Source organism: Gemmatimonadota bacterium (assembly GCA_040388535.1).
Classification (GTDB): Bacteria; Gemmatimonadota; Gemmatimonadetes; order Gemmatimonadales; family GWC2-71-9; genus Palsa-1233.
Genome location: JAZKBR010000002.1, coordinates 310,301 through 425,643, shown reverse-complemented (window position 1 = coordinate 425,643; position 115,343 = coordinate 310,301). Strand labels below are relative to the sequence as shown.

The 115,343-nt window shown below is 65.4% G+C and carries 97 protein-coding genes and 1 pseudogene (1 of these 98 cut by a window edge); 48 read left to right on the top strand and 50 right to left on the bottom strand.

What is annotated here, in order from left to right; genetic code table 11:
• From V4558_05425 to V4558_05330, 20 genes are all read left to right on the top strand, one after another.
• On the top strand, positions 1–371 hold the 3' portion of the coding sequence (locus V4558_05425) for a hypothetical protein (GenBank protein MES2304923.1). 277 nt of this gene lie to the left of the window's left edge; the window shows 371 of its 648 coding nt (coding positions 278–648); its start codon lies beyond the left edge, outside the window; the stop codon is at positions 369–371.
• A gap of 3 nt (positions 372–374) precedes the next feature.
• The gene (polX, locus tag V4558_05420) at positions 375–2,093 is read left to right on the top strand and encodes a DNA polymerase/3'-5' exonuclease PolX (GenBank protein MES2304922.1); all 1,719 of its coding nucleotides are present in this window, start codon (positions 375–377) and stop codon (positions 2,091–2,093) included.
• Between the two features lie 43 nt (positions 2,094–2,136).
• The gene (gene nth, locus V4558_05415) at positions 2,137–2,772 is read left to right on the top strand and encodes an endonuclease III (protein ID MES2304921.1); all 636 of its coding nucleotides are present in this window, start codon (positions 2,137–2,139) and stop codon (positions 2,770–2,772) included.
• A 128-nt stretch (positions 2,773–2,900) separates the two neighbouring features.
• Positions 2,901–3,350, top strand: coding sequence for a peptidylprolyl isomerase (locus V4558_05410; GenBank protein MES2304920.1), 450 nt, complete (start codon positions 2,901–2,903; stop codon positions 3,348–3,350).
• A gap of 65 nt (positions 3,351–3,415) precedes the next feature.
• Positions 3,416–3,763 carry a hypothetical protein gene (locus V4558_05405; GenBank protein ID MES2304919.1) on the top strand — a complete coding sequence of 116 codons (348 nt, stop codon included), beginning with the start codon at positions 3,416–3,418 and terminating at the stop codon, positions 3,761–3,763.
• 80 nt (positions 3,764–3,843) lie between these two features.
• Complete coding sequence (locus V4558_05400) at positions 3,844–4,353, top strand: HD domain-containing protein (protein MES2304918.1); 510 nt, start codon at positions 3,844–3,846, stop codon at positions 4,351–4,353.
• The gene (locus tag V4558_05395) at positions 4,350–5,762 is read left to right on the top strand and encodes a phospholipase D-like domain-containing protein (protein ID MES2304917.1); all 1,413 of its coding nucleotides are present in this window, start codon (positions 4,350–4,352) and stop codon (positions 5,760–5,762) included. Before V4558_05400 ends, V4558_05395 begins: the two co-directional genes overlap by 4 nt.
• A 28-nt stretch (positions 5,763–5,790) precedes the next feature.
• On the top strand, positions 5,791–6,345 hold the full coding sequence (locus tag V4558_05390; protein MES2304916.1) for a sigma-70 family RNA polymerase sigma factor: 555 nt from the start codon (positions 5,791–5,793) through the stop codon (positions 6,343–6,345).
• Positions 6,338–6,661 (top strand): hypothetical protein, encoded by a 324-nt coding sequence (locus tag V4558_05385; protein MES2304915.1) that lies wholly within the window; start codon positions 6,338–6,340, stop codon positions 6,659–6,661. The genes V4558_05390 and V4558_05385 overlap by 8 nt, the downstream gene beginning before the upstream one ends.
• Positions 6,658–7,134 (top strand): hypothetical protein, encoded by a 477-nt coding sequence (locus V4558_05380; GenBank protein MES2304914.1) that lies wholly within the window; start codon positions 6,658–6,660, stop codon positions 7,132–7,134. Before V4558_05385 ends, V4558_05380 begins: the two co-directional genes overlap by 4 nt.
• Positions 7,121–8,488: a TolC family protein gene (locus V4558_05375; protein ID MES2304913.1), complete on the top strand. Its 1,368-nt coding sequence runs from the start codon at positions 7,121–7,123 to the stop codon at positions 8,486–8,488. The genes V4558_05380 and V4558_05375 overlap by 14 nt, the downstream gene beginning before the upstream one ends.
• A gap of 32 nt (positions 8,489–8,520) precedes the next feature.
• Entirely contained in the window at positions 8,521–9,246 is a 726-nt protein-coding gene (locus V4558_05370) for an ABC transporter ATP-binding protein (protein ID MES2304912.1), read from the top strand.
• Complete coding sequence (locus V4558_05365; protein MES2304911.1) at positions 9,243–10,751, top strand: efflux RND transporter periplasmic adaptor subunit; 1,509 nt, start codon at positions 9,243–9,245, stop codon at positions 10,749–10,751. Before V4558_05370 ends, V4558_05365 begins: the two co-directional genes overlap by 4 nt.
• 3 nt (positions 10,752–10,754) lie before the next feature.
• The gene (locus V4558_05360; GenBank protein MES2304910.1) at positions 10,755–11,966 is read left to right on the top strand and encodes an ABC transporter permease; all 1,212 of its coding nucleotides are present in this window, start codon (positions 10,755–10,757) and stop codon (positions 11,964–11,966) included.
• Positions 11,967–12,197: 231 nt separating this feature from the next.
• On the top strand, positions 12,198–13,364 hold the full coding sequence (locus V4558_05355) for a hypothetical protein (protein MES2304909.1): 1,167 nt from the start codon (positions 12,198–12,200) through the stop codon (positions 13,362–13,364).
• A gap of 36 nt (positions 13,365–13,400) precedes the next feature.
• Positions 13,401–14,099 (top strand): response regulator transcription factor, encoded by a 699-nt coding sequence (locus V4558_05350; GenBank protein MES2304908.1) that lies wholly within the window; start codon positions 13,401–13,403, stop codon positions 14,097–14,099.
• The gene (locus V4558_05345) at positions 14,096–15,532 is read left to right on the top strand and encodes an ATP-binding protein (GenBank protein MES2304907.1); all 1,437 of its coding nucleotides are present in this window, start codon (positions 14,096–14,098) and stop codon (positions 15,530–15,532) included. The genes V4558_05350 and V4558_05345 overlap by 4 nt, the downstream gene beginning before the upstream one ends.
• A gap of 54 nt (positions 15,533–15,586) precedes the next feature.
• Entirely contained in the window at positions 15,587–17,875 is a 2,289-nt protein-coding gene (locus V4558_05340; GenBank protein MES2304906.1) for a DUF5916 domain-containing protein, read from the top strand.
• A gap of 12 nt (positions 17,876–17,887) precedes the next feature.
• Positions 17,888–18,322, top strand: coding sequence for a hypothetical protein (locus V4558_05335; GenBank protein MES2304905.1), 435 nt, complete (start codon positions 17,888–17,890; stop codon positions 18,320–18,322).
• 47 nt (positions 18,323–18,369) lie between these two features.
• The gene (locus V4558_05330) at positions 18,370–19,263 is read left to right on the top strand and encodes a DUF2911 domain-containing protein (protein ID MES2304904.1); all 894 of its coding nucleotides are present in this window, start codon (positions 18,370–18,372) and stop codon (positions 19,261–19,263) included.
• 24 nt (positions 19,264–19,287) lie between these two features.
• On the opposite strand, the gene V4558_05325 is transcribed toward V4558_05330, so the two are convergent.
• Positions 19,288–20,409: a hypothetical protein gene (locus V4558_05325; GenBank protein MES2304903.1), complete on the bottom strand. Its 1,122-nt coding sequence runs from the start codon at positions 20,407–20,409 to the stop codon at positions 19,288–19,290.
• 253 nt (positions 20,410–20,662) lie between these two features.
• Here V4558_05325 and V4558_05320 point away from each other — a divergent pair, with 253 nt between their 5' ends.
• The 4 genes from V4558_05320 to V4558_05305 all read left to right on the top strand — a co-directional run bounded on the left by V4558_05320 (position 20,663) and on the right by V4558_05305 (position 22,898).
• On the top strand, positions 20,663–21,658 hold the full coding sequence (locus V4558_05320; protein MES2304902.1) for a beta-ketoacyl-ACP synthase III: 996 nt from the start codon (positions 20,663–20,665) through the stop codon (positions 21,656–21,658).
• A 92-nt stretch (positions 21,659–21,750) separates the two neighbouring features.
• Positions 21,751–22,032 (top strand): hypothetical protein, encoded by a 282-nt coding sequence (locus tag V4558_05315; protein MES2304901.1) that lies wholly within the window; start codon positions 21,751–21,753, stop codon positions 22,030–22,032.
• Between the two features lie 59 nt (positions 22,033–22,091).
• Positions 22,092–22,343 (top strand): oxidative damage protection protein, encoded by a 252-nt coding sequence (locus V4558_05310; GenBank protein MES2304900.1) that lies wholly within the window; start codon positions 22,092–22,094, stop codon positions 22,341–22,343.
• Between the two features lie 27 nt (positions 22,344–22,370).
• Positions 22,371–22,898, top strand: coding sequence for a hypothetical protein (locus V4558_05305; protein MES2304899.1), 528 nt, complete (start codon positions 22,371–22,373; stop codon positions 22,896–22,898).
• A gap of 73 nt (positions 22,899–22,971) precedes the next feature.
• Here V4558_05305 and V4558_05300 read toward each other — a convergent pair whose 3' ends face one another.
• The gene (locus tag V4558_05300) at positions 22,972–23,919 is read right to left on the bottom strand and encodes a DUF3187 family protein (protein MES2304898.1); all 948 of its coding nucleotides are present in this window, start codon (positions 23,917–23,919) and stop codon (positions 22,972–22,974) included.
• A gap of 35 nt (positions 23,920–23,954) precedes the next feature.
• Between V4558_05300 and V4558_05295 the strand changes: the two genes are divergently transcribed.
• Complete coding sequence (locus V4558_05295) at positions 23,955–24,536, top strand: phosphatase PAP2 family protein (GenBank protein MES2304897.1); 582 nt, start codon at positions 23,955–23,957, stop codon at positions 24,534–24,536.
• Between the two features lie 12 nt (positions 24,537–24,548).
• On the opposite strand, the gene V4558_05290 is transcribed toward V4558_05295, so the two are convergent.
• From V4558_05290 to V4558_05265, 6 genes are all read right to left on the bottom strand, one after another.
• Positions 24,549–25,115, bottom strand: coding sequence for a hypothetical protein (locus V4558_05290; protein MES2304896.1), 567 nt, complete (start codon positions 25,113–25,115; stop codon positions 24,549–24,551).
• A gap of 330 nt (positions 25,116–25,445) precedes the next feature.
• Complete coding sequence (locus V4558_05285) at positions 25,446–25,838, bottom strand: DUF983 domain-containing protein (protein ID MES2304895.1); 393 nt, start codon at positions 25,836–25,838, stop codon at positions 25,446–25,448.
• An 8-nt stretch (positions 25,839–25,846) separates the two neighbouring features.
• Positions 25,847–26,590: a TetR/AcrR family transcriptional regulator gene (locus V4558_05280; protein ID MES2304894.1), complete on the bottom strand. Its 744-nt coding sequence runs from the start codon at positions 26,588–26,590 to the stop codon at positions 25,847–25,849.
• A 161-nt stretch (positions 26,591–26,751) separates the two neighbouring features.
• A complete protein-coding gene (locus V4558_05275) occupies positions 26,752–28,032 on the bottom strand; it encodes a PDZ domain-containing protein (GenBank protein MES2304893.1) in 1,281 nt (426 codons plus the stop codon).
• 30 nt (positions 28,033–28,062) lie between these two features.
• On the bottom strand, positions 28,063–28,674 hold the full coding sequence (locus V4558_05270; protein MES2304892.1) for a hypothetical protein: 612 nt from the start codon (positions 28,672–28,674) through the stop codon (positions 28,063–28,065).
• On the bottom strand, positions 28,671–29,225 hold the full coding sequence (locus V4558_05265; protein ID MES2304891.1) for a sigma-70 family RNA polymerase sigma factor: 555 nt from the start codon (positions 29,223–29,225) through the stop codon (positions 28,671–28,673). Before V4558_05265 ends, V4558_05270 begins: the two co-directional genes overlap by 4 nt.
• Positions 29,226–29,335: 110 nt before the next feature.
• Here V4558_05265 and V4558_05260 point away from each other — a divergent pair, with 110 nt between their 5' ends.
• Positions 29,336–29,848, top strand: coding sequence for a ferritin (locus V4558_05260; protein MES2304890.1), 513 nt, complete (start codon positions 29,336–29,338; stop codon positions 29,846–29,848).
• A 3-nt stretch (positions 29,849–29,851) separates the two neighbouring features.
• Positions 29,852–30,448 carry an SRPBCC family protein gene (locus V4558_05255; protein MES2304889.1) on the top strand — a complete coding sequence of 199 codons (597 nt, stop codon included), beginning with the start codon at positions 29,852–29,854 and terminating at the stop codon, positions 30,446–30,448.
• An 18-nt stretch (positions 30,449–30,466) separates the two neighbouring features.
• Here the strand turns inward: V4558_05255 and V4558_05250 are convergent, their stop codons facing one another.
• Positions 30,467–33,166, bottom strand: a complete 2,700-nt coding sequence (locus tag V4558_05250; protein ID MES2304888.1) for an ABC transporter permease — start codon at positions 33,164–33,166, stop codon at positions 30,467–30,469.
• A 6-nt stretch (positions 33,167–33,172) separates the two neighbouring features.
• Positions 33,173–33,529, bottom strand: a complete 357-nt coding sequence (locus V4558_05245) for a PadR family transcriptional regulator (protein MES2304887.1) — start codon at positions 33,527–33,529, stop codon at positions 33,173–33,175.
• Positions 33,530–33,651: 122 nt separating this feature from the next.
• Here V4558_05245 and V4558_05240 point away from each other — a divergent pair, with 122 nt between their 5' ends.
• Complete coding sequence (locus tag V4558_05240) at positions 33,652–34,011, top strand: PadR family transcriptional regulator (protein ID MES2304886.1); 360 nt, start codon at positions 33,652–33,654, stop codon at positions 34,009–34,011.
• A 7-nt stretch (positions 34,012–34,018) separates the two neighbouring features.
• Entirely contained in the window at positions 34,019–36,640 is a 2,622-nt protein-coding gene (locus V4558_05235) for an ABC transporter permease (protein ID MES2304885.1), read from the top strand.
• On the opposite strand, the pseudogene V4558_05230 reads toward V4558_05235, so the two are convergent.
• Positions 36,637–36,792 (bottom strand): annotated as a pseudogene (locus V4558_05230) (tRNA-binding protein). The gene V4558_05235 and the pseudogene V4558_05230 overlap by 4 nt on opposite strands.
• A gap of 719 nt (positions 36,793–37,511) precedes the next feature.
• Between V4558_05230 and V4558_05225 the strand changes: the two are divergent.
• A complete protein-coding gene (locus V4558_05225) occupies positions 37,512–37,736 on the top strand; it encodes a hypothetical protein (GenBank protein ID MES2304884.1) in 225 nt (74 codons plus the stop codon).
• 321 nt (positions 37,737–38,057) lie between these two features.
• Entirely contained in the window at positions 38,058–39,065 is a 1,008-nt protein-coding gene (locus V4558_05220; GenBank protein MES2304883.1) for a hypothetical protein, read from the top strand.
• Positions 39,066–39,672: 607 nt separating this feature from the next.
• Here V4558_05220 and V4558_05215 read toward each other — a convergent pair.
• The 7 genes from V4558_05215 to V4558_05185 all read right to left on the bottom strand — a co-directional run bounded on the left by V4558_05215 (position 39,673) and on the right by V4558_05185 (position 46,817).
• The gene (locus V4558_05215; GenBank protein MES2304882.1) at positions 39,673–40,014 is read right to left on the bottom strand and encodes a tRNA-binding protein; all 342 of its coding nucleotides are present in this window, start codon (positions 40,012–40,014) and stop codon (positions 39,673–39,675) included.
• Complete coding sequence (gene leuS / locus V4558_05210; GenBank protein ID MES2304881.1) at positions 40,011–42,473, bottom strand: leucine--tRNA ligase; 2,463 nt, start codon at positions 42,471–42,473, stop codon at positions 40,011–40,013. The genes V4558_05215 and leuS overlap by 4 nt, the downstream gene beginning before the upstream one ends.
• A gap of 85 nt (positions 42,474–42,558) precedes the next feature.
• Positions 42,559–43,389: a hypothetical protein gene (locus V4558_05205; protein MES2304880.1), complete on the bottom strand. Its 831-nt coding sequence runs from the start codon at positions 43,387–43,389 to the stop codon at positions 42,559–42,561.
• A gap of 80 nt (positions 43,390–43,469) precedes the next feature.
• Complete coding sequence (locus V4558_05200; protein MES2304879.1) at positions 43,470–44,057, bottom strand: DUF502 domain-containing protein; 588 nt, start codon at positions 44,055–44,057, stop codon at positions 43,470–43,472.
• A gap of 2 nt (positions 44,058–44,059) precedes the next feature.
• Positions 44,060–45,130, bottom strand: coding sequence for an aminotransferase class V-fold PLP-dependent enzyme (locus V4558_05195; GenBank protein MES2304878.1), 1,071 nt, complete (start codon positions 45,128–45,130; stop codon positions 44,060–44,062).
• A complete protein-coding gene (locus V4558_05190; GenBank protein ID MES2304877.1) occupies positions 45,127–45,756 on the bottom strand; it encodes an isochorismatase family protein in 630 nt (209 codons plus the stop codon). The genes V4558_05195 and V4558_05190 overlap by 4 nt, the downstream gene beginning before the upstream one ends.
• Positions 45,753–46,817, bottom strand: coding sequence for a quinolinate phosphoribosyl transferase (locus V4558_05185; protein ID MES2304876.1), 1,065 nt, complete (start codon positions 46,815–46,817; stop codon positions 45,753–45,755). The genes V4558_05190 and V4558_05185 overlap by 4 nt, the downstream gene beginning before the upstream one ends.
• Before the next feature lie 83 nt (positions 46,818–46,900).
• On the opposite strand from V4558_05185, the gene V4558_05180 reads away from it, so the two are divergent.
• A complete protein-coding gene (locus tag V4558_05180; GenBank protein ID MES2304875.1) occupies positions 46,901–47,941 on the top strand; it encodes a N(4)-(beta-N-acetylglucosaminyl)-L-asparaginase in 1,041 nt (346 codons plus the stop codon).
• The gene (locus V4558_05175) at positions 47,938–49,134 is read left to right on the top strand and encodes a hypothetical protein (GenBank protein MES2304874.1); all 1,197 of its coding nucleotides are present in this window, start codon (positions 47,938–47,940) and stop codon (positions 49,132–49,134) included. Before V4558_05180 ends, V4558_05175 begins: the two co-directional genes overlap by 4 nt.
• 128 nt (positions 49,135–49,262) lie before the next feature.
• On the opposite strand, the gene V4558_05170 is transcribed toward V4558_05175, so the two are convergent.
• Entirely contained in the window at positions 49,263–50,405 is a 1,143-nt protein-coding gene (locus V4558_05170; GenBank protein MES2304873.1) for a saccharopine dehydrogenase C-terminal domain-containing protein, read from the bottom strand.
• Positions 50,406–50,490: 85 nt separating this feature from the next.
• Here V4558_05170 and V4558_05165 point away from each other — a divergent pair, with 85 nt between their 5' ends.
• Positions 50,491–51,117: a TetR/AcrR family transcriptional regulator gene (locus V4558_05165; GenBank protein ID MES2304872.1), complete on the top strand. Its 627-nt coding sequence runs from the start codon at positions 50,491–50,493 to the stop codon at positions 51,115–51,117.
• Positions 51,118–51,120: 3 nt separating this feature from the next.
• Entirely contained in the window at positions 51,121–53,208 is a 2,088-nt protein-coding gene (locus V4558_05160; GenBank protein ID MES2304871.1) for a cation:proton antiporter, read from the top strand.
• On the opposite strand, the gene V4558_05155 is transcribed toward V4558_05160, so the two are convergent.
• From V4558_05155 to V4558_05130, 6 genes are all read right to left on the bottom strand, one after another.
• Complete coding sequence (locus tag V4558_05155; GenBank protein MES2304870.1) at positions 53,205–53,945, bottom strand: hypothetical protein; 741 nt, start codon at positions 53,943–53,945, stop codon at positions 53,205–53,207. The genes V4558_05160 and V4558_05155 overlap by 4 nt on opposite strands.
• Before the next feature lie 77 nt (positions 53,946–54,022).
• Positions 54,023–54,949 (bottom strand): hypothetical protein, encoded by a 927-nt coding sequence (locus V4558_05150; GenBank protein ID MES2304869.1) that lies wholly within the window; start codon positions 54,947–54,949, stop codon positions 54,023–54,025.
• Between the two features lie 22 nt (positions 54,950–54,971).
• Positions 54,972–56,366, bottom strand: a complete 1,395-nt coding sequence (locus V4558_05145; GenBank protein MES2304868.1) for a serine hydrolase domain-containing protein — start codon at positions 56,364–56,366, stop codon at positions 54,972–54,974.
• Between the two features lie 423 nt (positions 56,367–56,789).
• Positions 56,790–58,319 (bottom strand): histidine ammonia-lyase, encoded by a 1,530-nt coding sequence (hutH, locus tag V4558_05140; GenBank protein ID MES2304867.1) that lies wholly within the window; start codon positions 58,317–58,319, stop codon positions 56,790–56,792.
• Positions 58,316–59,542 (bottom strand): imidazolonepropionase, encoded by a 1,227-nt coding sequence (gene hutI / locus V4558_05135; GenBank protein ID MES2304866.1) that lies wholly within the window; start codon positions 59,540–59,542, stop codon positions 58,316–58,318. The genes hutH and hutI overlap by 4 nt, the downstream gene beginning before the upstream one ends.
• Before the next feature lie 49 nt (positions 59,543–59,591).
• Entirely contained in the window at positions 59,592–60,578 is a 987-nt protein-coding gene (locus tag V4558_05130) for a S41 family peptidase (GenBank protein MES2304865.1), read from the bottom strand.
• 144 nt (positions 60,579–60,722) lie between these two features.
• Between V4558_05130 and V4558_05125 the strand changes: the two genes are divergently transcribed.
• Positions 60,723–61,463, top strand: coding sequence for a GntR family transcriptional regulator (locus tag V4558_05125; GenBank protein MES2304864.1), 741 nt, complete (start codon positions 60,723–60,725; stop codon positions 61,461–61,463).
• 61 nt (positions 61,464–61,524) lie between these two features.
• Here the strand turns inward: V4558_05125 and hutU are convergent, their stop codons facing one another.
• Positions 61,525–63,168, bottom strand: a complete 1,644-nt coding sequence (gene hutU / locus V4558_05120; GenBank protein ID MES2304863.1) for a urocanate hydratase — start codon at positions 63,166–63,168, stop codon at positions 61,525–61,527.
• Positions 63,169–63,170: 2 nt separating this feature from the next.
• Positions 63,171–64,820, bottom strand: a complete 1,650-nt coding sequence (gene ftcD, locus V4558_05115) for a glutamate formimidoyltransferase (protein ID MES2304862.1) — start codon at positions 64,818–64,820, stop codon at positions 63,171–63,173.
• A gap of 143 nt (positions 64,821–64,963) precedes the next feature.
• On the opposite strand from ftcD, the gene V4558_05110 reads away from it, so the two are divergent.
• On the top strand, positions 64,964–65,401 hold the full coding sequence (locus V4558_05110; protein MES2304861.1) for a CBS domain-containing protein: 438 nt from the start codon (positions 64,964–64,966) through the stop codon (positions 65,399–65,401).
• Positions 65,402–65,413: 12 nt separating this feature from the next.
• Here the strand turns inward: V4558_05110 and V4558_05105 are convergent, their stop codons facing one another.
• The 17 genes from V4558_05105 to V4558_05025 form a co-directional block, all read right to left on the bottom strand.
• The gene (locus V4558_05105) at positions 65,414–66,190 is read right to left on the bottom strand and encodes a hypothetical protein (GenBank protein ID MES2304860.1); all 777 of its coding nucleotides are present in this window, start codon (positions 66,188–66,190) and stop codon (positions 65,414–65,416) included.
• On the bottom strand, positions 66,187–67,005 hold the full coding sequence (locus V4558_05100) for a dienelactone hydrolase family protein (protein MES2304859.1): 819 nt from the start codon (positions 67,003–67,005) through the stop codon (positions 66,187–66,189). The genes V4558_05105 and V4558_05100 overlap by 4 nt, the downstream gene beginning before the upstream one ends.
• Before the next feature lie 62 nt (positions 67,006–67,067).
• Positions 67,068–68,501 (bottom strand): diguanylate cyclase, encoded by a 1,434-nt coding sequence (locus tag V4558_05095; GenBank protein MES2304858.1) that lies wholly within the window; start codon positions 68,499–68,501, stop codon positions 67,068–67,070.
• The gene (locus V4558_05090) at positions 68,501–69,448 is read right to left on the bottom strand and encodes a threonine/serine dehydratase (GenBank protein ID MES2304857.1); all 948 of its coding nucleotides are present in this window, start codon (positions 69,446–69,448) and stop codon (positions 68,501–68,503) included. The genes V4558_05095 and V4558_05090 overlap by 1 nt, the downstream gene beginning before the upstream one ends.
• Positions 69,445–71,952: a DNA gyrase subunit A gene (gyrA, locus tag V4558_05085; GenBank protein MES2304856.1), complete on the bottom strand. Its 2,508-nt coding sequence runs from the start codon at positions 71,950–71,952 to the stop codon at positions 69,445–69,447. The genes V4558_05090 and gyrA overlap by 4 nt, the downstream gene beginning before the upstream one ends.
• Before the next feature lie 137 nt (positions 71,953–72,089).
• Positions 72,090–73,283, bottom strand: a complete 1,194-nt coding sequence (locus tag V4558_05080; GenBank protein ID MES2304855.1) for a hypothetical protein — start codon at positions 73,281–73,283, stop codon at positions 72,090–72,092.
• Positions 73,284–73,365: 82 nt separating this feature from the next.
• Positions 73,366–76,464, bottom strand: a complete 3,099-nt coding sequence (locus V4558_05075) for an efflux RND transporter permease subunit (GenBank protein ID MES2304854.1) — start codon at positions 76,462–76,464, stop codon at positions 73,366–73,368.
• The gene (locus V4558_05070) at positions 76,461–77,570 is read right to left on the bottom strand and encodes an efflux RND transporter periplasmic adaptor subunit (protein ID MES2304853.1); all 1,110 of its coding nucleotides are present in this window, start codon (positions 77,568–77,570) and stop codon (positions 76,461–76,463) included. The genes V4558_05075 and V4558_05070 overlap by 4 nt, the downstream gene beginning before the upstream one ends.
• Before the next feature lie 105 nt (positions 77,571–77,675).
• The gene (locus V4558_05065; protein ID MES2304852.1) at positions 77,676–80,762 is read right to left on the bottom strand and encodes an efflux RND transporter permease subunit; all 3,087 of its coding nucleotides are present in this window, start codon (positions 80,760–80,762) and stop codon (positions 77,676–77,678) included.
• Positions 80,759–83,899: an efflux RND transporter permease subunit gene (locus tag V4558_05060; protein MES2304851.1), complete on the bottom strand. Its 3,141-nt coding sequence runs from the start codon at positions 83,897–83,899 to the stop codon at positions 80,759–80,761. The genes V4558_05065 and V4558_05060 overlap by 4 nt, the downstream gene beginning before the upstream one ends.
• 13 nt (positions 83,900–83,912) lie before the next feature.
• A complete protein-coding gene (locus V4558_05055; protein ID MES2304850.1) occupies positions 83,913–85,031 on the bottom strand; it encodes an efflux RND transporter periplasmic adaptor subunit in 1,119 nt (372 codons plus the stop codon).
• Positions 85,032–85,301: 270 nt separating this feature from the next.
• The gene (locus V4558_05050; GenBank protein MES2304849.1) at positions 85,302–86,492 is read right to left on the bottom strand and encodes a hypothetical protein; all 1,191 of its coding nucleotides are present in this window, start codon (positions 86,490–86,492) and stop codon (positions 85,302–85,304) included.
• A gap of 2 nt (positions 86,493–86,494) precedes the next feature.
• A complete protein-coding gene (locus tag V4558_05045) occupies positions 86,495–87,700 on the bottom strand; it encodes a hypothetical protein (protein MES2304848.1) in 1,206 nt (401 codons plus the stop codon).
• Between the two features lie 84 nt (positions 87,701–87,784).
• The gene (locus V4558_05040) at positions 87,785–88,852 is read right to left on the bottom strand and encodes a hypothetical protein (protein ID MES2304847.1); all 1,068 of its coding nucleotides are present in this window, start codon (positions 88,850–88,852) and stop codon (positions 87,785–87,787) included.
• Between the two features lie 223 nt (positions 88,853–89,075).
• Positions 89,076–90,347: a hypothetical protein gene (locus tag V4558_05035; GenBank protein ID MES2304846.1), complete on the bottom strand. Its 1,272-nt coding sequence runs from the start codon at positions 90,345–90,347 to the stop codon at positions 89,076–89,078.
• Between the two features lie 117 nt (positions 90,348–90,464).
• Entirely contained in the window at positions 90,465–91,583 is a 1,119-nt protein-coding gene (locus V4558_05030; protein ID MES2304845.1) for a 6-bladed beta-propeller, read from the bottom strand.
• Entirely contained in the window at positions 91,583–92,746 is a 1,164-nt protein-coding gene (locus tag V4558_05025) for a hypothetical protein (GenBank protein ID MES2304844.1), read from the bottom strand. The genes V4558_05030 and V4558_05025 overlap by 1 nt, the downstream gene beginning before the upstream one ends.
• A 91-nt stretch (positions 92,747–92,837) precedes the next feature.
• On the opposite strand from V4558_05025, the gene gcvT reads away from it, so the two are divergent.
• The 7 genes from gcvT (at position 92,838) to V4558_04990 (ending at position 102,992) form a co-directional block, all read left to right on the top strand.
• On the top strand, positions 92,838–93,932 hold the full coding sequence (gcvT, locus tag V4558_05020; protein ID MES2304843.1) for a glycine cleavage system aminomethyltransferase GcvT: 1,095 nt from the start codon (positions 92,838–92,840) through the stop codon (positions 93,930–93,932).
• 8 nt (positions 93,933–93,940) lie between these two features.
• A complete protein-coding gene (gcvH, locus tag V4558_05015; protein MES2304842.1) occupies positions 93,941–94,321 on the top strand; it encodes a glycine cleavage system protein GcvH in 381 nt (126 codons plus the stop codon).
• A gap of 57 nt (positions 94,322–94,378) precedes the next feature.
• Positions 94,379–97,213: an aminomethyl-transferring glycine dehydrogenase gene (gene gcvP / locus V4558_05010; protein ID MES2304841.1), complete on the top strand. Its 2,835-nt coding sequence runs from the start codon at positions 94,379–94,381 to the stop codon at positions 97,211–97,213.
• Between the two features lie 224 nt (positions 97,214–97,437).
• Positions 97,438–98,100 (top strand): hypothetical protein, encoded by a 663-nt coding sequence (locus tag V4558_05005; GenBank protein MES2304840.1) that lies wholly within the window; start codon positions 97,438–97,440, stop codon positions 98,098–98,100.
• Positions 98,097–100,277 carry a right-handed parallel beta-helix repeat-containing protein gene (locus V4558_05000; GenBank protein MES2304839.1) on the top strand — a complete coding sequence of 727 codons (2,181 nt, stop codon included), beginning with the start codon at positions 98,097–98,099 and terminating at the stop codon, positions 100,275–100,277. The genes V4558_05005 and V4558_05000 overlap by 4 nt, the downstream gene beginning before the upstream one ends.
• 31 nt (positions 100,278–100,308) lie before the next feature.
• Entirely contained in the window at positions 100,309–100,965 is a 657-nt protein-coding gene (gene udk / locus V4558_04995) for a uridine kinase (protein MES2304838.1), read from the top strand.
• Positions 100,965–102,992 (top strand): S9 family peptidase, encoded by a 2,028-nt coding sequence (locus tag V4558_04990; GenBank protein MES2304837.1) that lies wholly within the window; start codon positions 100,965–100,967, stop codon positions 102,990–102,992. Before udk ends, V4558_04990 begins: the two co-directional genes overlap by 1 nt.
• A gap of 15 nt (positions 102,993–103,007) precedes the next feature.
• On the opposite strand, the gene V4558_04985 is transcribed toward V4558_04990, so the two are convergent.
• Together V4558_04985 and V4558_04980 are read right to left on the bottom strand one after the other, a co-directional pair.
• Complete coding sequence (locus tag V4558_04985; protein ID MES2304836.1) at positions 103,008–104,162, bottom strand: hypothetical protein; 1,155 nt, start codon at positions 104,160–104,162, stop codon at positions 103,008–103,010.
• The gene (locus V4558_04980) at positions 104,159–105,325 is read right to left on the bottom strand and encodes a hypothetical protein (protein ID MES2304835.1); all 1,167 of its coding nucleotides are present in this window, start codon (positions 105,323–105,325) and stop codon (positions 104,159–104,161) included. The genes V4558_04985 and V4558_04980 overlap by 4 nt, the downstream gene beginning before the upstream one ends.
• On the opposite strand from V4558_04980, the gene V4558_04975 reads away from it, so the two are divergent.
• Positions 105,315–106,280, top strand: a complete 966-nt coding sequence (locus V4558_04975) for a glutamate--tRNA ligase family protein (GenBank protein ID MES2304834.1) — start codon at positions 105,315–105,317, stop codon at positions 106,278–106,280. The two genes, V4558_04980 and V4558_04975, sit on opposite strands and share 11 nt — an antisense overlap.
• A gap of 81 nt (positions 106,281–106,361) precedes the next feature.
• Here the strand turns inward: V4558_04975 and V4558_04970 are convergent, their stop codons facing one another.
• The gene (locus V4558_04970) at positions 106,362–108,638 is read right to left on the bottom strand and encodes a transglycosylase SLT domain-containing protein (protein MES2304833.1); all 2,277 of its coding nucleotides are present in this window, start codon (positions 108,636–108,638) and stop codon (positions 106,362–106,364) included.
• Positions 108,639–108,728: 90 nt separating this feature from the next.
• Between V4558_04970 and V4558_04965 the strand changes: the two genes are divergently transcribed.
• The gene (locus V4558_04965) at positions 108,729–109,271 is read left to right on the top strand and encodes a hypothetical protein (protein MES2304832.1); all 543 of its coding nucleotides are present in this window, start codon (positions 108,729–108,731) and stop codon (positions 109,269–109,271) included.
• A gap of 30 nt (positions 109,272–109,301) precedes the next feature.
• On the opposite strand, the gene V4558_04960 is transcribed toward V4558_04965, so the two are convergent.
• Genes V4558_04960 through tkt form a run of 3 tightly spaced genes read right to left on the bottom strand, consistent with a single transcriptional unit; the run spans position 109,302 to position 113,690 of the window.
• Positions 109,302–110,552 carry a cation:dicarboxylase symporter family transporter gene (locus V4558_04960; GenBank protein MES2304831.1) on the bottom strand — a complete coding sequence of 417 codons (1,251 nt, stop codon included), beginning with the start codon at positions 110,550–110,552 and terminating at the stop codon, positions 109,302–109,304.
• A gap of 21 nt (positions 110,553–110,573) precedes the next feature.
• Positions 110,574–111,683: a transaldolase gene (tal, locus tag V4558_04955; GenBank protein MES2304830.1), complete on the bottom strand. Its 1,110-nt coding sequence runs from the start codon at positions 111,681–111,683 to the stop codon at positions 110,574–110,576.
• A 15-nt stretch (positions 111,684–111,698) separates the two neighbouring features.
• On the bottom strand, positions 111,699–113,690 hold the full coding sequence (gene tkt, locus V4558_04950; protein MES2304829.1) for a transketolase: 1,992 nt from the start codon (positions 113,688–113,690) through the stop codon (positions 111,699–111,701).
• A 231-nt stretch (positions 113,691–113,921) separates the two neighbouring features.
• Here tkt and V4558_04945 point away from each other — a divergent pair, with 231 nt between their 5' ends.
• Together V4558_04945 and V4558_04940 are read left to right on the top strand one after the other, a co-directional pair.
• On the top strand, positions 113,922–114,761 hold the full coding sequence (locus V4558_04945; protein ID MES2304828.1) for a hypothetical protein: 840 nt from the start codon (positions 113,922–113,924) through the stop codon (positions 114,759–114,761).
• Between the two features lie 75 nt (positions 114,762–114,836).
• On the top strand, positions 114,837–115,265 hold the full coding sequence (locus tag V4558_04940; protein ID MES2304827.1) for an HNH endonuclease signature motif containing protein: 429 nt from the start codon (positions 114,837–114,839) through the stop codon (positions 115,263–115,265).
• Positions 115,266–115,343: the final 78 nt, after the last annotated feature.

Genomic DNA, 115,343 nt, shown 5'->3' with positions numbered 1-115,343 from the left:
GTGCGACCAGCAGCGCGGTGGACGCGGCCGCGTTGCCGTTGGCGACCGTGGCGTACATTCAGGTGGCGCCGCGACTGATCTGGGGCCAGCTCGACGACGGCGACGTCTTCGAACCGCTCGATGGCTGGTTCGTGATACCGGTGAACGGCGGCCTGCGCATCGTGGCCTGCTTTGGCGTGCATCCTGGTCGCCCTGGGCTTTCGCTCCTGGTGGTCGAAGGAGGCGCACCGGGGCCGGTACAGCGCGAGGATGGCAGCGCGCTCTTTGCGCCGATGATGCCGGGTGGCGATACCGCGGGACTCTTTGCGGTGGTTGCTCCGGAAGAACTTCTATTGCTCGCCTGGCGTGCCGCCGGTCGAGCGGAGGAATAGGTCATGGCGGTGATGGATCGGACCGGTGTCGCGCGCGCACTCGAACAGATTGCCGCGTACCTCGAGCTCAAGGGGGAGAACACCTTTCGCGTCCGGGCCTTCACCGGTGCGGCCAAGACGGTGGAAGGGTTTCCGGGCGAACTCGACCCCGCGATCGCCGACGGCTCGCTGGCCGAGGCGAAAGGGATCGGACCCGCCATCCTGCAGGTGATCACCGAACTGGTGCAGACTGGCCGCGCGGAACTGCTCGAGGAATTGCGCGAAGATGTTCCGCCGGGGCTGGTCGAGATGCTCGCGATTTCCGGCCTTGGTGTCTCGAAGATCCGCACAGTGCACACCACGCTCGGCATCGAGACGCTTGCCGAGCTTGAGGTTGCCGCGCGCGATGGTCGCCTCGCGGCACTCCCGCGCTTCGGCCAGCGCACCGCCGAAAACATTTTGCGTGGGATCACCTTCCTGCGTGCGGCGAGCCAGTGGCGGCTCTCTCATCACGCGGCGCAGGAAGCGCACGCGGTGGCGGAGGCGCTGGGCAAGCTGCCGCACATTCTCTCCGTACACGTTGCCGGTGATGTCCGGCGACGTGCCGAGGTCGTGCGCGACCTGGAAATCGTGCTGGTGGCCGATGCGCCCGCGGAAGAAGTCTTCCGGCAGCTCGCGTCATTTCCCGGTGCGAGCGAAATCGCCGGACAGGATGAGCGACGCGCGACGCTCCGGCTCGCTGGCGGCAGCAGTGTGCAGGTGATCGTGACACCGCCGCAGAATCTCGGCGCCGTGCTGGTCCAGGCCACAGGCGCAGATGGCCATCTCGCGGCGCTCGCGCAGCGTGGCAAGGAGCTGGGTTACAACCTCGCGGGCACTGCGCTCTGGAAGGGGAGCCAGTTCATTCCGACGCCCACCGAAGAGGCGCTCTACGCCGCACTCGGATTGCCATGGATTCCGCCGGAGCTGCGCGAGAGCGGTGCCGAGCTTGGGCTGCCGGTGCCGGCGCTGCTCACGCGGGGTGACCTGCGCGGCTTCCTCCACTGTCACACGACGTATTCCGATGGCAGCAACAGCGCGGCCGAGCTCGCGGCCGCGTGCCGGGCCGAGGGGTACGAGTATGTCGGCATCACCGACCACTCGCGTGCGGCCGCGTATGCTGGTGGAATGACGCCCGATGATCTTCGCCGGCAATGGGATGAGATCGACGCGCTCAACGCGACCAATCCCGGCATCCGGGTGCTCAAGGGGATTGAAAGTGACATCCTCGTCGATGGGCTGCTTGACTATCCCGACGACATTCTCGCGGGATTCGATTTCATCATCGCATCAATCCATTCGCGCTTCAACCTCAGCGAACAGGAGATGACCGACCGGGTTTGTCGCGCGATGGAGTCGCCCTACATGACCATCCTCGGGCATCCTACCGGGCGCCTGTTGCTGGCGCGCGAACCGTACCCCATCAATCTCGACCGGGTGTTCGAGGTCGCGGCTCGCAACAAGGTCGCCATCGAGATCAATGCCGATCCGCACCGTCTCGATCTCGACTGGCGCGTGCTGGGTCGAGCGCGTGCGGCAGGAGTGGCGATCTCGATCGGCTCCGACGCGCACAACCTCGCTGGGCTCGCGAACGTGGAGTACGGCGTCGGCATCGCGCGCAAAGGCGGCCTCGGCCCGCCCGATCTCCTCAACTGTCGCGACACGGCCGGCTTCCTCGCCTTCGCCGCGGCGCGGCGGCCCTGATCGAGGGCGCGTGCTGAAGCGGGGCGGGCGCGAATCGGCAGCGCTGCGAAAGGAGCGCGCCCTCGAGATCCTGGCGCGGCTCAAGGCGGAATATCCCGCCGCGCATTGCGAGCTGACCTTCACCACGCCGTTCGAGTTGCTGGCCGCGACGATTCTCTCGGCGCAGTGCACCGACGTCCGAGTGAATTTGGTGACGCCTGAACTCTTCCGCCGCTGGCCCGACGCGTTCGCGCTCGCCGCGGCGCAGCAGGCCGAGGTCGAGGAAGTGATCCGATCGACCGGCTTCTTCCGCAACAAGGCGAAGAGCCTGCTCGGGATGGCGCGCGCGCTGGTCGCCGACCACGACGGCGTGGTACCCCGCTCGATGGCGGAACTGCGTCCCTTGCCTGGAGTGGGCCGCAAGACCGCCAATGTGGTGCTCGGCAACGCCTACGACAGCCAGGAAGGGGTCACTGTCGATACCCACGTCCTGCGGCTGACACGCCTGCTGAAGCTCACGCGCGAGAGCGACGCCGAAAAGGTCGAGCGCGACCTGATGGTACTGATTCCAAAGGATGACTGGACGCTGATCTCGCATCTGCTGATCTGGCATGGGCGGAGGGTCTGCATTGCGAACCGGCCGAGGTGCGATGCGTGTGTGCTCGCGGATATCTGCCCGAGCAGGCAGGATGACAGATGACTGATGACAGATGACGGATGACCGCTTGCGGCGAATCCGTGCCCCTCAAGAGATTGGCCATTATCCGTCATCTGTCATCTATCATCCGTCATCGTATATTTGAGTTCAACCCCAATAGGATCCATCGAATGGCTAAGACTGCGATCATTGAAACCGAGAAGGGTACCATCACCGCCGACCTGTTCGACGCGGACGCCCCGGGCACGGTTGCGAACTTCGAGAAGCTGGGTAACAGCGAGTTCTACGACGGCACCCGATTCCACCGCGTGATCAGCAACTTCGTGATCCAGGGGGGCGATCCGCTCTCGAAGGATCCCAAGAATCCGCGCGTGGGGACCGGTGGGCCGGGCTACACCATCAAATGCGAGACCGACACCAGCAAGCACAAGCACAGCGCCGGATCGCTCTCGATGGCCCACGCCGGGAAGAACACCGGTGGGTCGCAGTTCTTTATCGCGCACTCGCCGCAGGCACACCTCGACGGAGTCCACACCGTCTTCGGGCAGGTGACCAGCGGGATGGATGTCGTGAACGCGATCCGTCAGGGCGACGTGATCACCTCGATTCGCGTGAGCTGAGTACGCTCGTCGATCTTGCGGTTCTCGCCGATTACGCCCTGGTCGACCAGCAGGGGAAGCTCTCCGTGCTGGGGATCTGGCGACAGGTCGTGGTCGGCCAGGTTCCCGCGATGCATCCACGGGCGCACCTGGTGCTGCACTTGCGCGGCAGGCGCACCGAACTCGGGAGTCATGAGCTCGCGGTGCGTCTGGTCGACCCCTCGGGCGAAGTGTTGCTCGAGCAGGCCGGCGTCATGGATGTCAACGAGCCGCCTGCCGGCGTCGTCGACGTCGAGACGTCGGCCGTCTTCGTGTTTGATCTGCCATTGCCGCTCGCCGGCGACTACGTCTTTCTGGTCTCGCTTGATCACGTCGAAGCGGCGCGGGTGCCATTTCACGTGGGAGTCGCCGTGATGCCGACGGGGATGCATTGAGCGCGCACGCGGATTGGCCGCGGGAGCGGGCTTGGGAGCTGGTGAGCAGCTGGACGCCGTCGGCGGCGCTGCGCGGACATATGCGCGCGGTGGAAGTGGTGATGCGGCATATGGCGCCAAGGTACGGCGCTGACCCCGAATGGTGGGGCGTGGTCGGGTTGCTGCACGACTTCGACTACGAACGCTATCCCAACAACGATCGCGCCGCCGACCAGGAACATCCCACCGAGGGCGTACGCTACCTTCGGTCGCACGGATTTCCCGAGGATGGCTGCGAGGCGATTCTCGGGCACGCAGAGTTCACCAATACGGCGCGGGTGAGTGACCTCGCGCGCGTCCTCTTCGCGATCGATGAACTGACGGGTTTCGTGGTGGCGTGCGGGCTGGTGCGACCCTCGAAGTCGCTGCTGGATCTCGAGCCGCCGTCGGTACTCAAGAAGCTGAAGGACAAGGGCTTCGCGCGCGGCGTCAATCGCGATGACGTGCGCAACGGCGCCGAACAGCTTGGCGTGCCGCTCGATGCGCTGGTGACCGACGTGCTCACTGCCTTGCGTCCGCACGAACGGGAGTTCGGCCTGGGCAGCCCGTGACCGCGATCCTTGCCGAGGGTGAGAGCTCCGGCGAGGCGTTGAATCGCGCCGTGGGTCGCGCGTCCGGCACCCACTCCATCGCCGGCAACCGCGTCGAGATGCTGATTGATGGCGCCGCGAACTACGCCGTGATGCACGCGCAGATTGCCAGCGCGACGACGCGGATTCATCTCGAGAATTACATCATTCACGCCGATGCCACGGGGCAGGCCTTCGCCGATGCCCTGATGGCGCGCGCGCGCGAGGGCATCAAGGTAAGGGTGCTCTACGACTGGCTCGGCTGTGCCGGTACGCCGCGCCGCTTCTGGCGGGAACTGCGCGAGGCGGGCGCGGAAGTGTGTGCCTTCGGTCCGCCGTCATGGCGGGATCCGCTGCTGCTTGCGTCGCGCGACCATCGCAAAGTCTTTGTCGTCGATGGCTGTCGCGGTGTCACCGGTGGCCTCTGCATAGGTGATGAGTGGATCGGCAATCCGGAGAAAGGGATCCAGCCGTGGCGGGACACCGGCGTCTCGATCGAGGGTCCCGCCGCGCGGCTGCTCGACGCCGCCTTCGAAAGCGCCTGGAAGTTTGCCGGCGGCAGCGCGATTCCCTCCGACGAGATCAACGGCAATGTGCCCCCGATGGGCGACATCGCGGTGCGCGTCGTCGCCACGGAACCGGGTCGTGAGCGTGCCTATCGCACCATTGACCTGCTCCTCGGCGTCAGCGCGTCGAAGGTGTGGGTCACCGAGGCGTATCTGGCGGCGCCGCAGCGGCTCTACCAGGCCTTCATCGATGCTGCGAGGGATGGGGCCGATGTCCGGATTCTCCTCCCCGGCGCGAGCGATATCCGGATGGTGCGGAACCTGACCCGGGTGGGCTATCGCGGACTGCTCAAGGCCGGGGTCCGGCTCTATGAATGGCAGGGGCCGATGCTCCACGCCAAGACAATCGTCGCGGATGGTCGCTGGGTTCGGGTCGGGTCGAGCAACATGAACGCCTCCTCGCTGCTCGCGAACTGGGAGCTCGACGTCTTCATCGAGGATCCCGCCCTGGCCAAGGAGATGGAGAAGCAATTCCACGAGGACCTGACCCTCGCCAGTGAGGTCGTCCGCCGACCGCGCCGGATCGCCACGCTCTTCGGTCGGGAGATCCCGCCGGCCCTGGCCCACGAGAAGCGGCCGGTTCACGGGCACCCGACCCACCAACGGACCTTCCGCGAACGGCGTCGGCAGGCGATTGTCACGGCTGGCGGGTTGATCCGAGGCGCCCGGGCGACCCTGTTCGGCCCCCTCGCGCTGGTGTTGCTGGCGGCCGCTGCCCTCTTTGTCCTCTTTCCGGTGCCTGCGGCCTACGTGGCGGCAGGGCTGGCAACCCTTACTGCCGCGGCCTTGATTGTCAGGGCACTGGGCCACCGGGGGCGGACTTGAAGCTCAACGGACCCAGGGTTTCCCGCGTATGACCGGCGTGGATGAAGCCGAGCTCGCCGCTCGGGCTGCGAGGGGCGATGCAGAGGCTTTCGGAGGGCTGGTGGCCCTCCACGCGCCGATGGCCCGCCGTGTTGCCTATGCGGTACTGGAAGACAGTGAAGATGCCGATGATGCCGCCCAGGAAGGGTTTCTCTCGGCCTGGCAGGCGATCGGCCGGTACGACCCCAAGCGGGCGTTCCGTCCCTGGCTGATGCAGATCGTGGTCAACGCGGCCAAGGATCTCCGACGAAGGCGAAGGGTCCGCGCCGCCGACCCGCTCGACCATGTGGCGGCGGCCTCGCGCGACGACCCGGCCCGGGAAGTCGGCGCGATGGACCTGGGAGAGCGGCTCAAGAGCGCGCTCGCGACCCTGCCGGAGCGGCAACGATTGGCCGTGGTGCTGTTTGATGCTGAAGGGTATTCGCAGGCGGAGATTGCCACCCTGCTGGGGATCCCCGAAGGAACCGTGAAGTCTGATGTTTTCCACGGAAGAAGGGCGCTCAGGAAAGTGCTTGGATCCGTGAAGGAGGAGTGGGATGAGTGATCTGTCGCCGTTCAATGACGCACCTGACCTGAAGCTTGGGGCAGCGATTCGCGATGCCCTGACGTTGCCGCACGACGGCGCGTTCGTGGCTCGGGTGCGCGCCCGGCTCGGCAAGCCGGCGTGGGAAGACGAGCTGGCGGGCTGGTTCTGGCAGGGGCTGGTCGCAGCATCGCTGGCGACGGTGCTGGCGGGGTGGGGATGGTCCAGGGTTGCGACCACCGCGACGACTGAGGCATCGGTGGCCAGTGAGCTCCTTGAAGGCTCACGCCCCGGTGCGGACATCCTCCTCGTCGCGATGACGTCGGAGTCGCGGTGAGCAGCGCGACTCGCACACGGGCGATGGTGCTGCTGATCGTTGCCTTTGTGGCTGGAACGGTGGTCGGTGTGGTGGGGCTCACGGCGGCCTTCCGTGCCGGCAAAGCCGATTTCATCTGGCGTGGTCAGGGAGGAAGCCGGGGTCCCGGAGGGGTGCCCGGTGGTTATGCGGCGTGGGTTGCCAAGGAGCTCGACGCCAGCGCGGTACAACGGGACAGCATTGCTGCCATTTTCAAGCGGGGTACCGCCGCCATGGATACCATCCGGCGGAGCATCGGTCCCCAGGTCGATTCGCTCTTCGAGTCGATCCGGCCGAGCGTCGAAACCGTCCGGCAGCAGTCCCGTACCGAGGTCCGCGCACTCCTGACTCCCCCGCAACAGGTAAGGTACGACTCTATGAACACGGCTATGGATGAGAACCGCAAGAAGCAGCGCGAACAGTCGCCCCGCGGAGGTCCGCGTGGTCCGCGCTAACCGTCCGCTGCGTTTCGCACTCGTTGCAGCGCTCCTCGCACTTCCCGGCATGGCGCAGGCTCAGGGCAATCAGCCCTCGCAGGCATTGCAGAGCCTTCCGCCGATGGCCCCGGCACCGCAGTCGGTGACGCTGGCGCAGGCGCTCCAGCGCTCCGAGCAGGTGTCACCGACGGTGGTGCAATCGGCGAACAGCATTCGCAGCGCCGAGCTGCAGGTGCGCACGGCCAAGTGGCGCTTCGTCCCGCAGCTGAGCTTCACGCCGCAGGCCTCGCTGCTGATGAGCTCGGGTGACTCGCGCCTCGATCCGGTCACGGGCGAAGTGATCAGCGGCAACAGCTCGAATCCGAACTACGGCTTCAACGTGACCGCGACGCTGCCGATTTTCGACGGCTTCATCCGGAACTACGATCTGAAGGCCGCGCGGGCACGCGAGGATGCGGCGACGTCGACGCTGGTGTCGACCAAGTTCACCAACACGCTCAACGTCACCAACACCTTCCTCACGGTGCTGGCCGACAAGCGCCTGCTCGCCGTCGATTCGACGGCCGTGCTCAGCGCCGAGCAGCAGTACAACGTTGCAGTGGCCAAGCTGCGGGCCGGCTCGGGAAGCATCTCCGACTCGCTCTCCGCGCTGGTCTCGCTCAACAACGCCAAGTTCACGATGCTCGGCCACCAGAACACGCTGGCCACCGACGAGGCCCAGCTCGGCCGCGCGATCGGCGCTGATGGCCGCGTGGGCGCGGTCGATGATCCCGCGTACTATCAGCTGCCGGCGGCCATCGACACGCTCTCGCTCCGTCGCGATGCGCGCGCGTCGTCGCCCCAGCTCCGCGCGGCGCAGGCGACCCTCGAGGCGCTGCGACAGGCGACCAAGTCGAACAAGGCGCAGTACTTTCCGAACCTCAGCATCAGCGTCGGCGACAACTTCACGGCGAACAAGCAGAGCGACTACTCCCTCAAGGGGCGCAAGTCGCTCAACCTCGGCCTCACGATCACGCCGTGGACCAACTTCGCGCGTGAGACCCAGATCGAGAACGCCCAGATCCAGGTCGAGAACCAGCAGGCGTCGCTCCTCGATCAGCAGCACCAGATCGACGCGAACCTGACGGCGCAGTTCGCCGCGATCTCGAACGCACAGGCGCAGATCCAGCTGTCGGAAACGTCGGCCACGGCGGCCGAGACGAACCTGCGGGTCGTGACGGCGCGGTATGGCCAGGGTGTGGCCACCATCACTGAACTGTTGCAGGCCCAGACCAACCTGACGCAGGCGCAAGTCAATGCGGTGCAGGCGCGTTACGCCTACCTCCGCGCCAAGGTCCAGATCGAGAGTATTCTCGGGCGGAGTCTGCCGTAATGAAAAAGGATCTGCGCGACACTGCCGAACGGATGGCAGCACTCCCGGCCGACGTGCCGCGCGATGCCGTGATCGTGACCCGGAACCTGCAGCGCGAATACCTGATGGGGACCGAACGGGTCCGCGCGCTGCAGGGTGTCGACATCACGATCCGGCGCAACGAGTTCGTGGCGATCATGGGGCCGTCCGGCTCCGGCAAGTCGACGATGATGAATCTCATCGGCTGCCTCGACACGCCCTCGGAAGGCGAATACTGGCTCAACGGCTATCGCGTGAGCGAGCTGGATGACGATGCGCTGGCCCGGATCCGGAACAAGGAGATCGGCTTCGTCTTCCAGACGTTCAACCTGCTCCCGCGCGCCTCGGCGCTCGCGAACGTCGAGCTGCCCATGGTGTATGCCGGCGCCTCCGGCAAGGAACGCCGCGAGCGCGCGAAGGAAGCGCTCTCGCAGGTTGGTCTCGGCAACCGCATGGATCACAAGCCGAACGAACTGTCGGGTGGTCAGCGCCAGCGTGTGGCGATTGCCCGGGCGCTGGTGAACCGGCCGTCGATCCTGCTCGCCGACGAACCGACCGGTAACCTCGACTCGGCGACCTCCGAGGAAATCATGGCCCTGTTCGAGACACTGCATCGTCAGGGTCAGACCATCATTCTCGTTACTCATGAACCTGATATTGCCGCACACGCCAAGCGCCAGATCGTCCTCCGGGACGGCAAGGTGTCCAGCGACGGCAGTAGTGTGGAGGCTGTCGCGTGAAGCTCGCTCGTGTGTTGCCCCTCGTCGCTCTTGTTGGTGCCTGCAGCAAGCCCGCTCCGCTCCCGGTCTATCAGGCCGTGGCCGTCGAGCGGCGTGATATCATCGTCACCGCGCAGGCCGCCGGTGCCGTGAACCCCGACACGGTCGTCCAGGTGAAGTCGAAGGCCTCGGGCGAAATTCTCGATGTGAAGGTCCAGACCGGCGATTTCGTAAAGCGCGGCACCCTGATGGTGCAGGTCGACCAGCGGATCCCGCAGAACGACATGCAGACCGCCCAGGCCAATCAGGAAGTGGCCAAGGCGCAGCTGGCGAACGCGCAGGGTCAGCTCAACCGCGCGAAGGAACTCTTCACCGCCAAGGCGATCACCCAGCAGGAGCTGGAGACCGCGACGCTCGCGGTGGCGAATTCCAAGGCCGATGTGGTGCGCCAGACCATCGCCCTCGAGAATGCCAAGATCACCCTCGGCGACACCCGAGTGCTCGCGCCGATCTCCGGTACCGTGATCGAGCAGCAGGTGCAGCGCGGCAACGTGATCTCCTCGCCGAACACGGCGAGCGGCGGCACGGTGCTGCTGACAATGGCCGACCTCTCGCTGGTGCAGATCAAGACCTACGTCGACGAAACCGACATCGGCAAGCTGCGTGCGGGCCTGCCGGCCAACGTCACCGTGAATGCGTTCCCGAATCGTCCGTTTCGCGGCGAAGTGCTCAAGATCGAGCCGCAGGCCGACACGATCCAGAACGTCACGATGTTCCCGGTGCTGATCCGCATCGACAACAAGGACGGGCTGCTCAAGCCGGGAATGAACGCCGAAGTGAAGATGCAGGTCGGCGAGCGGAAGAATGTGCTGGCCGTGCCAAACGCCGCGCTCCGCACCGAGCGTGACGTGAAGAGCGCGGGTACCGTGCTCGGCATCGCCGATGCCGACCTGACGCGGATGCTCGCCGAGGCGAAGGCCGCCGTCGAGCCGGCTCCCACGGCCGGCGATAGCGCCAAGAAGGAAGTGCTTCCGGCCGGCGACCCGTCGGCTGCAGCGCCGAAGGGTGATGCGGCGGCCAGGCAGGGCGGCGCGAAGCAGGGCGCGGGCGCGCCCGCGGCCGGGGGTAATGGAGGTGGGAACGGTGGTGGCAACCCGGCTGGCGCGGGGACGGGTGGCGGCAATCGCGGCGGCGGGATGCGTCGGGGCGGCGGTGGTGGCAACGCCGAGTTCGGCGGCACCTACATCGTCTTCGTGCAGCGCGCTGGAAAGCCGGTGCCCGTCTACGTGAAGACTGGCCTTACCGACCTCGACTACTCCGAAGTGAAGTCGGGTCTCACCGAGAAGGATTCGGTGCTGATGCTGCCGAGCGCCTCGTTCGTGCAGTCGCAGCAGGATCTGCAGACGCGGATGAAGGGCGCCGCCGGCGGGCTTCCGGGCCAGTCGACCACGCCTCCTGCCGCAGGTGCCCGGCCGGCTGGCGGTGCAGCACCGGCCGGCGGTGGCAAAGCTCCGGGCGGGAGGTAGTAGATGCTCATCGGCGAAACTGTTCGTGTGGCATTCCAGAGCATTCGCTCGAACAAGTTGCGCGCGATGCTCACCATGCTCGGCGTGATCATCGGCGTAGCCGCCGTGATCACCGTGGTGGCGATGGGCAGTGGCGCCCAGAAGGCGGTGCAGGACCGGATCAACTCGCTCGGCGCCAACCTGGTGACCATCAACCCGGGTCAGGGATTCTCGATGGGCGCCGCGCGCGGCGACGGCGCCCCGATGTACGTCAAGGACGCGGAAATGCTGAAGCGTGACGCGACGACGCTCACGGCGGTTGTGCCCGAGATGGGGCGCAATCAGCAGGTGGTGTTCGGCAACAAGAACATCAACACCAGCATCGTGGGCACCTCGGCGAACTATGCCGGTGCGCGCAACTACACCATCACCGCGGGCCGGATGTTCAGCGACGGTGATGACGCGGCGCAGCAGCGCTACGCCGTGATTGGCGCCGATGTACCCAAGCTGCTCGACGCCAACGGTCCCGCGATCATCGGCCAGACGCTCGCGATCCGCGGGATTCCGTTCGAGATCATCGGCATTCTCAGCGCCAAGGGCTCGCAGGGCTTTCAGAATCCGGATGAACAGATCCTGATTCCGCTCAGCACCGCGCGTTACCGTGTCTTCGGCACCGACCGTCTCCGCTCCATTTCGGTGATCGTGAACGAGAAGCTGCCGATGGAACAGGGAATGGTCGACGTCGAGCGGATCATGCGGCGCGAGCACAAGATCCGCCCGGGCGGCCCCAACAATTTCCAGATCCGTTCGCCCAAGGAGTTCCTGGCGACGTCGGCACAGAACGCCGAGACCTTCTCGACGCTGTTGCTCTCGATTGCCGCGGTATCGCTGCTCGTCGGCGGCATCGGCATCATGAACATCATGCTGGTCTCGGTTACCGAGCGCACCAAGGAGATCGGCATCCGGAAGGCGCTCGGCGCTACCAAGCTGACGATCCTGAGCCAGTTCCTGATCGAGGCCCTGGTGCTCTGCGTCTCCGGTGGCGTCCTCGGCATTGCCCTCGGCATCGGGATGTCGGTGTTCGTGAGCAAGCAGTACGGATCGACCACGCTGATCTCGCCGACGGCCATCATCGTGGCCTTCATGTTCTCGGCACTGGTCGGGTTGTTCTTCGGACTCTGGCCGGCACGGCGCGCGGCGTCGCTGGACCCTATTCAGGCCTTAAGGTACGAGTAGAATTCCGTCGTATGGGGCGCAGCATGCTGCGCCCCTGCGGCGGCGCTTTGGTGTGCGATTGGTAGGATCGCGGACGGCTGCGCCCCCCACGCGGCGCCCCGATGCGCGACTGGAATGATCCCAACGAACCGCCCCTACCCCAGGGGCGGTTTTCGTTTCGCCCCCCTTCACACGGTCTTAACACGGCGCTCGTAGAATGCCCGCATACACCCTCTCGTGGAGAGCAGGCTCATGCGTAGCGCATCATCCATCCGGTTCGCCCTGTTTGCGGTTCTCGTGGCGACCGGCCCCCTCGCGGCGCAGGTGCGCGAGATTCCCCTCGGCGCTCCGAACGCGTCGCATCCATTCGAGTTCTCTCTCATCCGCGGCGTGCGCGAACAGGCCAATGGCAGCATTCTCGCTGCCGCCTCACTCGACGGCGTGTTGATGCGAATCGACCAGGCCTTCAAGCGCACTGATACCCTCGGCCACAAGGGCCGCGGACCAGGCGAGTATCTCCAGCCCGATGGCATCTGGCCACTCGCTGCTGATTCCTCGCTGCTGGTAGATCTCGGCAACAACCGGCTCACGCTGGTGGCGCCCAATGGCAAGCTCGGGAACACGACACCGATCATGGGGGGCGAAGGCGGTGGCGCCGGCGGGCCTGGTGGTGGCGTTACGGTGATGATTCCGGGCGGCGTCGATCGCACCGGCGGGATCTACTTCCGCGGCGGACCGGGGAGCGACTCGGTTGCCCTCAACCGCTTTGACCGCGCAACCCAGAAGACCACGCGCATTGCGAGTCTCAAGGCCGCCGAGATGAAGCGGACCGAGTCGGGAAGCGCCAACTCGCGACAGCAGCGGATGTCGCCGGTGCCGCTTGCGGCCGCCGATGGCTGGGCGGTGAGCCAGGCGGGTACGGTGTTCCTGGTCCGGAGCGGAACCTATCGCGTCGAGGTGATTCCTCGTGGCGGTGCCCGGCGCGTCGGGGCCCCGGTGGCCTACACGCCGGTGAAGATCGGCGAGGCAGAGCGGAAGGAGTATTCGGAGGATCTGGGTCGGAGCGGGCAGATCAACATTGGCGTCGAGAATCGCAACGGCGAACAGACCTTCTCGCTGTCGCGCGGTCGGCCTCGTGGTGATGATGGGCCGGCGGCCTCGTCGTTCCCGGCCACCAAGCCCCCGTTCGATCCGAGCCAGCTCTTTGTCGATGGCAAGGAACGCCTCTGGGCCCGGCGCTATCAACCGGCTGGCAAGACGGCGCTCTATGATGTCTTCAACGATCAGGGGGCTCTCGTGACGAGCGTCCGCCTTCCCGCCGACCGGATCGTGGTAGGGATGGGTGCGGCCTCGGTCTACGTGGCGCATATCAACAGCGATGACCTGCAGCTGCTTGAGCGCTACCCGCTCCCACTATGATCCAGTAGCGAACGAGGGGAGATCGCCGTGGGAGCAATGGTGCCGCAGGCCGGTCGGATCCTGGTCGTCGAAGATGATGCCCGGACGGCTGAAGTGATTGCGCTGTACCTGCGACACGCCGGACACCAGGTGTGGGTCGAGGGGGATGGCACGCGCGCGCTCGAGCGTGCACGGGCCAGCACCTTCGACCTACTGATCCTCGACCGGATGCTTCCCGGCGTCGATGGACTGACCCTGTGCCGGCAGCTCACCGCCGAGAGCGGCGTGCCGGTCATGATGGTCACGGCGCGCACCCTCGAAGAGGAGCGACTCGAGGGGTTCGAGGGGGGCGCCGACGACTACATCACCAAGCCCTTCTCGCCGCGTGAACTGGTGGCGCGCGCCAACGCGATCCTGCGGCGGACGCCACCGGGGCAGCGCGACCTGGTTCGCGCCGGCATCCTGCAACTCGATCTCGAGCGTCGCGAGGTGAGGGTGGGCGATGCGCTCCTCGAGGTGACTCCGAGCGAATTCGAAATCCTGCACGCACTCGCCGAACATCCTGGGCGTGTCTGTTCACGGGCGGCATTGCTGAACCGGCTGCCGGGCCGCTCGCGCGAAGCGCTCGACCGGACGGTCGATGTGCACGTCCGCAACCTCCGTCGGAAACTCGAGCCACTGGTGACGGCACCCGACGCCTTCATCGAGACCTCCTTTGGCCAGGGCTATCGACTCGGCGCGGAGGCCGTCACGTGAAATCGCTGCAACTACGATTCTTCGTCGTGGTCTGGCTCTTCGTGGTTGCGGCGATGGTCGCCCTCGCGTTACTGGTCGGTCGGTGGTCGATCACCGAACTCGAACGGGTCTCGGTCGAGACGCGGATCGATCGCCGGCTCGACTCGCTCACCCGGTCCCTCATCGGCGCAGTGGAGGCCGTCACACCGGGCGATTCGGTTGGCGTCTCGGCGGCGCTTGGTCGTATTACCGCCGCAGACAGCATGTTGCTTGGCGGCGCCGTGCTCGATCGCGATGGGCGCGTGCTCGGCACCTCGATCCCCGATCTCGCCGCGGATGCCCTGCAGCTTCGCGGTGGCGGGATGGTGAGCTACGCCCAGTCGGTCACCAAGGGCTCGGCGACGCAGCGGATCATGGTCGCCATTTCGGGGCACCCGTTCGGCACCGCCTCGGCGCCGAAGACGCTGGTGCTGATTCCGGCGCTCAAGCGTTCGGTGAGTTCGAGCCGGCTGTCAGGACGCAGCCCCTCGGAGGAGCTGAGTCGCCGGATCGCGATTGCGGTGCTCGTGGGTTCGTTACTCTCGGCCCTCGTGACGGCGCTGATCGCGCGTCCGCTCCTCGGTCGAGTCGGGGCACTCTCGCGTGCCACGGCTGCGCTTCGCGAAGGGAAGCTGGACTCGCGAGTGGAAGTGCGTGGGGATGATGAAGTGGCCGAGCTCGGTCGGTCGTTCAACGCGCTGGCCGAAGAGCTCGGCGCATCGGAGGCACAACGGCGACAGATGGTGACCGATGTTGCGCACGAACTGCGGACGCCGCTCACCAACATCATCGGGCTGGTCGAGGCGGTGCGCGATGGACTGCGCGCCCCGGATGACTCCCTGATGCTCGCCCTGCAGGAAGAGGCCGGGCTCCTCAACCAGCTGGTCGATGACCTGCGCGACCTCTCGCTCGCCGATGCGGGCGAGTTGCCGCTCAGCCTCGAGGCGCTCTCTGCCGCGGAAGAATTGCGGCGGACCGCTGCGGCTTTTCCCCCAGTGCCGGGCGAGGCCACGATCGAGGTCTCCGTGGGCGAAGACGGCCTGACCGTGCGCGCCGATCGTCGACGGTTGGGGCAGATCCTCCGGAACCTGGTCCAGAACGCCCGGCGCTATTCTCCTGATGGGGGCACGGTGACGCTGTCGGCATCACGGGTCGGTGAGATGGTGCGGCTTGCCGTGGCCGATACGGGTATCGGCATCGCGCCCGAGCACCTGCCGCACGTCTGGGAACGGTTCTACCGGGTCGATGGCTCGCGCGCCAAGAGCACGGGGGGAATGGGGCTTGGCCTGGCGCTGGTGAGCCGGCTCGCGGCGGCGCAGGGCGGGCGTGTCGGCGTGGTTTCGGAAGCGGGGCGGGGGTCGACCTTCTGGGTAGAGCTCCCTTTGCCGGGATCCACCCGCGCCCTGATGGTGTAAGGGGACGTTCGCAGTATGGGCCCAGCATGCTGCGCCCCTTATCTTATCGCCCCTATGAAACCCACTTTGTCGTTGTTGCTCCTGGTCGCCCTTCCGGCGGCTCTCGTCGCCCAGACCGTTGCCCCGGCTCCAGCGGTGAAGCCGCCCAGGGTCGAGGCCGAGATCGTGCTCGATGGCGTGCTCGACGAGCCGGTGTGGCGGCAGGCAGCGCGGCTGGATCATTTCTACCAGACCCGGCCCGTCGATGGCCGTCCGGCCGAAGACTCCACCGTGGTGCTGGTCTGGTATTCGCCCACGGCGATCCACTTTGGGATCCTCGCCTACGATCGCGACCCGTCGTCGGTGCGCGCCACGCTCGCCAAGCGCGATAACATCGCCAGCGACGACCAGGTGAGTGTCTATCTCGACACCTTCAACGACCGGCGCCGCGCCTACTTCTTCGGCAGCAATGCCTACGGCGTGCAGGACGATGGCGTGCGCAGCGAGGGCGGTTTTGCGGCAAGCGCCGGGATGATCTCCGGCACCATCGACCGGAACCCCGATTTCCTCTGGCAGAGCAAGGGACAGCGCACCTCGTTCGGTTACGCCATCGAGATGCGGATCCCGTTCAAGTCGCTGCGTTATGCTGGTGGCGCGCAGCAGACCTGGGGCATCAACGTCGCGCGGACGACACAACGCACCGGTTACGAAGACACCTGGACCGACGTGCGCCGTGCGAGCGCCTCCTTCCTGGCACAGGCCGGCACCATCGAAGGGATCCACGACATCAAGCGCGGCGTCGTCACCGAGATCCAGCCGACGATCACCGCGAACCTGCCGGGCGTGCGCGATGCCAGCGGCAATTTCGATCGCGGCGACCTCAAGACTGATGTCGGCGGTAACTTGCGCTTCGGCTTCACCAATGTCACCCTCGACGGCACCATCAATCCCGACTTTTCGCAGGTCGAGTCGGATGCCGGGTTGGTGACGATCAACGAACGCTTCGCGCTCTTCTTTCCGGAGCGGCGACCGTTCTTCCTCGAGGGGATCGAACTCTTCGCTGCGCCAAACAACCTCGTCTACACCCGCAGCATCGCGAATCCGTTGGCGGGCGCCAAGCTCACCGGCAAGTTCGGGCACTACACGGTAGCGCAACTCAACTCGATCGACGAAGTGCGCGATGCACCCAATGCTTTCGTGAACATGACGCGTGTGCGCCGTGATGTCGGCGCCAACTCGGTCGCCGGCCTCACGCTCACCGATCGCGAGCAGGACGGCGCCTTCAATCGCGTCGTCTCGGCCGATGCCCGCCTCGTGTTCAAGAAGCTCTACTACTTCCAGACCCAGCTCGCGAACTCATGGACCCGCGATTCGCGCACCGGCGACACGCGCTCGGCGCCGCTCTGGGATATGGAGGTCGACCGGACTGGCCGCGCCTTCGGTTTCAACTACCACCTCACGGCGTTCGACAAGGAGTTCGAGGCGCGCAGCGGTTTCGTGAATCGCGTGGGGATCCTGCAGGGGCGCGCGTTCAACCGGTGGTCGATCTACGGCGCCCGCGGCGCGTTCATCGAGCAGTTCACCCTCTTCGGCGGATCGAACCAGATCTGGAAGTACGGCGACTTCATCACCGACAAGTCGATCGAGGGCGCTGCGCAGCTCAACTGGAGCTTCCGCTTCCGTGGCGGCTGGAACGTGAGCGGACAGTTCTCCGAAGGGTTCGCCCGTTTCGAGCGGAACAACTACACCAACTACACCGTGGCCGGGCCGACCTCGACGCTCCCGTTCGCCCTCGCGAGCGGTGTCTTCGATCAGTGGAGCGGCAATGCGAGCATCTCGACGCCGCTCTACAAGCAGTTCGATGCCTCGATCTCGACCAACCTTGGTCGCACACCGATCTTCCCCGAGGCGGCACAGGGTGAAGTCACCACGCTCCGCGGGTCGGTGAACCTGCGGCCGACGCCGAGCACCCGGCTGTCGGGAACGGTGACGTGGACCAAGCTGGCGCGCGCGGCGGATGGGAGTGAATTTGCGAGAACGGTGATTCCCCGCGTGAAAGTCGAAGTGCAACCGAATCGTGCCCTCTTCTTCCGGCTGGTTGGGGAGTATCGTTCCGAGCGGCAGGCAGCCCTGCGCGACCCGGCCACGGGCTATGCGATTCTCGTGGATGGCACGCCGGCCGGTGCGACCAAGCGGAATCGCCTTCGCATGGACTGGCTCGCGTCGTATGAGCCGACGCCGGGCACCGTGGCCTTCCTCGGCTACGGCTCCACGCTCGATGGCGACCAGACGCTCACGTTGCAGAACCTGCGGCGCCTCGATGATGGCTTCTTCCTGAAGGTGGCGTACCTCTTCCGACGGTAAGCGGAGGGTGAGATGATCGATCGCCGGGCCTTTCTGCAGTCGTGCAGTGCCGTGGTGGCGGGGTTAGTGATCGCTCCGCCACCGCACGCCGCCGCGATGGTGCATCGCTGTCGTCCCGGCGCCGTGCTCGGGCCGCACCCGACCCCGCGCGTCGGTATCACTGCGGCCAAGGTGCTCACCAAGGAACAGCTCACGCACAATCCCAAGCTCGCGCCGCTGTTCGACTCCATTCGTGCGATTCCCGGCGTGATCGATGGCATCCGCTGCAACTGCGGCTGTGCCGCATCACCCGGATTCTATTCCCTGCTCACCTGTTACGAAGGCGACGCGATGGCGCAGCACTGTCCCATCTGCCAGGGACAGGGGCGGCTCGCGGCCCGCCTACACAAGGAAGGAAAGACGCTCGACGAGATTCGTGTCGCGGTCGACGCGCAGTTTGGTGATTGACGCAGACCCTTGAGACTGCTCGCCTGCCCCAACCGAGGCATCCTGCCATGACCGCTGGTCTCCGCGCCGCGATTGTTGCTGCCATGATGATCTGCGCACTCCCCGTCGCTTCGCCGGCACAGATCCGCGCCAGTGAGCTCGGCTCGATCACTCAGATGATTGATGGCACGAAGCTCACGATCACCTACTCGCGTCCGCGTACGCGGGGGAGGACGAAACTGTTCGGCACGCCGGCCGCGCACTGGGGCGAAACGTGGACGCCCGGCGCCAACTGGGCCACGACGCTGGAAGTGAGCAAGGATGTGACGATTGGCGGCCGTCCGGTGCCGAAAGGGAAGTACGCCGTCTGGATGATCCTCAAGGAACAGGGCGACTGGACGATGGTGCTCGATCCGGATTCGCACCGCTTCCATATGGATCCACCTGATTCCGCTGCCAGGCAGATCCGCTTTCCGGTCACGATCGATCAGGCGCAGTTCGTTGATGTACTGACCTGGTCGATACCGGAACTCAGCGTGGGTGGTGGCACCATTGCGATGCAGTGGGGCACCACCCGGGCCACGATGAAGCTGGTGGTGCAACCATCATTGAAGGTGGAGCTGGCCGAGTCTGAGGCGCGGCCGTACCTCGGGAAGTTCCGCTACACCGAGATGGAGGGAAGAGACAGCGGCAAGACCAAGGAGCTGATCCTTACCCACGAGAACGGCACGCTGAAGGCGCAGTTCGAGCCGAACGACAACTGGATGGGAAAGTTCGCGATGATCCGGGTTGCGCCGGAAATCTTTGCGCCCGGCCTGTATGACAAGAGCGGGGAGATCTACGAAGTGTTACGTCCTGACATGCTTTTCACGTTCAAGCGTGTGGCTGGTCGGCCGGCGACATTCGAAGTTCGTTACGACGATGACACCCTCGCGGCGCGCGGGGTGCGGTTCCCCAACTGAGGGAGCCGCACCCCATTCGTTCAACTACGGATCGAGCCGGGCCGAGAAGGCCCACCCGCCGAAGTATTCGGTGACCGCAAGCACGATTTCGTTGCGCCCGGCCTTGAGCGGCAGATAGACCGCATCGCCCAGCAGATTCATGTAGCCAAGATCGTTGAGGTACGCCGGTCGAAAGCCGGCGAAGAGCGGCACACCGTTGCTGTAGAGCACTGCGGCGTCGCTGAAGCCGACGTGAATGCGGCGGATGCCGGCCTTGGCTGCCGTGATCACGGTGCGGGCGTACACCACGCGTGATCCGTTGACCTGCCCACCCAGAATGCTGTCAGGAAATGCTCCCGGCGCACCGCGCGCTGGCGCCACACGGTAGCGATTCAGCAACACCAGCCCAGGCGCCTCGGCGCGCACTCTCTCCCACTTCAGCGAAGCTGGTGCTGGCAATGACCCTGGCGTCTGGGTCGCGGCCTCGAATGCCTGCGAAATCTCCCAATCGGTAATGGTGCCGATCGGAAGCGGCGGCGATGGAACAGGGTGGCTGCCGTTGTCGGCAGTGTAGCGCACGTTCGAGAACCAGGCACCGCGCCCGAACGCGCCGGTCCAGACGCCGATACTGCCGCCGGCATCGGGCCCGAGTACGAGGTGCGGCACCGTGAGAATCGGCTCGGCAGCGTGCTCGAGGTAGAATCGGGCCGTGTCGCCAGCGACGCGCACTTCGAGATGGACCCACGTCTCGCGAGCGATGTTGGCGACCGCGTTGGCGCCATCGCCGTGATAGATCTGCCACGCGACGCCGGTACCGTTGAGGGCCGGACCATATTGGACGGATTCCGGTGTCCCGCTGAGGCCAGGCCGGACGAAGATGACTTCTGAGGCATTGCGGTCGCGGGTGTGGAAGGTGATGCCGATGTTCTGGGCCGAGGCGCCGGTCCAGATATCGGCCTCGAAACTACCGTTGGCGGCGCTCACGCCAGTCGCCCAGGCGAAGCCCTTGTTGATCCAGAGGGCCGGTCGGCCTTGCCACTGCTCGAAGCGGATGCTGTCGCTGGCCTGCCATTGGGCGGCAGCGAGCGGGACGTCGATGGTCTGGGCCATCGCGGGGCCTGCGCCGGCGACAATGCCGATCCCCAACAACCGAAGAACCTGCCTCATGTCGTACCTCCGTTGCGTGTTGCCTGGGGGGTAGACGCAAGACCACGAACTACCCCGTAACCGGCCAGGGAGTCCGTGTTGACAACGTCGACCATGCACCCCGGGAGGGGCCCCTACGCTCGACGCGTTGCACTCAGTTGTGCTTCACGATACCGCGGAGCGCCGGGGTGATCAAGTCGGCAGTGTGATTGTCCTGTCAGGCGGGGGCCGCCCGTTCCCCTCCCCTCGCTTCGGTTCCGCCTTACCTTTCGTGATGCCCAATTTGCAGATCATCGGTACCGGACATCTGGTGCCCGAGCGCGTCGTGACCAACGACGACCTCGCGGCCATCATGGATACCTCCGACGAGTGGATCTCCCAGCGGACCGGCATCAGGGAGCGGCGCTGGATCCGTGAGGGAGAGACGGGAATCGAGCTCGCCACTGGCGCGGCAAACAAGGCGCTCGAGATGGCCGGGCTCACCGTCGCCGACATCGACGCAATCATCTACGCGACCTCGACCGCCGATCACTTTGCTCCCGGCAACGGCGTGCTGCTGCAGCACGCGATGGGGTTCGGCAACATTCCGGCGTTCGATCTGCGGGCGCAATGCTCGGGGTTCGTCTATTCGCTGTCGATGGCCGACGCCTTCATCAAGGCGGGGACCTTTCGCACCATCTTGATCGTCGGGCAGGAGATCCAGTCGACGGCACTCGACGTCTCCTCGGCCGGCCGCGACTCGGCGGTGATTTTCGCCGACGGCGCCGGGGCGGTCATCGTGGGTGCGGTCGAGGGGGACGACGCGTCGGCGGTGCTCGCGATCGATCTGCACGGCGACGGCGGCTATGCCCATGAACTCTGGGTCGACGCACCGGGGGCGATCTACCATCCGCGGGTGCAGCATGAGCACGTCGGGGCGAAGGCGTTCCTGCAGATGAATGGTCGTGAAGTATTCCGCCACGCGACCACCCGGATGCCGGAATCGGTGCGCGCGGCGCTGGCCAAGGCGAACGTCGCCACGAGCGATCTCACCCTGCTCATTCCCCATCAGGCCAACCTGCGGATCTCGGAGCTGGTACAGCGCTCGCTCGAGTTGCGCGACGACCAGGTCTACAACAACATCCAGCGCTTCGGGAATACCACGGCGGCAACCATTCCGATTGCGCTCGACGAGTGCGTCCGGGCCGGGCGGCTCAAGCGCGGTGACCTGCTGGCGGTGACGGCGTTCGGGTCGGGATTCTTGTGGGGGAGTGCGGTCATTCGCTGGTAAGGAGTCTCCTCCTCAGACACTGGGGAGGCTGGGGATGAAACCGGAATCACGGCTGTTGCGTACTGAAACATGTCTCGTTCGGAGGACTTCCCGTGTTCGCAGCAATGTTTGGCCTGGTCTCGCTGGTGATCACCGCGGCCGCCGGCCTCTTCATGTTCGGCCTGGCCCGCGAGTTCGTTCGCAACAAGCTCCGCTTCGTCGATGCCGTGAAGAACCCGATCGCCCCGTGGCTGGCAGGCTTCGCGGTGCTGCTGGTGGCCTCGCCGATTGCCGCCCTGCTGCCGCTGGTGACCGGCTTTACCGCCGCGATCGCCGGACTCGCGGCCGGTCTCGGCACCGCCAGCGGAGTGAAGGCGCTCAAGCGCGGCGAGTAGGGCGGCGCCCCATCGCGGGGCGCCAGCAGGTCGACTGGGCGGGAGTTACTTTCTCCCCCATGACATCCATTCACTGCGTGCGCTGCGGCCGCGATGCCGAACGGCAGGCCTTCAAGCCGTTCAACAACGACCTCGGCCAGCGGATCTTCGATACCATCTGCCGTGACTGCTGGGCCGACTGGCTCAAGACCCAGCAGCAGCTCATCAATCACTACGCCCTGGTGCCGCATCAGCCCAAGGCGAAGGAATTCCTTCTCCGCAATCTCGAGCAGTTCCTCTTCGGCACCGGCGCGGCAGACGCCGTGCCGTAACTCCGCATTTTCACCGGGGGCAAGATCATGGTCAGCAGCTCAAGCGCGACGATGATGGACGATGCCGCAGCACGCCGTGAGGGCGTGATTACCGGATTGCTTGGCGCGGCAGTGGTCGCCGCCTTCTACCTCGCGGTCGACATCGCGCGGGGCAGACCGCTGATGACACCAACGGTGCTCGGCGAAGTCTTCGTGATGCGCCAGGCCACACCGATTGCGACATCCCCCGACATGCTCGCGATCGTGCTCTATACCATCGTCCATCTCATCGCCTTCACCGCGTTCGGACTCTTCCTCACCGCACTCGCGCGGCGTGCCGAAGCGAGCGGGCTGATGCGCTACGCCATCGTGCAGTTGCTGGTGGTGTTCGAGTTGTTCTTCTACGGGCTGGTGCAGATCGGCGCGGAAACGGCTGCCGGAATGTTTCCGCTCTGGAGTGTGCTCGCGGCCAACACGCTCGCAGCAGTGGTGATGTGTTCGTGGCTCTGGCGGCGGCACCCGGCGATCGGGCGCGCGTTTGCGGGGTCACCGCTTGGCGCGGCGGATCACGCCTAACGAGAAGGGAGAAGGGAGAAGGGGGGATGTCATCCCATCGCCCTTCACCCTTCACCCTTCACCCTTCTGCTTTCTACCAGCGCACTCCGAGCTTGAAGCCCGCATCGACAGCGGGGCCGGCGGGCATCAGGTCTTCAGTCATGCCGATCTGCAGCTCGGGCCAGTGCTTGCCGAACTTCACGAGGCCGCCGAAGTCGAGAGTGACTTCGGCGTTGTCGAGGGCGTTGAAGCCGGTGTTCTTCCAGTTGGGTGACTGCATCCAGAGGGTCGCGAAGAGCGCCTGACGACCCGAGAAGCGCCACCGCGACGCGAGCTGCGCACCCAGGAAGGTCGCGCGCTGAAAGGCCGCCTGGCTGCCGTGGGTTGGCGTCCACCCCGCTGCAGCACCGGCTTCTACCACAAAGCGCGAGTTGTCGACCCAGCGTGATGTGAGTTGCAGTGCCGTCCCGATCACGTCGCGACCCCAACCTTCGGCGCCAGCCGTCGGCAAGGTGACCGCTGCGACGAGCTGACTCTTCCCGAAGCGAAGCCCTGCCCCGACACGCGCGTCACCGATGAAGGTGCCCGGTCGTTCGTAAACAAGGTGCTGTCCGTCGGGGAGATCGTACTCCCAGGTAAAGCGATTCTCAGTGCGCCTGTTGCGCGCCGGGACCTTGAGGCCGACGAAATCGTGATACCAGTTCAGGAAGCCATCCATGAAGCCGGCATAGCCACCACGGATTGCCACGTTGCCAACCACGAAGAGCCGCGGCGAGAGATCGTGGGTGAGCCAGATGTCGCCAGAGAGCGTTTCGGCGTCGAAGTTGTAGGTGCGGCCGCTCGGTGCGACGGTGACCTCAACCGCATTGGCGTAGTCGGCCACGGTTCGCAGTTGCCACCCCTTCGACGGCCGCACCATTGGCTGCGCGTAGAGCGCACTGCGCGAGGTCAGGGCAGGATTCGATGGGACGTACGGCGGCAGCTCCTGTGCGGCGAGTGAAGTCGCCACGGTGAGGAGGGCCGGCCCGAGGAGGATTCGCATCGCGGAAAAGTAGTGAGACACTAGCTTACAGGACCATGCGACTCACTCCCCGAATCATCGTGGTATTCGTCGTAGCGATCATCGCGGCCCACCTTGGCGATAGCTGGGCCTGGCATCACCTGATATCGCCCAGCGTGTACGACCACGACTTCGGCCGGATGTTCCGCACCGTGGGATTCCTGCCGGTCTGGCTGCTGCTCGCACTGGCGCTCTGGCTTGCCACGCGGGACCGGCGCCGGGCACTCCTGCTGGCCCTGGTCCCGACGGCAGGTGGATTGCTGGCCGAGGTGATGAAGATCGGGTTGCGGCGCGAGCGACCGGGGCTGCACGACGGGGCCTACTACTTCCGGCCATTCGCCGATCAGTTGATCGCCACCAAAGACATCGGCTTGCCGAGCAGCCACGCGCTGGTGGCATTCAGTGGCGCGTGGCTGCTCAGCCGGATGTACCCTCGCGCCTGGCCGGTCTGGCTGGTGCTGGCAGCGGGGTGCGCCGTGACGCGGGTGCAGGCGCAGGCACACTTCCTCTCCGACGTGACCGTGGCAGCGGTCGCAGCCTGGCTGCTGGTGGCGTGGGCCTGGTCGAAATGGGGCAATGGAGTGACGTCGCCGGCGTGAAGCCCGCGTCCACTACGGTGGTGGTGGCGCGGTCGTGTCCTGCGGGACGATGATTTCCTGTTGCTTGCGAACAACCCCGCGAAAGAAGTCTGCGATGGCGCGCCAGCTCTCCTGATCGGGATGGAGCGGGGCGTGCTCGAAGCCATTCCCCGGAACCACCAGTGCGGTGGCGCGACGAGACCCCGCCGCGAGGGCATTCGCGGCCACTGCGTCGAAGCGCCGCTCCTCCTTCGCGCGGACGACCAGCACCTTTCCGCGCCAATCCGAGAGCCGGCTGTCGTTGCTCGAGCTGAGGCCGTGACGGAGCCAGGCAGGGGCGCGAGTCAGGAGCCCGTCGAGCGCCGCGCGTCTAGGGAGTGGTGGCGAGAGCAGCGCCAGCGGCCGGTCGGCGAGCGGCGACTCGGCCCCGAGGCCAAGCGCCACATCGATGGCTCCCCCGGCGGCGAGGAAGCCCACGGGTTGCGACCTGCGCTTCGCCGCCCCGACGACAAACTCGGCGGCACGATGAACCGGTGCCTCCCCTGCCGTGGCCGAGACGACCAGGCTCCCGACGCCGAACTGTTCGAGGGTCGACTGCACGCCAGCCCAGCTCGCTGGTTCGTCGCCGGGCCCGGCAATGATCAGGATGAGCGGGGCGGCCGAGTCAGGCTTGTCGACCAGTCTCGCGGAAAGGTTGTCGCCAATCGGGATGAGGGAGGATGTGGTACCATAGAATTCAGGCGTAGTCTTACCAGAAACTACTGGCTTGTCCGACCGCGGAGCACCAGGGCCTGAAGTATCAGGTGGTAGTCTATGCAACCACCACTGGTAAAATGCGTAACAACAAGCAGTTACAATGATGACAGCGAAGAGCCGAGGCCACCATTGCGCACGTCGCTTTCGACGGGGTGGCTTTTGCCAGCGAGCCACTCAGGCCGGTGGGTCACCGATGCCATGCACCCGGATGTCGGGTGTGGCCGCGGGATGGAGCGACAAGTCGAAGGCGACGAAGACGATCTTCGAGATCGGATAGAGCGTCAGTGGCGCGACGACCATCAGGAGTGGGGCGCCATACTGAAGGAGATTCCAGGGTGGATCGGGCCAGGTGCGGACGAGGATCACTGCCAGGGTGATCAACAACACAAACTCGGCGGTCACGAGGTTGAGGAGGTTGGCCCCGACCGAGTTGCTGATGGTGAGGGAGAGGCCACAGGTGGGGCAGGCGTCCTTCATCGCGAACCAGTGACGAAAGAGCCCCCGTCCGCCGCAGTGGGGGCAGCGAAGAGTGATTGCCCGGGCGAGTAGTGATCCGCGATTGGCCATCGTCAAAGCTAGTCGGCTGAGGGCGGGCGAAGCGTCACGATGCGCACCTTGCCTGGAATGGGGATCTCCCCGGTGTGCCCAGGGGCTGGTGCGGTTGCCGCGCGCATGGTTGGGAGAGTTGGCCGGGGATTGCTGTCGGGGTTCGGAAGGCCGCGGATCATCATGGCGATCGCGAGTTCGGTCTGGGCCATCGGATCGCGCGGGGCACCCATCCGCTCGGCGAAGGTGGCCTCCCAGATGACCTGTTGGAGGACGCCGGCGACGAGGGCTCGAGCGGTCAGCTCGACTGGCAGTAGCGGGAACTCGCCGCGATCGATTCCGTGCCGCAGGGCGCGTTCGACAGCGATGCATCCTTTCTTGAGTAGTTGCTCCACATACGCTTCGACGGCAGCCTGAAATCTCGCCGCCTCCCTGACTACGAGCAGGAGGACATCTCGAGCGGCCGGCTCCTGCAGCGACGCGGCGAGACGATTGAGCAGCAGGGTCAGCACTTCGCGCGGGGTCGTGGTGCCGTACGCCTCGGTGATCTCTTTCCCCCGGCTCCAGCCGGCGTCAAGGTAGCGCTCGATGAGCGCCTGGAAGAGCGCCTCTTTACCAGGGAAGTAGCGGTACACTGTGCCGACGGTCACGCCGGCCATCGCCGCGACATCTTCGACTCGTGCGTCGGTGTACCCCACCTCGGTAAACCGGGCGAGGGCCGCGATGAGGAGCTCGTCGGGGCGTGATTCAGGGCGGCGCAGGAACTTGGGCATGTAATTAAGGTAGGATTCGCTTACTCTGATCGCAAGCGATCATTGGGTGGACCTGAGACGACGAAGCCCCGCGGGAGAGGCCGCGGGGCTTCGTTTATTCGGGCGTCGCCATCGAGCGTCGCGTAAACACGACGCCTACTCTCGACGCTCGAGCGCGACGCCTACGGAGCCTTGGAGACGATGGTCTCGGTGCGGCGCTGGCGGGTGACCTGAATCTTGAACTCCTCGCCGCGGTCGTAGGTGCCGAGGACCCGGAAGAGCTGCGACGGGGTGCCAACCTTGCGGCCATCAATCGAGGTAATGACATCGCCCGGGGTGAGTCCGAGGTTGTCCTTGGCCGGCACATCAATCACCAGGACCCCCTCGGTGACACCGAAATAGCTGCCGAGCTTCTCGTTGATCGGGGCGAGCTCGAGGTCGGCGAGGGGGCCACCGAAGTTGGAGATCATAGCTACCCGATTGCCACCGGCACCGCGGGCGAAGTTTTCGAAGAAGCGCGCCTCGAATGGCTCGCCTGGAGTCGCGACTGCGCCTGCGCCGGCACCTCCACCCGAGCGTGGAACCATCGTGTTGCGACCGGTCGACGGGGCCCCCTGCATGAACCCGAAGGTGCCGCCCGATGGCACGCCCGGGCGTGCCATGATCGTCCCGGCGCTGGGAACGCCATCGATGGCATAGACCCAGCCGTCATCGTCGGCCGGAAGAATCGAGGTCTTCCGGGTGTCGTTGCCACGGCGGTATTCGAGGTCGACACTCTTGCCTGCCTCGAGCTTCGAAGCGACCTGCAGCAGGCGGAGCCCGGGGGCGGAGGAGCCTTCCTCACGCGGGGTGTCGTCATTGGTGGTCAGCGACTTCCCGGCCAGCCGGGTGATGACGTCGCCCGCGCGAATCCCCGCCTTGGCGGCCGGGCCACCAGGGGTCACGGCGCTCACGTAAGCCCCGTACTTGTCGGAGTCGCGGGCGCGGATGTCGACCGTGATGCCGATGCGCGGCTTGGCTGCGAAGACCTGCATGGTACGGCCGGCGAGGTCGCGCGAGGGGCGGGCCAGCATCACGCTTCCCATCTCGCCGGCGGCTTCGGCCTGTCGGCGGGCGAGGTCGAGCTGCCGGGATTCCAGCACGCGATTGCTCTCGCGCATCGCGCCGAGCGCGCGGCGGGCTTCGAGCTGCTGTCCTTCCACCATCCGGCTCGACTCACGAACGTTGGCCATGGCACGGCGCGACTCATCGACCTGCCGCTCGAGGTTGGCGCGCAGCTCCGTGCTGAGCTTACCGGTGACGCGGACCACCTGATCGGGCTGGCCACGTCGATGGATCGTGATGGTCGTGTCAGCCGATCCGGCACCATCCCGACTCGAGCCGCGAATCACAATCGATGTATCCTGCGCCATCGCCGGCACGGCGAGGGAGAGCGCGAGCCCGAGTATTCCAATCACACGCATACGACACACTCCAATCGAGAGATGGACCAGTTAGAGGTCCACGTTGCTGGCCTTGGTGACGTGGACGTCCACCAGGGCGTTCATGAGGCCGACTCGTTCCTGCCAGAGTGCCACCATCCGCCGCAAGCGCGCTTCGCGCTGCAAGGTGGCGGCCTGAGCGAGTTGGTCGTCGAGATCGGCGATCCGGTCTTCGAGTTGAATCACCAGCTCGGCCGTGCGACCGTCGATCACCCGTTCATCGGGGTTGATGCGAACGAGGGCGCGCTCGAGCTGCTGCGACGAGGTCATCGCACTCGCGATCTGCTGCTCCGCATCGAGCCGGGTCGGGGTGAGGAGATCGCGGCCGATGACCGTGACCACCAGCATTGCCGCGGCCGCGAGCGCGATCCCCGCGACCCGACGGAGACGTGACTGTTTGCGATCCCAGATCACTCGGGTGCGGATCGCGGGGTACTGGTTCTGCGCCGGCGAGAGCGTGGGAAGTGCCCGCAGCCGCGCGGTGCGCTGATGCAACCGCTCGAGTTCGGCGGTGCACTGGACGCAGGCGGCGACGTGCTGGTGCCCTTCGGCGTACGACGGCTCGCTGCGGTCGCCATCACGGACGGCGACCAATTGCTCCATCGAGAGATGTGCGCTGCTCATGCGAAGGCCTCCTCGCCGAGCCAGAGGCGGAGGCGCTGGTGCGCCCGGGCCAGCTGCGACTTCGAGAAGGAGACGGTCTTTCCCATCTGGGAAGCGATCTCTTCGTGGGTGTACCCCTCGACGTCATGCAACCAGACCACGGCGCGGGCGGTCTCGGAGAGCCGCGCGAGGGCACTCTCGAGGTCCATCCGGAGCGCGTGCGAACCGGCCCTCGAGGGTGCCAGTTCATCGGTCAGGTCGTCGGTATCGCGGTACTTGTTGCGGCGGAGGCGCATGAGCGCCTTGCTGGAGGTCACCGTCCGAATCCAGCCCCAGATGGAGCCATCGCCACGGTAGTTGCGAATACTACGACACACCTCGAAGAAGGTCTCTTGCAGCACATCTTCGGCGTCTTCCGTGGTCCGGCAGATTCGCCGGGCCAGATTGTAAGCCGGCGTGCTGTAGGCGGTGTACAGCGCCTCGAGGGCTACGGGGTCGCCCAGCTTGGCGCGGGCGACCACGGCTTCGGCATTCGGCAGGGACATGATGTCCATCGTCAGCGCTCTAGTCATGGCACATACTAGGATGCGGTACCCCCGCATAGGGTCGCAGCCTGGGGGAGACTGGACGGGCTTCCGGATAAGGTAGATTCAAGTTGCACCTCAAACCGGATGATTCCCCGATGCTCTCCACGAAGGTCCAGGACGCCCTCAACGCCCAGATCAACCTTGAGATGGCCTCCTTCTATTCCTACCTGGCGATGGCCGCCCATTTCGAGTCCGCTGCCCTTCCGGGGATGGCGAACTGGATGCGGCTCCAGAGCGAGGAAGAGCGGGTCCACGCGATGAAGCTCTTTGACCATATGATCGACCGGGGTGGCGCGGTCGAGCTGGCCTCGATTGCGCAGCCCAAGCTCAATTATGCCACGCCGATTTCGGTCTTCGAGGCGGCCCTCGGTCACGAGCAGAAAGTGACCAAGGCAATCAATGCGCTCTACTCGCTCGCGAACAAGGAAAATGATTACGCCTCACAGGTGATGCTGCAGTGGTTCATCAACGAGCAGGTCGAGGAAGAGAAGAGTGCCCAGACCGCCATCGAACAGCTCAAGATGGCTGGCAAGGACCCATCGGCCTTGCTGATGCTCGATCAGATGTTCGGCGCGCGCACTGCGGCCCCCACCAGAGGCGGAGAGTAAGTCATGTGGAAATGGATCCTGGGCATCCTGGCGGTGCTGGCGATCGTGGTCATCGGCGGGGCGTACTTCGGCTACAAGAAGATGACCGCTGCGGGTGATACCCTCACCATGACAATTGCCGGCTCGCCGGAGCGGATCTTCGCGTCGCTCGCAACGCCGGACTCGATGTCGGCGTGGGTCGCGTCGGCCAAGGTCACGCGGCCGATCGGCAAGGGGATGCTGGTCGCAGGCGACACGCTGGTGCTCGATGATCCGGGTCGCGAGATCGGTGGCAACCGCCAGAACATGGACTGGGTCGTCAAGGAAATTTCGGCACCGCGGTTGCTGGTGCTCGAGATGCGCCCCGACACCGGGAAGGTGAAAAGCACGTTGATGATGCGGCGCGATTCGCTGGTGGCACAGGGCGATTCCACCGTCCTGATCAGCACTTTCTCGGCGCCATTCATGGATTCGGTAGGGACGGCGACCAAGGACAGCAGCAAGATGGGCGGCGCGATTGTTTCGGGCGCCAGCAAGGTGATGGTGGGTGCGCTGCGACTGATCTATGAGTCGGACCTCAAGCGACTCAAGGCGCGGATCGAAGGGACCCCGACGCCCTGATGCGCCCACACTTCCCCTTCAGCGCAGCGCCGTGAGTGGATCGATTCGTGTCGCGCGCCAGGCGGGGAAGTAGCAGCCAGCCAGGGAGACGACGAGCAATACGGCGATAGCGCCGACAAACACACCCGGCTCGACCGTGGCGAGTCCGAAGACCTGCGTGCGCATGGCCCGCACCAAGGCGTACGCAGCGCCGCTTCCGGCAGCAATCCCGATCGAGGCCAACACCATCCCGCGCGAGACGACCGACTTGAAAACGTCGGCGCGGCGCGCCCCCAGTGCCAGCCGCACTCCTATTTCTCGCAGCCGTTGACTCACAAGGTGCGAGAGCAGCCCGTAGAGGCCAACCGAGGACAGGAGGGCGGCGAGGGCGCCGAAGACAGTGACGATCGTGCTCTGAGCACGCTGCATCGCGACCGAACCCGACACAATCTCGTCCATCGGAACGACGTTCTCGATGAGCATGTCCGGCTCGACCGACGTGATGGCATGCCGGATGCCCTCGATGGCCGCTGACGGATTGTCACGAGTTCGAATGACGAGGTTGGTCCAGAACGGGGTCGCCTGCGACGTGGGTATGAAGATTTCCGGCGGGGCCTGGAGTGCACGGAGTCGCATGTCGCCTGCGACACCAACCACCTCGAACGCGGTTTCCTTGTCGCCCCCGGCCATCGCCATCATCGCTGCCGGGAGTACGAGCGATTTGCCGATGGGACTTTCGCCGGGCCACAATTTCGCCGCCAACGCCTGATTGACGATGAGGACGTGCGGTGTCCCGCCCCGATCCTGCCCGGTGAACGCTCTCCCTGAGATGAGCGGCGTCCTCATCGTCCGGAAGTAGTCCGGCCCGTTCGCATGCAGGGTGACCTGTACGGATGGCGAACCCGGCTTGGTTCCGACGGAGCCAAAACCAAGCGTACCGAGCCCGCTCCCCGGGAATCCGTTGACCTCACCCACCGATTCTACCGTCGGCAGTCGGGCGATGTGGCCAGTGATCTGCTGATAGACCTGGGCGCGTGCCGACTCGCTCCCGTAGCGATCGAATGGAACGGTGACGCTCATTGTCAGCAACCCTTGTGGATCGTATCCGTGGTCGCGGGCTGTCAGGTGGAAGAAGCTCTTGAGCATCAATCCGGCGCCCACCATCAGCATCAGCGACAGCGCAACCTGCGCGATCACCAGCGTCTGTTGCAGTGCGTGCCGGCCTTGCACGACGGTGCGACTCATTCCCTTGATCCACTCGTGAGGCGCGTTCGTGCTCAAGTGCCAGGCTGGAGCGATGGCGCAGAGTATCCCGGCGAGTCCCGAGAGCAGCACGGCGAATCCCAGCACCGGCAAGTTGACAGCGACCTCGTCAAGCCGGGGCGTGCCTGGCGGCAACATCCTGACCAGCAAGGGGGTGCCGAGTCGCGCCGCGAGTATTCCCAGCACACCACCAGCAGCGGAAAGCAGAAGACTCTCAATGAAGAGTTGTCTGGTGAGCCGGCCGCGAGTCGCCCCCAAGGCCACCCGTACCGCCAGCTCGCCGTGACGCGCGCTGTTTCGTGCGAGAAAGAGGCTTGCGATGTTCGCGCAGGCAATCAAGAGCAGCAGGCCGACGGTCCCCAACAGGAATGTGAACGCTGCGCGGTAGCTTCCGAGCGTCTCGTCGCTGATCGAAGTCAGAATGGTTGTCCATTCCCGATGGGTGTCGGGGTAGTCCTGCGCCAGGCGACTATTGATAGGAGCCATTCCCGCCTGCGCCTGTTGAAGGCTCGCTGCGGGTTTGAGGCGGGCCACTGCGCCGGCGTATCGCTGGCCGCGATTCGCTGCGACGCCGACATTCTCGCTGGGAATCCACAGGTCACTTCGAACGCCCGAAGGAATCTGGAACTCCTTCGGCATGACACCGATGATCGTGAAGGTCGAACCGAAGAGTTCCAGCGATTTTCCAACGGCCGCCGGGTCGCTTCCGAGTCGCTGGTTCCAGAACCGGTGGCTGATCACTACGACCGCGCCCCGACCCTGGATGCCCTCTTCGGCCACAAAGCCACGCCCAAGGATCGGTCTGACGCCAAGCACTTCGAAGAGATTGCTGGTGACACGATAGCAGACCAGCCGTACCGGTTCCCCGGCGACCTTGGTGATGGCCGCACCGTAGGAGAATCCGGCGACGCCGCCCAGGAACGGATTGGTACGGAAATCCTCGATCTCCGCTGACGAGACCCCGCCCACGCCTTGCCCGCGATAGGCGTCCCGCAGCGTGACGAGTCGAGCTGGATCGGCGTACGGCAGTGGTCTGAGCCAGATGTTGTACGCGAGTGAGAGCACCGTCGTGGTGGCACCAATCCCGAGCGCCAGCGTCATGAGTGCCGCGGCGGCAAAGGCCGGCACGCGACGAAATCCGCGGGCCGCGAGGCGGAGGTCGCGAGCGATTCCTTCGATCGTGAATCGAATGTCGGTGCGGACTTCCCCGAGGGCCTGGTGACGTGCCATTTCTGCCTCACGCTGTCTGGCGGTGCGGTAGAGGTTCTGCCGTGCGGTCTCGAAATCACGAAAGCGTGCCCGCGCCTGGTCCTCGGCCTGCTGAGGCGGGACGCCACGCGACACCAGATACTCGGTGGCAAGGGCGAGATGCGCGTCGAGTTCTTCACGCATCTGCGCCTCGATCGCCGCGCGTCCTCTCGGTCGCAGACGAAACCATCGTGCCCCTGGCGGAAGCTTGCCCGAACTGTCAGGCATCGCCTGCTATCCCGGGTGAGGGTGGAGGGTCTGCGTCATGATGCCGGTGACGACACTGCTGAAGCGGAGCCACTGCTGGAATTCCGCCCCAAGGTGGTCATGACCCGCGCGATTCAGGGTATACAGACGGGCGCGTCGGTTCTTGCTGGTCACGCGCCATTCGGCGTCGATGAGGCCGCGTCCCTCGAGGCGATGAAGCACCTGATAGGTGAGGCTGTCGTCGAGTTCGAGTTGCCCCGTTGAATGCTGCTCCAACCAGAGGGCGATTCCGAAGCCGTGCATGGGTCCGCCACTCAACGCCTTGAGGACCAGCATGTCGAGGGTCCCTTTGAGAATCGGAAGATTCGAGGTGGCTTCTTTCATCTGGTTGTTCTCCCCGTGTAGTACACGGGGAAGCTACTGCCGCAGTGCCACGCAGACAAGTAGCCCACGGATACATTGACATTCGACAACCGATGACGCAGGCTTATGTCGAACGGCATAGTATGACCTCTGCAACGCTCGGGGTGCGAATGCGCGACGGCAAGGCCGACCTGCTCCAGGGAACGCTTGATCTGCTGATCCTGAAGGCGCTGGGCAACACTCCGCTCCATGGCTGGGCCATTTCGAAGCGGATCCAGCAGACCTCCCGTGACGTGCTCTCCGTCAACCAGGGGTCACTCTACCCCGCGCTGTACCGGTTGGAGGACCGCGGCTGGATCGTTGGCTCCGAGGAGAGTTCGCCCGAGGGGCGGCGCATCAAGGTCTATCGCCTGACGCTGGCTGGTCAGCAACAGATGACCGAGGCGGTGCAGTCGTGGCGGGTCTTTTCGCTAGCAGTGAATCACGTGCTGCGTGCAACGTGAGGTCGCGATGAACTGGATCTTCGTCAGACTGCGGCGCGTGCGGCTCTGGTTGAGCCGGTCGTCGCACGAACAACAGATGAGCGCTGAGATGCAGTACCACATCGAGTGCGAGACCGCCGAGCTGGTCGCGCGGGGGACAGCTCCCGCGGCGGCGCGTCGCGAAGCATTGCTGCGCTTCGGGGGAGTCGAGCGCTTCAAGGAAGAGTCGCGGGACAGTCGCGGCGTTCGTCGCCTCGAAGACTTGACGGCCGACCTGCGGCACGCGACGCGCGTGCTGCTCCGAGCACCGACGTTTACGCTCGCCGTGGTGCTCACGCTCGCCCTCGGCATTGGAGCGACCGCGGCGCTCTACACGGTGGTGCACGGCGTCGTGTTGCGCGACCTGCCCTATGTCGAACCGCATCGCCTGGTCGCGATCTGGGAGCGCAACGCCCAGCGGCAGCTCGAACACACGCCGGCGTCGATGGCGTCATTCGAAGCCTGGCGAGCGGAGCAGGCGCTCTTCGACGGGATGGCAGCGCTGGTGCCTGCGCCAAGCACGCTCACCGGCGCCGGCGCCGCATCGCGTGTGGCCGGGGCACAGGTCTCACCGGGTTACTTCACGTTGCTCGGGAGCCGGGCGATGCTCGGCAGGACGCTGCTGCCCTCCGACGAAGTCGCGGGGACGCGACTGGTCGTGTTGTCGCACGCCTTCTGGTCGAATCAGCTCGCTGCTGATCGCGCTGTTGTGGGCAAGACCATCGCGCTCGACAACGTGCCGTATACCGTGATCGGTGTCATGCCGCCGTCCTTCGAGCCTCCGAGACTCGGGTGGATGGCCGACCAGGATCTGTGGATCCCGCTGATACCAGCTGCAGACCTCCGGGCCTGGGGTCGGGCGTTCGCGGTTATCGGCCGGATGCATGCAGGCGTGACGAAGGAGGTTGCCGTCACCGCCCTCGATCGGCTGGCCGCCCAACATGCGGAGTCGGTGCCGGAGGCGGCCGGGTGGTCGACGGCGATAGTCGACTTGCGGCGCGAAATTACGGGCGATGCACGCACGCCGCTCCTGGTGCTGCTCGGGGCGGTAGGACTGCTACTGGTGATGGGAATCGTGAACGTGGCCACGCTGACCCTGGCACACCTGCGACGGCGCGAGGGTGAGTTGGCACTCCGCGTTTCGCTGGGGGCCTCACGAGGTCGGGTCGTGCGACAACTGCTGGCGCAAAGTTCCCTGCTCGCCCTGGTCGGTGGTGTGGCGGGAACGCTGGCGGCCGCGTGGGGTGTGCGAATCCTCTACCGGCTCTTGCCGGCCGAGATCGCGAAGCCTGCAATTCCAGGCGTGGATGCGCCTGTGGTGATTGCCTCGGCAGTGATCTCGATTGCCACCGCGCTCGTGTGTGGCATTCTTCCGGCCTGGCGCGCCACCAGGGGCAACGCCGCATCGACCCTGCGAGAACACGCCAGCGTGCGGATCACGCGACGCAGCGGCCGGGCGCTCGTTGTGGCCGAGGTGGCTCTTGCGCTAGTGCTCAGCGTCGCGGCCGGGCTCGCCGTCCGCAGTTTCGTCGCGTTGCAGGCGGTGGATCTCGGCTTCGATCCGCATACCGTCACCACAATGCGGATCATGTTGCCCACGGAGCGGTACCCTGACGCCGGTCGGCGTCTGGCCGTCTTCGACGCAATTGTCGGAACCGCGCGTGCGCAACCCGGAGTGACTGCGGCAGGCGCCGTGAGTCTGCGACCGTTCGGTGGCGGCGGACCACGCACGACGGTGCTCGCGGAGGGAGCTGCGATCGTGGCCGGAATGGAGCCGCCGCCGGTCGATATTCGATGGGCCGACCGCGACTATTTTCGGGCATTGCAGATGCCGCTGCTCGCAGGGCGGCTGATGAGCGCTACCGATCGCGCCGACGCACCTCCGGTGGTGGTGATCACTCGCGGTCTGGCGGACCATCTCTGGCCCGGCGGATCCCCCATCGGAAAGCGTGCAGTGATTCAGCTGAACGGCGGGATCACGGCCGAGGTGATCGGTGTGGTTGCGGATGCCCGGATCGCCGGAGTGCGCCAGCCCCCGAATCCCACGGCATACCTGGCAATCGGGCAATCGACGGGCAACAGCATCGACCTCATGGTACGCGGCAACGAGAGCATCGTACCGGTGATACGTCAGGCACTGGCATCGATCGATCCCGATGTGCCGTTGTTCCGGGTCGCATCGCTCAATGCCGTGATCGGCGACGCCGTGGCGAGCGAGCGATTCACCGCTTTCATCCTCGCGGCCTTCGGGCTCTGTGCGATGATGCTTGCGGCGGTTGGCATTCACGGGATGTGTGCCGGGGACGTTCAGGAACGGCAGCGTGAACTCGGTATCCGCCTTGCGCTTGGCGCCGAGCCCGTGGGGATCACTGCGCTGGTGCTGCGCTACGGCTTGGGGAATGCGTTGCTTGGTCTGGGGATCGGTACCGTCGTGGCGCTGCTGGTCACCCGAGCGATGCGTGCCATCCTGTTCGGGATCACACCGACTGATCCGGTGGCATTCGTGGGGATCGCGGGAGTGTTGCTGGTCGTGGCGTTCCTGGCGACGCTGCTGCCGGCACTGCGCGCGGCCCGAGTCTCGCCGCAGCTTGCCATGCGGGAGGAACGCTAGAAGAGACGCCCGCCGAGGGGGACTGCGGTGGTGGGTTGCAGCAGCACCACCGCTCCCTCGGCATCGGGTACCCCCAGGACGAGCACTTCACTCTTGACGCCCGCTACGCGCTTCGGTTCGAAGTTCACCACCGCTACCACCTCGCGCCCCACCGGTCTAATGGACGGCGAACTGCGTCCCGGTACCCAGCTCACTTGCAAATTGCCCTCGCCCCGAGACGCCGCCCTATTTCCGATGGACATCGTATTTAGCGGGCGATTCCGCTTGTGATACTTCGACCGCACCTCCGGTTTCGGTGGCGCAGGATTAGGCGATAGGTGCCTGAGCGAGCAGTTCCGCCGCGGCTGAAAGCAAAGGTAGGACACCGCCCCAGACCCGCGCCCTCTCCCGGTAAATCCGACCAATCATCGTCCGGACGGTTGAGACCTCGAGCCCCATCGTCCGAGCAATTTCCTTCGGAACCTTCCAAGCCAAAAGCAAGGCAAAGCACTGCCGCTCTTGCGGGGAGAGGCGCCAAGTGTCGCAGACCAGCTCAAACTGTTGTGCTGTGAGTACGAACGGAATTCGCGGTGACTGCGCCGGGGGCGCGATGCAGGGTTGCGACAAACTGGCCTCTGGGGGTGAGGTATATCAGTTGTGCTGTAGTGAATTCGTATTGGTTAAGCAAAACGGTAAGCGATTGACAGCGTGCAACGCAAGGAGCCTGTGCGATTCTTACGAATGAATTGACCGTGTCAAGCGGGAATAGGATTTCTTTGACCCAATGCTAGTGCAAGATTGCACTATTGACGGATAATCCAGGGGTCGAGACCTTGGAGGAGTTCTTCTCCTGCCAGCATAAGCACTCAACAACATGGAGGTCAGTTTGAAGATGTCTCGCATACTCAAGACCGGATTCTTCGCGGTCGCGGCGCTCCTGCTCCTCCCGGGGCGGTCAGACGCGAGGGAACAGGAACAGGCGTGTTCGACAGCGCCTGCGGCAGTGCTTTGCGGATACGAGATCGATCTCGATCATTGTGTGACCCAGGATGGCAAAGCCTACTGCCCCATTCTCAACAAGTATCGCCCAACCGGTTCCGGTCCCATCATCAGCTAGTCATCCGGAGGTACTCTGATGTTTCGCAAGTTTCTTGTTCTGACGGTGTTCCTTGTAGCCGCTATCGCACTCGGCCCTCGAGCCGGGGCAGCGCAGCAGGAGATCCCTCTCTGTCTCGCGACGGTCTCAAGTACCAGTTGTGGCTACGTCTTCGATCCAGGTGATTGTTTCATTAATGAGCAGGGAGTCCGGATGTGTCGCACGATTCAGGTGTACAAGTGGGAAGGTCCTGCTGGTGGGATCTGAAGATCAGTGACTCGGGGCGCGGCAAGGGTGGCATTTCCATACATCGCTAGTGAGCGAGGATTCCGAATGACTCGAGTGGCACGCCTCGCGGGTGTGTGGGCACTCATCCTAGCCGCGTCGGCCGCCGGACAGGGCGGCCGCAAGGTGATTGAGCTACAACTCAAATACTCCGACGCTCGGTGGGTTGTCGGTGGCGATTCGTCGGGTCCCCTCGTCAACCCAAACAGAATCATGGCGTCCGGGTCGCTGGTCCTCATCACGGACCCAGGTGCGCCTGGAGTCGTCGCGCTCGACAGTCGTACTGGCAAGGAACTGTGGAGATACGGGAAGAAGGGGCGTGGGCCTGGCGAGATGATTCAGCCCGTGCTCGCATCCTGGCACCCGGATGGGACCGTCATCGTCGACAACGGAACTCGCCGCCTCTATTTCATTGCCACCAGCGGGAAGCTGCTGGAGGAGCGAAGCATTCCCAATGGTTTGTTCATCGCAGGGATCTGCTCGCTTCGGACGGGGGAAGTGATTGTCCACTATCCAGATCCGGTCGGTTCGGGTTTAGGGGTCATTCGTTCCAAGTCCAGGGCGCTGCCGAAGGTCGCATACCCGTTCGCAATTGGTGGTCCAAGCATGACGGACAGGGCGCTCGACCTGACGTCCTTGCCATCCGCCGGGTCACCGAAGTGTGTCGCCGCCAGGAAGACTGCCAACGGCCTCGCAGTATTCTCCCCGACGGGTACACCGAAACAGGTCAAATACATCGAGGCGCTGGAACAGCGTAAGTATCGCCCAGCGATGGAAGCCAAGGACACTTCCGACCTCCCTATTCCCTTCGCGCTTGATGTAAGCGCGGATGCGGGGAAGATCTACGTCTATTTCGGAGGTTCGACTTCGTGCTCCTTTCTCTGCGTGGACGTATATGACGCCGCGGATCTTCGATACCTTCAGACCTACAGACTGAGGGGGAAGCTGGGTGTCCGACCCATGGATGTGATTGTGGCCAACGGTGAGTTGGTCATTCTCGGAATGCGAGACGATCTTCCGATTGTACTCTCGTTCGGAATGCCGGCAGAGGGTTCCCGCCGTTGATGACCCGTCGAGGGCGACTGCTGCTTGGAGCCGGAGCTCTGGCGATTGTTGGCTGGCGAGTCGCGGTGGTACGCGCGGAAGGAACTCATGGATCCGAGTTGATTCCGCTCGTGCGCCAGTTGACACCGTCAGTGGATAGCTTCCCTCCGGGGTTGAGCAATCCCGGTTCGGTGTCTCTTGTGTATGTCTACAGTACCGGGTGCCCTTACTGCAGAATGGACCACTCGTGGGTCCGCGAAGTTGGGCGAGGGGTCGCGGATGGGAAAGCTCGCTTCGTCGCCTTGCGGGTGGGTAGCGAGGTGAGCGGCCTTTCCTATTGGGGCGTCGATCGGGCAAGTGCACCGGACACACTGGTTTCCGTGTCCCAAGAGGCCGCCGCCGCTATGAAAATTCGAGGTGTGCCGGTCCTGATGGTTATTCGTGGGGATACGATTGTAGCTGCATGGCAGGGGAAACTCCGATGGAGCGCGAACGGTCTCACACAAGCGATCAATTGCAGGCTGGGAGCCATCGGAGGGTGCATGCTTTCAGGAGTGATCGATTTCTGGAGTGGCTTAGGGGGGCGAATACGCGCCGTGCAGACCCTGAAGATGCCAACCTCGGAGCTCTAGTACAATCGCCCGCCGAGCGGGACTGCGGTGGTGGGTTGCAGCAGCACCACCGCTCCCTCGGCATCGGGTACCCCCAGGACGAGCACTTCACTCTTGACGCCCGCTACGCGCTTCGGCGCGAAGTTCACCACCGCCACCACCTCGCGCCCCACCAGTTCCTCGGCAGTGTAGTGCACGGTCAGCTGGGCACTGGATTCCTTGCGGCCGATTTCGGGGCCGAAATCGAGCACGAGATGATACGCCGGCTTGATCGCCTTCGGGTTGAAGCGTGCCTCGAGAATTCTTCCCACGCGGACATCGACGCGCAGGAAGTCGGCGAAGTCGATCGTCTCGCTCACCCCACCACCAGGTTCAGCAATCGTCCCGGCACCCAGATCACCTTGCGGATCTCCTTGCCTTCGAGATGCTTCGCGATGCTTTCATCGGCGAGGGCTGCGGCACGTGCGCTCTCTTCGCCGGCGTCACGCGCGAGTGTCACGGTGCCGCGCGTCTTGCCATTGACCTGCACGGCCACGGTGACAGAGTCCTCGACCGTAAGCGCCGGATCGTAGCTCGGCCAGGCCGAGTCGAAGATGGAACCCTGGTGGCCGAGGCGCTCCCAGCACTCCTCGGCGAAGTGCGGCGCGAACGGCGCCAGCATCTGCACCACTTCGCCGACGAGGCCGGGCTCGGCACAATTCTGCTCGCGCAGCACATTCATCAGCTCCATCAGCGCGGCGATGGCGGTGTTGTAGCGCAGCTGCTCGAGCTCTTCACCGACCTTCTTCTTGGTCTGGTGCCACTTCACCAGCACTTCGCGCCGGATCTCGGCGTCGCGGCAGTCGGGGTGGCCGCTCGCGGCAACCAAATCCCAGACCTTGTCGAGGAATCGACGCGGCCCGCTGATGCCCGAATCGCGGAAGTCGCCGCCGTCCTGGAACGGGCCCAGGAACATCAGATAGGTGCGGAAGGTGTCGGCGCCCCACTTGTCGATATAGTCGTCGGGGACAACCACATTGCCCTTCGACTTCGACATCTTGGAGCCGTCCTTCACGATCAGCCCGTGCGCGCGGAAGGTGCGGAAGGGCTCGTCGAAATGGAGCATGCCCGCGTCATGCAGCACCATGGTGATGAAGCGCGAGTAGAGCAGGTGCAGCACGGCGTGTTCATTGCCACCGATGTAACTGGTGACGGGGAGCCAGGTCTTCGTGCGTGCCGCATCGAAGGGGCGGTCGTTGAACTCGCTGCTCGGATAGCGCAGGAAGTACCACGCCGAGTCGAGGAAGGTGTCGGACACGTCGGTCTCGCGTCGGCCCTGCTTGCCGCACCTGGGGCAAGGGACGTGGTACCACTCGCTGTGGCGCGCCAGCGGCGAGATTCCGGAATCGTCGGGACGGAAGTCTTCGATCTCGGGCAGCACTACTGGCAGCTGGTCTTCGGGCACCGGCACCGCGCCGCAATCATCGCAATAGATGATCGGAATGGGCGGACCCCAGTAGCGCTGGCGCGAGATGCACCAGTCGTAGAGCCGGTACTGAACGGTCCCCTTGCCACGATTCACCGACTCGAGCCAACGGGTAATCGCCGCCTTGGCTTCGAGTGCGGCCATGCCGCTGAAGTTGCCTGAATTCACCATCGTCCCGCTATCGACATCGACGAACGCTTCGGTCAGCGGGGTATCGGGACCGCTTGTGGCGTTCGCCACGACGCGTGTGATCGGCAGGGCATATTTCGTCGCGAAGGCGAAGTCGCGCTCGTCGTGTCCGGGCACGGCCATGATGGCGCCGGTGCCGTATTCCATCAGGACATAGTCGGCAATCCAGATCGGGATCGGCTGATTCGTGGCCGGGTTGGTCGCGAAGCTGCCGAGGGCGACGCCGGACTTCTCCTTGTCGCCGACCTTGCGGGAGACCAGATCCTTCGCGCCGGCTTCGGTGCGATAGGCCTCGACCATCGCCTGCTGCGCAGGCGTGGTGAGTTGCTGGACCAGTGGATGCTCCGGCGCGAGCACGAGGAAGGTCGCGCCGAAGAGCGTGTCGGGCCGGGTGGTGTACACCGGAATCTCGACGCCGGCGTGACCGTCAGCGGCGAAGCGGACCTCGGCGCCTTCCGAACGGCCGAGCCAGTTCTTCTGGGCGAGCACAGTGCTTGGCGACCAGTCCATCCGCGTGGGATCATCGAGATTCGCGAGCAGGCGATCGGCGAAATCGGTAATCCGGAAATACCACTGCTCCAGCACGCGCTGCTCGACCAGCGCGCCGCAGCGCTCACAATGGCCGCCGACCACTTGCTCGTTCGAGAGTACGGTCTTGTCGTTGGGGCACCAGTTGACGGCGCCCTTCTTCTTGTAGGCGAGCCCGCGCTTGAGCAGCTGCAGGAAGAGCCACTGCGTCCACTTGTAGTAGGTCGGGTCGGTGGTGGAGAGGACGTGCTCCCACGCGAACATCCCGCCCATCCGGGTGAGCTGCCGGGTGAAGTTCGCGATGTTGCTGGGAATCAGCTGGGCCGGGTGCTTGCCGACCTTCAGCGCGAAGTTCTCGGAATGGATGCCGAAGGCATCGAAGCCGATCGGTTCGAAGACCTGAAACCCCTGCAGCCGCTTGTACCGCCCGAAGACATCGGCGCCCGTGAATGCGAAGAGGTTGCCCACATGCAGCCCCTCGGCAGAGGGGTACGGGAACATCATCAGGTTGTAGAACGGACGGGTCGCGCCGTCGAGGTCGGGCTCGTTGGTGCGGCGCTCGCGCCAGCGGTCGCGCCACTTGGCTTCGACGTCGTGCGGTGAGTATTCGGCGGGGTCAGGTTGATGAGCAGTCATGGTCCAAAAGTAACCGGGGGCCAAAAACGGACGGGCAGGCTCCGGAGAGCCTGCCCGTGCAGGGGAAGCGGTGAAGCGGGCGTGCTCAGTCGCGTTCCGGGTGCCGCTCGCCGTGCCGTGCCGCCAGATCGAGGGTGAAGGCGAGGCCGTTCACCGTCGCGGTTGGTGTCGCGGTGCCATTGAAGGTGATCACCACGGTGCGGGTAACCGATTCGCCGGCATTGGGGCCGGAGGTGCGCGTCATCACCATGGTACGGGTCACCGTGCCCGAGAGCGGCCACGGGTCGACGCCCGGGGTGCGAACCGGGTAGACCACGTTCACGAGGGCGCTGGTGCCGGCGACCGTGTACGAACGGGTGTCGCCGCCTTCGGTGAGACGCGAGCGCGAGATGTTCTCGGTGCCGGTGCCGTTGACGGTGCGGCTCGTCTCGGTGCCGGCGAGGCCAGTGATGGTGAAGTCGCGATTCCGCGTCACAGTGGCGGTCCACGGGCCGTGAGTCACGTCACCGGCGACAGAGGCGACGAGATGGATCGAGGCGGTGGTGAGCTCATCATAGGCCGTCTGCGTTGCGCCGAGGGCGTCGAGCAGAGTCACGGTGCGGTTCACCGTGAGTCCGTTGCGATTCTCGGGCGGGCAGCCGAAGCGGCCGGCGGCGAAGTTGCAGCCCGTGAGACCTGGGCGACCGGTCGGCGGCGTCCAGAGCGACGCTCCGCTCGAAAGCGGCGAGGTCGTGAGATAGCCGATTCCGCCATCCATCCCGGTCATGACGTCGACGTCCTCGGCCGTGCCGTCGGCGGCGAGAGTTGCGGCATCCTGGCTAATCGAGGCGGTGAGCGTTGAGGAGTCGGTCGGATTGCTGCCGCACGCGGCGGCGAGCACGAGGAGTCCTGTGGCGGCGAGTCTGGTGCGAAGCATCGGATCCTGCCTGTGATTAGGAGATATCTGCGGGGAGTGATCCCCCGTACGCCTTGAGTGACGGACGGGGGAGCCGGGCGTTAAGGCCGGGGCGCCCGATCCCTCCCCGCAACACCACCGGAGACGATGAAGGCCATCATGTCGCCACTATCGCCATCAACCGGGATGACGCGTTCTGCAGGTAGCAGGATGAGTCGTCCCGTAAACGCATATGAGAACGGCAGATAGACTGCGACGTACCCAGGGAGGCCGAGGCGCGTCATATCGTCAGCGGTGATGAACCCGAGCGACCAGACGTCGATGCCCGGGTCGGGTTGGACCCGTACGGCCCTGGTGAAGCGACGCTTCTCGCCGACGAAGGCGTGCATCAGATCCTTGGCCGCAGTGTACAGCAGGCGGACGAAGGGGAGACGCTCAAGGATCTGGTCAAGCGTGGCGAGGGCGGCCTTGGTGACGACGTTGGTCGCGAGCGCTCCGATGATCGTGACGCTGGCGACGACGATCAGCAGTCCGGCGCCGGGAATGGTCAGGCCGAGCCAGCCATCGACGCCGGCGATGGCGCGGTAGGCGATGTAGATGGTGAAGGCGACCGGCGCCGTGATCGCGAGGCCGCGGACGAAGTTGCGCGCCGCGAATCCGAGAAGTTCACCCAGCCGCGAACTGTCCATGGTCAGAGCCTCGGTTCGAGCGCGTCGAAGAGCGGGTCGAGCTGGGCAGGAAGGAGGTCGCCCATATGGCCGATGCGGATGAGCTGATCTTCCTCTTCGTCGAGGCCGAAGGCGACTTGCCACCCGCCGGCCGCGAGTTCAGCGGCGATGGCACGGGCGGAGCGCCCGGGGGTGAGTCGCAGTGCAGAGATGGTATCGGCTCGACGACCGGCGGGTGCAAAGAAGGTGCATTTGCCGTGGCTCGCGACCCAGGATTCCACTCGCTCGCGCATTGCACGATGGCGGCTCCAGCGCGCCTCGAGCCCTTCGGCGCTGATGCGCTCGAGCTGTGCTGCGAGGGCGAAGACGACGGGAAGCGCTGGTGTCTGCGGGAAGCGCGACTCGAGGGCCGCGCGGTGCAAGGCGACCACGTCGAGATAGAAGCCGCGGTCGTCGAGTTCTGCGGCACGGGCGAGAAAGCGTTCGCTCGCCACCGCGAATGCCAACCCCGGCGGGAGTCCCATCGCCTTCTGCGAGCCGGCGAGAATGAAGTCGGGTCGCCACAGATCGGTTTCGACCGGTGACCCTCCGACGGATGTGACCGCATCGACGATGGTGATGATCTCGGGATTTCGTTGCAGGATCGGCAGCAGCAGTTCGATCGGCGTCAGTGCGCCGGTCGAGGTCTCGCAATGCACGATCGAGACGGCGTCGACTGGGGGGCCATCGAGCATGCGGCTGAGCAACTCGGGCTCAAGCACGGCGCCGCGCGGGACGTGAAGCCGGACGACTTCCTTGCCGCATTGCTCCGCGGTGAACGCAAAGCGTTCGCCGAAGGTGCCATTGACCACGGCGAGGAGACGGTCACGCACGCCGCTGCGAATCGCGGCTTCCATCAGCGACGTCGCCGATCCGGTCGAAAGGATCACCGGTCGCTCCGTGCGGAAGAGCGCGCGCAGGCCGGGCTGCAGGGCGGCGACGAGTGCCTGCCCTTCGCTGCTGCGGTGGGCGATCATTGGTCGCAGCATCGCCTGCATCACCTCAGGCGCCACCTCCACCGGTCCCGGAATGAAGTAGCGCCCCGAAAGCGTCATCCGATCATCTCGCGCGTCGACACGATGCGATGGCCGGCGGCGCTCCACGCGGCGAAGAGGTCGGCACTCGCACCAGCGTTGATGGCCCGGACTGCATCGCGCACAATCACCAGCTCGGCCTGCGGAGCATGCTGCGCGAGCCCGGCCACGGCGGCGCGGACACAGAAATCGGTGGCGACACCGTAGACCACCACGCGCGCTGGTGCCAGCGCTGCGAGCACGGTGGCGGCATTGGGATTCCAGCGAAAGACATCGGTGCCCGGCTTGTTGATCAGCAGCTCGCTGCGGTGTGCCTGCACCGACGCGGTGACTGCTGCGGCATCGAGCGGCACCGGCTGAATCACGAGCGGGTCGTGCAAGCGGGTTGCCTCGATCTTGAGCTGTCCCGGTGTGCCGCGCATGCAGTGCGGCGGGAAGGTCGTGGTCCAGTCTGGGGCGTCGGTGATTTCGGCGTGCCCGATATCGTGGTCGTCGGCGGTGGCCACGATGCGTAGGTTGTTGCTGCGGGCCCAGTGGGTCAGCGCGCGCAGGTTCGGAATGATGGTTTCGGCATCGGGGACCGCGAGCAAGCCGTCGTGATGCACAAAATCGACCTGGGTGTCGACATCCCAGCAGATCGTGGTCATGCGACGATCTCCAGTCGCGGGTTGGGACGATACTCTCGACCAACCTTGGCGCAGGGCCGGCCGTCGAGCCGGACGATGTCGGCGGTAAAGTCGAAGCGTCCCTGAAAGAGCGATGAACCGACGCCGTACGCGTCGACCGGGACGCCGAGCGATTCGAATTCGCGAATCTTCTCGACGGTGAAGCCACCCGAGACGACGATACGCACGTGCTGATGTCCGGCGCGGTCGAGCGCATTGCGGACATTGTGTACCAGTTGCGGATTGACACCGGTGGGCTTGAAGGATCCCATCTCGGGGATCACCGAGCGATCGACCATCATCTCGCTGGTGTCGATCCGGACACCGTAGAGCGCAGGACCGAGCGTGTCGGCGAGCTCGAGCGAGGTGCGGACGCAATCATTCTCGAAATCGACCAGCGTGACCAGGCGGATGTCGACGGGCATATGGGCGAGGAATTTCTGCGCCGCCTTCACCGTGTCGCCGCCGTAGGCCGCGATCAGGCCGTGGGGCACGGTGCCGACGCCTTCACTCCCCCACCACGAAGCCTGCGCATCGGTCGAGACACCGATGGCGCCGGCAATGTGCGCGGCATAGCCATCGCCGGTCTGCACCAGCCAGTGATCGTGGCGGGCGGGGAAGAACATGATGTCCTTGGGCCGGGCGGCGTCCACGACGCGTCGGGTGTTGGTACCGACCCGAGTGCGCCGTGCCAGCACGCCGAGGTACAGCGTCTCAAGGTGGGCGAAGTGATCGTAGGGCCCTTCGATTTCGAGCACGACCTCCCAGGGAGCGATGGTATCGCCGTCGTGGAGCGCGCGGACGACGAGGGAGGGGTAGTGGTCGCTGCAGAGCTTGAGGATCGCGATGGCTTCGTCGATGCCGCCCAGGAGTGCATCGGCCTTGCTGAAGACCTGGACAGTGACCTGGGGAGCGTGTCCGTCCTGACGGAGGATGTCGCGGGCCCGGACGAAGTACTTATCGGAGTAGTAACCCGCGCGCATCTTCTCGACAGGGAGATTGAAGATCGCAGGGTCGAGGCGGTTCCGTCGGGATGTGGACATGGGACCCTAATCTGTCCTCTCGCGGGGCGCCTGTCATCCCGAAATGCGTATAATTCGGGCTTCACCAACCCATGGAGCAGGTCGTGTCCGACTCCACCGTTTCCCGGCGTTCCTTTCTTGGCGCGGCCAGCGCCGCTGTGGCCGGCGCCTCACTGGTGCCAGGGCAGCTCACGGCTGCCACGGCGCCAAGGGTGCTCCGGCGTTCCTTTGCGGCCCCGGTTGCCGTCGCCAGCGCGAACGGCCTGCGGGGGGTCGCCCGGGCGGTGGAGCTGGTGATGAAGGGGGCTGATACGCTCGATGCGGCGGTGGAGGGGGTCAAGATCCAGGAGCTCGACCCGAACGACCAGTCGGTGGGCTACGGCGGTCTCCCGAATGAGGAGGGAGTGGTGCAGCTCGACGCCTCCTGCATGCACGGCCCGACCCGGCGCGCGGGGTCGGTCGGTGCGCTCGAGGGGATCAAGACGCCGAGCGAGATCGCCCGGCTCATTCTCAAGTACACCAACCACATCATGCTGGTCGGGAAGGACGCGCAGCGCTTCGCGACGTCGTACGGTTATCCGATCGAGGATCTGCTCACGCCGGCGTCACGCGAGGCGTGGTTGCACTGGCGTGCCAATCGCGGCTCCGACGACAACTGGGCCGACCAGGCGTCGACCGTGAAGATGGCCTACACCACCGGCACCATCAACATGGATGTGGTGGCGCCGAATGGTGACATCTCATCGTGTACCACCACGAGCGGACTCTCCTGGAAGATCCCGGGGCGAGTAGGTGATTCGCCGATCATTGGCGCCGGCCAGTACACCGACAATGACGTCGGTGCGGCCGGATCGACCGGGCTCGGCGAGTTGAACATCATGGTCTGCGGTGGCTTCCTGACGGTGGAGCATATGCGGCAGGGGATGGCGCCGAAGGATGCGGCGCTCGCGACTCTCAAGCGCGTGATGATGGTCGCCCCGAAGCGGCTGATCGAGGCGAACGGGCGGCCGAAGTTCCAGCTCCAGTTCTACGCCGTGAACAAGAAGGGTCAGTACGGTGCGGCGGCACTTACCGAATCGAAGTTCGCCGTGTGCGACGAGAAGGGCGCGCGCCTTGAAGATTGCGCGACGATGTTCACGTCATGAAAGTGCTTCGCGCGGCGCTCTCCCTGACGCTGCTCGCGAGCGCTCTCGCGGCCCAGGATTCCACGTCCACGCCGGCGTCCGCACCGGACGTGCCGTGGCGCACCTCGTACTTCCCGTATGTCACGGTCTCGCCCAATGACGGGTTGATGGGGATCGGGCGCGTCCTCTTCTTCCGTCAGGCCAACTACGACGATCGGGTGTCGTTGCGGGATGCAATTGCACTCGAAGGCGGCTACTCCACCAAGGATGCCTGGCTGCTGCGCGGACGCGTGGATATGCCGAAGCTGCGTGATGGCTGGCGGTTGGCGGCGAGTGTCGAAACGGGGAAGCAGCCGAATTTCGGGGTTCCCGGTGGCTCCCTCTCGCGCACGCGCTCGGTCGGCTGGGTCGATGTGACGCGCAGACTCAAGGGGCCGCTGCAGTTCGCAGTGCGTGGTGGTGTAGATCATCAACGAGTGTCCGGCGACGTCAACTTGTACTACCGCTACCCACGGACAACCTTCTCCTCACCCGGATGCCCGCCGGAGATGTTGTGCGCATCGACGACCGAACTCAGTACCTCGCAGACTGATGTCAACGCCCGCGCGGCGTTCGTAGTCGACCTGCGTGATCGCGAGTTTGACACGCGCCAGGGCGCTCTCTTCGAAGCAGGGTTCTTCGCGGGCAGCGGCGGTGGCGAGCAGGGATATCATGGTGTCTACGGCATGGCGCGTGGCTGGTACTCACCACGCCGCGGGACACGACTCACGGCGCGCGTTGCTGCGATGGGCGTCTCCGAAACTGACGCCATCGGCATCATGAATGAAATGCCGGCATGGGAATCGCCGGTCACGACCTTCGGCGGACCGACGTCGCATCGCGGGCTCGGTATCGGCCAGGTGAGCGGACGTGGAGGGTACCTGGCGGGAGCGGAGATTCGTCACGACCTGTTGAACGTCGGCGAACTCGGAGCGATTACCGCCGTCGTGTTCGTCGATGGCATGGCGCCGTATCGGGACCGGCCCACGGTGGACGATCCGTTGCCGGGAACGCCCTGGAAGGACATTCCCAAGGCAAGATCGCTTGATGACTGGACCATCGGCGCCGGCGGCGGTATCGCCATCCGCGTGCTCCGCTCCGCGCAGCTCACCATTACGGCCGCGCGCGGGGCCGGGGTGACGAGGTGGTATGTCAGCAGTGGGTGGAGCTGGTAGAACAACAGGATGACAGATGACTGATGACAGATGACGGATGACGAATAAGAAGAAGGGCCGGCATCTCATTCGAGGTACCGGCCCCTCCCTTAACTGTCATCTGTCATCCGTCATCCATCATCCGACGCCTAGCTCTCGCGGATGAGAATCCCTCGCTCCTTCAATCCCGCGACGTATCGATCAAACGGCATCCCTTCATCGGGCGTCGTGACACCGAAGCGGACCACCTGGCGACGGGCCTGGGTGAGACCAGTGAGCGAGAGCGAGTAGCCGGTGGTGCGCATCATCGCCGAGACGTGGTGCACTTCGTCGAAGCGATCGACGAGATCGAAGGTGGTGGTCTTCGGGGCGCCATCCTTGGTACCGCTCGCGATCACACGGAGTGCCACGAGATCACGGCCTTCGGGCTTGGTGAGCTTGGGGCTTACTGAGGCGATGAAGGCGTCGCGCGGCACCACTTCCTTCCCCTTCACATTCACCGGCGTGAGGTCAAGGAGGCCGAGTTCGCGGATCGCCTTCATCAGCGCAGCGTGGCCGGGATAGCGGAGGGTCTTGTACTCCATCTCCCGGACTTTCCCTTCGAAGGTGAAGGCCATCGTCGAGAGGCCGCCCGCGGTGTGAAAGGCCTCCAGCGTTCCGACCGGCTGAGCGAACTCCACCGGCTCGAGTTCGGTGAGCGCTTCGACCGTGGTCGGCTTGCCGTTCCGAAGCACCCACGACGGCGTGGTGTAGTAGTCGAGCGCACCCTCGAGGGAGTAGACGATCTGGTAGTTCAGCGGGGGCTCAGGATGCTGCGGCAGGCCGCCCACGTAGATCCGGACCCGGTCGGTCTTGTCGAGTCGTCGAATTCCTTCGGCAGCGAGGATGTTGACCATACCCGGCGCGAGGCCGCAGTCCGGCATGATCGAGAGCCCCTTGGCGTGCGCCTCGGCCTCCAGCTTCTTCTGTTCCATCACGATTTCGGTGTTGCCACCCAGGTCGGCGAAATGGCAGCCGGCCTGGACTGCGAGTGCCGCCATCGGCCCATTGAAGTAGTATGGGATGGCGCTCATCACCGCGTCGTGCCCCTTCATCGCGCTCAGGACGGCCGCGTGATCGGTCACATCGAGCGTGAGTGGGTGGAGGCGTGGATCCTCGAGCCGGGAGAGGAAGCGGGCCATCCGTTCGGGCTGGAGATCGGCGATGGTGACCTGGGTCACTTCGGGGTCGCGCAGCAGATCGAAGGCACAGGCGCAGCCCTGCAGGCCAGCGCCGAGTACGAGCATCTTCATGGAGTTCCTCTATCTCGGGTCGGAAGTACCGCAGGCCCGAAGATAATCCGCCCTTGGGGGCGACCCCACCCGTCCGCGAGGATTGATGGCCGACGTTGCCCTGACCACCCGAGATCGCCTGCTTGAGGCCGCCCGGGAGCTGTTCACGACCGCCGGATACCACGCGACCACGACGCCGATCCTGGCCAAGCGTGCCGGGGTGGCCGAAGGGACGATCTACCGGCACTTCCCCAGCAAGCAGGCGCTGCTGAATGCTGCCTACCAGGACACCCAGCGCTGGGGTGCGGCCGTGGTGCGCGACGCCGCGCTTGGCAAAGGGCCGGCCCTCGGCGAGCGGCTCGCGAAGATTGGCCGATCATGGCTCGAGCAGGCCGAGCGGGATCCTGCACGGGTGCGGTTGCTGCTGACGTGGCGGCATCCGCAGGAGCTCGATGAGGCTTCGCGAATGGCAGCGGCCGAACTGCGGCAGGGCCTCGAGCACCTTATTGCGCACGGCAAGCAGGAAGGAAGCGTGCGTGCGGGCGTCGTCGAACTCTGGACGGCGGTCTGGCTCACGCTGGTGTCGTTCGCGGCGGAGAAGGTGGCGAGTCGGGAATGGACTGCGGCCCACCCGCACGCCGCCGCGACGCTCGATGCGGCCTGGGAAGCGATTGCCTGGCGCCCGATAGCGGTGGGCGCACCGACCGCCACGACACCACCGGGCGGGGAATAGGCGATGAGCGAGGGCGCGCCGACCTTCCTGACCACCTTCGCGGTGGTGCTCTGCACGGCCGCATTTACCACGATTGTCTGTCAGTGGCTGAAGCAGCCGGTGATCCTCGGTTATCTGCTGGCCGGGCTGATCATCGGCCCCCACGTCGCGGTGCCGCTCTCCGCCGATCATGCAACGATCGAGACGCTTGCGGAACTCGGTGTGATCCTGCTGCTCTTCGGCATCGGACTCGAGTTCTCGATCCGGCGCCTGCTGCGGGTGGGCGGGCCGGTTGCAATCACGGCGATCATCGATGTCACGCTGATGGCCTGGCTCGGCATCGGGGCCGCGCGCCTGCTGGGCTGGAGCGGACGCGAGGCGCTCTTCACCGGGGCGATCACCGCCATATCGAGCACCACCATCATCGCGAAGACGTTCGAGGAGCGCGGTGTCGGACGTCGGCTGCGTGATCTCGTCTTCGGCGTGCTGATCGTCGAGGATCTCTTCGCGGTGATCTTCCTCGCCGGCCTGGCGACACTCGGTACTGGTGCCGGCGGGGAATCCACGCCGCTGCTCGGCACACTCGCGCGTCTGGTGACGCTGCTGCTCGGGTGGGTCACCGTCGGGCTGGTGCTGATCCCGCGCGGGATGCGGAAGCTGGTGAAGAAGATGCGACCGGAGACGACGCTGGTCGCGAGTATCGGGCTCGCGTTTGCGTTCGCCTTGCTCGCCCAGCGACTCGGCTACTCGGTGGCGCTCGGGGCTTTCATCGCCGGGTCGATGATCAGTGAGTCGGGCAAGGGTGAAGCGGTTGCGAAGATGGTGCAGCCGGTGCGCGATATCTTCGCAGCCGTGTTCTTCGTGGCCGTGGGGATGCTGCTTGACCCCAAGCTGGTGATGGAGCACTGGGTCGCGGTGCTGGTGCTCACGCTGGTGGTGATCATCGGCAAGGTGGTGTCGGTGTCGCTGGGATCGTTCCTCGCCGGTCAGGGCACCAGCACATCTGTGCAGGCCGGACTGAGCATGGCACAGATCGGCGAGTTCTCGTTCATCATCGCCTCACTCGGGCTTGCAACGGGGGCGGTGCGCCCGTTCCTCTATCCGGTGGCGGTCGCGGTCTCGGCGATCACGACGCTCTCGACGCCGTCGCTGGTGAGCGCCTCGGCGCGCGTGGTGCTGTTCGTCGACCGGAACCTGCCCAAGCCGCTGCAGACGTTCGCGACGCTCTACGGCACCTGGATCGACGATATCCGGAAGTCGGCCCGGCAGCATTCCACCGGCCAGGAGATTGGAATGCTGGTGCGCTGGCTCCTGCTCGATGCCGCGCTGGTGTCGGTGATCATCATCGCCGGCTCGGTGATGGCCCCTCAGCTCGTCGCCTGGACTGGTGCCCGGTTCGGCTTGAGTGCACGTGCCGGCGGGATCGCGATCGGTGCTGCGGCCCTGCTGCTCGCGGCGCCGTTCGTGCTCGGCATTGTGCGGACGGGCCGGCGGTTGTCGGGAGTGCTCGCGATGTCGGCGTTGCCCCGCGCCGAAGGGATGGATCGTGCCGCCGCGCCGCGTGGCGCCCTGGTGGTGGCAATCGAGATTGCCGTCCTGCTGCTCACCGGTTTGCCGATCCTGCTGGTGACCGAACCGTTTCTGCCACCATTTCGTGGTGCCGCCGTCCTCGGCCTGGTGCTGTCATTCCTCGGCATCGCGGCGTGGCGCAGTGCGCGCAATCTCGATGGCCACGTCCGGGCGGGAAGCGAGTTGCTGATTGATGCGGTGCGCTCGACGCTGCCGCCAGAACATCACACCATCGAAATGCAGGTGCCGACGCTCGAGGGAAGTGCCGATCGATTCGCGACGGCCACTCATATGCTGCCGGGGATCGGGATGCCGACACCGTTTCGCGTCGAGGAAGGGCACTTCGGTGTGGGGCGGAGTCTGGCGGAGCTCGGACTGCGTGCGCGCACGGGTGCCACGGTGCTGGCGATCACGCGTGGCGGGTTGGGAATTCCGGCGCCAAGCAAGACGGAGCGTCTGGAAATTGATGATACGCTGGTGCTGGTCGGGACTCGCGATGCGCTCGATGCTGCGCGTATGGTGCTGACAGCCGGATCGGTCTAGCGCCTGCCGTAGAGGGCGATTGCCTTGGTGGCCGCAGCGCGAAGTACGCGCTCCTGTGTCGCGGTGATCTGCGCCGGAAAGAGATTTGGAAAATCGCCCACTGGTCGATCGTGCACCATCGCCGTGATGATCAGCGCCGCAAGCCAGGAGCCATGCTGACTCGGGTGGAACTGATCGGGGCCATACAGCGGCATCGCGGGATCAACACTCCAGGCCTCACGCCAGGCATGCGCGACGGGATAGAGCGCTGCGTTGGCGGCAGCAGCAGCCGCTTCGTGATTTGCAATGCCCGCAGCAAGGTCGCCGCCTCGCGGCGGCCATACCACGTACAGCCCCGGGCGCGCGCCATATTTCCGCGCTTCATCCGACCAGGTACTCGTCCATTGTGTCAGCGCGACGCCGCTCTCTGGCAGCGTCGATGGCCCCTGCTGCATGATGACGCGATCGAACCGCTGGGTGATATCGGAGCGTGCGGTGCCGCTGACCCAGTGATCCTCGAGGGCGTAGTCGGGATAGGTCGCCGAGACGGTGTACGGTTCGATCAGCCCCGCCGCCGTACTCATCTGCTTCACCAGCCCGGGGATGTTGTAGGCATAGGTGAGGGAATTGCCGATGAAGAGGAGCCGTACCGCGCCAGTGGGCGGTGGCGGGGGCGGTGGGGGTGGGGGTGAGACCTGCACGGGCCCGGAGGAGCAGGCGAGGAGGGCCCAGGCAGCGATCGCGAGGAAACGGGTCATGCTGAATCGTTGCCCGGCCCGACCGGAATCGGGAGGGCGCAACGTCAAGGACGTGTCAGCCGTGGTGTCGACTCATCTCAGGGCGCGAAGCCGAGCTGGATGGTGAAGCGTGGGTCGACCTGGGTACCGACCTGGGGCAGGGGCCCGAAGAGGTCGTCACCCTGCTTATGGATCCAGACAACGTTCAAGTAGGCGCCGGCCGAGAGGGTCCACCCTTCGGTTCCACGGCGGTGATCAAGGTGCTGCCGGAGGAGGAGCCCGGGGGATGTGATGATCGGATTGGTGGGCAGATTTCTCGCGCTGATGAGCCCCACGCGGAGAGCGAGACCGGCCTCGGTGGTGACCCCGAATGGAGAAAGGGCCAGCGGCATCCACTTCGGCTCAAGGAAGATGGTTGTGGAATAACCGTACGGCCGGTTGGTCCGATGGGTCTGCGTTGCGCCAATGCCGAGACTCCAAGGGCCGGCGGATCCCAGGACCACCTGAATCTCGAATTCCCGACCCCACCGGTAGAACTCGTCGGGGCGTAAGTGTGCGGGGTCTGGATCGGTGCACGCGTCACACTCCGCACTTTCAAGATATTGTGCACGCTGCATACCAGCGGCCACGACAAACCCCAACCGATATCGCGACCGGGGCTTGCTGACAATTGGCGTCGCGGGGACCCGCGTGATGCGGAAGTGCACCGTCGTTCCAGCGGTGCTTCGCGTGAAGCGGATCAGGTAGTCGCCCGCCCACCGCGGATACACCTCGTACTGCGCTGAGGATCCGGGCTCCCAGGCGACCGCTCGCGTCGACAGGACCGGGTCGCCCGCCCGCGCGATGGCATGTGCCGAGAAGGTGGTCAGCGGTTGGTCAACTTCGACGAGGTAGCGCGTTGCATCGGGGAAATGGACCACGAGCGAGTCGCCGGTTGCGACGGTGGTGTCACGGACAACGACCTGCGCGGCAGAGCGGGCCGCTCCCAGAGTGGCAAGGATCGCGGCGAGGGTCAGGCATTTCATCGTAACCTCAGGGGAAGGGCTGCTACTTCATTCCGGCCCGGCGGAAGGCCACATCAACGGCGCTTGAAATGGTGACGAACAACTGGGAGACGGCGCCACGCTTGTTCCGGGTGACGCGAATCGTGGTACCGGCGCCGGCGAACTGATCGGTACCCGTGGGCCGAAGCGCGAACTCATCCCCCGGTCGGCGGGTGACGCGCAACGTGTCGCTGCGGAGGGTGATGAGCCAGCGTGCCGCGGCTTCATCGCTGATCCAGGTTCCAGTAATCGCCTGCAAAGCCCGGTGCGACGGCGTCACGGCGTGGGAAGGTGCGGGTGCTGGTGTCGTGGCCGCTGGCGCCGGAGGCGGTGCGAAGGTGATGAGGGTTCCGATGGCGTCGTGCCCAAGCGCCACCGGGTTGGCACTCCCCGCATTGCAGAGCACCGCGACCCGGTACCGGCTCTCCGGATACTGCGCGAGAAAGGAGCGATAGCCGGCGGTCGCGCCGTTGTGGCTGATCTCGCGTACACCCCGGAACGATGTCATGAAGAGTCCACCACCGTACGCTATCGGCTTGCCGTTGGTCAGCGTACCGGGTGTCTGCATCGCCTCGCTCACATCCGGGTTGCCGATGCGATGGTCGGCGATGGCCTGCGTCCAGCGCAGCAAGTCGCCAACCGTGGTGAGCAGCCCACCGTTGCCGTAGGCATTTTCGAACGGCATATCGAGCTTCCAGTTACTGCCATCGCGAGAATACGCCTCGGCCCGGTCGTGCACGATCCGGGCGTAGTCATCGCGCCACTGGGTGTGCGTCATTCCCAGTGGCACGAAGAATTCACGCGAGGTAAAGGCCGGGAATGATTGCCCGGTGACTCGCTCGACCAGCATCACCAGCAGGTTGTAGCCGCTGTTGGTATAGGAAAATGCCGCCCCGGGCGCGTGGTTGAGCCGCCGCTGCCGGGAGAGAATGGTCAGCACGTCGCCCTGGGTCGCGGTCCGCGTGCCGCGCGGCCACCCCTCGAGTTCGGCCATCGCGCCCCAATCGCGCAACCCGCTGGTATGCTGCATCAGATTGCGAATGGTGATCGGCGTGCCGAAATCGGGAAGCTCGGGGAAGTAGTGCAGGATGTTGTCATCGAGCGAAAGGAGTCCGCGCGAAGCGAGCAGGAGTACCGCAGCTGCGGTGAACTGCTTCGATACCGAGCCGGCTTCGATCACACTGCCTGCTGTGAGCGGCACATTCCGTTCGAGGTCGGCGAGGCCGTAGCCGTGCGCAAAGAGCAGGTCACCGCCCCGCGCGATGCCGATCGCGCAGCCCGGCGTGGAGTCGGTCGCGTATCGCGCAAAGAGGCGATTGACTGCCGTCGTGTCGACGGTCTGCGCGGTGAGCGGCGCGGCAAGCAAAAACATCGAGAGTAGCGATCCACGAAGCGTCATTGGGAACTCTCCTCTTTCGTGCTGATCAGGGCGTAAGGCTCGGCGCAGGCGCCGTGGTCGTCGGATCAGATTCTGCGCGTCCGCGATTCGGTAGCGACCGGCGGCGGGCGCTGCCGCCCGCTCGGCGGTCGCTCCTGCGAATCGCTCGCCGGCGCAAAGAGCGCCGGCTATGGACGCGCTCCCTACTGATTCTCCTCCCACGGCTCCTGCACCGAGTCCACGTGCTGCTATTCCGCGTCGTGAGATTCGCTCGCGTTGAGTCGTGGGTGCCTCGCAGCGGCCTTTACAGCCGTCGCTCACGATTGCTGGTATCGCTAGTGCGATCGCGGGCGGCTGTAACAGACGCGGAGAGGCAGCCCACGAGCAACGCTGGCGTCTCTCGCTCGTCTCTCGCTCGTCTCTCGCTCGTCGGGAACCTCGGGCCTATCGGAGCTTCCCGATCGCCGCTTCGACTGCCCTCCGCAGGGTGCCTTTGACGATGAGGGACCGGACCGCGGCCAGGTCGCCGGTCATGATCCGGTCGGCATCGAGTGGTGGCACCACACTGCGAACCAGGGTCACTGCCGCGCCGACCCCGGGCCCTGGTTCGAGCGGCTTGTGGAAGTCGAGTGCCTGGGCCGCATTGAGCACTTCAACGGCGAGGACCCAGCGGGAGTTTTCGAGGATCATGGCACACTGCCGCGCGCTGGTGGTGCCCATCGAGACGTGATCTTCCTGGTTGGCACTGGTGGGAATCGAGTCGACGCTGGCGGGGTGCGCGAGCACCTTGTTCTCGCTGACGAGTGATGCGGCGGTGTACTGCGAGATCATCAATCCCGAATGCAGACCACCCTGATGCGCGAGGAATGCCGGGAGTCCTGATACTGCCGGGTCGAGCATGTGCTCCACGCGGCGTTCGGCGATGTTGGCGAGTTCGGCGATCGCGATCTTGGCATAGTCCATGACCAGGGCGACTGGCTGGCCGTGGAAGTTGCCGGCGGAGATCACCAGGTCGTCGGAAGCGAAAACCAGCGGATTGTCAGTGACCGCGTTGATCTCGCGGTCGAGGACGGTGGCCGCGTGGTCGAGCGCATCGCGCGAGGCGCCATGCACCTGAGGGATGCAGCGGAGCGAGTAGGCATCCTGGATCTTGTCGCAGTCGGCGTGCGACGCGTGAATCGGGGAGTCGGCCGAGAGGAGGAGGATGTTCGCCGCCGTGGCCGCGGCGCCGGGATGCGGGCGCACGGCGGTAACGCGAGCGTCGAATGGTGTGCGGGTTCCCTTCAGCGCCTCGAGTGACATCGCGCCGGCGATGTCGGCAACAGTGGCAAGCTCCATTGCGTCGTGGATTACCAGTGCGCCGATCGCTGTCATCGCCTGGGTGCCGTTGATGAGCGCGAGTCCTTCCTTGGCTTCGAGCACCACCGGCGAGAGTCCGGCGCGGGAGAGCGCTTCGGTGGCTGGCAGCACCTCACCGCCGAATTCGGCGAAGCCTTCTCCAATCAGGGTCAGCGCCATATGGGCGAGTGGCGCGAGGTCGCCACTGGCACCGACCGACCCCTGGCACGGCACCACCGGATGCACACCACGGTCGAGCATCGCGAGCAGCAGCATGATGACATCAACACGGATGCCGCTGTTCCCCTGCGCCAGTGATTGCGCGCGCAACAGCAGCATCGCGCGGACCACTTCGGTCGAGAACGGCTCACCCACACCCATCGCATGGGAAACGATCAGGTTTCGCTGCAACTGCTGCACGTCGGCGGCCGCAATGCGAACGTTGGCGAGCTTGCCGAAGCCGGTGGTCACGCCATAGACCATCCGTCCTTCGGCCACGATCTGCTCGATGTAGGCGCGCGACTGCGCGATGCGCACCGCCGCATCGGGGCAGAGCGCCACGGGCTGGCCGTCCCGCGCCACGCGCACGACATCCCTGAGGGAGAGGCGACGACCAACCAGCGTGGGAGCACTCACAACGACACCTCGTGTCCACCGATGAAAAGCTGTCCGATCGGCGACGTGCCGAGCGTGTAGGGAAGATCGCGCCAGTCGGCGCTGTCGAGAACCAGGAGGTCCGCGCGGGTGCCTGAACGGATGCGGCCGATATCGCCGCGACCCAGCGCAGCCGCGGCATTGGCGGTACCGGCCGTGACCGCCTCGGCCGGGGTGAGCCGGTTGAGGCGGACCGCGAGCGCCATCGCCTGCTGGGTAGAGAAGAGCGGCGACGATCCGGGGTTGAGGTCGGTCCCCACGGCAACCGCTGCGCCGGCTTCGATGAGCGCGCGGGCCGGGGCGGCGGGGAGGCCGAGATGCAGGGTCACGCCGGGGAGGATGACCCCTACGCTTCTGCCTTGTGCCAAGGCCTCGATTTGTGCCGGGCCAGACGCTTCGAGATGATCGACCGAGAGCGCGCCGTGTTCCACCGCCAGTTCCAGTCCGCCGATCGCATGGAATTGATCGACGTGGGCCTTGATGCTGAGCGCGTGCGTCCGCGCCGCCGTGAAGACGGCCGTCGCCTCCGCCAGCGTGAAGGCCTCGCGTTCGATGAAGATGTCAACGGCCCGGGCGAGACCGCGTCGCGCTGCTTCGGGAATCAACTCACGGGTTACCATCGCGAGATAATCGCCGCGTTCGGCAGCATTCGCGGGAGGAACGTGAATCAGCAGAGTCGCTTCGATACCGACCTGGCTGCTCGTCGCGAGTGCAGTGATCACTCCGAGCGAAAGGATTTCCGCCTCGTGCGTGAAGCCATAACCGCTCTTGACCTCGACAGTCGTGGCGCCACTCCGCATCAAGGCATCGATGCGCGGTTGGGCGAGGGCCAACAGGGTCTCGCCCGTTGCGGCCGCAGTCTGTCGCACGGTGGAGCGGATGCCGCCGCCACCAGCGAGAATCGCCTCGTAGGGCACGCCACTGACGCGCGCCTCGAAATCGGCGAGTCGATCGCCAGCCCAGACGGCGTGGGTGTGCGGGTCGACCAGCCCGGGAAGCACCGCGCAGTTTCCGAGGTGCTGTTCGGTCGCCGCGTTGCCATGCCACTCGGTCCGCGGGCCGACCCAGGCGATCTGATCGCCCACAATGGCGATGGCCGCGTCGGGGATGATCTCGAGCTGACTCATCGCGGCACCGCGCGCAGCACCGACGCCGGCGGTGGTCACCAATTGGGAGATTCCGATGAGGAGCCGGTCGGCGATCATCCGGAAATCTATCGTTTCCTGCCCGGCGCGCGCGCCGGGTGATCGCTGGTCAGCGGCTCCTGTTGCACATCGGGGAAGCAAGCAGCCACGCCGCCGCGGTGCGGGCCACGCGATCTCGTGGCGTCGGCCAGCCACTCGGAGGGCTGGGGATCGAGACGTCCGGGACAACCTGGTCCAGGAATCGCTTCCCGGTGCGATCGGTGTTGTGACCGGTGGTCACCACCATGTTCGCACCATCCGCCAGTTTGGCACCGCGGTTCACGGTCGCGAATCCTGCCGTGGCGCTCCCGAAGCTCCTGGTGTTGGGTCGACCGCTGAATGCGATGGCGATGGCCTCGCCGGAACTCCCGGTGCCCGAATCGAGAAGCACCGCGAGCGGGGGATACCGCTCGGAGAGCTGCGTCAGCGACACGGTGATCTTGCTAAGGGTGTCCAGCTGCCCGCCGTGCCGCCACAACCCCGAGACGCCGTGCTGGTAATACCAGAAGCTCGCCTCGTTGGCGGTTCCGAAGGAGCCAACCAGCGAATCGCCGAGAAGCGGCCCGATCCCGGCCAGCATCGGCCACATGTTGCCGCCGCCGTTGTCGCGGAGATCGACAATCCAGCCACACACACCGGAACTACTGAGGGTGGCGATCGCGCTGTGGAGGGAGTCTGCCAATGCAACAGCAGCGCCGCCGCGTTGCGGGACGTGGAGGTACCCAAGCTTCTCCATGATCAATTCGGAGGCTGCACCGGGTGCCTTGGCCTGGAGGAAGCTGTGCTTATTTGCCCGGTGCAATGCCCACGAAATCGCCGCGTAGGTGTCAGGCGGTTTCACGGCGCCTGCCGCAAAGAAGAGGGCACTGTCGCGCACGACTTGCCAGCGAATCGTGTCGGCGCGGATCGTCGTCGCCTGGATGGTATCCAGCGCGGCGAGGAGGTACGCCTTCGCCTGGGGATCAATACTCGGCGCGGCCTGCCCCGGCATGGCCGCGGGGAGAGCCGTGGCCACGAGGCTGGCCACGATGGTGATGAGAAGGAAGGGCGCCCGCAACTTTCGACCTCCGATGGGGAATTGTTGTATACAAATACTCAGCACAGGTGTTGCTCGTGCTCCGCCCGTGTGCCAATGTTTGCTTTACGCGGCGGCACGCAGCAAGATTCGGCTGGCTGTTGTATACAAAAGTGAGGCGCTGAGATGCCGGCAAAGGCGGTCGACCACGCGGGCAACAAGCGACGGGAACCGGCGGACGTAATCCGCAGCCTGCTGCTTGACGAGATCATTCGTGGCAGACTCCCGCCGGGCACACGCCTCCTCGAGCGTGTCGTCGCGACGCGATTCACCACCAGCCGGACTCCCACGCGACAGGCGCTGCAGCGGCTCACCCATGAAGGGTTTCTGGTGACCCAGGGACCAGACGCGCGTCGCGGAGAGTTACGCGTGGCGCCGTTGCATTGGGGTGATATCGCCGAGTTGTGGCAGATCATCGGGAGTCTTGAGGCGATCGCCGCGCGCAGGGTTGAATTGCTGGCGGTGGGCGAGCGAGAGCAACTTGCCCACGAATTGCGCCGCATCAACGCCGAGCTCCGCGCGGCATGGACAACGCATGCTCGGGACCCGGACCTGGCCTTCGACCTCCAGTCAAGCTTTCACCGCGTCATGGTTACCACCTGTGGCGGGCGTCGGCTGCATGTGGTGTACGAGGCGGTTCGGCCGCACATCGAGCGATATGAGTGGCTCTACGGAGCGAGCGATGCATCCCACATCGTCGAATCGCTCGCGGAACATGAGGCGATGGCTGCTGCGATCGAGAGGGGTAACGGAATGGCCGCCGCACTCGCCGTCACGACGCACTGGCAGCTCGCAGCCGAGCGATCGGTGCAGGTGCTGAAGACCGCGCTAGGGCCGTCATCACTTCCCGCCCTTCTCAGGTCATGAAGGGCATCGGCACGTACTCAGGGTGACTGCGCTGACGTCCAGGCGCGCAGCCGGTCGGCAATCACAGCGACGGCATATCGAGTCCGCGCTCGCGGCCGACGCGCTGCGCCAGTTCATAGCCGGCGTCAGCGTGGCGGATCACGCCCATCGCGGGGTCGTTGAGGAGGCAGCGCGAGAGCCGGAGGGCCGCCTCGTCGGTGCCATCGGCGACAGCGACCAGCCCCGAGTGCTGGGAATATCCCATGCCGACGCCGCCGCCGTGATGGAAGGACATCCACCCCGCGCCGCTGGCGATGCCGGTGGCGAAGTTGAGCAGGGCCCAGTCGCTCACGGCGTCGGAACCGTCCAGCATCGCCTCGGTTTCGCGATACGGCGACGCCACCGAGCCGGCGTCGAGGTGATCACGGCCGATGACAATCGGCGCCTTGAGTCGGCCGTCGCGCACCATTTCGTTGAACATCAGGCCGGCCTTGTCGCGCTCGCGGTAGCCGAGCCAGCAGATGCGCGCGGGCAACCCCTGAAAGGCAATCCGGTCACCAGCCCAGCCGAGCCATTTCTGCAAGCGCGCATCTGCTGGGAACAGATCCTTCATCGCGGCGTCGGTGGCGGCGATGTCTGCCGGATCACCCGAGAGTGCGACCCAGCGGAACGGGCCGCGTCCTTCGCAGAAGGAATCACGAATGAATGCCGGCACGAAGCCGGGGTAGTCGAACGCGTTGGCGAGCCCGCCGATCTGGGCCTGCGCGCGCAGATTGTTGCCGTAGTCAAAGGCGATGCTGCCACGACGCTGCAATTCGAGGATCGCCTCGACGTGCGTCACCATCGCCGCGCGTGTGCGCACGAGATACTCGTCGGGCTGCTTGCTCCGAAGCTCGTTGAGGTCTTCGTCGGGCTGCGCTGGCGGGAGGTAGCCCCACATCGGATCGTGGGCCGACGTCTGATCGGTGACCAGCTCCGGGGTGAAGCGACGCCGCACCATCTCCGGCAGCATTTCGGCGGCGTTGCCCAGCAGGCCGATCGAAACGGCGCGCTTTTCCTGGCGTGCCAGCTCCGCTCGCGAAATCGCATCGTCGAGTGAGGTCGCGACTTCATCGAGGTAGCGCGTCTCGAGCCGGCGCTGGATGCGGGATGCGTCGATTTCAATCGTGATTGACACGCCACCGGCGAGCGAGACGGCGAGCGGCTGCGCCCCGCCCATTCCGCCGAGTCCCGCAGTCACGGTGATGGTGCCGGCGAGGGTGCCGCCGAAGTGCTTGGCGGCAGCGGCGGCGAAGGTCTCGTAGGTGCCCTGCAGAATCCCCTGCGTCCCGATGTAGATCCACGACCCGGCCGTCATCTGGCCGTACATCATCAGGCCGAGCTTGTCGAGGCGATCGAACTCGTCCCAGGTTGCCCACTTGGGCACCAGGTTGGAATTGGCGAGCAGTACCCGCGGTGCGTGATCGTGAGTTCGCAGGACCGCGACCGGCTTGCCACTCTGGATCAGAAGCGTCTCATCGTTCTTCAGTCGATCGAGCGTCGCGACGATCCGGTGGTAGGCTTCCCAGTTCCGCGCCGCCTTGCCACGCCCACCATAGACGATCAGCTCTTCCGGCTTCTCGGCCACGTCGGGGTCGAGATTGTTCATCAGCATCCGCTTGGCGGCTTCCTGAATCCATCCCTGCGCGGTGCGGGTGTTGCCTCGGGGAGCGCGGATGACAGGCATGGTCAGATCTTCCCGTTCACAATGGCCAGGATCTCCGTCTCCAGCGCCTGCGCCTGCCGTTCGATCTCGGCGCCGCGACTGACGATATCGCTCGCGTACGCTTTGTCGGTGAGCGATGCCGCGTTGATCTTCACGTTCAGGAACGCCCCCATCACGGCCGAACGCGCGCAGAGGGCGCCCACGCCGGCGTCGGAGACGGAACTCTCCTGACCGGTGTCGGCCATCGACTTGATGAGGGTCATCGAGGCCAGCGCGGTTTCCATCACGCGGAACGGCACTTCGGTCGCGGCGCGGGTGGCTTCCTGGATGGCGGCGCGGCGGGCAGCCTTTTCGTCATCGGTAGCCTTCGGGAGTCCGAACGCCGTCATCACGCGGGTGAAGGCCGCGGTGTCTTCGTCGACCAGCGTGAGGAGGGTGCGCGTCTGCTGCTGGCCGGCATTGGCCTGATCGGAGAATTCCTTCCAGCGCTCGTCCCAGCCGCGTCGGTGGCTCGACAGGTTCGCGACCATCGTCCCGAGGGCAGCGCCGAGCGCGCCGATGTACGCCGCAATGGAGCCGCCACCGGGTGCCGGACTCTCGCTCGCGGTCTCGTAGGCGAAGTTCGTGAGTGACATCCCGACGAGTGGCGCGGCCGAATCGGATTGCAGCAAGTACTCGATGACCCGCTCCTCGGGGTGGAACGGCGCCAGCTCATCGAGGCCGAGGGAACGCACGGCGATACGCACAAGCTCGCGCTCCGGGACACCGGTGGAGCGTTGCTGCTTCTCGAGGAAGTAGCGGCCGGCATCGACGAGGCACTTGAGTGGCACCAGGCCGACCAGCTCGGAGCCGGTGACGCGAATGCCTCGCGCCGCCGCCGCCCGGGAGACTTCATCGAAAGCGACGTGGACCGGTGTGACTGCGAGATCCACGAGGTTGATCGACACCTGCGCGATGCCATACTCGGCGATGAACCAGCCAATCGCCTTGACGGCCTTGAGCGTGCCGGGCTGGGAGACTTCCTCTCCTGCGGCATTCTTGACCTTGCGACCTGCCTCGCGGATGTCGAATGCAATGGCATTGGCGCGGCGGGTCGAGGTGGTGTTGAGATTCACGTTGTAGGCCACGAGGAAATCGCGGGCTCCAATCACCGTGGCGCCGCGCGCTGCGTCGAAGCTGGCCGGGCCGAAATCGGGTCGCCACTCCGGCTTGACGATCTTCTGCGCGAGGCCTTCATACTCGCCCGCACGAATGGTGGCGAGGTTGCTGCGGTTCTTGTCCGGCTGAGCGGCCTCGTAGAGATAGACCGGAAGGTTGAGCTCGCGACCGACCCGCTCGGCGAGGCGACGGGCATATTCCACCGTCTCGGCCATCGTGATCCCGGAAATCGGAATCAGCGGGCAGACGTCGGTGGCCCCCATCCGCGGATGCTCGCCACTGTGATGACGCATGTCGATCAGGGTGCCGGCCACGCGAATGGCCTGGAATGCGGCCTCGATCACGGCGTCGGGATCGCCTACCAGGGTGACCACGGTGCGATTGGTGGCCTTGCCCGGGTCGACATTGAGCAAGCGTACGCCTTCGACCGCCGCAATGCTCGCGGTGATCTGCCGGATGACCTCGGGGTCGCGCCCCTCGGAGAAGTTCGGGACGCACTCGATGAGACGGATCATGGCCTGGCGGGGTGATGAGTCACGATATGTCCGGATTGCAGAGAATCGTAAGCGGGGGTGCGACGAAAGCAGAGAGCCGGCACCTCTGGCAGAGTGGACGCCAGATCGGTAGTATCAAGGTTCCCAGGCACAAGGAATCGTCGATGGAGACAGTCCGCGAACTTCTGGCCCAGAAGGGCCGTGAGCTTCTGATGGTGTCGCCCAGCACGACCGTACTGCAGGCCGCGCAGATGATGAATGACCGCGGCACGGGCAGCGTACTCGTCACCGAAGATGGTACACTTGCCGGCATCTTCACCGAACGCGACCTGATGCGTCGCGTCGTGGCGGTTGACCGGCTGCCAGGTGCCACCACGGTCGCCGAAGTGATGACCTCGTCGCTGATCACCTGTACGCCCGACGCGACCCTCGACGACTGCGGCGCCGTCATGAGTGAGCGCCGGATTCGTCACCTGCCCGTGCTGGGCCCCAACGGGGTCGAAGGGGTCGTGACCACGGGCGACCTGCTCGCGCACGAGCTGAAGGAGAAGGACAGCAAGATCGCCCAACTCGAAAGCTTCGTCTTCTACGTCCGAAGCTGACGGGCGCCGGGCCTAACGCCCGGCCTCGGTCACGCCGCTGTAGCTCCCGTCGCGTGGATGTCCCGGCGGATGCCTCCAGAGCATCCGCCGCACGGTCCCCGGCCCGATCCCGCGAATCACCATCCCATCGCCTTCAAACCACGCCACCGAATCGGTGCCCCACAGCAACGGGTCGTGTCCTTCGGTGGTGAGTGTCGTCGCCTTGACGACCGGACCCTGGGCGCAGATTCCGCCGCCGGCACAGCGCGTGATGTAGGCGAACGGCGGTGTACCGACCCAGAGCTGGAAGAACGAGTCCGCTCGCGCGACCTCGGCACCGGTGGCCGCGACGGCACGCGCCGGCTCCGGCGGCGTCGAGAGGAGCCAGCTCCCGCGCGCGCTTCGCACATAGAGGGTGTTGCCGCTGCCACCCCACGCAATCATCGTGATCCGCCCGGCGCTGTCGGGCACCGGCAGTTGCCGCTCAGCGCCGTTCAGCAGGTTCATCAGGATCACTTCATTCGCGCTCGTGGCGAGGGTATCGCGCGCCCGCAGGAAGGCCACCGCGTCGCCGCGCAGGTTGATCCGGGGCATCGATTCGCGCAACGGCGTGAAGGTGAGTTGTACAATGGTGCCGCCACCCGCCGGCACCACGAAGAGATCGGTATTGCCATCGACCCCCTCGCCCACGAAGACCACGATCGGTTCTTCTCCCACCTTGATGCGATTCCGGAGCGGCGAGAGGTTGCACGCCGCGGCAGTCAGGAGGAGCGCGAGTGCCGCGAGCGTGCGGTAGTGCAATGGCTTCACTTCCCCTCGAGCCGCTTGGCGAAGAAGGCGTCGATGTTGCCGAGGGCGCGTTCGGCCTCCGGCGTGCCGGATCCCTTGCGACCGGGCTTGAGGAAACCGTGGCCGGTCCCGGGATAGCTATCGGCGCTGAAGGGAATCTTCAGGTCGCCGAGAATCCGCTGCTCGAGTGGAATCATCGCGTTGACGCGCATGTCATTCTCGCCAAAGACGCCGAGGACGGGTGCCTTGATGGTCTTCAGCAGCAGCGTGTCGGCCAGCGGCCCGTAACACACCACGGCGGCCTTGAGCTTCGGATTGGCGGAGGCATAGCGCCAGACGGTGCCGCCACCCCAGCAGAAGCCGATGACGCCGGTGCGATCCTTCGATGCGGCGGGTAGGGCATTGATGTAGCGATAGGCGGCATCGAGGTCAGCGTTCACGCCGTCGGGTGTGAGCTGCGCGACCAGCTTGCGGCCGCTGTCGGGGCTTGCGGGCGAGGTGCCCCAGCGGGACGAGAGGAGGTCGGGCACCACCGCGATGTAGCCCTTCGCCGCGAAGTGATCGGCCATCGTCGGCTCCCAGTCGGTCATCCCGAAGATCTCATGGATGACGATGACGGTGGGCGCCTTGTCCTTCCGCTCTGGGTAGGCCACGTAGGCACGGATGGAGTCGCCCTTGGCGTTGGCGAACTTCACCCATTCGCCGTGGGTCGTGACGGGGTCAAGCGTGATGGTGGTATGGCGTGGGCGACCGACGAGCAGGCCAGCGGCGAGCCCGGCGACCAGGGTCAGGCCGGCGATAACCGGCGTAGCGGCGATGCCGCGAGTGGGGCGCATGGGGAGCTCCGGGAGGGAGGGGAGACCCCTAAGATATCCGCGCCGGGGAGGTTCCGGCGGGGCTAGTCTCTGTAGCGGTTACGCCCCGCGCGCTTGGCCTTGTAGAGGTTTTCGTCGGCCAGCTTGAGGAGCGATTCGTCGTCGGCGGCGCGGTCATCGGGGAAGGTGGCCAGGCCCGCGCTCACGGTGACCGAGATCGGTGCCGATTCCTCGCCGAAGTTGTGCTGCGCGACGCGGCGCAGGATCCGGTCGACGAAGAGCCTGGCACCGGTGCCGCCCGTTTCGGGGAGCAGCACCACGAACTCCTCGCCACCATAGCGTGCGAGGATGTCCATCGTGCGCAGTTCGCGACGCAGGATGGTCACGATCTGCTGCAACACCGTGTCACCCACATGATGGCCGTGGGTGTCATTGATCCGCTTGAAATCATCGACATCGAACAGCGCGACGGTGACGACCTGGTCGTAGCGTCGCGCACGATCGAGTTCCTCGCGGAGCCGCTCGTTGAGCACGCGACGATTGGCGCAGCCCGTGAGTGGGTCGGTGTCGGCGAGCTGACGCAGTTGTTGGTGTCCCTGCGACGTCTGCTCGAGATCGTATGCTTTCTCGAGCGCGGTCACGGCGGCCTCGATGACCTGCTCGGCGAAGCCCAGATCGAGACGATTCAGTGGCGGATCATCGGCGGTAGTGCGCAGGAAGAAGACGCCCGCGAGGCGGCCGTTGATCGGGAACGGCAGCGCGATGACCGACCTGGTGCGCGACGCCGCGTTGGCCTCGGTCGCGATGATCATCCGCACGTCCTGATAGAGCGGGTCGGCATTGACGTCGCCGACCATCACCGTCTCGCCGGTGCGCAGCGCGCGCAGGATCTCGGGGTACTTCGCGAGCTCCACCTTCAGTTCGCGCAGCGTGGGGTTCTCGTAGGCCGCGACGACGGTACCTTCGTCGGCGCCGGGTGCGGCGAGCACCACTGAGCAGCGTGCGATCCGGAGCCCCTGCGCCACGCGACGGACGAGGATCTGGTAGATCTCGTCCGGGTTGTGGGTCGCGGTGACTTCCTTGAGGATCGCCACCATCTCAGCACGCGAGCGGACCTCGGCCCGTGCCTTGTTGAGCTCGCGGCCGACGCGGAGGTGGGCCTTGATGCGCGAGAGGAGTTCACGCACGCGATAGGGGCGCTTGACGATATCGGCGGCGACCAGGCCGTACGGTTCGAGCACGGCGGGATCGAAACCGGGATCGGTGAGGACGAAGAGAGGAACATCCTTGTAGCGGAGATCGGCGCGCACGCCAGCGAGTCGGTCCATCGTGCCGGCGTCGGCGTTGGCGAGATCGACGACCAGGAGATCGTACTCCTCCTGCTCGAGACGCTCGAGGAGTTGCGGTCCACCCTGCGCGGTCACAACATCGTAGCCGTTCTCCTTGAGGACCCAGGAGAGCGTGCGGGCGAGCGCGGTGTCTTCAGTGGCGAGCAGCAGCCGGGGGTTGAGCTGCATCAGCTGACCAGAGCGTCGTAGCGCGCCGGATCGACGTTGCCGCCACTGGCGACAACGACGGCCGGCCCGCGTGGTCGGAATCGTCCCGAGAGGAGGGCCGCCGTGGTGACCGCACCCGAGGGCTCCACGCGAACGCCCCGGACCGCCAGCCATTTCATGGCGGCGGTGATGTCATCATCGGTCACGGCTACAACCTCGTGGACAGTGGACTGAAAGACCGGCCAGGTGAGTTCCCCCACCGACCGGGTAAGCAGTCCATCTGCGAGGCTTGTGCCAGCGGCCAGGGTTTCGGGGTGCCCGGCCTGGATCGCGGCCGAAAGCTTGGGGATTCCGGCCGGTTCGACCCCCACCACGGTCACGTCGGGGCGCAATGCCCGGACCGCAGCGCAGATTCCGGCGAGGAGCCCCCCACCGCCCACCGGGACCAGGATGGTGGTGACTTCCGGCCAGGCCTCGAGGATCTCGAGACCGCAGGTCCCCTGACCTGCCATCACATCTGGGTGGTCGTAGGGGGGGATCATCGAGAGCCCCCGCTCTTTGACCAGTCGGGCGGCCTCCACCGTCTGCTCGGGACCACGGATCTTCCCGATCTGGACCACTTCGCCCCCGAATTCCCTCACCCCGGCCACCTTGATGGCTGGAGCCGACTCCGGCATGACCACCACCGCCGGGATTCCGTGGCGATTTGCGGCGAAAGCGACCCCGAGACCGTGGTTGCCGCTCGAAGAGGTCACCACCCCGCGCTGGCGCTTCTCGGGATCCAGGCGCCTGACTGCGGTCCAGGCGCCACGGATCTTGAAGGCGCCAATCGGCTGCAGATGTTCGGCCTTGAGCCGGACATCGATACCGGGGACCAACCCCTCTAACGGAACCAGCGGGGTCCGTTCGGCAATGCCGACGAGCCCCGCTGCCGCTTCACGAAGATTGTCGAGGGAGGGGCCGGTCACCCCTCCTCCGCCGGACCGTCGTCGCCTCCGGGAGCGGGCACACCTTCGAGCCCCTCTTCGGCGCCGTCGTCTTCTTCCTTCTGCACCCGCGCGACGTCGACGATCCGATCGTCGGTGTCGAGGTTCATCAGCTTGACGCCCTGCGTGTTGCGGCCGGAGACCCGGATCCCTTCGACCGGGCAGCGGATAATGACGCCACCCTTGGTGATCATCATCAGCTCGTCCTCGGGCACGACATCCTTGAGGGCGATGAGCCGGCCGGTCTTCTCGGTCTGCTGCATCGTGATGATCCCCTTGCCGCCGCGACGCTGGACGCGGTAATCGGCGACCATCGACCGCTTGCCGATCCCCTTCTCGCTCACGACCAGCAGTTCGGCGCGCTCGCGGACAACGACCATGCCGATGACCCGGTCGTCGGTGTCGAGTTCGATGCCCTTGACGCCGGCCGTGGCACGGCCCATCTCGCGGACATCGCTCTCGTGGAAGCGAATGCTCATTCCCGACGAGGTGGCGAGCACGATGTCATCGTTGCCGCGGGTCTTCTGCACGTCGATGAGTTCGTCGTCGGCGTCGATGTTGATGGCATTGATACCGACGGTGCGGACGTTGCCGTACGCCGACATCACCGTCTTCTTCACGGTGCCGTTGCGCGTGGCGAACATCAGCCATTCGTCGTCGCCGAAGGTGCGGACTGGCACCAGCGAGGCGATCCGTTCGTGCTCGCGGATGTTGATGCAGTTGACGATCGGCTTGCCGCGCGCGTTGCGCCCGCCCTGCGGGATCTCGTGCACCTTGAGCCAGTAGACGGTACCGCGATCGGAGAAGAACATCAGGTAATCGTGCGTCGAGGCGATGAAGAGATGCTCGACCCAGTCGGTTTCCTTGGTGTCCATCCCGGTGAGGCCGCGGCCGCCGCGACGCTGGCGCCGGTAGGTGGTGACCGGAATCCGCTTGATGTAGCCGGTGTGCGAGACGGTGATCACCATGTCTTCTTCGGCGATCAGGTCTTCGACCGAGAACTCGCCCTGATCCTTGAGGATTTCGGTGCGGCGCGCATCGCCGTAGGTAGCGGCGAGTTCGTCGACCTCTCCGACCAGGATCTTCTCGCGCCGTTCACGCGACGCCAGGATGCTCTCGAGTTCGGCAATGGTCGCCAGCACTTCGGCGAGTTCGGCTTCCAGCTTGCTGATCTCGAGGCCGGTGAGCCGTGCGAGCCGCATGTTGAGGATGGCATCGCTCTGCGCCTCGGTGAAGCCGAAGCGCGCGCGCAGCCGGGTGTCGGCGGTCGGTGTGTCGGCCGAGGAGCGAATGATCGCGATGACTTCGTCGATGTTGTCGACGGCGATCTTGAGGCCGCGCAGGATGTGTTCCCGCTTCTTCGCCTCGGCGAGATCGAACTCGGTCCGCCGCACGATGATGACGTGGCGGTGGTCGATGAAGTGCTGCAGGATCTCCTTGAGCGGCATCACCTTCGGCGCGCCGTTGACCAGCGCGAGGTTGATGACGCCGAAGGTGCTCTGCATTGCGGTGTGCTTGTAGAGCCCGTTGAGCACGACCTGCGGGATCGCATCGCGCTTGAGCTCGACGACAAGCCGCATGCCCTCGCGGTCGGACTCGTCGCGAACGCCGGTGATCCCTTCGATCCGCTTCTCGGAGGCCAGGTCGGCAATCGCGATCGCGAGGTTGGCCTTGTTGACCTGGTACGGCAACTCGGTGATCACCAGCGCGTTCTTGCCGGTCCGCTCGTTCTCCTCGATGCGCACGCGTGCGCGCATGATCACCTTGCCGCGGCCGGTCTCGTAGGCGTCGCGGATCCCGTGTTCACCGTAGATGTAGCCACCGGTGGGGAAGTCGGGACCCTTGATGTGCTGGAGGAGGTCGTCGGTGGTGCACTCGGGATGCTTCACCAGCGCGGCGATGGCCTTGGCCACCTCGCGAAGATTGTGCGGCGGGATGTTCGTCGCCATGCCGACGGCAATGCCGCTCGACCCGTTGATCAGCAGGTTCGGGAGCTTGGCCGGCAGCACCGACGGCTCTTCGCGCTGGTCATCGAAGTTCGGAATGAAATTGACGGTGTTCTTGTCAATGTCCTCGAGCATCTCGAGGGCGATGCGCGTGAGTCGCGCCTCGGTGTATCGATAGGCTGCCGCGCGATCGCCGTCGACCGAGCCGAAGTTTCCCTGACCGTCGACCAGCGGGTACCGCAGCGAGAAGGTCTGCACCATGCGCACGAGCGCTTCGTACACCGAGGAGTCGCCGTGCGGGTGATACTTGCCGAGCACGTCGCCCACGACCGTCGCCGACTTCTTGTAGGCGCGATTGGGCATCAGGCCGAGCTCGTTCATCGCGTAGAGAATGCGGCGATGTACCGGCTTGAGGCCGTCGCGCACATCGGGCAGCGCGCGCGAGACAATGACGCTCATCGAGTAGTTGATGAACGACTGCTGCAGCTCGTCTTCGATGAGGCGCGGGAGGATGCGTTCGCGGGAATTCGGCGCGGTCATCTGGGTCCGGAGTACGGGGAGTCGGCGATCGTCGCGCGAGGCGGACGGAAACAGCGAAATATAGCCGTTCCACCCCCGCAAATGAAGGGGGGTGGCACGGTTCTAAGTTGTTGCAATGTCACAGCTTAGGGGATGCCTTACGGCGGGGTGCGCTGACCCCCGACCAGCCGCTTGATCCAGAGGTAGTGCAATCCCAGCTCCACCGACGCGGTGGCCCCGATCAGGCCCGGGGGAAAGGGGACCTTGACGGCGGCATCCAGTGCCGGGAACTGCATCGGCAGCTGGACCATCACGTTTGGTCGTGTTGGCGCGATGTCCCGGCTGAGGGCCACCACCCCGAGTCCGGCATCCTGGAAGATGTCGGCGACGGCGACGTTGGGGCAGTCATAGTTGGCGTAGCCGAGCCAGAGCATACCGTCGCCCGCGCGTGCTTCCCGTTCTCGGAGCTTGCCGGCAATGTCCCACCGCCACTCGACGTGCCGAAAAGGCGAGCCGACGGAGTCGCGTGGCAGCTCATCCGAGAGATAGTGGCCGCACGTCGCCACCAGCAATTGCCCACCGCGGGCTCGGCGTGCGCGGAGTGAGTCAGCGGCCCGGCGGACCAGGGCCTGGTGGCTGAGCGTGGCATCCGCAGCAAGAATGGCATCGATCGCATCCAGGTAGGCCGCGCCAAGGGTTCCGGCAGCCACACGCGGCGGCTCCGGTGCTGTGAACATCCTGAACCGGACCCCGCCGTTGAAGCCCTCTGCCCCCGGCGCGAGCACGGAGCGGTACGAGCCTGCTTGCCACCCTCCGCGCGTCGCAGCGGCAACGAACTCGACGTAGAGTGTCCAACCCACAATGATGTTTGCGACCCCGTTCATCGCGGCGTGGGAGCTTGAGCCATCGGGTGCCCCGTTGTCGAGCACCCGCTGTCCCAGTCGAAGCGTCGGCCGATCCGTTGTTGATCCGATGGTCACGACGGGTCGCCCCTGACCGAGGTATCGCTCCACGAGCATCGCGGCAGCGAGCCCCTGATCCCAGGAGCGGATCGGGAGGATTACCACTCCACGAGCTGCCGGATCATCGGCGTTTCCAGTCTCCGGTGGTCCACCGGCACGCCAGTACCACTCCATCCACGCGGCAGCGTCGAATCCTTTCGGAACCAGAAAGCGCGCGGTGGAGTCGGCACCAAAGATGCGCGCGGCATACTCCGCGGCCTCGGTGATGGCTGGGAGACTGCTTCGAATGGCGGCAACGCGTCGACGCAGTTCCCCGATTTCGGGGGTAAGGTCCTGCGCGGCGGCGAACGACGGCGTGAGCAACAACGAGGCGAGCAGCCATCGTAGCATCGAGACACTCCCGGTCGGGGTGTGCCACAAGCATTGCGCCCTCCGCACCGCCGGGGCAAGAGCCCGACGGGACCGTCGGCCGTCAGTTCCCCGTCGTCACCTCATCACGCTTCCGGAAGCGGTCGAGCCAGACGTAGACCACGGGCGTCACGAAGAGGGTGATCAACTGGGAGAAGGCGAGGCCACCTACGACGGCCACGCCGAGGGGACGACGCGACTCGGCCCCGGCCCCGGCACCAAGGGCGATCGGAAGGGTGCCCATCAGGGCGGCCATCGTGGTCATCATGATCGGCCGGAAGCGGACGAGGCAGGCCTCGACAATCGCATCGTGCGGTGCCTTGCCGTGCATGCGTTCGGCCTCCACGGCGAAGTCGATCATCATGATCGCGTTCTTCTTGACGAGGCCTATCAGCATGATGATGCCGACGAAGGCATAGACCGAGAGATCCATGTGGAAGATGGCCAGCGTGAGCAGCGCACCGAAACCGGCGAAGGGGAGCCCGGAGAGAATCGTCAGCGGATGAATGAAGCTCTCGTACAGCACGCCGAGCACGATGTAGATCACCACGATCGCCAGCAGCAACAGCACCGAGAGCCCGCGCTGAGCATCCTGGAAGGCCTGGGCCGTCCCGCTGAACGCTGCCGTGATCGACTGCGGCAGCAGTTGCCGGCCGAGGTTGTCGACAGCGGTCACGGCATCGCCAATGGCGACACCCGGCGCGAGGTTGAACGACAGCGTCACTGAAGGGAGCTGGCCCGAGTGGTTCACCGTGAGCGGCCCGACGCCTTCGGTGATCTTCGCGAGTGCGTTCACCGGAACCAGGTTGCCCGACTTCCCGCGGACCGAGAGCAGTGACAAGGCCGACAGGTCGTGCTGGTATTGCGGCAGCAACTCCAGGACGACCCAGTACTGGTTGTCATCGGTGTAGATGGTCGAGACCTGACGCGCGCCATAGGCATTGTAGAGCGCGGTCTGCACCTGCTCCATCGTGACGCCGAGCGCCGAAGCGCGCTCGCGGTCGATATCGACACGCACCTGCGGATTCTTGATCTGCAAGTCGCTGGTCACGTCGCGAAGCCCGGGCAGGTCGTGCAGCTTTCCCTCCAGCACCTGCGCCGTCTGATAGAGCTCGTCGATGTCGGAGCCCTGCAGGGTGTACTGGTACAGGCTCTTCGACTGCCGGCCGCCGATGTTGATGACCGGCGGGTTCTGCACGAAGGCACGCAGGCCAGGCACCTTGGCCAGCTTGGCCGTGAGTTCACGGGCAAGCTGGTCGGCTGAAACGTCGCGGTCGGCGCGATCGGCCAGGTGAAGGATCATCCGCCCCTGATTCGAGGTAGCGCCGCCACCACCACCGCCAACCGCCGAATAGAAGCCAGTCACACGACTGTCACTCTTGATGATGTCCATCGCGAGCACCTGGTGCCGCATCATCGTCTCGAACGATGACCCCTCCGCCGTTTCGGTGGTGACCCGCAACTGGCCCTGATCTTCACTGGGGATGAAGCCCTTGGGGACGTACCGCGCCAGCCCGACGGTGAGTACGAGGACGAGTGCCGAGAAGGCGAGCGTGAGGCGAGGGCGCGCCATCACCTTGTGCAGGGTCCGTTCGTACCAGTTCAACGCGCCGCTGTAGACGCCCTCGGTGAAGGCGAAGAGTCGGCCGAGGATGCCCTTCGCTTCGGGCGCGCCGTGTCCGTGCGCCTGCATCCGCAGGAAGCGCGAGCAGAGCATTGGTGTGAGGGTGAGCGAGACAAACCCCGACACGAGAATGGCGACGCTGATGGTGATGGCGAATTCGCGGAAGAGCCGACCGATCAGCCCGCCGAGAAAGACGATGGGAATGAAGACGGCCACGAGCGAGAGCGTCATCGAGAGAATCGTGAAGCCGATCTCTGATGACCCGTCGAAGGTCGCGGTCCGGACGTCCTTCCCCATCTCGGTGTGACGGACGATGTTCTCGAGCATCACGATCGCGTCGTCGACGACGAACCCCACCGAAAGCGTGAGCGCCATCAGCGAGAGGTTATCCAGCGAGTAGCCCAGCATGTCCATCGCGGCGAAGGTCGCGATGAGCGACATCGGCAGCGCGAGGGACGGAATGATGGTGGCAGAGACGTTGCGCAGGAAGACGAAGATCACGCAGACGACGAGGAAGAGCGTGAGGTAGAGCGTGAACTTCACGTCGTGCACCGAATCCTGAATCGACACCGAACGGTCATAGATCGTGGTGACCTTCACCGACGGGGGCAGCTGGCTGCCGAGGCGCGCCATCTCGTCGCGGACTGCCTGCGCCACGGCAACGGTATTGGTGCCGGGTTGCCGCTGCACCGCGAGCACGATGCCGCGGGTGCCGTTGTACCACGCCGCTGCCTTGGTGTCCTGCACGCTGTCGAGCACCTGGCCGAGGTCACCGAGCCGGACAGGGGAGGAACCGTGCCACGCCACAACCAGTGGGCGCAGTGCTGCCGCGTTGCGCAGCTGACCATCGACCTCCACCGCGTAGGCCTTGTCGGTGCCCCAGAGAATGCCGGTGGGGAGGTTGACGTTGCCGTCGCCGATCGCGGTGACAACCTCGTCGATGCCGACGCCGCGCGCCGCAAGCGCCTGCGGGTCGAGCTGGATGCGAACCGCGTACTTCTGCGAGCCGAAGACCTGGACCTGCGCCACGCCGGCAACCGTGGAGAGTCGCTGGCCAATGACGGTCTGGCCGTAGTTGTCGAGGGTCGCGAGTGGCAGTGTAGGCGAAGTCAGCGCGAAGAGAATGATCGGTGCGGCCGACGGGTCGACCTTGCGGTACGACGGCGGCAGCACGTCGCGCGGCAGGGTGCGCTGCGCCTGGGCAATCGCCGCCTGCACATCGGCGGCCGCCGCGTCGACGCTGCGATCGAGACCGAACTGCAGCGTGATCGAGGTCGCACCGGATTGCGATGTCGAGGTGATGGCGTCGAGGCCGGCAATGGTCGAGAATTGCTTCTCGAGCGGCGTGGCGACCGCCGCGGCCATCGTCTCGGGCGACGCGCCGGAAAGCGAGGCGTTGACGGACACGGTGGGGTAATCAACGGTAGGGAGGTCGGCCACCGGGAGGCGCTGATACGACGCGATGCCGAACACGAGCAGGCCGGCCATGATCAGCGTCGTCATCACCGGCCGGCGAATCCACGGCGCAGAGAGATTCACTTCGACTTCTCCGCACCCCGCACCGAGACCTTGCTGCCGTCGACGAGTTTGAGCTGCCCGTCGATCACGACCCGATCACCCTCATGAATGCCGCTGTTGAGCACCGCCAGCGAGTCGGTGGTGCGGCGCACCTGCACCGGTCGCAGGCGCGCGGTGCTGCTTGAATCGATGACCCACACCACTGTCCCCGACTGACCGTTCTGCACCGCGGCGCGCGGCACCACGACAACGCCCCGTTCGAGCTCGAGGCGCAACGTCACCCGCACCAGCGCTCCCGGCCAGAGCACGCCGCCCGGATTCGGGAACTCGGCCTTGAGCGCTACGGTGCCGGTGGTCGGATCCACCGCGTTGTCGAGAAAGACGAGGCGTCCGGTCTGCGGCGCGGAGGCAGCCGAGTCAGAGATGGCGGTCGCGGTCACGACGAGACTGCCGCTGGCCCGACGCCGCACGGCATCGAACTGGTCGGCGGCCACAGGGAAGCGCACCCGGATCGGCGAGATCTGGTTGATCACCACCATCGGTTCGCCACTGTTGGCGCGCACGAGGTTCCCTTCGCGCAACAGGAAGGTGCCGGCGCGGCCGCTGATCGGGGCCGTGATCGATGCGCGCTGGAGATTGATTTGCGCCTGGGTGACCTGGGCCGAATCGAGGCGAAGTGTCGCCGTCTGGGTCGCGGCATTGGCGCGCGCCTGATCAAGCTGTTGCTGGGTGAGATACTGTTGGGCCGAGAGCGTTTCGACCCGCTTGAGGTCGAGCAGGACGGCGGCGGCCTGCGCCGCGTCGCGGGCGAGGGCCGCTTCGGCCTGGCTCAGCGCTGCCCGGTATTGTCGCGGATCGATCTCGAAGAGGAGCTGCCCGGCGGTGACCGGCTGGCCTTCGGAAAAGGCGACTCGGGTCAGGACGCCACCAACCTGGGCCTCGATCGCGACCGAACGGGTCGGTTCGGCCGTCCCGGTCGCTTCGACCAGGAGCGGGACATCCTGACGCGTTGCTGAGGCAACGGATACCGGGGGAGGCGCGGACGGGGCAGGGCTCTTCTTGGTGCAGGCTGCAGTCCCGACCACGAGAAGTACTGCATACGTGGCGAGATCATTGGGTCGTGGCATCAGGGAGTATCCAGTGCACGGGGGCCGAATCGAGGGATCCCCAAGGGATCCCTCATCGTACGTCCACCGGATACTAATTGTTGAATGGCGGCTGCGACCCCGGACTCAGCTGCCTGCAAGCTCCGGGGCAGGGGCCAGCATCGGTGCCGCGGGGGGCTTCTTCCGGCGTCGCCCCCACTTCCGGTGCCGAAATCCCAGTAGAAATGCGGGGAGGAGGAAGAGGGCGCCGAGTGTTCCCGCGAACATCCCGCCAGCCATTGCGAGGGCGATGGCGCCGAACATCGTGTCGGAGGCGGTGCCCCACGCCATCGGGATCAGTGAGGCAGTCGTGGTGAGGGTGACGATCACGATCATGCCCGCGCGGTCGATCATCGCGCGCAACACATCGGCGCCGGTCGCCTTGCCGCCGTGACGACGGCGCGCGAGCAACACCGCATCGATGAGCAGGATCGACTGGTTGACCGCGTGCCCCACCACGAGAATCACACCGACCGCCGCCTCGCGCGTGAACGCGCTCCCGGTGATCCAGAAGGCCGCGACCACGCCGGCCAGTGCCATCGGCAGCGAGAGGAAGACCATGCCGGCCGCCCAGACCGAATCGAAGACCAGTGCGACGGCGAGCAGCACCAGCACGAGGCCGATACCGAAGACGAGCCAGAGTCCCTTCGAGGATTCGTCGTCGGCCCACTTTCCCTGATCGTCATTGACGGTGTAGCCCGGCGGCACGGTGATCGAACTCATGAACGCCTTGTGAGTGCGGTCGGCGAGTTTCTGCGGACCGCGGAAGTCGTAACTCAGAATGCGGACGTACTGCTGGTCTTCACGCTCGATGCGCGAGAGTCCCTCGACCTCCTCGACCGAACTGACATCGCTGATCCGGACCGGTGCGCCGTTGGGATTGGAAACCTGCCCCGCACGGAGCTGGTCGAGCTGGCGGAAGGCCGAACCCGCAGCGCGAACGTTGGCGGTCACGGTCTCGCCGTTGATTTCGAGTTCGGTGCCGCCCGAGGCGTTCTGCACTTCACGCGCGACACTACTGGCATAATCCTGCGCAGTCGCGCCGATCCGGCCGAGCGCCTGCCGATCCGGAGTGAGGGCGATCGACACGGCGCGCTCACGATTGAACCAGCCGGCGGTATTGATGTTGACCTCGCGCACGCGCGGAATCCGGTCGAGGCGCGCCTTGAGGTCCTCGGCGACCTTCTTCACCCCCTCGAACGAATAGCCGAGGATCTTCACCTGCTTGTTGATCGAACCGCCGCCGGAGCTGTTGTTGAAGCCGGGGCCCTGCGGTGGTGAGACGCTTACGTTGTCGGTGCCACCAATGAGGACCGCGCGCTGCGTCATCGCATCGGAGATCACCCAGGGGATGTCGGTGAGGCCGCCTTCCTTCGTGAACTCCACCAGCACGCCACCGCCCATCCCGTTGCCGTTCGAGCGGACGAGCGCCACGCCCTCGCGGCCCACCGCGACGCGCTCGAGCTCGGAGACGATTCGTTCAATGTCTTCGGGGTCGGAGCCGCGCGGAAAGCTCACGCGCGCAGAGACCGTGGTGCGCTGGCCGCCGCCCCAGTAGCCACCCCAGCTGTTGCGCGGGACCTTCTTGATGAAGCCCCAGGTGAGCACGCCGATGATCGCGACCGTGAGCGTGATGGTCGCCCAGCGCCAGCGGAGCAGGTGAAACGACGTGCGCTCATAGGCGTGCGAGAGGCGCTTCCAGCCACGCTTCTGTCCGCCACCGCCGCGGCCCACGGCCGGCACGAGCACCAGTGCCGTGATGACCGACCAGAACAGCGCCAGCGTGAACGCTGCGGCGAACGGCATGAAGGCCGCGCGGGCATTGCCCTGCAGGTACAGGAATGGGAAGAGCACCACGGCGGTGGTCAGGGTCGAGCCGATAACTGCGGGGCCGATCGCCGAGCCGGCTGCAGCGCGCGCCTCGGGCGTGTTCGGCACCATCCGCATCCGTTCGACCACCACGAGCCCGTTCTGCACCAGGATGCCGATTCCCATCGCGAGGCCGGCGAGCGTCAGCAGATTTGCCGGAATCTTGAAGAGGTAGAGGCCGAGTGCGGTGCCGGCGATCGCAACCACCGCACTGCCGAGCACGAGGAAGGAGCGGCCGACCTCGCGCAGGGTGAGCATCATCACCAGGAGCACGGCGGCGAAGGCGATCCCGCCGCGCAGCAGCAGGTCGTTGAGTTCCTTGTCGAGGTCGATGCTCTCATCGCGCTCGATCCGCAGGTGCACCCCAGGCGGCAGCGTCGGGGCAATCTCGGCGAGGACGGCGCGCGCAGCAGCTGCGGTCTTGATGGCGTCGGCGCCTGCCTGCCGCTGCAGTGAGAGGGTGACTGCCGTCTGACCGTTGAGGCGATAGAAATTGCCGCGGCTGTCTTCCTCGGGATGAATCGCCGCAAGCTCTCCCAACGCGTACACCTGGCCCCCAGGACCGCGGATCGGCAGCCGTTCGAGGTCTTCGATGGCATGCGGCACATCGCGGAGCGAGACATGGCGCTCAGTCGAACCGTCACGGGTCACGCCGAGCGCTTCGACAACTTTGGCCTGATCCACCGCCTGCACCAGCAGGAACGGATTGATGCCAAGCTGTCGCAGGCGACTCGGGTCGTAGGAGAGGAGCACGCCGTTGGTCGCGCCACCGTTCTGGCCGAGGCCGGCAATGCCCGGCAACGCCTCGAGGCGCGGCTGCACCTGATCCTTCGATATCCGCTGCAATGCACCAGGGGTGTACGGGCCCGTGATGTTCACCTCGAGCAACGGCTGCTGGTCGAGCTCCTCAGGGACGTAATTGCTGACGCTGACCGTGTTCTGCGCGGCGGCGGGAAGCTCGCGACGCAGTGTTTCCATCCGCTCGAGGATCGCGAGTCGCGCCATGGTGATGTCGGCTTCCGGATCGAGCTCCACCCGGATCGATGCGCCACGCTCGCTTGAGGTGGACGAGGTCTTCCGGACGCCGTGGACACCCTGCACCGCTGCCTCGATCGGCGAGGTGAGGTAGGTCTCGGTGAGTTCAGGCGACGCGCCGCGCCAGATGGCGCTGATGCTGATGGTCGGCAGGTCGACCGTGGTCTTCGTTGCCAGTGGCAGCTTGGTGAATGCCACGCCGCCGGCAATAACGAGCCCGGCCGCGAAGGCCCAGACCACGGCGGGGCGAGTCGCGGCCCAGTGGATCATGCCATCGCCTCCATCGCAGCCGCGGCAGCGAGCGCCTTCCGTTCCTTGCGTCGTTCGATCACGGCGTAGGCGGTCGGCAGCAGGAAGAAGGTCACCAGCAGCGCCGAGACAGAACCGCCGATGATGCCCGCTGCGAGCGGCTGATAGAGCGCACCGCCGCTGCCCCAGTTGAACACCAGCGGCAGGACGCCGGTGATGGTCGTGAGCGAGGTCATCGCGATGGCGCGCAGTCGCTGACGGCCACCGAGCAGGATCGCCTCGTGAATCGGGTGACCCGCATCCCGGAAGCGCTGAATCGCATCGAGCTTGACCACCGCCTCGTTGTCGGCCATACCGATCATCACCACGATACCGATGAGTGAGACGGCGTTGATCGACTGACCGGTGATCCAGAGTGCGATGATGCCGCCGGCGCCGGCGAGCGGCACCGTCGTCATGATCAGCAGCGGCGTGGTGAACGAGGCGAACTCGCCCGCGAGCACCAGGAACATCAGTGCCACCGAGAGCAGCGCCACGATGCTGAGTTCGCGCGACGTCTTCCGCTGTTCGGTGTCGGCGCCCGTGACCGCCCACTCCACCGACGGGTCGAGTTGTGACTTGAGTGCGGTCATCGCCTTCTCGACATCGGCCGCCGCCCTCGCAGTGCCGCCGGTTTCGACCACACCTTCGACGACCGAGACCGGTCGCTGTCCGATGCGTACCACTTCGATCGGGGCGCGCGTTTCGCGGATGCTCACCAGCTGCCCCACCGGAACGCCCTGCACCGTGCTCGCGAGCGCGGCATCGAGGTTCTCGTTGGAGAGACCGGAGTAGCGGATCTGGATCGGGGTGCGACGATCGGTCTCGCGCAGGTCGCCGGCCGGCACGCCACCGAGGGCGCCCTTGAGCGCATTCGAGACCGCGCTGATCTGGATGTTCCGCTGGGCGATCCGGTCGCGGAGCAGGGTGACCTCGACGATCGGCTGGGTACCGGCAAAGGCATCCTGCACGTCGGCGAGGGTCTTGAGTTTCGAGAGTGCCGTGCGCACCTGCTCCGCTGCGGCGGCTGCCGTCTCGATCTTCGGAGCCATCACTTCGACCTTCACCGAGCGCCCTTCGCGACCGATCAGTGAACCGAACTCCGACTGCCCTGCGAGGTCGAGCGAGAGCGAACCGTTGGCGAGGTCGGGCACGGCGCGGCGGAGCGCGTCGGCGAACTTCGTCGCGACCATACCATCGGGGACCGGGATCACGAAGGTAGCGGTCCCGGCGGAACCCGGCTCCGCACCCGAAAGCACTTCTTCGTCCGACGCGACGCCCACACGCACGTAGACGCCCTTGCTGCCGAGCTTCGCGGCGGCGGCTTCGATGCGGGCGGCCTGCCGGGTGGTTTCCTCGATCGCGGTACCGGCGGGGAGGCGCATCTCGGCCACTGCCGTCCCTTCGTCGACCTGTGGCAGAATCTCGCGGGGAAGCGCCATGGTGATGAAGACGGTGGCCACAGTCACCGCGATCGAAGTCACGAAGACCTTCTTCGGGTTGTTGAGCGACCACTCCATTCCCGCCTCGTACATCTCGGCGAGTTCGTGGCCCCACCGCGTCAGCTTGCGGTTGTCGACCTCGGCGTGCTTCGGGATGACTTCTGCGGCACCACTGCTTTCGCCAAGCTGTTCGCCGCCCTCTTCGCCGCGCTCGCGGCGATGGCCGAGCGTCATCATCACCGGCATCATCGTGAGCGCCATCACCAGCGACGCGCTCACGGTCAGTACCACGGAAATCGAGAGATCGCGGAAGAGCGCGGCCGCGAGCCCCTGCACGAAGACGATCGGTCCGAAGACGAGCACCGTGGTGAGGGTGCCGGCGAAGAGCGGTCCGGCGACTTCCTCGGTGCCGAGGCGTGCCGATTCCCAGAAGCCGACCCCTTCATCGCGCATTCGCCCGGTCGCTTCGGCGACGACGATTGCGTTGTCGACGAGAAGACCGACGGCCAGTGCGAGTCCGCCGAGCGAGAGGATGTTGATGGTGACGTTGAAGAGCTGCAGCAGGGTGAGCGAGACCAGCACCGAGAGCGGCACCATCAGGCCGATGGCGAGCGACATCCGCCAGTCGCGCAGGAAGACCAGGATCAGCAGGATCGAGAGAATGCCGCCGGCGATGATTTCCTGCGACAGGTTCGAGAGCGCGTCCTGAACGAACTGCGCTTGCGCCGCGACAAGGCGGATCTTGACCTTCGGGAATTCCTTCCGCAGCACGTCGAGCGTCTTCTGCAGCTCCTTGGTGACCGCCACCGTGTTGGAGCCGGCGTCCTTGTAGACCACAAGCCCGACGGCTTCGGCGCCGTCGAGGCGCACGATGGTGCGTGGGTCGGCGCTGGCCGGTGTCACGGTCGCGATGTCGCCCATCACCACATGCTTGCTCGACGGGCCGACCGGTATGTTCCGGATGTCGGCCGGGTCGCGCAGTTCGGTGAAGGTGCGCACCGGGAAGCGGAACTGACCGCGGCGGATGGTGCCGCCGGTCGCCATCGCGTTGGCGCTCTTGACCGCGTTGGCGACGTCGTCGGAGGTGAGGCCGAGGGCACGAATGCGCTCAGCATCAACGTCGACACGAATTTCATCTGCGGGTTCGCCGACCACGGCCACCGACGCGACTCCGGTGATCTGCTCGAGCCGGCGAGCGTGCACGTCGAGCGCGGCGCGTGCGACAGCGCGGAGATCTCCCGGGCCGGTGAGCGCAAGCACGGCGATCGGTCGCTCACCCGGGTCTGACGTCAGCAGCGTGGGGCGCGCGGCAGTGGTCGGGAGCGAGTTGCGGGCGTTATCGAGCTTCTCGCGCACGGCCAACACGGTCTTTGCCATGTCGGTGCCCCACGAGAAGCGGAGCGTCGTGGTGCCCTCGCCATTGCGCGAGACCGAGCGCATCTCGACCATGCCGGGGGTGTTGCCCACGGCCTTTTCGATCGGTTCGGCGATGAAGCGCGAGACTTCTTCCGGTGCCGCGCCATCGTACACGGTGCGCACCGTCAGCACCGGCAGGGCGACATCGGGGAGCAGCGACACCGGCATCTTGCCGAGCGACACTGCGCCGAGAAGGATCAGGGCGAGGGTCGCCGACATCGTCGCGACGGGGCGCCGGAGCGCCGTAGTACTCAAGGACACGCGGGAGCCCCGGTCAGTGAGGCTGGTCGGCTTCGCGCTTGCGCGTCAGGCGCACCGGCGCCTGGTGCGACAGCGTGAGATGACCATCGGTGAGCACGATGTCGCCCGGCTTGAGCGGGATCTCATTGCTCGCGCTGTCGGGAAGAATTTCGGTCTCATTCACCGAGCGGCGGCCCGGATTCACATAGACCCACTCGGCACGTCCGTCCTTCACCACGAAGACCAGCGGCCGATTCTCGCGCTCGATGATCGCCTTGGTCGGGACCACGATGCGGTTCGGGAGGCGGGCCGACTCGAGGCGGACGTCGGCGTACATCCCGGGGCGCAGCGTGCCATCGCCGTGGATGCGCACCACGGCGCGCCCGGCACGGGTCACGGTGTCGACCAGCGGCAGAATCGCGGCGACGGTGCCACGCACCGGCTTGTCTGGCGCGGCAGCGATGGTGACATACGCGTCACCGCCGACGCGGAGGAGCGGCAGGTCGTGCTCGAGCACGGCGGCTTCGACGCGGAGATTGGTCAGGTCGACGATGGTCGCGATATCCTGGCCATTTCCGACGCGATCACCCACGGCGACGTTGATCTTGTCGACCACACCATCGAACGGAGCGGTGATCACCGCGTTTTCGCGCGCGAGCTTTGCCTTGTCGAGCGCCACCTCGGCGCCGGTGAGGCCCGAGTTTGCGAGGGCGTACGCGCGGCGCGCAGCCGGCGGTGCCTGGCCGCTCGCGATCGAATCGACGTTCATCTCGGTGGTGAACTTCACCCGGGCCGAAGAGACCTGCGCTTCGGCCGCAGCAACATCAAGGTCGAGCGGCCTGGGGTCGAGGCGCACCAGCGCCTGCCCGCGCTTCACCCGATCACCCGCGCGCACCAGGACTTCGGCCACCGTGCCAGTCGCTTCGGCTTTCCGGTTGGAGACGGCGTCGGAGCGAATCTGGCCCGTGGCAGTCACCGTGAGGACGAGGTCACCCTTTCGCACCGGCTCGCCCACGACATCGAGGGCGAGCGTCGAGGCCCCCTTGGTCGAATCGGCCGGAGGCCCGTTGGCCGCGGCGTCATCCTTCTTCTTGCAGGCGCCGAATGTGATCGCGGCGAGGAAAAGGACGGCGAGCGGACGAGCAGGCTTCATCGAAGGCCTCACAGGGTGTCGAGTGGCCGGCGAAAAGACGCCAGCCCCCGGGGGATGCACGAGAGGAGTAGAGAGACGCACGGCTCGGGGCCGGCGGAAGGAAATCTGGGGCGACGAACGCGCGAGGGGGGTGCGCATCGGGCTCGGAGTTGGGGGAAATTGAGCTTCAAGATAGCTCCGGAATGGGGCTGCGAGGGGAGGGGGTCCCCGGCCACGAACCCCTCGATGCTACTGCTGAGATATGAAGAAGGTGTGTCGTTCCTTACACCCTCAGCGCTTCCCGCCCTTGTCAATACGGTAGACCTTGATGGCCGTGCTGCCGGTCGACTCGTCGTCTTCCACCGAATAGACGTGGTCTCGCGTCCAGAAGGTTCGCCACGGTTCGGAGAAGGTGGCCGGCACCCGGCCGAGGAGGGTACCGTCGGCCGTGAAGACGTCCCAGAAGGTGCCCGGGCCCTTCGCACCTGGCAGCAGGACCCAGAGGTTGTTGGCGCCGTCAACCACGAAGGTGGTCCAGGCCGGATAGACGGTGGGAATGTCTGCCATCTTCGCGATGCCGCGGAGATCAGGATTCCCCTTGGTGTAGCTGTCGAACTGTTCCTTGCGGAGTGAATCCGGAATCGTCGCGACTGGTCCTGGCACCGATTCGAAGATGCGGGTGGTGTCGAGCCCGGTCTTCGAGATGATGAAGCGGTAGTTCTCCTGATCGGCCCAGACGAATCGCCCGGCACGATCGAGGCGCGATGACGTGCCCGCCGTGAAGGGAATCGACCAGCTCGAGTTGTTCTGCTTGTTGTGAAATTCCCAGAGCTTGCGCACGGGTTCGGTGGGGAAAAGGACGGTGTCGGCCACCGTGCTGTCCAGGCGGAAGCGGACGAAGCCGGCACCGGCGAAGAGTGATTTGCGGCCAGCGGTGGTGTCGATCTTGATGCTGCCTGGAATCGAGATCAGGCCGTTGTCATCGGCGCTCACTGGCCGCGAGTGACAGCAGAGCGTGAGCCAGACACGGATGAACTGGCCATCGGTGGTGAAGAGCGAGGTGCGCGACTGCCGCGGGTCATGCTCCACGAGCGTATCGTGGGCGATCATCAACAGACCCCACTGACGGAACTCGCCCGGTCCGCTGCCATCCTTCCCGATGGTGCGAAGGAACGCGCCATCGGAGCCATAGGCCTTGATCGTTGCCGGCTTCTGGTCGAGGATGTAGAAATTGCCTTTGCTGTCAACGACGATGGCGCCGGGGTCGTTGAGCTGCCCCGGCGATCCGTCGGCCATCGTGAAGGTGTGCTCGAGCACCAGCTTCCAGCCGCTGGTGTCGGCCCACTCCGTCGGCCCGCTGTTGCGAACGCGGACGATCCCGCCTGGCAGCGTGTCGATGGCCGGTACATTGAGCGCGACCTTCGCACCGGCACTGTTGCAGGCCGCGGCGAGGAGCAGCACCATCGGGAGTGGGCAGCGCATGGTTACTTCTCCGTGTGCTTGATGCGATAGATCTTCACGATCGGGCGCGAGCCCTCGTCTTCGAGCAGCACGGCAACGTGATCGCGACTCCACGACGTCGCAGTGTAGAGCGCGCGGGGCCAGCCATTGCCGGGGACACTCACCACATCGAGCCACTTGTTATCGGCGCTGAAGAGGTCGAAGCGCACGATGCTGGTATCGGCACTCGACCGCCGCACCCAGCGGCGACCGCTGCCATCTGTGGCGACCCAGTCGAACGCAGGACGCTCGTTGGGGATGGCGTCGGCAACGAACGACGCGCGCAAGGTGGCCTCGGGCCAGTAGGCTTTGTTGCTTGAGACCCGTTCCTCGATGATCGCCTGCTTTTCTGCTGCCGTCACCGGAGCGTTCGAGCGTGGCCGGCCGAAGATCGCCGTCGTGTCGCTGCCGTTCCGCGAGGTGCGCAGCAGGTATTCACCGGTCCACGCACTGAGGAAGCCGCCGTGCGGATCGGCGAAATGCAGGTCGGCGGGCTGGAACGGCACCTGCATTTCCATCCGGACCAGCTTCCCTTCGCGCACGAGCCAGCGCTTGCTCTCGGCGGTCTCGCGTGGGTGATCGGTGACCGTCGCTGTGTCGATCGTAGCGCCGTCGAGTGCTGCACGTGCGAAGCCACTGGTTGGGCGCGTGGTATCGGGACGTACGATGGTGCGCAGCACCGCGCGACCGGTGCCGTCGATGCCGATGCTGCCGTAGTTGCAACAGACCGAAGCGCGCGTGTTGAGCAACGTGCCATCGCTTACACGAAAGGTGGTGAGCCGGGCGGCCTGCGGGTCCTGCACCACCAGTGTGTCGCCGTGGACGGCGATGTAGGCACTGCGGAACTCTCCCGGCCCTTCGCCATTGCGACCGAAGGTGCGAATCAGCGCGCCGGTCGTATCGTACGATCGCACTTGATGCAGATCGCCTTCGGCCACGAACAGGGTGCCGTCTTCGCGGAGCGCCAGGTCGCCGGGTGCCGAGAGTTCGCCAGGAGTGCCCTCGGCAGGCTGGACAGTGCGCTCGAGTTCGAGGCTCCAGCGGCCCGAGTCGATCGGTGCGCTGGTGATCGTGCGGACGATGCCGCCAGGGAGGGTATCGACCTTCACCTTGCCAGAGTCGGCGATGGCGGAACCGCCGCAGGCCGCGAGGGGAAGCAGCAGGGAGGCGGCGGCGATGCGAGACAGCACGATGAGGCGCTCCGGCGATGGTGGGGATGGTGCCAGAGAGGTTAGATGCGTCGGGGCGCCCGACCGTTACGCGCTACGGGGGCGTCACTTGGGCGGGGTGGTCTGCAAGTGAAAAGTCTTGATGACTTGCTTGCCGCTCGCCTCCTTCTCCACTACGGCGAGGCGGTCACGACTCCAGGCTGCTAATCCGAAGATCTCGGTGCTGGGGGGTGGCACGTCACCGAGTAGAACCCCCTCGCGAGTGAAGACCTGAAGGCGGATGACTTTTCCGGTCCAGTCGGGCACCCCGACCCAGAGCCGACCATCGCCGTCGAGGGCCATCTGGCTCCATGGAAGGGTGGTCCGTGGAATGTCGGAGCGCTTGGCTTGGGCGCGCCACTCGCGTTGAGCGGCGGTGTCCGTCGAGGTGGTTTTCAGGATAATGAGTGAGTCGAGCTGAGCGTCGGAGAGCGTGAACGTCGTCGCCGGCGCGTCAAAGACACGGATGGTGTCTCTCATGCTGCGCAGGACGGCGAACCGGTAGTTCACGGTATTGCCAGCGATGATCAAACCGTCGATGCGAGGGATTGCTATTGCGAGTGGCCGGTGCGGTGCGACCACGCATTGCGATCCTACACCGTCCGGAACGAACAGATAAGCGCACCAGTCCCCGGGCCTCGCCGGCGAACTATCCAACGGTGCCGAAATGGTGTCGATGACCTCCCCATTCATCCGCACTCGAATCCAGGCAGAACGCGACGAGTCAGGAGTGCTCGGCAACCACAGACGCCCGAGTGAATCGATGGTGAGTGGCTGCCATGCAAGGCCGAGCAAATCCTCGGGTTCTGCGAGAAGGTTGCCATTCGATCCGAGGATTCGTAGCGGCGAGTGAAGGCGATACTGGACGGCGAGGGTGTCGCTGCGGACCGCGATGAGACCACCCTGCCACGACTCGGAGGCTGGGGTGAATTCGACCAGTTCGCCCCAGCCGAAGGGGTCGTCGTTGTCTTCGAATGAATCGACTGAGAGGGCGACAGGTGCGCCAGGTGCACGTGCTACCGTGTCCCTGTCGCGCCCAAGCTTCCGCAGGAGTCCGCCGTTGGCTCCATAGACGCGGATCGCGTTTCTGGACGGCCCGAGCACGTACAATGTGCCATCGTCGCGCCATGCCATTGCAACGATCTCCGCCTTGCCTCTGTGGCTCTCCTTTGAGACGTCGATCGTTGCTGTTGGGATCCACCGCCAACCCGAAGTGTCACGCCATACCGTTGGCCCGGTGTTCCTCACCCGCACGATCCCGCCGGGGAGGGTGTCAATCACGGGTCTGGCGTGGCCCGCGCAGCCGGTGAGCAACGCGAACAGGAATGGCCACACCGTGCGACGCTTCACGCTGAAGTCATTTCTTACGGGTGGTCTGCAGGTGATAGGTCTTGATCACCGGCCGGCCGTCGGCGTCTTCGTCGGCCACGGCGAGCCAGTCGCGACCCCATGCCGCGTTCTTGAACATTTTCCGGTTCGGGGTCGGCACATCGCCGAGGAGCTTGCCGTCGCGGTCGAAGACCTGGAGGCGACTCACTTCGCCCCCATCGCCCGGGAGGGCGACCCAGAGGCGTCCGGCGCCATCGAGCGACATATGCGTCCACACGGGCCAGATAGTGGGGATGTCTTCCTTCTTGGCCGAGGCGCGCAGTGACTTCTGGAAGTCCGGATCGTTATGGGCGGTGGCTGCATTGAAAATCGAGTCGCGCCAGGCGGCCGACATCGCCACTGTGGGGGCCGATGCTTCGAAGATCCGGACCGTGTCAGCGGCGCCGCGCAGAAGCGCAAAGCGGTAGGCGGTGCTGTTGCCGCCCACGATCATCCCATCGACGCGCGGCTCGAACGACGTACTCGGCTGCATCGGGACGCCGGTGACCATCGACATCGAGTTGCTGCCGCGTTTGAGTGTCACTGTCCAGGTCTTCATCTTGCGGAAATCGTCCTGCGCCGGCATCTCGAAGGTGTCGGCAATGGTGCCGTCCATCTTGAAGCGGAACCAGGCGGCCTTGTCGTTCTTGCCCGAACCCGGCACCCAGACGCGACCAGCGCTGTCGGCGGTGAGCCGCGGCCAGAAATAGCAGCACGGCGACGGCACCGACTTCACGAAGGTGCCGCTGGTGAGGAAGTAGGAGAGTCGCGTGGCGCCCGGGCTCTGGAAGAGGATGGTGTCGCCGCGCATTCCCATGTAACCATCCCGAAGTTCACCCGGCCCATCGCCCTCCTTGCCGATATCCCGCAGGAACGCGCCGTCGGGGCCGAAGACCTTGATCGTCGTCGGCTTCCTCTGCAGCGCGAACACGGTGCCGTCGTCGCCGATGGTCAGGGTGGAGATGTCACCCAGTTCGCCAGGCGAACCTTCGTCGGGGTTGATGGTGGCGCCGGCGACCCAGCGCCAGCCGCTGGTATCGCGCCACGCGGTGGGGCCGGTGTTGACGAGGTGGACGATGCCCCCGGGGAGCGTGTCGACCTTGGGGACGTTGAGGGCGACTTCGGCTTCGCCGGCGGTGCCGCAGGCGGCGAGCCACGCCAGTGCTGTCATCCTGAGCAGCCTGCCCTGAGCCTGTCGAAGGGAAGCAACGACGAAGTCGTTGCGAAGTCGAAGGAACTGTCCGGTGGGCTGCCTGGTCATTCGTGTCATCCTGAGCGTGGCGCCGAAGGCGCGAAGTCGAGGGAGCTGGTCTCGGAGATACATCTCGATTCAACGATGCTTGAGGTTCGCAGCTCGTCGTGAAAGCGCTGTCTCTGCCTACCGGCTACGCCGCACTTCCCAGCGGTGAATCGTAACGCTGCCGTCCCCGGCCGTTTCGAATTCCAGTGCAACATCACCGAGCCAGAAGGTGTTCTGGTCTGGATCGAACGGGTCGGGAACGCGGCCAAGGAACTCACCCACTGGCGAGAACACAGCGTACTGCCGCTTCCCGACATCCGGTGTCAGCTCGACCCAGACATTCTCCTGGCCGTCGTGGTGCAAGTCGCGCCAGAGAGGCTTCCGTGCCGGGAGATCAGCGGCCCTGGCGACCGGGCACTCGGCCGAAATCGACCCCGGGCCACTGAAGAGCCTCGTCCGGTCAGCATCGGTCACCTCCGGCGCTGTGAACACTGCCTCGATGATCCGGGTGGTGTCGCTCCCTGTGCGAGTCACCAGGAGCTTCAGGGAGTCGGTGCGGCCCCAGATCGCGGTATGATCACTTCGGCCGATCCCCAGGACGCTCGGCTGAAAGGGAATGACCAGGGCACAGGGGCTCCACATCGCCTCAGGCAAGGCTGCGGGGAGTGTTGCCCGATGTTGTTCAACGAGCGAATCGTTGAGCCAGACCAGCGATTGCCGGGATCCGACTCGTCCGTCGAGGATGATCGATTCTGCGCCGGCGGCAGCGATGCCGTCGAGGACGACCCCGTCGGTGACGGGGCGCTCCGCAACGAGCGCTCCGACCGAATCGAAGACGATGACCCGACTGGTGCTGCGGTCGAGGACAAAGACCTTTCCCGCAGTCGCAGCGATAAGGGCGCGATTCCGGAATTCGCCTGGCCCGGCGCCTTCGCGTCCGATGGTTCGTAGCCAGCTGCCGTCGGGTGCAAACACCTTGATACTGGCTGGCCGTCGATCGAGCACCAGCAGGTCACCACTTCTGGCAATCGCGGGAGTGAACGGGAGGGTCAGTTCTCCCGGCGAACCCGCGGCAATTCGAACTGCAGCAACGTGAACGATTTTCCAGCCGTTGGTGTCGCTCCACGCGGTCGGGCCGTCGTTCCGCACCCGCACGATGCCACCTGGGAGGGTGTCGATTTTCGCCGTGGCAAGGGCATAGTTGCCGGCTCCGCAGGCGGTGAGTGCAACGGCCGCAGCCAACCGGGCACGACGCACTACTTCCCGCGCCGGTCAATGCGATAGATGCGGACCCGCGGCAGATCGTTGTCGTCGGTGTCGATGACGGCGACGCGGTCGGTGGACCAGGAGGCACGAGCGGCGCTCGCGAAGGGAGCCGGAACGGCACCGAGGTAGCGGCCCGCAGGGGAGAAGAGATCAAAATGAAGGTTTCGCAACCTCGCCAAACCGGCGGAGACCCAAAGATTGCCGCTGCCGTCAAACGCGGCATCGTTCCAGAGCGGAAAACTGGTGGGGATATCACGCTTGGATGCGATCGCAGCGACTTCCGGATTCCCGGTGCTGAGCGTGAAGAGCGAGTCTCTCAAGCCTGACGAAATGGGTGTCGGCGCGACACCAGAGCGGCCGAAGATCAACGTCGTATCCGCGCCGTGTCGACTCAACACAAACGCGTACCGATCCCAAGCTCCGTAGAGAATCGTTCCGTCATTGCGGAAGGCATACTGGGTGTTGGCTGCCAGCGGAATTCCATAGGTCCCGATACCGCCGTTCGACTTGACCACCCAGCCTTTGTACGGCCCCGCTTCTGGAGGCACGATCGAGTCGAGTTGCTTCCCGACGGGATCGAAGTAGAACCATTCCTTTCGGACCGCATCGCCGACAATGCGGCCACGTTCAACGCGAAGTCGGCCGCGAGCGTCGAGCGAAATTGGCGGACCATCGGCGTGAGTGTTGGTGAGAAACTCGCGGACCCGCTTTCCTTCAAGCGTCAATAAGGTGGCTCGGCCGCGACCTGCATCAAACGCCACGACGGTATCGCCGTACACGCCCACGAGGGGCCGGCGAATTTCCCCCGGCCCTTCTCCCTCGCGACTGATATCCCGCACGAACCGGCCCTGGGCATCGTAGAGCCGGAGACGGGCGGGGGCCCGCTGATACACCACCGTTCGGCCGTCGCGGAGCAGGATCACACCCGTCGGATTCTCCAGCTCCCCCGGCTCCCCGTCCTTCGGCTGAATCGTCCGCTCGAGCACCAGCTTCCAGCCGTTGGTGTCCACCCACGCCGTCGGGCCCGGATTCATCACCCGCACAACGTGCCCGCCGACCGTATCGATCTTGGGCCGTGAGAGTTGCGCGTTGGCGATGAGTGGTGTGGTAAGCGAAAGACCGGCGAGGGCAGCAGCGACAGCGGCGTGGCGCATTCGAGTGCTCGGGGGAGAGGGAACGGGAAAGATAGCGGTCAAGGTGATATCTTTTCGCCCGAATTCATCTCCCCGAACTGGATCGGCGCCCGTGCACCAGACCGCCCTCGATGCCCGTCACCGCGCCCTTGGCGCCCGGATGATCCCCTTCGCCGGCTGGGAAATGCCGGTGCAGTACGCCGGGCTCGTCGAAGAGCACCACGCCGTCCGCAACGCCGCCGGCCTCTTCGACCTCTCCCATATGGGTGAGCTCTATATCAAGGGCGCCGAAGCCGACCGCGCCCTCGATGCCGCGCTGGTCACCGCGCCGAGCAAGCTGGCGGTGGGCCGGGCGCACTATTCGATGATCTGCGCCCCAGACGGCTCGGTCATGGACGACCTGATCGTCTACCGCCTCGGCGATACCTCCTATCTCGTGGTCGCCAACGCTTCCAATGTGGACACCGTCTCGGCCGCGCTGCGCGAGCGGATCGTCGGCTTCGATGCCTCGCTCGACGACGCCACCATGCGGACCTCGCTGGTCGCGATCCAGGGGCCGAAGGCCGCCGAAATCCTCCAGCCGTTCACCCCGTTCGACCTCTCGACCCTCAAGTACTACGCCTCGGTGCAGACCACTGCGTGCGGTATTCCGGCCTTGCTCGCGCGCACTGGGTACACCGGCGAAGACGGCTTCGAATTGTTTGTACTCTGGGACGATGGCGTTACAGTGTGGGACGCGCTGCTCGCCGCTGGCAAGGATCGTGGCTTGGTGCCGGTCGGGCTCGGTGCCCGCGACACCCTGCGGCTCGAGGCCGGCATGCCGCTCTATGGCCAGGAACTCACCCGCGAGACCACGCCCTTCGAGGCCGGACTCGGCCGGGTCGTGAAGCTCGACAAGCCGGGCGACTTCGTGGGCCGCAGCGCGCTCGAGGCCTCGAAGGAGCATCCCGGGAAGCAATTGGTCGGGCTCAAACTGACCGGTAGAGGCATCGCCCGGACCGGCTATCCGGTCTATCTTCCCGCCGCGTCGGACGCCTGTGGCACCGTCACCAGCGGGACCACATCGCCGACTGTGGGCGCCCCGATCGCGATGGCGTATCTGCCGCCGGAACACGCCGCGGTGGGCACCGCCGTCGAGGTGGGAGTCCGCAATACCCGAGTGGCCGCCGAAGTGGTGGCCCTGCCGTTCTACAAGCGCGCGACCTGAGCGAGGAGATCGACGTGTCCGTCCCCGAAAACCTCAAGTACTCCGTCGAACACGAATGGCTGGCCACTGACGGCACCGTCGGCGTCACTGCCTTCGCCGTCGAGCAGATTGGCGACATCGTGTTCGTGGAACTCCCCGCGGTTGGCTCCACGGTCGAGGCCGGGAAGGCGTTCGGCGTGATCGAGTCGGTGAAGGCCGTGAGCGAACTCTTCGCGCCGGCGACCGGCAAGGTCATCGCCGTCAACGAAACGCTCACCGATGCGCCCGAGACCGTCGCCGCCGATTGCTACGGCGCGGGATGGTTGATCAAGATCGAGGTCACCAAGCCCTCGGATCTGACCCTGCTGCGAGACGCGGCCGGCTACAAGGACCTGATCGCGAATCACTGAGTTGCGTTGAGAACGATGCGACGGGGCCCACTGGGCCTCGTCGCCTTTGGAGGATAGATGGAGAATACGTTTGTACCGCGGCACATCGGCCCCACGTCGGCGGATGTGCAGGCGATGCTCGATACGCTCGGCTACCCGACTCTCAATGCCTTCATCGATGCTGTCGTCCCCGCGTCGATCCGAATGGCCAACCCGCTCAAGCTTCCGGCCGGCCAGGGTGAGCACGAAGTGCTCGCGACGATGCGCGCGCTCGCGGCGAAGAACCAGGTCTTCCGCTCCTATATCGGGATGGGCTACAACGGCACCTTCACGCCGCCAGTGATCCAGCGCAACATCCTCGAGAATCCCGGCTGGTACACGGCCTACACGCCGTATCAGGCCGAGATTGCGCAGGGGCGGCTCGAGGCACTGCTGAACTTCCAGACGATGGTGAGCGACATGACCGCGCTCCCCGTCGCGAATGCGTCGCTGCTCGATGAAGGCACCGCCGCTGCGGAAGCGATGGCGATGACCATCGCGGTGGTGAAGCACGAAGGGACGCCGATCTTCCTGATTGATGCCGCGTGCCATCCGCAGACGATTGCGGTGGTGAAGACGCGCGCCGAAGCGCGTGGCGTCGAGATCAAGGTCGGAGATCCGGCAGCTTTCGCTTTCGAAGCGAACACTGTCGGCTGCCTGCTGCAGTATCCCGCGACCGACGGCAACGTTCCCGACTGGCGTGCCGTGTGTGACGCAGCGCACGCGGCCGGTGCACTGGTTACTGTGGCGACCGACCTGCTTGCCCTCGCGTTGCTGGCGCCGCCGGGCGAGTGGGGCGCCGACATTGCCGTCGGCAACTCGCAGCGATTCGGTGTGCCACTGGGCTATGGCGGGCCGCACGCCGCCTTTTTCGCGACCAAGGATGCCTACAAGCGTCACCTCCCCGGACGCATCATCGGTGTCTCGAAGGATGTCGATGGCCGCCCGGCACTGCGCATGGCGCTGCAGACGCGCGAGCAGCATATTCGTCGCGACAAGGCCACCAGTAACGTCTGTACCGCGCAGGTACTGCTCGCGGTGATGTCGTCGATGTACGCGGTATGGCACGGCCCCGAGGGCATCCGCGAGATCGCGACGCGGGTGCAGTCGCTCGCGCAGCGTCTCGCGCGTGGCCTCAAGAAGGCCGGCATCGTCGTTGATCACGAGCATTTCTTTGACACCGTCACCGTGACGATGGCTGCCGACAAGTGTGCTGCCGTTACCTCTGCTGCGCGCTTCCGGAAGATCAACTTCCGGCGCATCGGTCAGACCCGGCTTTCGATCGCACTCGATGAGACCACGACGACGGCCGACGTGGGTGACGTGCTCGCCTGTTTCGGCAGCAGTGCCGACACGCTCGACGGAACTCCGGCCGCGGAATCACTCGGTTCACTCGCCCGCACCAGTGAATTCCTGACCCACCCGGTCTTCCATCGTTATCGCTCCGAAACGGAGATGCTGCGCTATATGCGCGGCCTCGAGGCGAAGGATCTCTCGCTCACTGCCGCGATGATCCCCCTCGGTTCGTGCACCATGAAGCTCAACGCCACCACCGAAATGATGCCGGTGAGCTGGCCCGAGTTCGGTGCCATTCATCCGTTCGCGCCGCGCGACCAGGCCGCCGGCTACACCGAGATGTTCGATCGACTCGAGGCACAACTCTGCGAGATCACCGGCTTCGCCGCGGTCTCGCTCCAGCCCAATGCCGGGTCACAGGGCGAGTTCGCCGGCCTGATGGCGATTCGTGGCTACCACCATGGCCGAGGCGATCTGCATCGCGATGTCTGTCTGATTCCGATGAGCGCGCACGGCACCAATCCGGCGAGCGCAGTGATGGCCGGAATGCGTGTGGTGGTGGTCGCATCGGACGCGAAGGGGAACATCGATGTCGCCGACCTCAAGGCGAAGGCGGCAGAGCACGCGACGAATCTTGCGGCGCTGATGGTGACCTATCCCTCGACGCACGGCGTGTTCGAGGATTCGATCAAGGAGATCTGCGCCACAGTGCACGGGCACGGCGGGCAGGTCTACATGGATGGCGCCAACATGAACGCCCAGGTCGGCCTCTGCCGACCGGGCGACATCGGCGCGGATGTCTGTCACCTGAACCTGCACAAGACCTTCTGCATTCCGCACGGCGGCGGCGGCCCGGGGATGGGCCCCATCGGCGTCGCGAAGCATCTGGTGCCGTTCCTCGCGAGCCACCCGGTAATCGATCTCGGCCACGCGCAGTCGTCCGGAACGATTTCGGCGGCGCCGTGGGGCAGTGCGTCAATCCTGCCGATCTCGTTCATCTACAACCTGCTGATGGGTGGTGAAGGGCTCACCGACGCCACGCGGATCGCGATCCTCTCGGCGAATTACATCGCGCGGCGGCTGGCGGGTGCCTACGACCTGCTCTACTCAGGGCACGATGGGCTCATCGCGCACGAGTGCATTCTCGACACCCGTGGCTTCAAGCAGAGCGCCGGGATCGAGGTCGAGGATATCGCCAAGCGGATCATCGATTTCGGCTTCCATCCGCCGACAGTGTCCTTCCCGGTCCCCGGGACGCTGATGGTCGAGCCGACCGAATCGGAGTCGAAGGCCGAGCTGGATCGATTCATCGACGCGATGCTGGCGATTCGGGAAGAGATTCGCGCGGTCGAGAGTGGCAGTGCCGACCGCGAGCGGAACGTTCTCAAGGGAGCGCCGCACACGTTGTCGCAAGTGGTGTCCGACAGCTGGGACCGGCCGTACCCGCGCGAGCAGGCAGCGTTTCCGGTTGTCGGGCTGCGAGACCGGAAGGTGTGGCCCACGGTGGGCCGGATCGACAGCGCGTATGGCGACCGGAATCTCGTCTGCACCTGTCCGCCGATGTCGGAGTACGAATAAGGAGGAGGGGGAGGGTGCGTCACCCTGAGCAGCCTGCCCCGCTGCTGTTGCGGGGAAGCGAGGGGGCGGAGCTCCGCTCCCTCGACTGCGCGACCTTCGGTCGCTCCGCTCAGGATGACAACCACCATGACCCATGACCCCCTCGTGCACTTCTGCTTTCGCAGTACCTTCTTCTGGTGCAGCTCGCAGTACCCAAATCCACAGCTGAAACCAGGAGGTTCCCCATGAGTGATGATTCCACGCCCGGGACGCCGCGTCGCGGCTTCCTCGGTCAGGTTGCGGCCGCTGCGGTGGGCCTTGGTGCTGCCGGCCTGATGCCCGCCACGGCCGCCGCCGAAGCATACGTCGCGGCGGCCGACCCGAAGCTCGAAGCCTGGTTCGGCAAACTCACCGGCAAGCACAAGACGATTTTCGATGCGCCGGAACCCAATGAAGGAATGCCGGCGATCTGGCCGCGCATCTACCTCAACACGACCGATGCGACCTATCCGGGTGAACACGCGGTCGCGATGGTGATCCTGCGACACGGTGGTCTTGCGCTCGCGCTGAACGACTCGATCTGGGCCAAGTATCCCATCAGCGAGATGTTCAACATCAAGCCCGGGGGCAACACGGTGAAGGCCAACCCCTACGCGACCATCACCAACCTGCCGATCCCCGGTCTCGGTATCGCCGAGCTGCTCAAGGGCGGCGTGCTGATCGGGGCGTGCGATGTGGCGCTCACGGTGTACAGCAGCGGTGCCGCAGGCAAGATGGGAATGGACGCCGCCGCGGTGAAGAAGGAATGGATCGCCGGGCTCTTCCCCGGGATCATGGTGGTGCCGTCGGGGGTGATGGCGGCAGCGCGGGCGCAGGAGTTCGGCGCCAACTATATCTTCGCGGGATGATGCAGCTCTCTCTGAGCGCGCGGAGGTTCGCCTCCGCGCTGCTCATCCTCGCACTTCCGTCGGTCCTCCCCGCACAGACAGCAGCTACGCCCTTCATGTCGGGAATGGTCATCACCCACTCGGTGCGGATCCGCCCCGGGCGATACCTCGCGCCGGCCGGCGATTCGGCTGCGATCACCGTGCGCGGCAGCAACATTGTTGTGGACCTGCGTGGCGTCGAGCTGATCGGGAGCAGCGACCGCGAGAATCCCGAGGGATTTGCCGGCACGGCCGTTCGTGTCGATGGCGGTCGCAATGTCACCGTGACGGGTGCCCGGGTGCGCGGCTACAAGGTCGGCATCATTGCTCGCGGTGTGACGCGGCTTCGCCTCCTCGACAACGACCTCTCCGACAACTGGCGGCCGCGGCTCTACTCCGGCATCGAGAAGGAGTCGCTGGTCGACTGGCTCTCCTATCACCACAACGAGAAGGATGAATGGCTGCGCTATGGCGCGGCGATCTATCTCGTCGATGTGAGCGCAAGCGAGGTGAAGGGGAACACGGTGCGGCGCGGGATGAACGGACTGATGCTGGTGCGTACTACGGGCACGCGAGTCTGGAACAACGATTTCTCCTACAATTCCGGCCTCGGTGTCGGGATGTACCGCGCCAGCTACGACACGCTGATGCACAATCACATCGACTACGACGTTCGTGGCTACTCCCACGGTTTCTTCAATCGCGGCCAGGATTCAGCCGGGCTGCTGATGTTTGAGCAGACATCGAACAATGTGGTGGCGTTCAATTCGGTGACCCACGGCGGCGACGGGCTCTTCCTCTGGGCCGGTCAGAGCACGATGGACAGCGGGCAGGGCGGGGCGAACGACAATCTCTTCTATCGCAATGACTTCTCCCACGCTCCCACGAACGGGATGGAAGCGACCTTCTCGCGCAATGCCTTCGTCAACAACCGCGTGGAAGAGAATTGGCACGGCCTCTGGGGCGGTTATTCCTACAACTCGGTGGTGATCGGGAACGCCTTCGCACGGAATGTGGAGGCGATTGCCATCGAGCACGGGCAGGACAATGTCGTCGGCGGGAATAGCTTCACCCAGGATACCACGGCGATCCATCTCTGGTGGAACAAGATCGAACCGTCCGACTGGGGTTACCCGAAGCACCGCGACACCCGCTCGCGGGGTTACGCTATCGAGGGCAACGAGTTCCACAATGTCCGCCTCGCACTGCGCGCCGACAACACGCAGGCGCTGCGGGGAAGCGGCAACCTCTTTCGTGATGTCGATTCGCTGGCCCGCATCAGCGGTGACAGCAGCGGCACGGTACCGTTCTGGCAAGACGACGACGACTTCGATGCCTCGCCGATTCCGACGGAATACCAGGTGGCGAAACTCCCTGGCGGTATCAACGCGATACTCCCCGCCGGCGCACGTCGCGGCCGCAACACCATCATCGTCGACGAGTGGGGTCCCTACGAATGGAAGAGCCCGAAACTCTGGCCCGTCGGCCGATCAGATGCTACGCCGCAGAAGCTCCGCGTCCTCGGTCCGGCCGGGCGTTGGCAAGTGGTTTCTCGTGACGGGGTCGCGTCACTCTCGGCCAGCAGCGGCAAGGTGGGCGACACGCTGGTTGTAACCCCGGTTGCCGGGCACGAGAACGACTATCGCGTGCAACTCGAGTATCGCGGCCTGGCCACGACATCGCCCTTCGGCGAGAAGATCGCTGCAGGCACCGCGGTACGCTTCGGCTGGTCGCGCTACCTGCCCACCGCCTCCTGGCATCTGCGCTTTTTGGCCTGGGATTCCGTCAGGACGCCACGAACCGACGATGCTGCGATTGCCCAGGCGCTGCGTGACGCCGAAATAACGACGATGGACACGACCCGCCTCGACCTGACCTGGTATGGGCCGCCGCGAAAGATCATCCCACAGGCGAACGTCCTGACCGAGGCGACGACCAGCGTGACACTCGCACCGGGCAAGTACACGATGCGCACGATCTCGGACGACGCTGTGAAAGTCTACCTCGATGGAAATCTGCTGCTCGACGACTGGGCGCCGGGTGAATCACACGCGAAGGCGGCCGAGTTCACGGCCACCGGGACCCACACCATTCGGGTGGTGCACCTGCAGATCGACGGCTGGTACGAGCTTCGCCTCGACATCGAGCGAATGAAGTAGTTTTCGTGTTCCCCCCAGGAGAATCCGCCACGTGACCAGCACTACCCGTCCCCGGCCACTGATCATCGGTGTGGTCGGGGGTTCCGGCTCCGGCAAGACGACCGTCGCGCGCGCGATCCATGAATCGACCGGACTCGACGCGGCCTTCGTTGATCAGGACGCCTACTACAACGACCTCGCGCATCTGACGCTCGAGGAGCGGAAGCAGGTCAACTTCGATCATCCCGACGCACTCGACAACGACCTTCTGGCCGAGCATCTGCAATTGCTGGCTGATGGCATCGCGATCGAGAAGCCGACATACGACTATGCCGCCCATACTCGCGCTGCGGCCACGGTCGTGGTGGAACCGCGTGACATCGTCATCGTCGATGGCATTCTCCTCTTTACCGACAAACGACTGCGCGAACTCTGCGACATCAAGGTCTATGTCGATGTCGCCGACGATGTCCGCTTCATCCGCCGCCTGCTCCGCGACGTGGAAGACCGGGGCCGCTCCATGACCGACGTCATCCGCCAGTACCTCGGCTCGGTCCGCCCGATGCACCTGGAATTCGTGGAGCCTTCCAAGCGGTACGCCGACGTGATCCTGCCCGAGGGAGGGCACAATCGTATCGGCGTCGAGATGATCATTGCACGGGTCCGGCTGGAGCTGCAGCGTCGCCGTGCTGACGAAGGAGCGTCGTGATGCGAATTCTGCCTAGGGTTGCTATTGGGATCGTGCTGTTGGCAGCTCCGCTGACTGCGCAGGATTCAGTCTTCACCGACCGGAAGTTCATGGAAGTCGAGGGCGTGGCCGGGGCGCAGATCTCGCCTGACGGTCAGCGCATCGTCTTTTCCAGGCTCTGGATCGACCAGATGAAGGATCGGCGCGCGTCGATGCTCTGGCTGATGGATGCCGACGGCGGTCGTCCGCGCGAACTGCTGGAGGGTGGTGGCGCACGCTGGTCGCCCGATGGCAGTCGGATCGCTTACCTCGCCGATGCCGAGGGAAAGACCCAGCTCTGGATCCGCTACATGGACGCCGAAGGACTCAAGATCCAGGTCACGCGCGGACTCAACTCACCCAAGGACTTCCGCTGGTCGCCCGACGGCAAGCAGCTCGCCTTCACGATGTTCGTCGACGAGCCGATGGCGTGGAGTGTGGCACTCCCATCGGCGCCTGCCGGTGGGAAGTGGACCGATGCGCCGCGAATGGTCGATCGCTATCACTTCCGCGGTGACGGCATCGGCTATTACGGCAACGGCCATCAGCAACTCTTCGTGGTGAGCGCCGACGGCGGAACGCCTCGCCAGCTGACGCGCGGCAGCTGGGATGTCGGCTCGAAGTTCGATGGAATTCCCGCGCCTGCCGGGATCGATTGGCTTCCTGACGGCCGCACTATCGTCTTCGATGGCGATGACGACAGCGATGCCGATCGCCATTTCACGGTGGCGAATCTCTACACCGTCGACGTAGCGAGCGGCGCCATACGCAAGCTCACTGGCGCGCCGGGTTACTGGCACGCCCCGGTGGTCTCGCCCGATGGCAAGTGGATCGCCTATGGCGGCATCTCGAAGAGCAGCAACAGCTATCAGGCGGAGGATCTCTGGGTGATCCACCCCGATGGCAGCGGTGCGCGTGCCGTCACCACGGGATTCGACCGCGACCCGATCAACACCTCCTGGAGTGGCGATAGTCAGCTGCTCTGGTTTTCGGCGAGTGATCACGGCACCTCGAACGTCTACTCCGTGGCGCTGGCTGGCGGTGGCGTCAAGGCCGCGAGCAATGGCCAGCACTTCGTGAACCTGAGCGGAATCTCGAACAAGGGCGGCTTCGGGATCGCAACACGAAGTGCGCCGCAGCAACCACAGGAACTAGTGCGCTTCTCCCTCAAGAAGGCGTGGGACTTCCAGCCGCTCACGCACCTCAACGACGATCTCCTCGCTGGAATGCGCCTCGGCGAGGTCGAGGAAGTCGAATATCACAGTGGCGATCAGCTGGTGCAGGGATGGCTGGTGAAGCCGCCGGGGTTCAACCCGTCGCAACACTACCCGTTGATTCTGGAGATTCACGGCGGCCCGCATTCGATGTACAACGTCGGGTTCAATCCCTCGTTCCAGCATTTCGCGGCCAAGGGCTACCTGGTGCTCTACACCAATCCACGCGGCTCCACCGGCTACGGCACCACGTTCGGGAACGCCATCGCGAAGGCGTATCCGAGTGTTGACTACGACGACCTGATGGCCGGGGTCGATGAAGTGATCAAGCGGGGATGGGTTGATACCACGCGGATGTTCGTCGGCGGCTGCAGTGGTGGCGGGGTGCTTTCGAGCTGGACCATTGGCCACACCACGCGCTTCGCGGCAGCGGCGGTGCGCTGCCCGGTCATCAACTGGCTCTCCTTTGCCGGCCAGACCGATGTCCCGATGTTCGGAAATCACTTCTTTGACAAGCCGTTCTGGGAAGACCCGCTGCCGTATCTCAAGACGTCACCGCTGATGTACGTGGGCAACGTGAAGACGCCGACCCTGCTGATGACGGGGGAACTCGATCTGCGCACCCCGATCGCCCAGACCGAGGAGTACTATTCCGCGCTCAAGCTTCGCGGGGTGCCGACGGTAATGCTGCGCTTTGCCGGCGAATACCACGGCACGGCCTCGAAGCCCTCGAATGCAATCCGCACCCAGCTCTACATGCTGGCCTGGTACGAGAAGTACTCGCCAAGACAATAGCGGTCTTCCGCTGCGCTACCTCGCGTATTTCTCGAGATAGCGCAGGTCGTCTGCCGGGTCCTCGCGAGCGATGTACACGGTGCCGTTTCCGAAGCTCACCACGGTGGAATGTGGCTTGAGGGTTGCCTTGCCGATGAGCTTGCCGGTCGGGTCGAAGATGTCGTAGGTGGGAATGCTATCGGTCACTGCCCGGGCGCGGAGCACCCAGATCTCTCCTTCGGGGGTGACCCGGATCGACGCGCCGCCTACAAAAGGTGGCATCACCTTCGCAAAGTCTGCGTCCTCGAGCGGCGGCGGATGCCGCACCCCTCCTGCCGGTGCGTTGGGACCACCGCTTGCCCCGGCCATCCGCTCCTTCGCCCGTTGCGCATTGAAGGCCGCGCGATCTGCCGCGGTCACGCTCCGAGGCGTAAACCCGGCGAGCGGTCCGCGAGTGATCTGCCGGTGATCGGCGAAATCAATGCGATACGGATTGCCGCGCACGCCAGCCACCCGGCCGTCAGGAAGCACAACCCAGACATCGCCTGCCTCCAGCGCCTTCGGTGAATCGGGCGAAAGCCGCAGGTGGCCACTACCATCGATGGTTCCGGTTTGCGGCCGCGGCGCCGCGACGATCGCCACGGTGTCCACGCGACTCGAATGCGGCTGCCACCGGATCACCGCGGCGGAGTCATCGTCATACCGCTGCCGCCGGAGGAAGTAGAGCCGACCGGCCTGATCGGCACCGAGGATGGTCTGGCGCGCCAGCAGTCCCGTTTCGTTGCCGGGTTCGGGGAACACTGCCGTGATCTTCGCATCGGCCGAAAACTGGTAGACTCTTCCCATTCCCGTCATCACGCTGCCGCTGGCAGGCATGGGGTACAATTCGGTCGCGAGCCGGTACTCGTTGGGTCCGTCTCCCTTCGTTCCGATCGAGCGGAGATCATTTGCCGCGAAATCGGCAAGCCGCAGCGCATTCTCGTCGCGATCCGTGACCAGGGCTCTGTTTCCCGAGAGCTCGCGGACGCCGCTGATTTTCGTGAGGCCTTCGGAAAGCGCGGCCAGCGGCTTGCCGGTGAGGTTCACGCTGCGCTGGGCCGAAAGTGGCATCGCCAGCAGGGCGACGCTGAAACAGTTGGTTACCAACTGCAACCGCCAACGTGGCTTCGGGAATTCCGCAGGATGTATCATCGGTTGTACTTCTCGAGGTAGTGGAGGTCGTCGTCGGGGTCCTGACGCGACAGGTACACCGTGCCGGCGCCAAAGCCGACGACGACACAACCCGGCTTCAACGTCGCCTTGCCGATCAGCTTGCCGTTGCTGTCGAAGATGTCGTAGGTCGGCACCTTGTCGCTCGCCGGGCGGTTGCGGGGAACCCATACTTCCCCTTCGGGCGACACGCGCACCTGGTTCGAATACGCCGGCATCACCGCTGGAAAATCTTCGTCGGCAATTGCGCCTGGTGTGCCGCGCGAGACCGTCGGACCCGTGTTCGACGGTGCGCCGCCGCCCCCGCCGGAGGTGGTTCCCCGAGTGACCATCATCGGCCCGCCGCTCGACGTCAGCGCCTTGCGGAAGGCATCGCGCTCGGCCTTGCCGATCTTCACTGGCGTGTAAGCGATGGGCACGCCCTTGACCACCTTTCCCGGCCCGGTCACGATGTCGACGCGGTAGGGATCGGGGCGAACAATCGCCACCCGACCGTCGGGAAGCGCGGCCCAGACATCGGTCCTGGTGTACGGATTCATCCGCATGGTGAAGGAGGTGCGGTTGGCGCTGCTGTTCACCGTGTTGACCATCCCCGACGGCACGTATGTCAATGTATCGACGCGCTTGGCCACCGGGTCCCATCGCACGATCGGCACCGTGTCCGACATCCGATTCTCGCCCGGGATGAAGCCCATTCCCTGATAGTAGAGCCGACCCCTGCTGTCGATGCTTCTCGGAACGATCAACGAGCCAGGGCCATCACCGCCGGGCGGAAAAATGGTCGAGGGGATTTTTCCGTCGGCGGTCACGACATGCACCTTGCCGACCATCGGGTCCGAGACGTAGGTGTTGTTGTCGGGGCCGGCATAGGCAGCCATCGGCAGCTGATATTCTCCGGGGCCGCTCCCATTCCGCGAGATCTTGGTCAGCGTTCGCCTGGTGAAATCGGCCATCTGGACCGTCTTTTCGCCTGCATCAACCACGATGGCCCGGTTTCCCGGGAGCTCGCGCACGCCGTTGATGCTGGTGAACGGTTCCTCGAGCGCCACGATCGGCCGCCCGGTGAGGTTCACCAGCTTGCCCTGGGCCGAGAGCGGGGCGGCGAACGCCAAGGCAGCAGCCACAATGCAATGAGTGCGTGACACTGACATCTTCCTCCGGATGACGAATATTCTGCGGGATCGCTTAAAGGATGCTCCGACACTGCGGAGCGTTGCAGCGCGATACGACGCCCTCCGCGATGCGACGCAGCCCGCGCCGGTCACGCGGTTCGCGCCCTCTCCCACCGGTGAGCTCCATCTCGGCCACGTCGCTCACGCCCTCTGGGTCTGGGGTGTCGCGGAGGTCCTCGACGCCACTGTCCTCATTCGGATGGAAGATCACGACCGCACGCGTTGCACCGCGGCCTTCGAGGCTTCGATCCTCAGTGATCTCGCCTGGCTCGGCTTTGCGGGGGAGCCGGTGTCGACGGCATCGCTTTCCGGGCACCCTTCACCGTTTCGGCAGAGTGATGTGCCGGAACGGTATTCCGAGGCATTCGCCCGACTTCGCAGCGAAACCGAGGTGTACGGTTGCACCTGTACCCGCGCCCTGCTCGGCCCCGCCGATGTCGATCGCGAGCGGCGCTATCCGGGCAACTGTCGGGGGATGCCGATCGATCGCGAGGGGAAGCATCAGGTGCGAGTGCGCCTGCCGGATGGTGCCGTCCGAACGACTGACCTTCGACTCGGTGTACTCGAGGAGGAGCCCCAGACCACTTGCGGCGACATCGCGGTGCGTGACGCGCTCGGACAGTGGACCTACCAGTTCTCTGTGGTGGTCGACGATCTCGTGCACGGCGTGAACCTGGTGGTGCGCGGCGAAGATCTGGTGCATTCCACCGCTCGTCAGGGCCTGCTTGGCCGATTGCTCGGTCGTTCGGAGCCGGTGATCACGGTGCACCATCCGCTCGTCGTCGATGAGAGCGGCCGAAAACTCAGCAAGCGCGATCGGAGCCTGACGGTGCGCGCGATGCGTGAGGCGGGGAAGTCGGCGGGGGAGGTTGTCGAATTGGCGTGGGGAGAATCGCGTCTCGGTGAATCCCCGGTGGTGCCGCGCTAGCGCGGCACGGGTCTTACCGCCCCGCCACCACTGAAGCGCTGGGCCAGACCGGTGCCGCGCTAGCGCGGCACCACCGGGAGGTCAACTCCGACCGTAGAGGAGTTGGTACATCGCATAATTCCGGATGATGATCCGGACATAGTCGCGCGTCTCGACGTAGGGAATCCGCTCGATGAAGAGCTCGATGTCATCGATCGGCGCGCGAATCCCCTCGCCACTTCGCAGCCGGCCATCGAGTGGCGTGGCCGACCAGCGATCGACCGGGGTGCCTCCCGCGTTGTAGGCCGCGAGCGCGCGCTCCATATCGGGGTAGCGCTTCATCGACGCACTGAAGTGCCGCATTCCGAGCGCCAGGTTCACGTCGGGAATCCAGAGCAACGCGGGGTCAAAGTCGCCGAGGCCGATGCCGCGAGCGAGCTCGCGGCCTACCGGCGGCATGATCTGCATCAGCCCGCGCGCATCGGTCCGCGACGTCGCGTGAGGAACGAAGCCGGATTCCTGCCGGATCACCGATGCGGCGAGCATCGGGTCAACACCTGCGCGTTCGGCCGTGGCGCGCAGCGCACTCTCGAACGGAAGCGGATAGAGCAGCTGCCAGAGCGTGGCGTCGCGTGGCGCACCGGCAGCGCTGGCGCGCGCACCGAGCTGCTGGGCACGGGATGCCAGGCCGCTGGTCACGAAGGCCTGTCCGGTCGCGATCATAGCCGAAATATTCTGGGCCTCGCCGGCGAGGCGATCGAGTTCGAGACGCGATTCGACGTCGAGCCCGAGGGAATCGAGTCGCGCGGCTCGCGCGAAGACCGGCCGGAGTGAGTCGCTCACGCTGTTCGGCGTGATCGCGACGCTCCGCCAGGGCAGGGTGTCGAGTCGGGCGGCCGCCCGCAGCGCGTAGTAACTCTCGGGGCCCTTGGGCAAGAGCTCGCGCAAAGCCGCTTGCCCGCCAGCCGTATCACCTGCCGCGAATCTGGCACGCGCGATCCAGTAACGCATCGCGTCGCCCTCGCCGCCGGCGTTCCGCGCCAGTGCTCCCGTGAGTTCGCGGATTGTGGCGGTCGGGTCGCCCCGCTGGAAGGCAATCAGTGCCGCCAGCATCACGGCCCGTGGCCGCTCCGCCGCCGCAGGATACCGCTCCGCGAGGGCGAGGAAGCGTGCCCGCGCCGAATCCGGCTGGCCACCATCAATCGCGAGGTCACCGAGCAGAAAGAGTGCCGTTGCGGCGGAGGCACTGTCGCGCGGGAAGCGGGTAATCACGTCGCGCAGGGCGGTGATTGCCCCGGCACTGTTGCCGCTCCGCAGGAGCGCCCGCGCATTGAAGTACGCTGCGTGCCCCGCGAGTGCCGGCACGGTGACGCCCTGGAACTGCCGGGCTGCCTCGGGCCAGCGGTTGAGCGCGCCGAGGACGGTGCCGTAACTGAAGCGATCGGGCCCGGTGAGCGGGCTCGCCTTCGCAGCGGCAGCGAATTCATCCATCGCCTGCACAGTACGCCCCACGGCTGCGGCTCGGCGGGCGATCACGAGTCGCTGATCACGGCTCAGTGCCGGTGAAATCCGGTCGAGCAGGTCGAGTGCTTCGCGTGACTGCGCCGCGGTGTTCGCCGGAGCGAGCATCGCGATCAGCGAGGCGACGACGCGGGCGCTGTCGGCGCCGTTTGCGGCCGCACGCCAGCGCATCCGCGCGGCCGACACACGCGCACCGAGCCGATCGTAGCGCGCCGCTGCGCCGGCGAAATCACCGCTGCGCTCACGCGCGAGGGCTTCGGTCCAGGGCACCCGCGGTATGGCCGCTGCAAGGGTGACCTGCGAGAGCAGGGCGCTGCGCACGACCGAGTCGCTGGTGACGCCTGCCGCGCGGAGGTTGACCCAGTCGGCGATGTCGGGCAGGAAGCCCGCCGCGCGGTGATAGACCACCGCCGCCGAGTCGCGTTGCTCGGCCCGGTCGTAGGCGCGCGCGAGGAGGAGGAGACGCTCGCCCTGTTCCTGGGTACTGCGCCCCTGCTGGGTGAGCACCACGGCCTGTTGCGCGTAGCCCAGTGCCTGAGGATTGCGCTGCTCGGCGAGGGCCGCCTCGGCGAGCAGCCGGCGACCGAGTCGATCAAACTGGGTGTCGATCCATGGCGCCGTTTCGAGGAGTCGCCGGACCACGGACCACCCCTCCCACCCTGCCGCGGCGCGAGCACCGAGGATCACCACTTCGGGGGTGCGACTATCGGCGTTGGCGAGAGTGGGGGCGAGCAGTTGCGACGCTCGCCACGGCTGCCCCGATGCAATCGCGGCTTCGGCCTCGGCCAGCGGCGACTGCGCCGCGAGGGGGGCGGCGAGTAAGAAGATCGTAAACCAGCTTACGGACCGAGCGCGCATTCAGAAAAGCTACTCAATTGCGATTGAAACCAGCGCACGCTCTCGCTCGTCCTTCGCCTCCTCTATTGCCTCTATCGTCAGGAGTCCGTCATGCGATTGCCATTCTTCGTTACTCTTGCCGTCGGCGTGGCGAGCTGGTCCGCTCGAGCAGTGACATCACCCGTTCCGATACGAATCACGGCCGCCGACAGCAGCGAAGCGTGGTTCCGCTTCTTCCGGGGCGAGTGGCGTTGCAGTGGCGGCTTCCCCAGCGGTCGCAAACTGGAAGCCACCGTCTCGTTCACGTCGGATCTGGGAGGGAAGTGGTTGCAGTATCGGCACACCGACGTGGCGCCCGGCAGCTACCGCGCGGGCGCACTCTGGGGGCATCAGGCACGGGATTCGGGGATTGTCTCGCTACTGCACGACAATAGTTCCGTGCGTGCCTATCGCAGCGAAGGGTGGCGCGATGAGGCGCTCGTGTTCGTCAAGGATACCAGCATGCTCCGGATTCCGGGGGCACCGGTTGGTGCGCCGGATCGCTTCACTTACCGGCGCACGTCGGATTCGACCTACTGGTTCGCGTGGGAACTCCCGCGACCGGGCGGCGTCTGGGCCATTGGTGATTCACTGACCTGTCGCCGCGCCGGCTGAGGACTCTCACCGGCGCATACTGGCTGCCTTTCAGGCCTCGGCGTCGAGCACCGGGTGGAAATCCCCTTCCCAGCGCGCCATCACCACCGAGGCGAGGCAATTGCCGAGCAGGTTGATCGAAGTGCGCGCCATATCCATCACCGCGTCGACACCGAGGATGACGGCAACGCCTTCGAGCGGCAGGCCGAAGGTGGCGAGCGCGCCGGAGAGGATCACCAGCGAGGCACGCGGAACGGCGGCAACGCCCTTCGAGGTGAGCATCAGCGTCAGCATCATCACGATCTGATTGCCCAGTGTCATGTCGATACCGGCGGCCTGCGCCACGAACACCGACGCCACCGCGAGGTAGAGCGTCGAGCCATCGAGGTTGAACGAGTAGCCGGTGGGCAGCACGAAGGCGACGATCCGCTTGGGGACGCCCATCTTCTCGAGATTCTCCATCGCCAGCGGGAGCGCCGCTTCTGAGGATGCCGTCGAGAAGGCAATGAGGTACGGCTCCTTGACCCACTTCCAGAAGTGCCGCAGCGGGACCTTCGCCACCAGGGCAATCGGAATCAGCACCAGCAGGACGAAAACGGCCAGCGCGCCGTAGAGCGTGAGCACGAGTGCGCCAAGGTTTCGCAGCACGCCGAGGCCGCTATGTCCGATGGTGATGGCGATGGCGGCGCCGATGCCGAAGGGTGCGAACATCATCACGATGCCAGTGAACTTGAACATCACTTCGGAGAGCGACTCGCAGAAGCCGAGCATCATCTCCTTCGGCTTCCCCTTCACCTGTGCCAGGGCGATCGCGAAGATCAGCGAGAAGAAGACGACCTGCAGTACTTCGTTCTTGGCTGCGGCATCGAAGAACGATGCTGGCACCGTGTGCTCGAGCACGCCGGCAAGGGTGGTCTTGGTCTGGGCGAGCTGCTGGCCCGTATCGGCGGGAGCGTTGAGCACGACGCCGACGCCCGGCTTGGTGAGGTTCACTGCGGCCAGGCCAATTACCAGAGCCAGTGTGGTCACGATCTCGAAATAGATGATGCTGCGCAACGCGAGGCGACCCACGCGCTTGAGATCGTCGCCGTGACCGGCAATGCCCACGACCAGTGACCCGAAGATCAGCGGTACCACGATCGACTTGATCATCCGGAGGAAGATTGACGAAACCGGCGCGAGGTACGACGCGACGTCGGTCTCGGTCCAGACTGCGTTGTCGAGATAGCCGATCGTGACGCCGACGATCATTGAAATGATGATCCAGCGGGTCAGCGAAATCTTTCGCAGGCCACTCAGCATGCCAACTCCTTCGGGTGAGGATCAGCCGACGAGGGCGCCGGCCTTCTGTTGCACACGATCCAGCAGGGAATGCCACGATGCCGCGAACTTCGCCACACCGTCGACTTCCAGAAATGCGGTAATTTCGGTCAGCGGACGACCACCGATGCGGGCATAGCCGGTCAGCGTCTCGGCCGCCTCGACTTCGGTCTGTGGCGTGATCCGCACGTGCGGGTCGCCGTGGTCGAGGTAGGCCTTGTAGGTGTCGGGCGGGATGGTATTGACGGTGTCGGGCGCGATCAGCGATTCGATGTACAGCGTATCGGAAAGCTTCGGATCCTTGGTGCTGGTCGAGGCCCAGAGCGGGCGCTGCGCCTTGGCGCCACGGCCGGCGAGTGCCTGCCAGCGCGGCGTCAGCAGCGTCTCGCCGAAAGCGGCGTAGGCGACGATCGCATTCGCGATGGCGATCTTCGCGTGATACTGCGCGCCGGCCTCTCCAAGGGTGGCAAGCGAGGTGTCGGTGAGACCATCGACCCGGCTCACGAAAAACGACGCGACCGAGTGGAGTGCATTGATCTGGCCACCGGCGGCCGCACGCTGCTCGAGGCCGCTGAGGAAGGCATCAACCACCTGCCGATAGCGCTCGACCGAGAAGAGCAGCGTGACGTTGATGTTGATCCCCTGCGCCAGGCAGTGGGTGATCGCCGGCAATCCTGCGAGGGTGCCAGGAATCTTGATCATCACATTCGGCCGCGCGACGCGCGCCCAGAGACGCTCGGCCTCGGCGATCGTGCCGGCCGTGTCGTTCGCGAGTGTCGGCGCCACTTCGATCGACACTGTGCCATCGCCGTGGCCGCTGGCGTCATAGACCGGCCGGAAGACATCACACGCGGCCTGAACGTCGGCGACCATGCACGCTTCGACGATTTCGGCCGGCGTCGCACCCTTGGCCGCGAGGGCGCGGATATCGGCGTCGTAATCACTGCTGCCGGCAATCGCCTTCTCGAAGATCGTGGGATTGGAGGTCATGCCGCGCAGTCCTTCCTCGCGGATCAATCGCGCCAGCTCCCCCGAGTGTACCAGGTCGCGCGTGATGAAGTCGTACCAGGGGCTCTGGCCGATGGTACCGAGACGAGTCATTGGATTGGGCATGACAACCTCATCAGGTCAGACAAGCGAACGGACGGCCTGCGCCACGTGGTCGGCGGTGAAGCCGAATTCCTTGAACAGCGTCTCGGCCGGGGCCGAGGCGCCGAAGTGATTGATGCCGATGCTGATCCCGCGGGTCCCGACAAACTGCATCCAGCCGAAGGTCGTCGCTGCTTCGATCGAGACACGCGCGGTGATCGCGGGCGGGAGGACGCGATCGCGCCACGCCGCATCCTGCGCCGCGAAGAGTTCCCACGAGGGCATGGACACCACGCGCGTCGGGACGCCGCTAGCATCAAGCGTCTCGGCGGCAGCCACTGCAACGGAAACTTCGGAGCCGGTCGCGATCACGATCGCGCGCGGTGCCGTTGCCGGCTCGTGCAGGATGTAGCCGCCGCGCGCCGTCTCGCTCACTGCGTCGGCCGTGCGTGCGAGGGCAGGAAGCTTCTGGCGCGTGAGCACCAGCGCCACTGGGCCGGAGCGATGGTTGATCGCCGCGCGCCACGCCGCCACGGTCTCGGCGGCATCGGCCGGCCGCAGCGTTGTCATGCCAGGAATCGCGCGAAGCATGGCGAGATGTTCGATCGGCTGGTGGGTCGGGCCGTCTTCGCCGAGTCCGATGGAATCGTGGGTGAAGATGTAGAGCGTCGGCAGGCCCATCAGTGCCGCGAGCCGGATCGACGGCTTGCAGTAATCGCTGAAGACCAGGAAAGTCGCGCCGTACGGGCGAACGCCACCGTGCGCCGCCATGCCGTTGAGTGCCGCACACATCCCGTGCTCGCGAACGCCCCAGTGGATGCGAGTGCCGGCACGACCCGGTTCGAACGCTTCACCGACATTGATGTTGGTACCGTTGCTGCCGCCAAGATCGGCCGAGCCGCCGGCCATTCCAGGAACTGACGCCGCGAGCACGGTGAGCGCCTTCTGTGACGCCTGGCGGCTCGCCAGCGATTCGGCACCGAGGTCGGGGAGCGCGGCATCCCAGCCCGCCGGAAGCTCGCCCGCCATCTGCGCGGTGAACGCGGCACCATCGGGATGCTTGCCGAGCAGCGACTTCCAGTCGCTGACCATTCCGTTGCCCCTCTCGGCCAAGGGCCGCATTTCCGCGTAGGCCTCAGGGGCAACGTAAAACGGTTCGGTCGACCAGTTGAGGATCGCCTTGGTCTTGGCGATCTCGTCCTTGCCGAGCGGCTCGCCGTGGGCCTTCGGCGAATCGCGCTTGGTGGGTGCCGGGTCACCGATGATGGTGCGCAGCACGATCAGGGTCGGCTTGTCGTCGACCGCCGCGGCCTGCGTGAGTGCTTCATCGATCGCGACCAGATCGTTGCCGTTGGCCACGTGCAGCACGTGCCAGCCGTAGGCCGCGTAGCGGGCGCCGACATCTTCAGTAAAGGCAATGTCGGTGCGGCCGTCGATGGTGATCCGGTTGTCGTCGTAGATCACCTTGAGCTTGCCGAGCGCGAGATGCCCCGCGAGTGACGCCGCTTCGCTGGCGACGCCTTCCATCATGTCACCGTCGGAGGCGAGCACCCAGGTGCGATGATTGATCAGCTCGTTGTCGCCGCGATTGAACTGCGACGCCAGCAGGCGCTCCGCGATCGCCATCCCGACGGCATTGCCGATCCCCTGACCGAGCGGGCCGGTGGTGGTCTCGATCCCGACCGTGTGGCCACGCTCGGGATGCCCCGGCGTCTTCGATCCCCACTGCCGGAACTGCTTGATGTCGTCGAGCGAAAGGTCGTATCCCGCGAGGTGCAGCAGACTGTAGATCAGCATCGACGCGTGGCCACACGACAACACGAAGCGATCGCGATCGGCCCAGTGCGGCTCGTGCGGCGCGTGTTTGAGGTGGCGGCTCCAGAGCACGTAGGCAACCGGCGCCAGTGCCATCGGAGTGCCAGGATGGCCAGAGTTGGCCTGCTCCACACCATCCATCGCGAGCACGCGAATGGAGTTGATGGTGAGCCACGCTTCGGGGGTATCGACGGACGGGCGGGTCGCAGCGGTCACGGGATGTTCGGGGCTCGGGGTGGTGAGGCCCGAGGATGTCCCGAGGCCGCATCAAGATAATCCGGGACCCCGGGTGCGTGCTCAAAACAGGGCGGGAATTATCGTCCAAATCAATGCGCTGCAATGCTTTACGTTCGAGCCACTGACTGATTTTCAGTCACTTTGCCGGCCGCCGCCTCCGGCCGGTGGCACAACCGGTGCAATTGGTTCGGGAATGAGGACGCGACTTCGATGAGCAGCAATACCATCCGCCCCCGACTGCAACTCTCCCTCGGCGCTCTCGCGCTGTTGGGCGAGGAGTTGCCGTCGTTGGGTGGGCGGCGCCTCTTTGCGGCCTCCTGTCGCGAATCCGGCGCCGAATTGCGAATCATCCTCCACCCAGCACCGCCCGAGGGGCCAAGCCCAGCAGCAATGCGTGATCGGGTCGTGCGGCTGCGCCAGCTGGCGCATCCGGCGCTTGCCCTGCCCGTAGGCGTGGGAGATCTCGATGGGCGACCCTGGGTCGCCGAGCTGGTCTTGCGGGCGCCGACGGCAATGCAGCGGTTGGGCGATGGCGGGGCGCTGGGTGTCCGGCAGGGAATTCTCGCGCTGCGCGGATTGACTCGCGCGATTGCGTCGCTCCACCGGGCCGGCCTGGCACATGGCGCGCTCGACCTCGATGCCGTGCATCTCACGCCAACCGACGTCCAGATCAGCGGCTTCGCGGCGACAACGGGCAACAATGCGCGAGCCGATCTGGATGCCCTCGGGCCGCTCGCCTGGGCCTTCTTCACGGGCGACCTCCCCGATGGCGCGGTCGGCAAGTTGAGCGATCATCGCCGCGGAATTCCTGCCGCTCTCGACACGCTGGTCGCATCGCTGCTCGCGGCCGATCCTGCGCTGCGACCGACCAGGGCCGAGGCGGTGCTCGGGGTCCTCGATGCCTTTCCGACGCCCCAGCCGTCGCCGATCTCCTCGTTCCTTGAGGGCGCGGGGCGGGGGACACGGACTCCCAGGGCACGCGAAGCCGTGCTCTTGCTGGTGCTGGTGGGGCTCTCGGTGCTGGTCTCGTCGCTCGTCCTGAGCCACTGAGCGCCCGCCCTCGCGGAACCGGGGTCGGGCCGTTAGCGTTACCGGACTGTAGAACTGAACCTCAAAAGGATTTTCGTGGCACGAACTCGACGACGCGGCGGTACCAACGTCGCCCCACCAGCCGAAGAGCTGGAAACCACCAACGGCAGCACCGGCTCCCGACTTCGCAAGTCTCCTGGACGCTCCTACGGCTCCCATCGCGAATGGCTGCTGGCACACCACGGCTCGGTGTGCGCGTACTGCGGCACCCGGGTACCTCCCGACACCATCACGCTCGATCACGTCCGTCCGCGGCGCGGCCAGTCGGCCTACGATCGTCCGGACAACCTCGTGCTCGCGTGCCGGCCCTGTAATGCGGCCAAGGCCGACACCCCGCTCCTCGCCTTCCTGATGGCGAAGCGCGCGCGCGGCGTCTTCCTGCTGCACTACGGCGAGCATCTCTCCGAGCCGCTCAAGTCGCTTGCGAAGAATGCGAGTGAGCGGCCGTTGCTGCCGCCGGACTGAAGCAAGAGAATAGAGACTAGTGACTAGAGACTAGAGAGGGCCGACATCTCAATGAGATATCGGCCCTTCGTGTTGGTG

Excerpts from the sequence above, each read along its gene's own strand:
- V4558_05280 (MES2304894.1), bottom strand. The coding sequence starts at position 26,590 with ATGCCCAAGTTCCTGCGCCGCCCTGAATCACGCCCCGACGAGCTCCTC.
- V4558_05385 (MES2304915.1), top strand. The coding sequence starts at position 6,338 with ATGAGTGATCTGTCGCCGTTCAATGACGCACCTGACCTGAAGCTTGGG.
- polX (MES2304922.1), top strand. The coding sequence starts at position 375 with ATGGCGGTGATGGATCGGACCGGTGTCGCGCGCGCACTCGAACAGATT.
- V4558_05325 (MES2304903.1), bottom strand. The coding sequence starts at position 20,409 with ATGAGGCAGGTTCTTCGGTTGTTGGGGATCGGCATTGTCGCCGGCGCA.
- V4558_05200 (MES2304879.1), bottom strand. The coding sequence starts at position 44,057 with ATGGACAGTTCGCGGCTGGGTGAACTTCTCGGATTCGCGGCGCGCAAC.
- V4558_05070 (MES2304853.1), bottom strand. The coding sequence starts at position 77,570 with ATGCCACGACCCAATGATCTCGCCACGTATGCAGTACTTCTCGTGGTC.
- V4558_05050 (MES2304849.1), bottom strand. The coding sequence starts at position 86,492 with ATGCGCTGCCCACTCCCGATGGTGCTGCTCCTCGCCGCGGCCTGCAAC.
- V4558_04970 (MES2304833.1), bottom strand. The coding sequence starts at position 108,638 with ATGCGCGCTCGGTCCGTAAGCTGGTTTACGATCTTCTTACTCGCCGCC.
- V4558_05095 (MES2304858.1), bottom strand. The coding sequence starts at position 68,501 with ATGCAGCTCAACCCCCGGCTGCTGCTCGCCACTGAAGACACCGCGCTC.
- V4558_05195 (MES2304878.1), bottom strand. The coding sequence starts at position 45,130 with ATGACGCTTTCGGGGCGCTACTTCATTCCGGGACCGGTGGAGGTGGCG.
- V4558_05100 (MES2304859.1), bottom strand. The coding sequence starts at position 67,005 with ATGCGCCCCACTCGCGGCATCGCCGCTACGCCGGTTATCGCCGGCCTG.
- V4558_05150 (MES2304869.1), bottom strand. The coding sequence starts at position 54,949 with ATGAAATGCCTGACCCTCGCCGCGATCCTTGCCACTCTGGGAGCGGCC.
- V4558_05155 (MES2304870.1), bottom strand. The coding sequence starts at position 53,945 with ATGACCCGTTTCCTCGCGATCGCTGCCTGGGCCCTCCTCGCCTGCTCC.
- V4558_05055 (MES2304850.1), bottom strand. The coding sequence starts at position 85,031 with ATGAAGCCTGCTCGTCCGCTCGCCGTCCTTTTCCTCGCCGCGATCACA.
- V4558_05145 (MES2304868.1), bottom strand. The coding sequence starts at position 56,366 with ATGACGCTTCGTGGATCGCTACTCTCGATGTTTTTGCTTGCCGCGCCG.
- V4558_05170 (MES2304873.1), bottom strand. The coding sequence starts at position 50,405 with ATGAAGATGCTCGTACTCGGCGCTGGCCTGCAGGGCTGCGCCTGTGCC.
- V4558_05300 (MES2304898.1), bottom strand. The coding sequence starts at position 23,919 with ATGCGAATCCTCCTCGGGCCGGCCCTCCTCACCGTGGCGACTTCACTC.
- V4558_04965 (MES2304832.1), top strand. The coding sequence starts at position 108,729 with ATGCGATTGCCATTCTTCGTTACTCTTGCCGTCGGCGTGGCGAGCTGG.
- V4558_05330 (MES2304904.1), top strand. The coding sequence starts at position 18,370 with ATGACCGCTGGTCTCCGCGCCGCGATTGTTGCTGCCATGATGATCTGC.
- V4558_05400 (MES2304918.1), top strand. The coding sequence starts at position 3,844 with ATGCGCGCGGTGGAAGTGGTGATGCGGCATATGGCGCCAAGGTACGGC.
- gcvP (MES2304841.1), top strand. The coding sequence starts at position 94,379 with ATGGAGAATACGTTTGTACCGCGGCACATCGGCCCCACGTCGGCGGAT.
- V4558_05245 (MES2304887.1), bottom strand. The coding sequence starts at position 33,529 with ATGAAAGAAGCCACCTCGAATCTTCCGATTCTCAAAGGGACCCTCGAC.
- V4558_05255 (MES2304889.1), top strand. The coding sequence starts at position 29,852 with ATGTGGAAATGGATCCTGGGCATCCTGGCGGTGCTGGCGATCGTGGTC.
- V4558_05270 (MES2304892.1), bottom strand. The coding sequence starts at position 28,674 with ATGAGCAGCGCACATCTCTCGATGGAGCAATTGGTCGCCGTCCGTGAT.
- V4558_05190 (MES2304877.1), bottom strand. The coding sequence starts at position 45,756 with ATGACCACGATCTGCTGGGATGTCGACACCCAGGTCGATTTTGTGCAT.
- gyrA (MES2304856.1), bottom strand. The coding sequence starts at position 71,952 with ATGACCGCGCCGAATTCCCGCGAACGCATCCTCCCGCGCCTCATCGAA.
- V4558_05285 (MES2304895.1), bottom strand. The coding sequence starts at position 25,838 with ATGGCCAATCGCGGATCACTACTCGCCCGGGCAATCACTCTTCGCTGC.
- V4558_05080 (MES2304855.1), bottom strand. The coding sequence starts at position 73,283 with ATGCTACGATGGCTGCTCGCCTCGTTGTTGCTCACGCCGTCGTTCGCC.
- ftcD (MES2304862.1), bottom strand. The coding sequence starts at position 64,820 with ATGATCCGTCTCATCGAGTGCGTCCCGAACTTCTCCGAGGGGCGCGAC.
- V4558_05005 (MES2304840.1), top strand. The coding sequence starts at position 97,438 with ATGAGTGATGATTCCACGCCCGGGACGCCGCGTCGCGGCTTCCTCGGT.
- V4558_04990 (MES2304837.1), top strand. The coding sequence starts at position 100,965 with ATGCGAATTCTGCCTAGGGTTGCTATTGGGATCGTGCTGTTGGCAGCT.
- V4558_05000 (MES2304839.1), top strand. The coding sequence starts at position 98,097 with ATGATGCAGCTCTCTCTGAGCGCGCGGAGGTTCGCCTCCGCGCTGCTC.
- V4558_05265 (MES2304891.1), bottom strand. The coding sequence starts at position 29,225 with ATGACTAGAGCGCTGACGATGGACATCATGTCCCTGCCGAATGCCGAA.
- V4558_05025 (MES2304844.1), bottom strand. The coding sequence starts at position 92,746 with ATGCGCCACGCCGCTGTCGCTGCTGCCCTCGCCGGTCTTTCGCTTACC.
- V4558_05335 (MES2304905.1), top strand. The coding sequence starts at position 17,888 with ATGATCGATCGCCGGGCCTTTCTGCAGTCGTGCAGTGCCGTGGTGGCG.
- V4558_05320 (MES2304902.1), top strand. The coding sequence starts at position 20,663 with ATGCCCAATTTGCAGATCATCGGTACCGGACATCTGGTGCCCGAGCGC.
- hutU (MES2304863.1), bottom strand. The coding sequence starts at position 63,168 with ATGCCTGTCATCCGCGCTCCCCGAGGCAACACCCGCACCGCGCAGGGA.
- V4558_05125 (MES2304864.1), top strand. The coding sequence starts at position 60,723 with ATGCCGGCAAAGGCGGTCGACCACGCGGGCAACAAGCGACGGGAACCG.
- V4558_05275 (MES2304893.1), bottom strand. The coding sequence starts at position 28,032 with ATGCGTGTGATTGGAATACTCGGGCTCGCGCTCTCCCTCGCCGTGCCG.
- V4558_05175 (MES2304874.1), top strand. The coding sequence starts at position 47,938 with ATGAAAGTGCTTCGCGCGGCGCTCTCCCTGACGCTGCTCGCGAGCGCT.
- V4558_05240 (MES2304886.1), top strand. The coding sequence starts at position 33,652 with ATGACCTCTGCAACGCTCGGGGTGCGAATGCGCGACGGCAAGGCCGAC.
- V4558_05040 (MES2304847.1), bottom strand. The coding sequence starts at position 88,852 with ATGGCATGGCGCGACGATGGCACATTGTACGTGCTCGGGCCGTCCAGA.
- V4558_05355 (MES2304909.1), top strand. The coding sequence starts at position 12,198 with ATGCGTAGCGCATCATCCATCCGGTTCGCCCTGTTTGCGGTTCTCGTG.
- V4558_04960 (MES2304831.1), bottom strand. The coding sequence starts at position 110,552 with ATGCTGAGTGGCCTGCGAAAGATTTCGCTGACCCGCTGGATCATCATT.
- V4558_05370 (MES2304912.1), top strand. The coding sequence starts at position 8,521 with ATGGCAGCACTCCCGGCCGACGTGCCGCGCGATGCCGTGATCGTGACC.
- V4558_05235 (MES2304885.1), top strand. The coding sequence starts at position 34,019 with ATGAACTGGATCTTCGTCAGACTGCGGCGCGTGCGGCTCTGGTTGAGC.
- V4558_05160 (MES2304871.1), top strand. The coding sequence starts at position 51,121 with ATGAGCGAGGGCGCGCCGACCTTCCTGACCACCTTCGCGGTGGTGCTC.
- V4558_04945 (MES2304828.1), top strand. The coding sequence starts at position 113,922 with ATGAGCAGCAATACCATCCGCCCCCGACTGCAACTCTCCCTCGGCGCT.
- V4558_05260 (MES2304890.1), top strand. The coding sequence starts at position 29,336 with ATGCTCTCCACGAAGGTCCAGGACGCCCTCAACGCCCAGATCAACCTT.
- V4558_05410 (MES2304920.1), top strand. The coding sequence starts at position 2,901 with ATGGCTAAGACTGCGATCATTGAAACCGAGAAGGGTACCATCACCGCC.
- tal (MES2304830.1), bottom strand. The coding sequence starts at position 111,683 with ATGCCCAATCCAATGACTCGTCTCGGTACCATCGGCCAGAGCCCCTGG.
- leuS (MES2304881.1), bottom strand. The coding sequence starts at position 42,473 with ATGACTGCTCATCAACCTGACCCCGCCGAATACTCACCGCACGACGTC.
- V4558_05390 (MES2304916.1), top strand. The coding sequence starts at position 5,791 with ATGACCGGCGTGGATGAAGCCGAGCTCGCCGCTCGGGCTGCGAGGGGC.
- hutI (MES2304866.1), bottom strand. The coding sequence starts at position 59,542 with ATGATCGCCGACCGGCTCCTCATCGGAATCTCCCAATTGGTGACCACC.
- V4558_05165 (MES2304872.1), top strand. The coding sequence starts at position 50,491 with ATGGCCGACGTTGCCCTGACCACCCGAGATCGCCTGCTTGAGGCCGCC.
- V4558_05310 (MES2304900.1), top strand. The coding sequence starts at position 22,092 with ATGACATCCATTCACTGCGTGCGCTGCGGCCGCGATGCCGAACGGCAG.
- V4558_05225 (MES2304884.1), top strand. The coding sequence starts at position 37,512 with ATGTCTCGCATACTCAAGACCGGATTCTTCGCGGTCGCGGCGCTCCTG.
- V4558_05305 (MES2304899.1), top strand. The coding sequence starts at position 22,371 with ATGGTCAGCAGCTCAAGCGCGACGATGATGGACGATGCCGCAGCACGC.
- V4558_05295 (MES2304897.1), top strand. The coding sequence starts at position 23,955 with ATGCGACTCACTCCCCGAATCATCGTGGTATTCGTCGTAGCGATCATC.
- V4558_04985 (MES2304836.1), bottom strand. The coding sequence starts at position 104,162 with ATGATACATCCTGCGGAATTCCCGAAGCCACGTTGGCGGTTGCAGTTG.
- V4558_05250 (MES2304888.1), bottom strand. The coding sequence starts at position 33,166 with ATGCCTGACAGTTCGGGCAAGCTTCCGCCAGGGGCACGATGGTTTCGT.
- V4558_05340 (MES2304906.1), top strand. The coding sequence starts at position 15,587 with ATGAAACCCACTTTGTCGTTGTTGCTCCTGGTCGCCCTTCCGGCGGCT.
- V4558_05065 (MES2304852.1), bottom strand. The coding sequence starts at position 80,762 with ATGATCCACTGGGCCGCGACTCGCCCCGCCGTGGTCTGGGCCTTCGCG.
- V4558_05035 (MES2304846.1), bottom strand. The coding sequence starts at position 90,347 with ATGACCAGGCAGCCCACCGGACAGTTCCTTCGACTTCGCAACGACTTC.
- V4558_05205 (MES2304880.1), bottom strand. The coding sequence starts at position 43,389 with ATGCTTCGCACCAGACTCGCCGCCACAGGACTCCTCGTGCTCGCCGCC.
- V4558_05360 (MES2304910.1), top strand. The coding sequence starts at position 10,755 with ATGCTCATCGGCGAAACTGTTCGTGTGGCATTCCAGAGCATTCGCTCG.
- V4558_05110 (MES2304861.1), top strand. The coding sequence starts at position 64,964 with ATGGAGACAGTCCGCGAACTTCTGGCCCAGAAGGGCCGTGAGCTTCTG.
- V4558_05185 (MES2304876.1), bottom strand. The coding sequence starts at position 46,817 with ATGTCCACATCCCGACGGAACCGCCTCGACCCTGCGATCTTCAATCTC.
- V4558_05350 (MES2304908.1), top strand. The coding sequence starts at position 13,401 with ATGGTGCCGCAGGCCGGTCGGATCCTGGTCGTCGAAGATGATGCCCGG.